97 protein-coding genes and 13 pseudogenes (2 of these 110 cut by a window edge) are annotated in these 115,343 nt (G+C 38.0%); 23 read left to right on the top strand and 87 right to left on the bottom strand.

Annotated elements, in window-relative coordinates:
- On the top strand, nucleotides 1-390 hold the final stretch of the coding sequence (locus QFZ73_RS22605) for an SGNH/GDSL hydrolase family protein (protein WP_307270933.1). 699 nt of this gene lie to the left of the window's left edge; 390 of the gene's 1,089 nt are visible here — the last part of the coding sequence; its start codon lies off the left edge, out of view; its stop codon occupies nucleotides 388-390.
- A 48-nt stretch (nucleotides 391-438) separates the two neighbouring features.
- On the opposite strand, the gene msrB is transcribed toward QFZ73_RS22605, so the two are convergent.
- Nucleotides 439-867, bottom strand: a complete 429-nt coding sequence (msrB, locus tag QFZ73_RS22600) for a peptide-methionine (R)-S-oxide reductase MsrB (protein WP_307270926.1) — start codon at nucleotides 865-867, stop codon at nucleotides 439-441.
- Entirely contained in the window at nucleotides 857-1,348 is a 492-nt protein-coding gene (gene msrA / locus QFZ73_RS22595; protein ID WP_373459026.1) for a peptide-methionine (S)-S-oxide reductase MsrA, read from the bottom strand. The genes msrB and msrA overlap by 11 nt, the downstream gene beginning before the upstream one ends.
- Nucleotides 1,349-1,586: 238 nt before the next feature.
- Here msrA and QFZ73_RS22590 point away from each other — a divergent pair, with 238 nt between their 5' ends.
- Nucleotides 1,587-2,336: a DUF4397 domain-containing protein gene (locus QFZ73_RS22590; protein WP_307270921.1), complete on the top strand. Its 750-nt coding sequence runs from the start codon at nucleotides 1,587-1,589 to the stop codon at nucleotides 2,334-2,336.
- 53 nt (nucleotides 2,337-2,389) lie between these two features.
- Here QFZ73_RS22590 and QFZ73_RS22585 read toward each other — a convergent pair whose 3' ends face one another.
- The 11 genes from QFZ73_RS22585 to QFZ73_RS22535 form a co-directional block, all read right to left on the bottom strand.
- Nucleotides 2,390-2,974, bottom strand: coding sequence for a YpmS family protein (locus QFZ73_RS22585; protein ID WP_251428397.1), 585 nt, complete (start codon nucleotides 2,972-2,974; stop codon nucleotides 2,390-2,392).
- Entirely contained in the window at nucleotides 2,971-3,813 is an 843-nt protein-coding gene (locus QFZ73_RS22580; RefSeq protein WP_307270916.1) for an SGNH/GDSL hydrolase family protein, read from the bottom strand. Before QFZ73_RS22580 ends, QFZ73_RS22585 begins: the two co-directional genes overlap by 4 nt.
- Before the next feature lie 286 nt (nucleotides 3,814-4,099).
- Nucleotides 4,100-4,690, bottom strand: coding sequence for an SCO family protein (locus QFZ73_RS22575; RefSeq protein WP_251428393.1), 591 nt, complete (start codon nucleotides 4,688-4,690; stop codon nucleotides 4,100-4,102).
- A 153-nt stretch (nucleotides 4,691-4,843) separates the two neighbouring features.
- Nucleotides 4,844-5,686, bottom strand: a complete 843-nt coding sequence (locus QFZ73_RS22570) for a DegV family protein (RefSeq protein ID WP_307270913.1) — start codon at nucleotides 5,684-5,686, stop codon at nucleotides 4,844-4,846.
- Nucleotides 5,687-5,914: 228 nt separating this feature from the next.
- Nucleotides 5,915-6,160 carry a DUF2535 family protein gene (locus QFZ73_RS22565; protein ID WP_251429093.1) on the bottom strand — a complete coding sequence of 82 codons (246 nt, stop codon included), beginning with the start codon at nucleotides 6,158-6,160 and terminating at the stop codon, nucleotides 5,915-5,917.
- Nucleotides 6,161-6,313: 153 nt separating this feature from the next.
- Nucleotides 6,314-7,060 carry a twin-arginine translocase subunit TatC gene (gene tatC / locus QFZ73_RS22560; protein WP_063234362.1) on the bottom strand — a complete coding sequence of 249 codons (747 nt, stop codon included), beginning with the start codon at nucleotides 7,058-7,060 and terminating at the stop codon, nucleotides 6,314-6,316.
- Between the two features lie 85 nt (nucleotides 7,061-7,145).
- Complete coding sequence (tatA, locus tag QFZ73_RS22555) at nucleotides 7,146-7,337, bottom strand: twin-arginine translocase TatA/TatE family subunit (RefSeq protein ID WP_034307557.1); 192 nt, start codon at nucleotides 7,335-7,337, stop codon at nucleotides 7,146-7,148.
- A 193-nt stretch (nucleotides 7,338-7,530) separates the two neighbouring features.
- Nucleotides 7,531-8,799, bottom strand: coding sequence for a threonine ammonia-lyase IlvA (gene ilvA / locus QFZ73_RS22550; RefSeq protein WP_251428389.1), 1,269 nt, complete (start codon nucleotides 8,797-8,799; stop codon nucleotides 7,531-7,533).
- A gap of 151 nt (nucleotides 8,800-8,950) precedes the next feature.
- Complete coding sequence (locus tag QFZ73_RS22545) at nucleotides 8,951-9,436, bottom strand: dihydrofolate reductase (RefSeq protein WP_251428387.1); 486 nt, start codon at nucleotides 9,434-9,436, stop codon at nucleotides 8,951-8,953.
- A complete protein-coding gene (locus QFZ73_RS22540; RefSeq protein WP_251428385.1) occupies nucleotides 9,433-10,227 on the bottom strand; it encodes a thymidylate synthase in 795 nt (264 codons plus the stop codon). The genes QFZ73_RS22545 and QFZ73_RS22540 overlap by 4 nt, the downstream gene beginning before the upstream one ends.
- 57 nt (nucleotides 10,228-10,284) lie before the next feature.
- Complete coding sequence (locus QFZ73_RS22535; protein ID WP_251428383.1) at nucleotides 10,285-10,995, bottom strand: anthrax toxin lethal factor-related metalloendopeptidase; 711 nt, start codon at nucleotides 10,993-10,995, stop codon at nucleotides 10,285-10,287.
- 223 nt (nucleotides 10,996-11,218) lie between these two features.
- Between QFZ73_RS22535 and QFZ73_RS22530 the strand changes: the two genes are divergently transcribed.
- Both QFZ73_RS22530 and QFZ73_RS22525 read left to right on the top strand, forming a co-directional pair.
- On the top strand, nucleotides 11,219-11,461 hold the full coding sequence (locus QFZ73_RS22530; protein WP_251428380.1) for a hypothetical protein: 243 nt from the start codon (nucleotides 11,219-11,221) through the stop codon (nucleotides 11,459-11,461).
- 292 nt (nucleotides 11,462-11,753) lie between these two features.
- A pseudogene (locus tag QFZ73_RS22525) lies at nucleotides 11,754-13,112 on the top strand (IS1182 family transposase).
- 751 nt (nucleotides 13,113-13,863) lie between these two features.
- On the opposite strand, the gene QFZ73_RS22520 reads toward QFZ73_RS22525, so the two are convergent.
- Nucleotides 13,864-14,628: a TerC family protein gene (locus QFZ73_RS22520; protein ID WP_251428377.1), complete on the bottom strand. Its 765-nt coding sequence runs from the start codon at nucleotides 14,626-14,628 to the stop codon at nucleotides 13,864-13,866.
- A gap of 201 nt (nucleotides 14,629-14,829) precedes the next feature.
- On the bottom strand, nucleotides 14,830-15,447 hold the full coding sequence (locus tag QFZ73_RS22515) for a YpjP family protein (protein WP_307270891.1): 618 nt from the start codon (nucleotides 15,445-15,447) through the stop codon (nucleotides 14,830-14,832).
- Nucleotides 15,448-15,883: 436 nt separating this feature from the next.
- On the opposite strand from QFZ73_RS22515, the gene ggt reads away from it, so the two are divergent.
- Nucleotides 15,884-17,572: a gamma-glutamyltransferase gene (gene ggt, locus QFZ73_RS22510; protein ID WP_307270888.1), complete on the top strand. Its 1,689-nt coding sequence runs from the start codon at nucleotides 15,884-15,886 to the stop codon at nucleotides 17,570-17,572.
- Here ggt and QFZ73_RS22505 read toward each other — a convergent pair whose 3' ends face one another.
- From QFZ73_RS22505 to QFZ73_RS22460, 10 genes and pseudogenes are all read right to left on the bottom strand, one after another.
- Nucleotides 17,573-18,352, bottom strand: a complete 780-nt coding sequence (locus tag QFZ73_RS22505) for a class I SAM-dependent methyltransferase (RefSeq protein WP_307270885.1) — start codon at nucleotides 18,350-18,352, stop codon at nucleotides 17,573-17,575. It abuts the gene before it with no gap.
- 67 nt (nucleotides 18,353-18,419) lie between these two features.
- Complete coding sequence (locus tag QFZ73_RS22500) at nucleotides 18,420-18,857, bottom strand: BrxA/BrxB family bacilliredoxin (protein WP_307270882.1); 438 nt, start codon at nucleotides 18,855-18,857, stop codon at nucleotides 18,420-18,422.
- 174 nt (nucleotides 18,858-19,031) lie between these two features.
- Nucleotides 19,032-20,702 (bottom strand): dihydroxy-acid dehydratase, encoded by a 1,671-nt coding sequence (gene ilvD / locus QFZ73_RS22495; RefSeq protein WP_251429090.1) that lies wholly within the window; start codon nucleotides 20,700-20,702, stop codon nucleotides 19,032-19,034.
- Between the two features lie 346 nt (nucleotides 20,703-21,048).
- Nucleotides 21,049-22,146: pseudogene (gene ltrA / locus QFZ73_RS22490) on the bottom strand (group II intron reverse transcriptase/maturase); the annotation flags it as partial.
- Nucleotides 22,147-22,399: 253 nt separating this feature from the next.
- Entirely contained in the window at nucleotides 22,400-23,536 is a 1,137-nt protein-coding gene (locus QFZ73_RS22485) for a conserved virulence factor C family protein (RefSeq protein ID WP_251428362.1), read from the bottom strand.
- A gap of 130 nt (nucleotides 23,537-23,666) precedes the next feature.
- Complete coding sequence (locus QFZ73_RS22480; RefSeq protein WP_307270878.1) at nucleotides 23,667-25,544, bottom strand: ABC-F family ATP-binding cassette domain-containing protein; 1,878 nt, start codon at nucleotides 25,542-25,544, stop codon at nucleotides 23,667-23,669.
- Entirely contained in the window at nucleotides 25,541-26,185 is a 645-nt protein-coding gene (locus QFZ73_RS22475; protein ID WP_251428356.1) for an HD domain-containing protein, read from the bottom strand. The genes QFZ73_RS22480 and QFZ73_RS22475 overlap by 4 nt, the downstream gene beginning before the upstream one ends.
- Before the next feature lie 53 nt (nucleotides 26,186-26,238).
- Complete coding sequence (locus tag QFZ73_RS22470) at nucleotides 26,239-27,084, bottom strand: DegV family protein (RefSeq protein ID WP_307270875.1); 846 nt, start codon at nucleotides 27,082-27,084, stop codon at nucleotides 26,239-26,241.
- 140 nt (nucleotides 27,085-27,224) lie between these two features.
- The gene (locus QFZ73_RS22465) at nucleotides 27,225-27,701 is read right to left on the bottom strand and encodes a glutathione peroxidase (RefSeq protein ID WP_251428351.1); all 477 of its coding nucleotides are present in this window, start codon (nucleotides 27,699-27,701) and stop codon (nucleotides 27,225-27,227) included.
- Between the two features lie 78 nt (nucleotides 27,702-27,779).
- A complete protein-coding gene (locus QFZ73_RS22460; protein ID WP_251428348.1) occupies nucleotides 27,780-28,313 on the bottom strand; it encodes a hypothetical protein in 534 nt (177 codons plus the stop codon).
- A gap of 166 nt (nucleotides 28,314-28,479) precedes the next feature.
- Here QFZ73_RS22460 and metA point away from each other — a divergent pair, with 166 nt between their 5' ends.
- Entirely contained in the window at nucleotides 28,480-29,388 is a 909-nt protein-coding gene (gene metA, locus QFZ73_RS22455; RefSeq protein WP_251428345.1) for a homoserine O-acetyltransferase MetA, read from the top strand.
- 108 nt (nucleotides 29,389-29,496) lie between these two features.
- Here the strand turns inward: metA and QFZ73_RS22450 are convergent, their stop codons facing one another.
- The 23 genes and pseudogenes from QFZ73_RS22450 to QFZ73_RS22335 form a co-directional block, all read right to left on the bottom strand.
- A complete protein-coding gene (locus tag QFZ73_RS22450; RefSeq protein ID WP_307270864.1) occupies nucleotides 29,497-30,192 on the bottom strand; it encodes an AIM24 family protein in 696 nt (231 codons plus the stop codon).
- Entirely contained in the window at nucleotides 30,192-30,887 is a 696-nt protein-coding gene (locus QFZ73_RS22445; protein ID WP_251428343.1) for a class I SAM-dependent methyltransferase, read from the bottom strand. Before QFZ73_RS22445 ends, QFZ73_RS22450 begins: the two co-directional genes overlap by 1 nt.
- 220 nt (nucleotides 30,888-31,107) lie before the next feature.
- Complete coding sequence (gene mntR / locus QFZ73_RS22440) at nucleotides 31,108-31,536, bottom strand: transcriptional regulator MntR (protein ID WP_063234342.1); 429 nt, start codon at nucleotides 31,534-31,536, stop codon at nucleotides 31,108-31,110.
- 102 nt (nucleotides 31,537-31,638) lie between these two features.
- Nucleotides 31,639-33,813: a DNA topoisomerase III gene (locus tag QFZ73_RS22435; RefSeq protein WP_307270858.1), complete on the bottom strand. Its 2,175-nt coding sequence runs from the start codon at nucleotides 33,811-33,813 to the stop codon at nucleotides 31,639-31,641.
- A gap of 1,390 nt (nucleotides 33,814-35,203) precedes the next feature.
- Nucleotides 35,204-35,560, bottom strand: a complete 357-nt coding sequence (locus tag QFZ73_RS22425; protein ID WP_307270854.1) for a hypothetical protein — start codon at nucleotides 35,558-35,560, stop codon at nucleotides 35,204-35,206.
- A gap of 76 nt (nucleotides 35,561-35,636) precedes the next feature.
- Nucleotides 35,637-35,906: a 30S ribosomal protein S14 gene (gene rpsN / locus QFZ73_RS22420; RefSeq protein WP_214795881.1), complete on the bottom strand. Its 270-nt coding sequence runs from the start codon at nucleotides 35,904-35,906 to the stop codon at nucleotides 35,637-35,639.
- Nucleotides 35,907-35,986: 80 nt separating this feature from the next.
- Entirely contained in the window at nucleotides 35,987-36,136 is a 150-nt protein-coding gene (gene rpmG / locus QFZ73_RS22415) for a 50S ribosomal protein L33 (protein WP_251428333.1), read from the bottom strand.
- 39 nt (nucleotides 36,137-36,175) lie between these two features.
- On the bottom strand, nucleotides 36,176-37,354 hold the full coding sequence (locus tag QFZ73_RS22410; RefSeq protein WP_307270848.1) for a GTP-binding protein: 1,179 nt from the start codon (nucleotides 37,352-37,354) through the stop codon (nucleotides 36,176-36,178).
- 320 nt (nucleotides 37,355-37,674) lie between these two features.
- Nucleotides 37,675-39,294, bottom strand: coding sequence for a nucleoside recognition domain-containing protein (locus QFZ73_RS22405; RefSeq protein WP_307270845.1), 1,620 nt, complete (start codon nucleotides 39,292-39,294; stop codon nucleotides 37,675-37,677).
- A 9-nt stretch (nucleotides 39,295-39,303) separates the two neighbouring features.
- Nucleotides 39,304-40,404, bottom strand: a complete 1,101-nt coding sequence (locus tag QFZ73_RS22400; protein WP_307270843.1) for an NAD(P)/FAD-dependent oxidoreductase — start codon at nucleotides 40,402-40,404, stop codon at nucleotides 39,304-39,306.
- 274 nt (nucleotides 40,405-40,678) lie between these two features.
- Complete coding sequence (locus QFZ73_RS22395) at nucleotides 40,679-41,101, bottom strand: Fur family transcriptional regulator (RefSeq protein ID WP_251428309.1); 423 nt, start codon at nucleotides 41,099-41,101, stop codon at nucleotides 40,679-40,681.
- Nucleotides 41,102-41,521: 420 nt separating this feature from the next.
- A complete protein-coding gene (locus QFZ73_RS22390) occupies nucleotides 41,522-42,343 on the bottom strand; it encodes a metal ABC transporter permease (RefSeq protein WP_251428306.1) in 822 nt (273 codons plus the stop codon).
- Nucleotides 42,289-42,996, bottom strand: coding sequence for a metal ABC transporter ATP-binding protein (locus QFZ73_RS22385; protein WP_125162941.1), 708 nt, complete (start codon nucleotides 42,994-42,996; stop codon nucleotides 42,289-42,291). The genes QFZ73_RS22390 and QFZ73_RS22385 overlap by 55 nt, the downstream gene beginning before the upstream one ends.
- 76 nt (nucleotides 42,997-43,072) lie before the next feature.
- Complete coding sequence (locus tag QFZ73_RS22380) at nucleotides 43,073-44,032, bottom strand: metal ABC transporter substrate-binding protein (protein WP_251428302.1); 960 nt, start codon at nucleotides 44,030-44,032, stop codon at nucleotides 43,073-43,075.
- A gap of 728 nt (nucleotides 44,033-44,760) precedes the next feature.
- Nucleotides 44,761-45,939, bottom strand: coding sequence for a staphylopine family metallophore export MFS transporter CntE (gene cntE / locus QFZ73_RS22375; RefSeq protein WP_307270833.1), 1,179 nt, complete (start codon nucleotides 45,937-45,939; stop codon nucleotides 44,761-44,763).
- Nucleotides 45,940-45,969: 30 nt separating this feature from the next.
- On the bottom strand, nucleotides 45,970-46,716 hold the full coding sequence (locus QFZ73_RS22370; RefSeq protein WP_307270829.1) for an ABC transporter ATP-binding protein: 747 nt from the start codon (nucleotides 46,714-46,716) through the stop codon (nucleotides 45,970-45,972).
- 2 nt (nucleotides 46,717-46,718) lie between these two features.
- Nucleotides 46,719-47,525: a staphylopine uptake ABC transporter ATP-binding protein CntD gene (gene cntD / locus QFZ73_RS22365; protein WP_307270826.1), complete on the bottom strand. Its 807-nt coding sequence runs from the start codon at nucleotides 47,523-47,525 to the stop codon at nucleotides 46,719-46,721.
- Nucleotides 47,522-48,421 carry a staphylopine uptake ABC transporter permease subunit CntC gene (cntC, locus tag QFZ73_RS22360; protein WP_307270822.1) on the bottom strand — a complete coding sequence of 300 codons (900 nt, stop codon included), beginning with the start codon at nucleotides 48,419-48,421 and terminating at the stop codon, nucleotides 47,522-47,524. The genes cntD and cntC overlap by 4 nt, the downstream gene beginning before the upstream one ends.
- On the bottom strand, nucleotides 48,422-49,354 hold the full coding sequence (gene opp1B / locus QFZ73_RS22355) for a nickel/cobalt ABC transporter permease (RefSeq protein WP_307270819.1): 933 nt from the start codon (nucleotides 49,352-49,354) through the stop codon (nucleotides 48,422-48,424).
- Nucleotides 49,355-49,470: 116 nt separating this feature from the next.
- Nucleotides 49,471-51,069 carry a staphylopine-dependent metal ABC transporter substrate-binding lipoprotein gene (gene cntA, locus QFZ73_RS22350; protein ID WP_373459025.1) on the bottom strand — a complete coding sequence of 533 codons (1,599 nt, stop codon included), beginning with the start codon at nucleotides 51,067-51,069 and terminating at the stop codon, nucleotides 49,471-49,473.
- A gap of 139 nt (nucleotides 51,070-51,208) precedes the next feature.
- Nucleotides 51,209-52,525, bottom strand: coding sequence for an opine metallophore biosynthesis dehydrogenase (locus QFZ73_RS22345; protein ID WP_307270816.1), 1,317 nt, complete (start codon nucleotides 52,523-52,525; stop codon nucleotides 51,209-51,211).
- Between the two features lie 30 nt (nucleotides 52,526-52,555).
- Nucleotides 52,556-53,320, bottom strand: a pseudogene (locus tag QFZ73_RS22340) (class I SAM-dependent methyltransferase); the annotation flags it as partial.
- Between the two features lie 58 nt (nucleotides 53,321-53,378).
- Nucleotides 53,379-54,211 (bottom strand): annotated as a pseudogene (locus tag QFZ73_RS22335) (histidine racemase CntK family protein).
- 806 nt (nucleotides 54,212-55,017) lie between these two features.
- Between QFZ73_RS22335 and QFZ73_RS22330 the strand changes: the two are divergent.
- A complete protein-coding gene (locus QFZ73_RS22330; protein WP_307270813.1) occupies nucleotides 55,018-55,797 on the top strand; it encodes a M15 family metallopeptidase in 780 nt (259 codons plus the stop codon).
- A 357-nt stretch (nucleotides 55,798-56,154) separates the two neighbouring features.
- Here the strand turns inward: QFZ73_RS22330 and QFZ73_RS29000 are convergent, their stop codons facing one another.
- From QFZ73_RS29000 to QFZ73_RS22295, 8 genes and pseudogenes are all read right to left on the bottom strand, one after another.
- Complete coding sequence (locus QFZ73_RS29000; RefSeq protein WP_373459024.1) at nucleotides 56,155-56,412, bottom strand: CorA family divalent cation transporter; 258 nt, start codon at nucleotides 56,410-56,412, stop codon at nucleotides 56,155-56,157.
- Nucleotides 56,413-57,648: 1,236 nt separating this feature from the next.
- Nucleotides 57,649-58,176, bottom strand: coding sequence for a YhcN/YlaJ family sporulation lipoprotein (locus QFZ73_RS22325; RefSeq protein WP_251436293.1), 528 nt, complete (start codon nucleotides 58,174-58,176; stop codon nucleotides 57,649-57,651).
- A 591-nt stretch (nucleotides 58,177-58,767) separates the two neighbouring features.
- A complete protein-coding gene (locus tag QFZ73_RS22320) occupies nucleotides 58,768-59,880 on the bottom strand; it encodes a GerAB/ArcD/ProY family transporter (RefSeq protein ID WP_307270809.1) in 1,113 nt (370 codons plus the stop codon).
- A 762-nt stretch (nucleotides 59,881-60,642) separates the two neighbouring features.
- Nucleotides 60,643-61,758: a GerAB/ArcD/ProY family transporter gene (locus QFZ73_RS22315; protein ID WP_307270806.1), complete on the bottom strand. Its 1,116-nt coding sequence runs from the start codon at nucleotides 61,756-61,758 to the stop codon at nucleotides 60,643-60,645.
- Nucleotides 61,759-62,178: 420 nt separating this feature from the next.
- Nucleotides 62,179-63,387: a Ger(x)C family spore germination protein gene (locus QFZ73_RS22310; RefSeq protein WP_307270802.1), complete on the bottom strand. Its 1,209-nt coding sequence runs from the start codon at nucleotides 63,385-63,387 to the stop codon at nucleotides 62,179-62,181.
- A gap of 494 nt (nucleotides 63,388-63,881) precedes the next feature.
- A complete protein-coding gene (locus tag QFZ73_RS22305) occupies nucleotides 63,882-64,115 on the bottom strand; it encodes a hypothetical protein (RefSeq protein ID WP_307270799.1) in 234 nt (77 codons plus the stop codon).
- Between the two features lie 211 nt (nucleotides 64,116-64,326).
- Nucleotides 64,327-65,922, bottom strand: a complete 1,596-nt coding sequence (locus tag QFZ73_RS22300; RefSeq protein WP_307270796.1) for a spore germination protein — start codon at nucleotides 65,920-65,922, stop codon at nucleotides 64,327-64,329.
- Between the two features lie 214 nt (nucleotides 65,923-66,136).
- Nucleotides 66,137-66,296, bottom strand: a pseudogene (locus QFZ73_RS22295) (PadR family transcriptional regulator); the annotation flags it as partial.
- A 479-nt stretch (nucleotides 66,297-66,775) separates the two neighbouring features.
- On the opposite strand from QFZ73_RS22295, the gene QFZ73_RS28995 reads away from it, so the two are divergent.
- On the top strand, nucleotides 66,776-67,159 hold the full coding sequence (locus QFZ73_RS28995) for a GerAB/ArcD/ProY family transporter (RefSeq protein WP_373459023.1): 384 nt from the start codon (nucleotides 66,776-66,778) through the stop codon (nucleotides 67,157-67,159).
- Here QFZ73_RS28995 and QFZ73_RS22290 read toward each other — a convergent pair.
- Nucleotides 67,094-67,394 (bottom strand): annotated as a pseudogene (locus QFZ73_RS22290) (recombinase family protein); the annotation flags it as partial. The gene QFZ73_RS28995 and the pseudogene QFZ73_RS22290 overlap by 66 nt on opposite strands.
- A gap of 495 nt (nucleotides 67,395-67,889) precedes the next feature.
- On the opposite strand from QFZ73_RS22290, the gene QFZ73_RS22285 reads away from it, so the two are divergent.
- Nucleotides 67,890-69,002, top strand: a complete 1,113-nt coding sequence (locus QFZ73_RS22285) for a GerAB/ArcD/ProY family transporter (protein WP_307270793.1) — start codon at nucleotides 67,890-67,892, stop codon at nucleotides 69,000-69,002.
- A 437-nt stretch (nucleotides 69,003-69,439) separates the two neighbouring features.
- Here the strand turns inward: QFZ73_RS22285 and QFZ73_RS22280 are convergent.
- Nucleotides 69,440-69,820 (bottom strand): annotated as a pseudogene (locus QFZ73_RS22280) (toprim domain-containing protein); the annotation flags it as partial.
- 239 nt (nucleotides 69,821-70,059) lie between these two features.
- Entirely contained in the window at nucleotides 70,060-70,236 is a 177-nt protein-coding gene (locus QFZ73_RS22275) for a hypothetical protein (protein ID WP_307270790.1), read from the bottom strand.
- Between the two features lie 393 nt (nucleotides 70,237-70,629).
- On the opposite strand from QFZ73_RS22275, the gene QFZ73_RS22270 reads away from it, so the two are divergent.
- A complete protein-coding gene (locus QFZ73_RS22270; protein WP_307270787.1) occupies nucleotides 70,630-71,145 on the top strand; it encodes an undecaprenyl-diphosphatase in 516 nt (171 codons plus the stop codon).
- Nucleotides 71,146-71,285: 140 nt separating this feature from the next.
- Here the strand turns inward: QFZ73_RS22270 and QFZ73_RS22265 are convergent, their stop codons facing one another.
- The 4 genes from QFZ73_RS22265 to QFZ73_RS22250 form a co-directional block, all read right to left on the bottom strand.
- Nucleotides 71,286-71,531 (bottom strand): hypothetical protein, encoded by a 246-nt coding sequence (locus tag QFZ73_RS22265; protein ID WP_307270784.1) that lies wholly within the window; start codon nucleotides 71,529-71,531, stop codon nucleotides 71,286-71,288.
- A gap of 2,142 nt (nucleotides 71,532-73,673) precedes the next feature.
- Nucleotides 73,674-74,102: a MarR family winged helix-turn-helix transcriptional regulator gene (locus QFZ73_RS22260; protein ID WP_251436310.1), complete on the bottom strand. Its 429-nt coding sequence runs from the start codon at nucleotides 74,100-74,102 to the stop codon at nucleotides 73,674-73,676.
- 235 nt (nucleotides 74,103-74,337) lie between these two features.
- The gene (locus QFZ73_RS22255; protein ID WP_251436311.1) at nucleotides 74,338-74,964 is read right to left on the bottom strand and encodes a fumarylacetoacetate hydrolase family protein; all 627 of its coding nucleotides are present in this window, start codon (nucleotides 74,962-74,964) and stop codon (nucleotides 74,338-74,340) included.
- 328 nt (nucleotides 74,965-75,292) lie between these two features.
- Nucleotides 75,293-75,928 (bottom strand): FMN-dependent NADH-azoreductase, encoded by a 636-nt coding sequence (locus QFZ73_RS22250; RefSeq protein ID WP_251436312.1) that lies wholly within the window; start codon nucleotides 75,926-75,928, stop codon nucleotides 75,293-75,295.
- Between the two features lie 277 nt (nucleotides 75,929-76,205).
- Here QFZ73_RS22250 and QFZ73_RS22245 point away from each other — a divergent pair, with 277 nt between their 5' ends.
- Entirely contained in the window at nucleotides 76,206-77,024 is an 819-nt protein-coding gene (locus QFZ73_RS22245; RefSeq protein ID WP_307270777.1) for a histidinol-phosphatase, read from the top strand.
- 621 nt (nucleotides 77,025-77,645) lie between these two features.
- On the top strand, nucleotides 77,646-77,810 hold the full coding sequence (locus QFZ73_RS22240) for a hypothetical protein (protein WP_251436318.1): 165 nt from the start codon (nucleotides 77,646-77,648) through the stop codon (nucleotides 77,808-77,810).
- A gap of 261 nt (nucleotides 77,811-78,071) precedes the next feature.
- Here QFZ73_RS22240 and QFZ73_RS22235 read toward each other — a convergent pair whose 3' ends face one another.
- Nucleotides 78,072-79,061, bottom strand: coding sequence for an MBL fold metallo-hydrolase (locus QFZ73_RS22235; RefSeq protein ID WP_307270775.1), 990 nt, complete (start codon nucleotides 79,059-79,061; stop codon nucleotides 78,072-78,074).
- 268 nt (nucleotides 79,062-79,329) lie between these two features.
- Between QFZ73_RS22235 and QFZ73_RS22230 the strand changes: the two genes are divergently transcribed.
- The gene (locus tag QFZ73_RS22230) at nucleotides 79,330-79,494 is read left to right on the top strand and encodes a hypothetical protein (RefSeq protein WP_251436323.1); all 165 of its coding nucleotides are present in this window, start codon (nucleotides 79,330-79,332) and stop codon (nucleotides 79,492-79,494) included.
- 211 nt (nucleotides 79,495-79,705) lie between these two features.
- The gene (locus QFZ73_RS22225) at nucleotides 79,706-80,326 is read left to right on the top strand and encodes an NAD(P)-dependent oxidoreductase (RefSeq protein WP_307270771.1); all 621 of its coding nucleotides are present in this window, start codon (nucleotides 79,706-79,708) and stop codon (nucleotides 80,324-80,326) included.
- Nucleotides 80,327-80,529: 203 nt separating this feature from the next.
- Here QFZ73_RS22225 and QFZ73_RS22220 read toward each other — a convergent pair whose 3' ends face one another.
- Complete coding sequence (locus QFZ73_RS22220; RefSeq protein WP_307272984.1) at nucleotides 80,530-81,270, bottom strand: VCBS repeat-containing protein; 741 nt, start codon at nucleotides 81,268-81,270, stop codon at nucleotides 80,530-80,532.
- A 377-nt stretch (nucleotides 81,271-81,647) separates the two neighbouring features.
- Here QFZ73_RS22220 and QFZ73_RS22215 point away from each other — a divergent pair, with 377 nt between their 5' ends.
- The 3 genes and pseudogenes from QFZ73_RS22215 to QFZ73_RS22205 form a co-directional block, all read left to right on the top strand.
- Nucleotides 81,648-82,229, top strand: coding sequence for a TetR/AcrR family transcriptional regulator (locus QFZ73_RS22215; RefSeq protein ID WP_307270769.1), 582 nt, complete (start codon nucleotides 81,648-81,650; stop codon nucleotides 82,227-82,229).
- 19 nt (nucleotides 82,230-82,248) lie between these two features.
- Nucleotides 82,249-83,457 (top strand): annotated as a pseudogene (locus tag QFZ73_RS22210) (MFS transporter); the annotation flags it as partial.
- Nucleotides 83,458-83,579: 122 nt separating this feature from the next.
- Nucleotides 83,580-83,879: pseudogene (locus QFZ73_RS22205) on the top strand (anhydro-N-acetylmuramic acid kinase); the annotation flags it as partial.
- A 90-nt stretch (nucleotides 83,880-83,969) separates the two neighbouring features.
- Here QFZ73_RS22205 and QFZ73_RS22200 read toward each other — a convergent pair.
- From QFZ73_RS22200 to QFZ73_RS22180, 5 genes and pseudogenes are all read right to left on the bottom strand, one after another.
- Entirely contained in the window at nucleotides 83,970-85,409 is a 1,440-nt protein-coding gene (locus tag QFZ73_RS22200; RefSeq protein WP_251436333.1) for an NAD-dependent succinate-semialdehyde dehydrogenase, read from the bottom strand.
- Entirely contained in the window at nucleotides 85,406-86,797 is a 1,392-nt protein-coding gene (locus QFZ73_RS22195; RefSeq protein WP_307270762.1) for a hypothetical protein, read from the bottom strand. The genes QFZ73_RS22200 and QFZ73_RS22195 overlap by 4 nt, the downstream gene beginning before the upstream one ends.
- Before the next feature lie 14 nt (nucleotides 86,798-86,811).
- A complete protein-coding gene (locus tag QFZ73_RS22190; protein WP_307270759.1) occupies nucleotides 86,812-87,963 on the bottom strand; it encodes an iron-containing alcohol dehydrogenase in 1,152 nt (383 codons plus the stop codon).
- Between the two features lie 131 nt (nucleotides 87,964-88,094).
- Nucleotides 88,095-89,699, bottom strand: a complete 1,605-nt coding sequence (locus QFZ73_RS22185) for a sigma-54 interaction domain-containing protein (RefSeq protein WP_307270756.1) — start codon at nucleotides 89,697-89,699, stop codon at nucleotides 88,095-88,097.
- A gap of 1,230 nt (nucleotides 89,700-90,929) precedes the next feature.
- Nucleotides 90,930-91,403 (bottom strand): annotated as a pseudogene (locus QFZ73_RS22180) (aldehyde dehydrogenase family protein); the annotation flags it as partial.
- Between QFZ73_RS22180 and QFZ73_RS22175 the strand changes: the two are divergent.
- Nucleotides 91,402-91,644, top strand: a pseudogene (locus QFZ73_RS22175) (aldehyde dehydrogenase family protein); the annotation flags it as partial. The pseudogenes QFZ73_RS22180 and QFZ73_RS22175 overlap by 2 nt on opposite strands.
- A gap of 1 nt (nucleotide 91,645) precedes the next feature.
- Entirely contained in the window at nucleotides 91,646-92,005 is a 360-nt protein-coding gene (locus tag QFZ73_RS22170) for a hypothetical protein (protein WP_307270753.1), read from the top strand.
- Nucleotides 92,006-92,314: 309 nt separating this feature from the next.
- Here the strand turns inward: QFZ73_RS22170 and QFZ73_RS22165 are convergent, their stop codons facing one another.
- The 10 genes and pseudogenes from QFZ73_RS22165 to QFZ73_RS22120 all read right to left on the bottom strand — a co-directional run bounded on the left by QFZ73_RS22165 (nucleotide 92,315) and on the right by QFZ73_RS22120 (nucleotide 104,368).
- Nucleotides 92,315-93,091: a YibE/F family protein gene (locus QFZ73_RS22165; protein WP_307270749.1), complete on the bottom strand. Its 777-nt coding sequence runs from the start codon at nucleotides 93,089-93,091 to the stop codon at nucleotides 92,315-92,317.
- A complete protein-coding gene (locus tag QFZ73_RS22160) occupies nucleotides 93,088-94,227 on the bottom strand; it encodes a YibE/F family protein (protein ID WP_373458964.1) in 1,140 nt (379 codons plus the stop codon). The genes QFZ73_RS22165 and QFZ73_RS22160 overlap by 4 nt, the downstream gene beginning before the upstream one ends.
- 707 nt (nucleotides 94,228-94,934) lie before the next feature.
- Nucleotides 94,935-95,219: a VOC family protein gene (locus QFZ73_RS22155; RefSeq protein WP_307270745.1), complete on the bottom strand. Its 285-nt coding sequence runs from the start codon at nucleotides 95,217-95,219 to the stop codon at nucleotides 94,935-94,937.
- A 151-nt stretch (nucleotides 95,220-95,370) separates the two neighbouring features.
- On the bottom strand, nucleotides 95,371-95,910 hold the full coding sequence (locus QFZ73_RS22150) for an SRPBCC family protein (protein ID WP_307270740.1): 540 nt from the start codon (nucleotides 95,908-95,910) through the stop codon (nucleotides 95,371-95,373).
- A gap of 442 nt (nucleotides 95,911-96,352) precedes the next feature.
- Nucleotides 96,353-97,768, bottom strand: coding sequence for an amino acid permease (locus QFZ73_RS22145; RefSeq protein WP_251436353.1), 1,416 nt, complete (start codon nucleotides 97,766-97,768; stop codon nucleotides 96,353-96,355).
- A 50-nt stretch (nucleotides 97,769-97,818) separates the two neighbouring features.
- Nucleotides 97,819-98,580 (bottom strand): dimethylarginine dimethylaminohydrolase family protein, encoded by a 762-nt coding sequence (locus QFZ73_RS22140; protein ID WP_251436355.1) that lies wholly within the window; start codon nucleotides 98,578-98,580, stop codon nucleotides 97,819-97,821.
- Between the two features lie 220 nt (nucleotides 98,581-98,800).
- Nucleotides 98,801-99,985 carry an amidohydrolase gene (locus tag QFZ73_RS22135; protein WP_307270733.1) on the bottom strand — a complete coding sequence of 395 codons (1,185 nt, stop codon included), beginning with the start codon at nucleotides 99,983-99,985 and terminating at the stop codon, nucleotides 98,801-98,803.
- Nucleotides 99,986-100,036: 51 nt separating this feature from the next.
- Nucleotides 100,037-101,379 (bottom strand): annotated as a pseudogene (locus tag QFZ73_RS22130) (YfcC family protein).
- A gap of 181 nt (nucleotides 101,380-101,560) precedes the next feature.
- Complete coding sequence (locus QFZ73_RS22125) at nucleotides 101,561-103,177, bottom strand: M20/M25/M40 family metallo-hydrolase (RefSeq protein WP_307270727.1); 1,617 nt, start codon at nucleotides 103,175-103,177, stop codon at nucleotides 101,561-101,563.
- 312 nt (nucleotides 103,178-103,489) lie between these two features.
- Nucleotides 103,490-104,368 (bottom strand): dimethylarginine dimethylaminohydrolase family protein, encoded by an 879-nt coding sequence (locus QFZ73_RS22120; protein ID WP_307272978.1) that lies wholly within the window; start codon nucleotides 104,366-104,368, stop codon nucleotides 103,490-103,492.
- Between the two features lie 176 nt (nucleotides 104,369-104,544).
- On the opposite strand from QFZ73_RS22120, the gene QFZ73_RS22115 reads away from it, so the two are divergent.
- Nucleotides 104,545-105,285 carry an IclR family transcriptional regulator gene (locus tag QFZ73_RS22115; protein WP_307270724.1) on the top strand — a complete coding sequence of 247 codons (741 nt, stop codon included), beginning with the start codon at nucleotides 104,545-104,547 and terminating at the stop codon, nucleotides 105,283-105,285.
- 172 nt (nucleotides 105,286-105,457) lie between these two features.
- Here QFZ73_RS22115 and QFZ73_RS22110 read toward each other — a convergent pair whose 3' ends face one another.
- From QFZ73_RS22110 to QFZ73_RS22095, 4 genes are all read right to left on the bottom strand, one after another.
- The gene (locus QFZ73_RS22110; RefSeq protein WP_307270720.1) at nucleotides 105,458-106,816 is read right to left on the bottom strand and encodes an IS1182 family transposase; all 1,359 of its coding nucleotides are present in this window, start codon (nucleotides 106,814-106,816) and stop codon (nucleotides 105,458-105,460) included.
- A 314-nt stretch (nucleotides 106,817-107,130) separates the two neighbouring features.
- Complete coding sequence (locus QFZ73_RS22105; RefSeq protein ID WP_307270717.1) at nucleotides 107,131-107,379, bottom strand: biotin/lipoyl attachment domain-containing protein; 249 nt, start codon at nucleotides 107,377-107,379, stop codon at nucleotides 107,131-107,133.
- 17 nt (nucleotides 107,380-107,396) lie between these two features.
- Entirely contained in the window at nucleotides 107,397-107,687 is a 291-nt protein-coding gene (locus QFZ73_RS22100; protein ID WP_192205254.1) for an SAV0927 family protein, read from the bottom strand.
- A 34-nt stretch (nucleotides 107,688-107,721) separates the two neighbouring features.
- A complete protein-coding gene (locus QFZ73_RS22095) occupies nucleotides 107,722-108,999 on the bottom strand; it encodes a Glu/Leu/Phe/Val family dehydrogenase (RefSeq protein ID WP_307270712.1) in 1,278 nt (425 codons plus the stop codon).
- Nucleotides 109,000-109,502: 503 nt separating this feature from the next.
- Between QFZ73_RS22095 and QFZ73_RS22090 the strand changes: the two are divergent.
- A pseudogene (locus QFZ73_RS22090) lies at nucleotides 109,503-109,768 on the top strand (transposase); the annotation flags it as partial.
- Nucleotides 109,734-110,093, top strand: a complete 360-nt coding sequence (locus tag QFZ73_RS22085; protein ID WP_307270708.1) for a hypothetical protein — start codon at nucleotides 109,734-109,736, stop codon at nucleotides 110,091-110,093. The pseudogene QFZ73_RS22090 and the gene QFZ73_RS22085, both read left to right, overlap by 35 nt.
- On the opposite strand, the gene QFZ73_RS22080 is transcribed toward QFZ73_RS22085, so the two are convergent.
- A complete protein-coding gene (locus QFZ73_RS22080; protein ID WP_307270705.1) occupies nucleotides 110,035-111,381 on the bottom strand; it encodes an APC family permease in 1,347 nt (448 codons plus the stop codon). The genes QFZ73_RS22085 and QFZ73_RS22080 overlap by 59 nt on opposite strands.
- A gap of 418 nt (nucleotides 111,382-111,799) precedes the next feature.
- Between QFZ73_RS22080 and speB the strand changes: the two genes are divergently transcribed.
- Nucleotides 111,800-112,768, top strand: a complete 969-nt coding sequence (gene speB / locus QFZ73_RS22075; protein ID WP_307270703.1) for an agmatinase — start codon at nucleotides 111,800-111,802, stop codon at nucleotides 112,766-112,768.
- Between the two features lie 520 nt (nucleotides 112,769-113,288).
- On the opposite strand, the gene QFZ73_RS22070 is transcribed toward speB, so the two are convergent.
- Together QFZ73_RS22070 and QFZ73_RS22065 are read right to left on the bottom strand one after the other, a co-directional pair.
- A complete protein-coding gene (locus QFZ73_RS22070; protein WP_251436381.1) occupies nucleotides 113,289-114,353 on the bottom strand; it encodes a M14 family zinc carboxypeptidase in 1,065 nt (354 codons plus the stop codon).
- A gap of 259 nt (nucleotides 114,354-114,612) precedes the next feature.
- A protein-coding gene (locus tag QFZ73_RS22065; protein WP_251436384.1) for a M14 family zinc carboxypeptidase crosses the window boundary here: on the bottom strand, nucleotides 114,613-115,343 show its 3' portion. It continues 463 nt past the right edge of the window; the window shows 731 of its 1,194 coding nt (coding positions 464-1,194); the start codon falls outside the window, past its right edge — the gene reads right to left on this strand; it ends in the stop codon at nucleotides 114,613-114,615.

Below are 115,343 nucleotides of genomic sequence, written 5' to 3'. Positions count from 1 at the left end.
GCAGGTCTTCCATCTAAGCTTCATGCCCGTTCTGGATTTGAATTATCGGAAATTGACCACTATGAAAAAATGAGCGGTTTCCGTCCAAGGGGCGGCTATTTCACTAGTAGTGAAAAGGGCAGTATGATTGAATATAATTTCAAGGGAAGTATGCTTGGTGTGAAACTGCTTAGAAGTCCTGATGGCGGAGAAGTGAATGTATGGATCGACGGAAATGAAATCACGACTTTGAATACTTGGTGGCCATTTGCCCGTGAAAGATATTTATTTGTCACAAATGGGCTCCGTCCCGGTTCACATACTGTCCGTTTTGAGGTGACTGGCAGGACTAAAGCAATGGAACGTACCACCATTCCAAATGTCCGGATCGCGTCAATCATCTCAGATTGAATATCCAATATAAAACCCCCTATCATTATCTGATGGGGGGTTTTCCAATCAATCAAAAAGCTTTTTGTATTCTCCGTATCCTTCTTTTTCAAGATCTTGGAGCGGGATGTACCTTAATGAAGCAGAATTGATGCAATAGCGTAATCCCGACGGTCCCGGCCCATCATTGAAAACATGACCCAAATGAGAATCGGCAGTTTTTGAGCGAACCTCGATCCTTCTCATACCATAACTTGTATCGAGGTTTTCCACCACTTCCTCTTCTTTAAGCGGTTTAGTGAAGCTTGGCCAACCGCAGCCTGAATCGAACTTTTCCTTTGAAGTGAAAAGAGGATTACCTGAGACGATATCGACATATAATCCTTCCTCCTTCAAGTTCCAATATTCATTGTTAAAGGCTGGTTCCGTTCCATTATTTTGCGTGACTTCATATTGAATCGGAGTGAGTTTCTGTTTTAATTCATCTTTACTTTTCATTTTTTTCCCCCCAGTGATGTTGTATAAATGCTTTGCGTCCTGAGCCAATCGAATATCTTTCATAATGCTCAGGTTGCTTTTTATAATAATGCTGGTGGTATGTCTCGGCTGGATAAAACGTTTTGGCTGGTATAATCGGTGTTACGATCGGTCCGGAAAATTTCCCGCTCGCCTGCAGCTTCGCTTTGGATGCTTCTGCAATTTCACGTTGGTTTTCGTCATGATAAAATATGGCCGTTTGATAAGAACTTCCCCGGTCATAAAATTGCCCGCCAGCATCTGTCGGGTCAATTTGCTGCCAAAATAACTCGATTAACTTCTCATATGGATATACGTTTGGATCAAAGGTGATCTGAACAGCTTCATAATGTCCCGTGGTTTCAGAACAAACCTCTTTGTACGTGGGATTTTCCGTAGTCCCGCCCGTATAGCCAGAGATAACTGATTCGATGCCAGGCTGTTCATCGAACGGTTTCACCATGCACCAGAAACAACCACCTGCGAATGTTGCTTTCTCTAATTGCTTTGTCAAATGAAAATCCTCCTTTTTTACAAACAATCCATTGAATGCATTTTAACGCTTTTATATTACCCTGTAAAATAATATGCTGATTGACCCATTTCACGAAAATGATCCCTTCCCTTTTTAAATGGGAGACACACGCCCAAGCATAAAAACATATGATAAGAACATACTGGAAAAATGAGAGGTGTTGGAAATGAGCGATAAACAATCATATTCACAAAAATCGGTAACATATGATTTACTATCGTCTTATTATAAAAACAGCGATCCGCAATTGCATGATTATTATTACCATAAGCATTTGAAAAGTCTCGAAAAATCAACACAACAATTGAGATATGAACAAATGAATGTCCTACTGCCTGCACAAGTTCGCTTTTTACATGCTGCCCCAACAGCTCCCTCATTTGATGTTTATGTAAGTGAAATGCGTATCCTCAAAAATTTCTCTTATAAAGAGAACAATGGTTATTTACCACTGCCCTCTGGCAAGTACCAATTGGATATATACCGCAGCGGGCGAAGCACCCCACCTCTTTTAAGCTGTAAAGTGGCTCTCGAAAGCGGGACTTCCTATACCATTGCTCTAGCACCTACCCTGGCTAATGAACCGTTGAAAATGTTACCTTTCGAAGATAATCCATCTGTTCCTCCAAATGAAGCAAAGGTCCGATTCATCCAGCTTTCACGGGATTTACTCTCGGTGGATATTGCAGTCAAAAATGGAGATGTCGTTTTTGATCAACTCCATTTCGGGAAAGCAGGCGAATACCTTAATATTCATCCCATGATAGTAGACTTCGAAGTGAGGATAGCTGGGACAAAAGAGATCGCATTCCCTTTGCCAAACAAGGCTTTCCAAGAAAATACTCCCTCAACCATTTATATAATCGGATCGAATCGGGAATCATCCTCACTAGAGACCCTAACGCTCTCTCCATAAATGGAAAAAAACCAGGATGCATCGATCCTGGTTTTTTATCCATTTATTCACTATCACTGTAATGATGATGGGACGGTCAATAAAAATGAAATATCATCATTTTCTAGGTCGAATTCTTTCGCCTTCACCCTAACATCGCTTTTCAGTTCCATATCCTGTAATGACACATAAATACTTTCGTCATTGGGACTGATGCTAACCCAATCCGGCATGTTATAACGCTCATTTATTAAATTCATTACATATGAAACAGGAAGGTTCATTTGCCCGACTGCAATTGATTTTTGCTTTAGGATTAAATCCCCATTCTTTTGGGCAATTGGTTCAAAAGTCAATTTCATTTCCACTTCACGGTTGAAAAATGGCATCGTTCCATATAACTCTACTTCATCCGTTAAATACACTTCGTAGTGAATGGATCCCGTCAATCCCTCGTTATCCAGATACTGGTTGATTAACCTTGTCAAATCTTCCCGATTCGTGTGAATTTGAAATTGGATATCTTCTTCGTGGCTTACTTTTGGTATCAGATCTTTATCTTTAGTCGGCAGATTAACTAAAATCGTTACAAACAGGATGACCAGGATGTTTAGGGCTAATAGGGAAATAAACAAAGTCTTCCATTTGACATTTGTCATTCTTGGTCATCATCTCCTTTGGCACTCGCTTCCAATGTGTCCTTTCCGATAGTGGTAATATCCATATCATTATAGATTCTTGTCGCGATTAATTCATATCCGCGGTCATTTGGGTGAAAATAATCCTCAGCATACAGCAAATCTTCTTCGGAATTCTCGAAAATGTCTGCTATTTCAATAAAATAGGCTGAATCATATTCCTCGATAATCTCTTTCCCGCTTTCATTCCAATCATTCATGATCATATCAAGTTCATAAAAATCTGCGAACCATTTGGAAAATGGATTATAGACGCCCACAAGGTAAATTTGCGCATGATCATTTTCGGAACGAACCTTATCAAGTACCTGCCTTAATCTTTTTTCATAACCTATTTTTGCCGAATCAAACTGATTCAGTTCCAAGTTCGAGAAATTCTGCTTAAAGACCTTCATGATATCATTTCCACCGATTGTGACGACAATCGAGTCAGCTTGCTTTATGTCTTCTTCAATCCCAGATTTATCCAGCCTTTTCAATAGTTGGTCGGTCCTATTTCCACGTATGCCATGATTAATCATCTCAACGGAAGTAATCGATGGTTCTTTTTCCAGCTTATTTTGTAAATAAGGCAAATACCCGCCATTATCTTTACTATCACCGACACCTTGAGTCAAGGAATCGCCAATCGATACGATTTTCACAGGGTCCGGAAAAAAGCTGGCAGGAATGGTTTCCTTTTTACTCAGCTCAACTATGCTTTTCTGCTGAACAGATGGCTGATTTGAGGCTGTTTCACTTTGACCGCAGCCTGAGATCCATACTAGGCATATGAAAAGACAGGTGATTCTGTACCTCATGACCCTCACCTTCCTACCCATACATTATATCATGCAGAAAACGAAAGATTGCAAACAAAATACCTTCATTGTACTTTTAGCTTGAGCATTCCTTACTATACGATATGAAAAATGCAGTGAATTAAAGCTAGTCCTATAAAAATTAGCATGTACTGAGCATGCGAAATCATTCTTCGCTGCCGCTGTTTCTCAAAAACAAATTGCCTCATTTTCACCATCGCTAAAGCTTTAATGAAATCATATTAAAGGATGGATGAAAACAGAAAGAACAGGTCATTTAACCTGTTCAATAATTCTGTAAAATTTTAATATGCTTAATGATTTCATCGAAGGGAATATCCTGCAGACCTGTATAATCCATGATGATCTTTCCTTCTTGATCAATTAGAAAAAAGCTGGTCCCATGAATCACCTGATCTTCTGCTTCTGGTTTTTTGACGATCGTTTTAAAGTTATCCAATGCAAACTGTTCGATTTCTTCCTGACCATAACCGGTCAGAAAGTGCCAATTGCCGTAATCCACATTAAATTGGTCACCAAACCTTTTTAAAACATCAGGTTTGTCAATTTCCGGGTCCACGGAAAAGGAAACGAACTCTACATCCGTAATACCTTCATCCTTCAATTGCTGCTGCAGCTTCGTCATATTCGAAGTCATGGGGAGACAGACTGTCTCGCAGCTTGTGAATATAAAATCCGCTACCCAAACCTTTCCTTTAAGATCGCTTTTTGAGAAAGGTTTACCCTCCTGATCAATGTAACTGAAATCTTCAAGGTCCCAATTTTTAGCATCAGGTACACCATTGGAACCGCATGCTGTCAACAGCAAAAAAATTGATGCTCCCATAGCTGCCATAAGCAAACGCAGCTTTCTCATCCCTACCCCGTCCTTTATGTATTAAATATTCTGTTACTTCATTTATTCTAACAGACCAATTGGAATGAGAACAGCAACTATTTCTACGAATTAAAGACAATTGTAAAAGTGACAAAACCTCCGCGATACGCAGTTTATAACGGTTTATCCATATCAGTCCCAATAATACATGATTGCCATGGCGCCTTCACCTGTATGAGTACTGACAACGGCAGTTGTTGCTTCTATCTTTATGTCTTGATATCCCGTTAAGTCTGCAATGGCCTGGCGGACCTTATCCGCTATTTCAAGACCATTTGCATGTACAAATCCAATGCCACCAATTTTTTTACCTTGAGTATCTTCTTTGAATTTCTTGATGATGAACTTCACGACCTGTGACTGGCTCCTGGCTTTGGATACAGGATTCAGTACACCATCGTCCAGAAGTGCAATCGGCTTTATGTGCAGCAATGAACCGATAAAAGCAGAAACTTTGCCAATCCTTCCACCCTTTACGAGGTTATCAAGTGTTTCTATGACAATGATTAAACTTGATTGCTTTTTAATATGTTCCAGTCGATCAATTATCTCCGCTACGGATTTCCCTTCCTTCGCCATCTTCGCTGCCTCTATCACCTGGAATGACATCGCTTTTGAAATGAATTTCGAGTCAAGAACGGTAACATTCGCTTCAGACATGCTAGCTGCGCTTTCCGCTGAGCGAACTGTGCCGCTCATGCCACCTGTCATATGTATGGAAATAATCTCGCTGCCGTCCTTTCCGAGTTCATCATATACCTCCACAAAGGTACCAACGGCTGGTTGTGAGCTTTTTGGCAATTCTTTTGACTGGTTCATCCTTTTCAGGAATTCTTCTTGTTCGATTTCAACCTTATCCAAAAAAGTCTCTCCATCTATAAAGATCGATAAAGGGACCATTGTTATTTCATAAAATTCCAGTTCCTCTGGTGTCATATCTACTGTCGAGTCTGTTACTATCTTAACTTTATTCATCATTACACATCCCTAAATTAACATATCTATTGTATTATACCTATTCAAGGTACGCATTCAAACCAAAGGTCTTCTTTTTTTCAAGTGAAGTGATACTTATCTTTTTAAATGATTACACAAAAAAAGACCGTTCCATGAGCTAACCTGAACACATGCCGATTTATTCGTAACTTCATGGCATTTGTGTCATCCCCTTTAACGGAGAAGTTAGCTATGGAACAGTCCGCATTAAGCATTATTGAGTAAACTTCCAAAAAAAAGCTTGTTATAAACGGGCCATTTGAGTACGGATGCTAAATAATGCTTAAATGAGTAATTTTCTTTATGATCTTTATTGGCAAAAACCTTCTTAACAAACATTTCCAAACGCACGGTCAACATAAAAAAATTCGGATCACTAGGCAGTAAGACAGGTATTTCTGAAATTGTGACCTTATGTCCAAAACAATCTTTGAATTCCAAGCATTTGAACATCAAAATATCAATCCTCATTTTTTACCGATTGCTTATATTATACACAATAAATCCAAAAGTATAAATATTCAAATGTGTAAAAAAACAGATAAATCAGATTGACTTTCATTAAAAAAAAGACCCACAAGGCAAAATGCCATTATGGGCTTCTTTTTATAAACCTTCCTCGTAGGTGCCTTCCCGCAAGCTTTCACGTTTCACCCTTCGTTTATAGACGACTTTAGATAAAGAAATACTGATTTCGTATAATAACAGCAGTGGAACCATCACCATAAAGTCTGACATAAAGTCAGGCGGCGTAATCGATATCGCTATGACAACCAGTACAAAGTATGCATACTTCCTTAACTTTTGAAGCACATAAGGATTAATTATGCCAAGTGAGGTCAAAAACATGGTAACGACTGGAAGCTCGAATAAAACAGCAAAAGGTATCGTCATATTAAATACGAATGAAAAGTACTTATCCGCTGTAAAACTGGTTATGAACATCCCATCGCCCAATTCAATCAAAAATTGAAGAATGGTCGGGAAGATGACAAAATAACCAAAAGCAAGCCCTCCGATAAAAAGCAGGAAAAGTGCTGGAATATAGGCAAGGGTCGCCCTTACTTCATTTGGCATCAAAGCGGGTTTAACGAATAACCAGATTTGCAGAGCAATTACCGGTATCGTTGCGGCAATGGCTACGACACCTGAAAGCATAAAGTAAATCCAGATTATATCACTCGGTCCCAATACCATCAGGTCAAAATCGAGATCTTTCACGAACCAATTATAAATCTCCTCAACATAAATAAAACTGGCGATAAAAAAGATGACAAAAGCAACAGCCGTTATGATGAGCCGTTTTCTCAATTCATCGAGATGATCGATGATATTTAATTCTTTATCTTCCAAAGTTGATCACGCCTTCATCTGAAAATCCGTATCTTTGTTCCAGCAAAAAGGCGCAAGACGATTCCATCTTACGCCCAGCATTCAATCATTCATGATTTTTTTGTTGTAGCTTCTTATCTTCTTCATAATCACCTTTTGTTAAATCACTCGTGGATTTTTTAAACTCACGAAGCGTTTGTCCAAAAGCACGGCCAATTTCTGGAAGTTTCTTCGGACCAAAGATAATTAAAGCCAATATTAAGATGAGAATTAGACCAGGTACTCCAATGTTCGACATGGATACATCCCCTTTGGTGTTGTAATTAGACCTACTCCGATTATAATACCATTTCCAACCAATTGAAAGGGAACTGGCAATTCGTCATAGAATGGTAACAATTATCGACAGTATGCCCATATACGACTGGGCCGGCAGAATAAAATTAAAAACATAGGTATTATTCTATCCTAATTTAACATTTTGTCCATGATTAAATCAATAAGTGAAATAAATTACTGTCTTTATTGACCTCTAAGAAAGAGAATCCTTTCTTGTTCATCCTTTGAATGAGCCCTTCATAATCATTTTTATCTTTTAGCTCTATACCAACCAGGGCCGGCCCGCTTTCTTTATTATTTTTCTTCGTATATTCAAAACGGCTTATATCATCATTCGGTCCTAACACTTCATCAAGGAATTCCCTTAAAGCTCCAGCACGTTGTGGGAAATTCACGATAAAATAATAAAGCAGCCCTTCATATAATAAGGATTTCTCCTTAATTTCCTGCATGCGCCCAATGTCGTTATTCCCTCCGCTGACCATGCAAACAACCGTTTTGCCTTTGATTTGTTCTTTGTATAAATCCAACGCGGCTACAGATATAGCCCCTGCCGGTTCAGCGACAATCGCATGCTGATTATATAAATCGAGAATTGTCGTACAGATTTGGCCTGAAGGTACGACAACGATATCTTCCAGGTTTTCCTTACAAAGCTGATATGTCAACTGTCCCACACACTTGACAGCTGCTCCGTCAACGAATGTATCTATGTTTTCAAGTTCAGAAACTTTTCCTGCCTTGAAGGAGTATTCCATCGAAGCAGCACCTTGCGGCTCCACTCCAATGCATTTCGTTTTTGGGGAAACCGATTTGAAATAACTCGATACTCCGGCCATTAAACCGCCACCGCCCATAGCGGCAAATACATAGTCGATTCCATCTTCACAATCATTCAGGATCTCTACAGCCGTTGTACCCTGCCCGGCGATTACCTTTTCATCGTCAAATGGATGGATAAAGGAACGCTCTTCTTTTTTACAGCATTCCATCGCCATGGCAAATGCATCATCGAATGTATCCCCGATAAGGATGATTTCCACATTATCCCTTCCGAATAGCTGAACTTGATCAACTTTTTGCCTTGGAGTTGTAGCAGGCATATAAATCTTCCCGTGAATACCCAATTGGCTGCAGGAAAAAGCAACTCCCTGTGCATGGTTTCCTGCACTGGCACAAACGACCCCATTCTTCGTCTCTTCCTCGGTCAGGCTTTTCATTTTATAGTAAGCCCCTCTTAATTTAAAGGAACGTACGTGTTGTAGATCCTCGCGTTTTAAATAAACATTACAATCATATTTTTCAGAGAGCCTCTGATTCTTTTGTAAAGGAGTATGCAAAACGATTTCTTTCAGTTCTCTATAGGCAATTAGAATATCTTCCAATTGAATCCCCCTATTCTTAGATGCAGTCTGATTCATAACAATCCCTCTTTCTATTCCTAATGAATTCAATCATTATAGCACTTTACTGTTATTAATGTAATTGATTTTTCTAAAAATTCTTTCTTTTGTTTGTTCCATACCAAAAAAAATCCGATTATGGTCATTTCCCCATAATCGGATTAGCACTTTATTTTTTTTGTAGAATAATAAAATCATGTGCATATCGATTTTTTTCATCGATGATGCCCGGGTTTGAGGAGATTTTATCCCATTCATTTTCATCAATCACGGGAAAGAACGTATCACCTTCAAAGGCTTCATGAATTTCCGTTATATATAGACGGTCGGTAACAGGAAGGATTTCCTTGAAGATTTCGGCTCCGCCAATCACGAAGACCTCCTCATCATGGTTATCTGCAAACTTTTTGATTTGGGCAATGTCATGTAAAACTACGCAGCCTTCCGCCTTAAAATCCTGATTGCGGGTAACGATGACATTTTCCCGGCCAGGCAGGACCCTGCCGATCGATTCAAATGTTTTTCGGCCCATGACGATCGGATGGCCCATCGTCACTTGTTTAAAATACTGCAAATCTGCCGGTAAATGCCATGGCAGTTTATTATTTTTACCTATCACACGATTTCGATCCATGGCCACTATCAACGATATCATATGCTCACCTCACCTTTTATATGGGGATGGGCTTCGTAATTTTCCAGAACGAAGTCCTCGAAGCTAAAATCAAAGATATTCTTCACATCTGGATTGATTTTCATGATTGGCAATGGTTTTGGATCACGAGTCAACTGCAGTTCCACTTGTTCAAGGTGGTTAGAGTAGATGTGGACATCCCCGAAAGTATGTACAAATTCGCCAACTTCCAAATCACACACCTGTGCGATCATCATCGTTAAGAGCGCATATGAAGCTATATTAAAAGGAACACCTAAAAAGACGTCCGCTGAACGTTGGTATAGCTGGCATGAAAGCTTGCCATCAGCGACATAGAATTGAAAGAAAGCATGGCAAGGCGGCAAGGCCATTTCGTCCAGTTCCCCAACATTCCAAGCACTGACTATCAATCTTCTTGAATTTGGATTCGTTTTGATTTGTTCGATCAATTCACTGATTTGGTCGATTTGCCTTCCATCGGCCGTTCCCCAAGAACGCCATTGATGACCATAAATCGGACCTAATTCCCCCTTTTCATCAGCCCATTCATTCCAAATGCGCACGCTGTTTTCCTGAAGGTAGCCAACGTTCGTATCACCCTTCAAAAACCATAATAGTTCATGGATTATCGCTTTTAAACTAACCTTTTTCGTTGTTAGTACAGGGAATCCATCTTTTAAATTGAATCTCATTTGATATCCGAAGGTACTGATCGTTCCTGTTCCCGTACGATCACCTTTTTGCGATCCATTTTCGAGTACATGCTTACATAAATCTAAATATTGCTTCATGATAAACCACCTTTTCTACTTTCATTCTCCTTATTTTAACGTATTATTGCCCAATGTTTAATCTAATTGTTTAATAAAATTATAAGTCTCGGGTGCTTTTTGTCTAAGCAATTGATTTTGTTCATTGTTCACATAAAACATGGCAAACGTTTCTGCAAAGTATTCCTCAGGGTAATTGGAAAAATACGTCTGTCCAGGAAACAGCCCATCCACTTCCTTCCCCCAAATCTTCAAATAATCCATGTCTTCACGGATTCCATTAAACACTATATTATCAATTGAATGACCCAGCTCATGCAGTTCCAAATTAATGGAGCCATGCCCGTTGCCCTTGTCACTTGCTCCGATTTTAACCAATACCGTATGTGATCCGCCCATACCAGGCACATCATCCCAAGTTGTTTCTTTATTCATATAACCACGCGGAGTTTTCCCCTTTAATTTTGCCGCGGATTGATTTTCTGTTAAATCACCATCGAATAGTTTGATCCTTACACCACTTTCAGCAGTTTTCACCAAAAGGGAATGAGGCAGTTTATTAATGGTTCCAGCAATTTTAAGTGCTTCCCTTTCATCGTACTCGTCTTCTGGAAATAAAAATATTCTTTGCAATTCTTTATTTCCCTTAAAAAGTTCAGCTTGTCTTAAAAGATTATCTTTGGGTAAATTCCGCCATTTTACCCCTTCACCCTTTGCTAATGAATAGGAGAGCATGGAGAGTAAAAAGACAAATAATGCAAGTATGGATAACCATTTCTTCCTTTTCACACTCTTCTCCCCTTTCTTTATTCCTCATTATTGTTAAGAAAATATATGTTATTTAAAATCTCTAAACCTTTCATACTATTATATTAGTATAACATATTGTCCCAGTGTAAAAACTCTATGTTTTTTTGGTAATTTCGGTTGCACATTCATTAGGAGAAGAACCATTGATCCGCTCTTTTCATATATCAACAATATATAATCGTAAAAGGTTTAAGGTGATCGCATGGAAACCAATAATAAAAAAGCCATCTTGAATGAGCACCGTGAACTTGCTGAAGAAGTCCTTGATATTTACAGTTTAAGAGTGTTTATCATTCTCGACCTTTTTCTGTTCTCCATTTTCCTTGGCATACTGCTGCATCCGCTACTGTCTTCTCTCTGGCTTAACTTTTTATTCCCTTTGCTTTTCTTCACTACATTTACAGCCCTTCTTCAAATACTTGATATTTTCCAAAAAAAAAGCTGACATCATATTTGATGTCAGCTCAGACTGTAGACAAACTCGATGAAAATCGAGTTTGTCTATTTTATGGCTTGTACAATTTGGACGTTGATTTCCACTCCAGGCACTCGCTTTCCGCGGGCGGTCGGGGAGCCTCCTCGGCTTTCGCCTGCGGGGTCTCCCCTAGACGCGCTTTTCCCGCAGGAGTCTCGTACCTTCCGTTCCAATCAACTTTGTCTTACCTTTTAGATAGAACACTTTTGCCTGGAATCATTTTTGTTTTAAAATAGAAGTATTAAAACTTGAGGTGATGAGGATGCTTTCTAAACATGATTCTATTCAGCGAGATCCACTTGAAATGATTACTTTAGATCAACTGGTGCCACCGAACCATTTGGTTCGTAAAATGGAGGCTGCCATTGACTTCACTTTCATTTATGACTTGGTGAAAGATATGTATTCAGAGGTAGGACGCCCAAGTATTGATCCAGTTATTTTAGTTAAACTGACATTCATTCAATATACTTTCGGTATTCGTTCCATGCGTAAAACGATTGAAGAAGCTGAAACAAATATGGCTTACCGTTGGTTCTTAGGCTATGGTTTCCATGATAAAGTACCTCATTTCTCAACGTTCGAGAAAAATTATGAGCGACGCTTTAAAGATACAGACCTGTTTGAACAGATTTTCTATCGCATCTTAATAACAGCTGCTGATAGAAAGTTAATAAGTGCTGAACACGTATTCGTCGATTCCACACATGTGAAAGCCAATGCGAATAAGCGCAAATTTGAAAAGAAAATCGTACGCAAAGAAACACGAGCATATCAAGGACGTCTTCAAGATGAAATAAATCAAGATCGTGAAAACCATGGAAAGAAAACTTTTCCACCAGATAAATTTAATAAGGAAGAAACCAGAGCAATTAAAGAAAGTACTACGGATCCTGAGAGTGGCTACTATGTGAAAGATGAACGAATAAAATAGTTTGCCTATTCATTCCACGCGGCCGCAGACCGCAACGGTTTTGTATTGGGAACGATTGTAACACCTGGTAATACACATGACAGTCATATTTTGGAGCCACTTGTTGAGCAAGTGATTGAGAAAGTTGGAAAACCAGAAGCAGTTGCCGCAGATGCAGCTTATAAAACACCAGCGATTACAAGCTACCTATTTAACAAAGAAATTACACCTGCTTTACCCTATACACGTCCTCGTACAAAAGAAGGATTCTTTCGCAAACATGACTATGTTTATGATGAACACTTTGATTGTTACCTTTGCCCTTCGGGTGAAACTTTAAAGTACTCAACAACAAATAAAGAGGGCTAACGCGAGTACAAATCGCCAAAACAAATTTGTGCAACATGCTCTTTTTTATCACGGTGTACAGAAAGCAAAGACCATCAAAAAGTAGTGACACGGCATATCTGGCAAGCATATGTGGAAGAAGCAGATCATCTGCGTCACCATCAAGATCTAAACCCTATATATACGAAACGCAAAGAAACGATTGAGCGTGTATTCGCAGATGCAAAAGAAAAGCATGGTATGCGTTGGACTACTTTAAGGGGACTTAAAAAATTGTCGATGCAAGCGATGCTTACTTTCGCTGCCATTAATTTAAAGAAGATGGCCACGTGGACATGGCAAGGTCCTAAAATGGCTTAACATAGTGGCTCGAAGAGCCCAAATCTCTTAACCTTTGGTCAAAATTTAAAAGGGAATTTCAAAAGGGGTTCGGAATTTTTTAATTCCGAACCCCTTTTGTCTACAAACTGAGCTGACATCATATTTGATGTCAGCTTCAGACTGTGGACAAATTCGAAGAAAGTCTGAGTGCCTACGTTTTTTCTTAAAAAAATTCAGTTGATTTCAGAAATCCGCTCCCTTTTCGCCGACTGTCTGCCAAGCCTCCCCGACGCAAGCGTCTGCGGGGTCTTGGCTAGCCAGTTATTCGGCAGGAGTGTCGCAAATTTCTCCAATCTAGTGAGGGTTTCATCCCCCGTATAAAACAATAAAAAACATGGAGTATAACCAAGTCTTGTTTTAAAAACACTGGTAAAAATCCCTTCGAGGTGACCGCTATGCTTTCGAACCATACATACATTTCTTTGGTTCTTAAAATAGGGCTTTCATGATAAAGCCGCACTTTTACTCGCTTATACATGGCATGCGGTTGGACGATATTTAAAGGCCTTTAAATAAGGACATGCAGGCGAAGCTGACTTTTGCTGCCATGAAATTAAAGAAAAATACTAACTGAGACATGGAGAGATCGAAAATGGTAAAAATTTGAATTCGAGAGGTCTAATTAAAAGAAATAAAAAAACGTGAAAGTGGATCGGGATGAGACCATTCCGAACCCTTTAGTTAACAAAAAGCTGACATCATTTTTTGATGACAGCTTTTTAAATAGTGCTCAACCATGTTCCTTGAGCTTTTTTCTTTTCTTCAAATGAAATATGATCGTGGTGCCGAAAATCAGCAAAATAAAGGCAAAAAAGATTGCAGGCGGGATTTCGATTCGGGCAACGGCCATTAACATTTTTATTGCAATGAATCCGATAAGGACATATGCGGCAGTTTCCAATTCAGGAACCTTATCTATCAATTTTAGAAATAACCCCGCCACTCCCCGCATCATCAAGACACCAATCATTCCGCCTGTCAAAAGGACCCAGACTTTTTCACTCACCCCGAATGCGGCCAATACACTATCAACGGAAAATGCTATATCCATCAACTCCACTGCTGCAACCGTTCCCCAAAATGTACCAAACATACGGATCAGTATGCTGTTTTTACTCATTCCCTGGATATCTTCATCAGCTTGTTTTTTTCTTTTATCCCTAAAGTATTTAAATGAGAGCCAACCAAGATATGCGGCTCCAATCACTTTCACCCACCAAAGCTTAATGAGGAAAACACCGATTCCAATCGCTACAAATCTAAAAGCGTAAGCACCTAATAAACCGTAAAAAAGTGCTTTTTTCCGTTGTTTTTCCGGAAGGTGCCTGACCATTACAGCTAATACCAAAGCGTTATCCGCCGATAGCAATCCTTCCATTAATACGAGCGTTCCAATCAATCCCCAGCTCACCGGATCGGATAAAACCTCCACCCACATATGCCAGTCAAAAAATTGAGCATACGTTTGTATGATGTTATTTAACAACTTTGACATGATAAAGACTCCTCTGCTACTATTACAGCAAAATTAGAAAACCTTTTAAAATAACATTGTTCCCCGTTATGATAAAAAGTCTACTTTAATTTTAAACACAAAATAAATACGTTGCATGACAACGTATCATTCGATGCTTATTAGAAATTCAATTTCATTTCATCATATTCTTACACTTAATAAAATCAATGAAACCAACCACTATGTGAGCCTTTGTTTACTCGTCCACTCTGGCGGTGTATTTTTATCCCAATATATTTTCCCTATATTATAATGGGTGGCAAATGAATCATGATAGGTATGATAGTGAAAATCGAACCAATACCCTTCCAGCGGAGGATTTTCCTGCCTGACATGGAATCTGATGATATCCTTGCCGCTGTTGGAATCATAAATATGAAATATTTTCTCGGCCCTGCCCGCACTCGGCTGCTCAGTGATGGTTAATTGCTGTAATTTTTCATTTGGAAATTGGGCAGCCATTTCTGTAATGGCTTCTTCCATTTTTGGTAATATGGCCATTTTGAACTCATCGCCAATTTTAGGATTGATCTTATCGCCAAATTTCATAAATGCGTTTTCCTCTGCCTTATTCAGAATGCCCGATAAAAATTCTTCCCGGTTGAATTCCTCTTCCAGTTCAGTTGAATTCCGCGAAGGAAGATAGGCTAATCCCTCTTCTTCCACTAACCCTTTTTTAGTATCCTTTAAGGAATCGGCTTCCGCAAGCCACCCCAGATCTGAAGGAGTGACAAGACCAAACGTCAAAACGGATACTAAAATGACAAGACTTTTCCTGAACCAAACCGCTGCTTTCAACTCACACTCCCCCTCCTTTTTAGTATTATCTTTATATTTAGTATACTTTTATTTTTTGGTAATTACGAATATATAGTTACCCATGTTTTAAAAATCAAAAAAAAGGATAAATACCTATATAAACCTTATGAACACAAACTTTTTCATTAAATATCAACAATTTTACATTTTTATGAAGGAATTTGACGATTTTTGGAGAAATTAATTAGATTCAAGTCTTTTTAAGGAGGGGTCTTATATGGCTTCGACTGCCATGGTGGCTTTATGTCTTGTAACATTAGCATTTTTCGTATATTTATCATTTGCTGATTAAGAATAAATGAATACCTACGAAAAATCACCTTGTCATTTTTTTACAATGACAAGGTTTTCATTTCACTCAAACATAAGCCTTACCTTTTGGCAAATAAAAGGACTGAATAATGGAGGAATCATTTTGGAAAACAACAATGAAAACATTAAAGATAAGGATTATAAAAGGGAAACAGCGAAAGGAAACGCCGGAATGGTCGTTACAGCTCATCCCGTAGCCACTTCCATTGGGGAAAAAATATTACGTGAAGGCGGAAATGCTGTCGATGCGGCGGTCGCCATCCAATTTGCCCTAAATATTGTGGAACCCATGATGACCGGTATCGGCGGAAGTGGTTTCCTTATGGTATATAACGCTAAAGATAAGGAAACAAAAATATACGATGGCCATGTAAGGGCACCTAAAGCTGCACATCGAGACATGTTTCTTGATGAAAAAGGTGATGTCATCCCATTTAAAGAAAGATCACTCAAAGCTACAGCTGTTGGCATTCCCGGAATACTGAAAGCTATGGATCAAGCACTCGCCGAAAATGGTAGCAAACCATTAGCGGACCTCATCGAGCCATCCATTGAATTTGCAGAAAAAGGAGTTCCCGTCAATTGGGTTCTTTGCGATGCACTTAAAAATTTTGAATATCGTTTGGGTGATGAAGCGCGTAAGTTCTTCATTCCAAACGGAAAACCCTATCAGGATGGAGATTTGCTGATAAAAGAGAAACTGGCGAATACCTATCGGATATTACAACGTGAAGGAATTTCCGCTTTTTATGAAGGTGAAATCGGAGAGGGCATCATTTCCTGTATACAGGAACTTGGAGGGTTCATGGAGCTTTCTGATTTAAAGGACTATAAAGCTACAATCGATGTACCCATTTATGGGGCTTATAAGGATTATCTAATTGCATCATCAAATGCCCCAAGTGCTGGTGGATTCACGGTCATCCAAATCCTGAAAATATTGGAGAGTTTCCATATAGAACAATATGACGTCCGTTCTTGGGAAAAATATTATTTAATAGCAGAAGCGATGCGTCTGGCATTTACAGATAAAAAGGCATTTCTCGCAGATCCCGAATTTGCCGAATTGCCATTGGCGGGTCTCATGCATGATGAATATATAGCTAAACGCCGCTCATTCATTAATTTCAAAACAAGAAATAATGCCATTGACTTCGGAAACCCTTGGATTTATGATTCCGTGAAACAAAGGGAAGTCATTCCGCAACCTAATGAGGAAGATATCAGTGAAACGACACACTTCACTGTCCGTGACAGATGGGGTAATATCACAGCATGCACTTCTACAGTGGAACACCCATTCGGATCAGGCATCATGGTTTCCGACTATGGTTTCATGCTGAATAACGAACTGACTGATTTCGATTCCATTCCAGGAGGCATGAATGAAGTGCAGCCCAATAAACGCCCCGTCAGCTGTAAAAGCCCGACCATAATATTTAAAGACGGCGAGCCGATCTTGACGTTAGGTTCACCTGGAGGACCAACCATCATCAGTTCAGTCGTACAAACGATCATCAATGTCCTCGATTTAAAAATGGATTTGAAAGCAGCCATCGAAGAACCTAGAATTTTCACTCCAATGGGCCCTCATATTGAATGGGAGCCTGGAATGGATATGACTAGCAAAGGCCACTTGGAAGCAATGGGCTTCGCCTTTAATGAAGTTCCCCACTCTATAGGGAATGTCCAGGCGATTCAAATCAACCCTGATGGCTCGAACTATGGTGCCGCCGATTCTAGCCGAGAAGGCTGTGCCATGGGTCTGGACGAAACAGATTATAAATCGTGATCACTGGATGGAGATGAAGCCAAAATGGAATTTTGATGTTTTTCTCTTTATTACCTCAAATCCAAATTCCTCAAAGCGGGAGCTGCGAAAATGGTCTTTCAACACGACTCTCTTGCGCGCAACCCGCTTGGCTTCTTTCATTATTTCCACAGATAAATCCTTACCTTCCGCAAAATGAGTGAGTCCCCTGATTCCATTCGATTCCTGAATCGTTTCTTCAAACATGGGATCGAAATATACGACATCAAAATGATTATCCGGCAATGTTTTCAAAACTTCGTAATGATCACCTTGCAAGACTTCTATTCTTCTCATCGCAGAAATCATCGTTTCTTCTGCATCCTCCCATGTCTTCATCCCATGGTTCACGAGCATGGCCAAATATTGATTTCCTTCCAATGCGATAACCTGTCCATGTTCACCCACTGCGAAACTTGCGACAATCGCATCAGAGCCCAAGCCCAAGGTACAATCAAGCACAGCGTTCCCTACATTTATATCTCCGGCAATGAGAAATGGATCACTCTCTCCGCGCATTATTCTTTTTATACGGATCATCGCTAGGTTCGGGTGAAAAAAGAATGGTTCTTTTTCCTGGTATCGATATAACTCCATCCGCCTTTTACCAAAAACAAGACAATCATCTTCATTCTGTTCCGCTTGGATATCTCTCACCGATCGTTTTCTTCGGGCTATGAAAGGGATATGTAATTCTTCAGCTAACCTTTTTGCTAATATCATCGTTTCTTTATCGGCTCTTCCTACTGTTGTGACAAACATGAATCCTACCCCTTCATACTCTCTTAAATTTGAAAAGAATGCCCTGTATCCAGGACATTCCTCTTCATTACTTATTTACTTGACTGAACGCTGCCAATAGATTTTCCATGATAGCTTCCATTGGCTGTCCTTCTATATCATGGCGCGGAATGAAATGTACGACCTCTTTGCCCTTTAAAAGAGCCATTGATGGTGAAGAAGGTTCTATTCCATCGAAGTATTCACGCATTTTAGCTGTCGCTTCCTTATCTTGGCCGGCAAATACAGTTACCAAATGATCTGGCTTATTCTCAGCTTGCAGTACGGCTTGAGTAGCAGCTGGACGGGCTAACCCGGCAGCACAGCCGCAAACTGAATTCACGACCACAAGTGTCGTACCTTCTACTGATTCCATAAAGTTTTCAACGGCTTCAGCGGATTCCAACTCATCAAAACCTGCTTGCACCAGTTCCGCGCGCATTGGTTTCACCATTTGTTTCATATATTCATCATATGCCATCGACATAAAAAAACCTCCTTGGTTACAATTCTTCAATTAGTATAATCATACTATATTCTTGAGTGCATATGCAAAAATGACGCTTAAAGCTTTGTGAAAAAATTTCATTGTTCTTCACAAAGAAACATGGTGGCAGAATCCACTTTCATTCTGCCACCATGTTTTAGTCTTCCTTTTAACCTAAACTTTCATTACTCCGCCTGAGCTGGCATTCGTCACAAGTTTGGAATAACGTGCTAAATAGCCTGTCCTGACTTTTGACTCGAAGCCTTTCCAATTGGCTTTGCGTTTTTCGAATTCCTCATCGGAAATTTCCAATTCGATTTTACGATTATTCAAATCCAGTTCGATGATATCTCCATCTTCAACAAAGGCAATCGGGCCACCCTCAGCTGCTTCGGGGGATATATGACCAATGCTGATGCCTCGAGATGCGCCTGAAAAGCGGCCATCAGTGATCAGACCGACTTTCGCTCCAAGTCCCCTCCCGACGATTTGGGAAGTGGGTGCCAGCATTTCCGGCATACCCGGCCCACCTTTAGGTCCTTCGTAACGAATGACCACTACATCCCCTTCTTTAACTTTTCCAGTAATGATCCCGGAAAGTGCATCTTCCTGGGAATCGAAACAAATGGCAGGACCCCTGTGGTAGCCACCAACTGATTCGTCAACCGCCCCCACTTTTACGATGGAGCCTTGAGGAGCAAGATTACCAAACAATACCGCAAGCCCGCCACGCTCAGAATGCGGATTATCCAACGGATGGATAACATCCTTGTCCAATATTTCACAACCGGCAACATTTTCGCGGAGCGTTTTACCTGATACAGAAAGGCAGTCTCCATTAAAGGCACCTGGTTTTTTGAGTAACTCATTAATGACGGCACTTACTCCACCGGCATTATGTACATCTTCAATATGATAATCGGATGCCGGTGCGATCTTCGCTAAATGCGGTACGCGGTTAGCTATTTCATTTATGCGTTCCATTGGATATTCAAAACCTGCTTCATGTGCCAATGCAAGTGTGTGCAGAACGGTGTTGGTCGAACCGCCCATCGCCATATCCAATGCAAATGCGTTATCAATCGCATCAATCGTCACGATATCACGTGGCTTGATATCCTGTTTGATTATCTCCATCAACTGTTTAGCGGATTTCTTAACGAATTCCTTACGTTCTTCGGCTACCGCCAAAATCGTTCCATTTCCCGGAAGCGCAAGTCCCAATCCTTCAGCCAGGCAGTTCATGGAGTTTGCAGTGAACATTCCTGAACAAGAACCGCAAGTAGGGCATGCAACTTGTTCGATTTCCTGCAAATCTTCTTCATTGATATTACCTGCTTGATAAGCGCCCACCCCTTCAAAAACGGATGTTAATGAAAGAGATTTACCGTTTTTGTCTTTACCTGCTTTCATGGGTCCGCCGCTTACGAATATTGTAGGAATATTGACTCGAAGTGCTGCCATCATCATTCCCGGCGTTATCTTGTCACAGTTTGGAATGCAAACCATACCGTCAAACCAATGTGCTGATACAACAGTTTCCACGGAATCTGCGATGATCTCACGGCTTGGCAAAGAATAGCGCATACCAATATGACCCATCGCAATTCCATCGTCTACCCCAATCGTATTAAATTCGAATGGAACACCGCCTGCTTCGCGAATCGCTTCCTTCACTATTTTTCCGAATTCCTGAAGGTGGACATGACCTGGAACGATATCGATATATGAATTACAAACCGCGATGAACGGTTTACCGAAATCTTCTTCTTTTACCCCTGCTGCCCGCAGCAGACTTCTATGTGGAGCTCGATCGACCCCTTTTGTAATCATGTCACTTCTCATATTTGATGTAGACATTTGTTGTACCCCCAATTTCCACTAAATGTTTAATGATTCAATATAATATAATTTTTAGTATACTCTAAAAATTCTAACATATTTACACACAAATGCAACCATTCAACACTAAATATCTACAAAAATCATTTTACTAAAATAATAGAGATCAAATTTATATCTTAACAACTTCTGTATATCGAAAATTAGCCATTTTGAATGTTTTGGAATTCGACCTGAGGGGAACTAATGTCAAACGACTTGAAGATCCGCTTCAATCGAGTAGGAGGAGGCGCCTAGCCTCCGACCTCTCACACCACCGTACATACCGTTCGGTATACGGCGGTTCAGTTTAAGTCTGACGTAGTTTTGTATATCGTTCATATAGATTTACTAACCCATGATGGAGCCAATAAACATTATTAAGGGTTTTGTCTAGAATAGGACTATGCGCTATGCGCCAATAACCCTTTCTGCTATTTCCCCATTCATATGCTTTTCCAAATGGGACGCCTAATCCTTTGAGTTTCCTCACCCTCGTTCTTGGCAATTTCCATTGCTTCCATAGACACATCCTGAGTCTTCTTCGAATCCATGAATCTAAATTCTTCAATACGTTCGGAGTATCAATGAGGGCGAAATACCCCATCCAACCTCTAAGGTATTGCTTTAACTTATTTATTCGGAGTTTCATGGGTATCGGTAATTTTCTCGAGGTCATTTCCCTGATTCGTTTCTTTACTCTCTTCACCGTTTGTTTAGCCAGTAGAACCTTCGGGTTCTTCTTTGACTTCGTGAAACTAAAACCGAGAAACGTTCTGTTCCAAGGGCGATCATACTTCGACTTCTCGTAGTTGACCTTTAGCTTCAGTTTATTTTCAATGAAGCTTGAGATATTTCCCATTGCACGTTTGGCGGCTTTTCGTGTCTTCACAAAGATAGTACTGTCATCCGCATACCTTACGAATCGAAGATTGCGTTTCTCTAGTTCTTTATCTAACTCGTCTAACATGATATTAGATAATAAAGGACTTAACGGACCTCCTTGCGGAGTTCCCTCCTCACTTTTATGAAAAAGTCCGCCTATCATAATGCCTGCTTGAAGGAATTTTCGAATCAGTTTGAGAACTCGTTTATCTTCAATTTTCCGCTCTAACATTCCCATGAGCTTGTCATGATTCACTTTATCGAAGAACTTCTCCAAGTCCATATCCACTACCCATGTATAACCTTCGGTTATATAGGACTTTGCCTTTCGAACCGCCTGGTGCCCCTGTTTGTTAGAGCGAAATCCATAGCTATTCTCCGAAAAGGTTGAGTCATATATCTTGGTCAATATTTGGGCAATGGCTTGTTGAATGAAACGGTCTAGAACGGTTGGAATACCCAATAGCCGAACTCCGCCGTTTGGTTTCGGGATTTCGATACGACGGACGGGCTGCGGTTGATAAAGATTGCACTCTTACCCGGGGAGGTCTGATGACAGCCAAGTACACTTGGTAACCTGTCCAGTGATGGACAGCTGAATCTCACCGTGGACACCCTTGCATTAAGCTAACCACTACTACTGCCTTCATGGTTCGGGACTTTCACCCTATAGATTGCACCCATGCCGGGCGCACAAAAAAAAGGCATGCGGATTAAATCATCCGCATGCCTTTTGCCTGTAACCATTTTAGATCCCATTAAGTTATCATTAAATCTCACATGTCATTCGCTTGTCTTGATTCTGTCATTTGCTTCCAAACCGAACCTTTTGCTTCTTCCCCATTTTCTATACGGTCAATGGCCATCTTGACCTGCAGGGCCACTTCGAATTCAGGGTCCTGTTCCGCTTGCTTAAGATAAGGGAGGGTCGTTTCATTTCCCGCTTCGTATAAAAACATCGCCGCCCTCCATCTAACCAATTTATTTTTATCCGAAAGTGATTGAGACATTTCTCCCATCGCTTCTTCAAAGCCAAGATCGGATAAACAATCACCAGCCGTACGTCTTACCGCTGCACTTTTATCTTTCAATGCTTTATACAAGCTCGGAAGCACTTTTCTATCCTCGATCATACCCAAGTATACTACCGCGAGCCTTCGAATGGAGACCTTACTGTCGGAGAGTGCCATGTCCAATACTGGAATATCATCAACCGTTGGATCTTCCATTTGTTCTAATGCCTGATAACGCTTTTCCCAGCTTTCGTCATTCAGCATTTCTGCAGTCAGTTTAATTTTCGGTCGTTTCAAAAATGCCTCCTTCGTATCCACGATTTCTTTTGCAGCGGCTACTAGCCGATTAATTCGTTCTTCCGGATAAGCTGCAATCAACTCATCCGATACTTCCTTCACGATATCTTCCATATCACCATATCTTACGCCATAATCCTTCCATTTTCGAAGCAGGACTACATTATCATCTTCTTTTTGGGCAGCGGCAATGCCCTTTATGAAATAATCCGGTAAGGCAAAACGTTTTTCTTGTTGGCTATCACTTGCTTTAATTTGCATCGGAATGCCCTTGAATTGTTGAATGGCAACACTTACTTCACCATAATGTTCATTTAATGCCGTTTGTTGATTTTGTTCCTCGGTTTTTTCCCCAAAAACCTGACGGATTTGGACCAAGATATCTTTCCAATCATATTTCGCATTTCGCTCAACGGCTAAGAAGTCCGCAACATGATATACCCCTTTCACTCCCTCGATCGTAAATAAATCTTTGATCAGCTGGGGTGCTTGGTCAGCTTGATCTTTCTTATAATTATTGCTTTTACCAGCTAATAGCTCTTCATTTAAATTGATTTTCATTGTATTCGGACTTGGTGTAGGTTCTATCGACTTAATTTTCAATGCATTTCTCTCCTTTTACAAGACGTTTCCATGTACTAGATATTATCACATCGGCAACAGATTCTCATGCAATTGAGATTGGCTAAAAAAAGACCGATCCAAGATTGCTCACTTGGACCGGTCATCACGCTCATTCCTCTTCCAATTTTTCCGCTAAATACGTCCATCTTTCCATCAAATGGTCTAATTTATCCGTTAGTTCCCTTTCTTCTTCAAGCAGCAGGCGGACTTTTTCAAAATCGCTTCCCGCTGCTGACATTTCTGATGTTATGTCCTTCAGGCGCAGCTCTGCCCGTTCCATGTTCCCTTCTATCTCTTCCCATTCCTTACTTTCCGCATAAGTTAGTTTTTTCTTTTTCTTATCGGTCCGGTTCATTTGAGGTTCTGGTGCTTTTACCGGCACGGCCTCTTCCTTCTTTTCTTCCAAGAACTCTGAATAATTGCCGTAATAGAAATCTATTTCACCTTTATTCTTGAAAACAAGAAGCTGATGGCACGTTTTATCCAAGAAATACCTATCATGTGATACAGTAATGACTACACCTGAAAACGTTTCTAAATAATCCTCCAGAACGGTCAAGGTTTGCGTGTCCAAATCATTCGTCGGTTCATCCAAAAGCAGGACATTAGGTGCCGACATCAATATGTTAAGGAGATATAAACGCCTTTTCTCCCCACCGGACAGCTTGCGAATTGGCGTCCCATGCGACCCCATTGGAAACAAGAACCTTTCAAGCATTTGCGCAGCCGAAATGAAACTACCATCTTTAAGCGCGATTGAATCCGCCGTTTCACGAATATACTCTATCATGCGCAAATTCTCATCCATATCTACGCTTTCTTGTGTATAGTAGCCTATTTTCACAGTTTGCCCTTTTTCCAGGTTTCCTTCATCTATAGATTCCCGTCCGGCCAGGATATTTAACAAGGTTGACTTTCCACTGCCATTATTACCGACGATCCCAATCCGATCACCTGGTTTCAAGAGGAAAGAAAAATGGTTGATGATGGCTCGATCACCGAAGGATTTAGAGACATCCCGCATCTCGAGTACCTTTTTCCCAAGACGGGCACCGCTTAATTCCATTTCCAGGTTGTCGGTTTTCTGCTTATCCTTTACACCTGATTCCAATGTTTCGAAGCGTTGGATCCTGGCCTTTTGTTTCGTTGTACGGGCCTTGGCACCTTTACGGATCCAGGCCAGTTCCTTTTTGAATAGACTTTCCTTTTTCGTTCTTTCAGCCGATTCATTCTCTTCACGAATGGCCTTAGATTCTAAATAATCCGCATAGTTTCCTTTGTATTCGAAAAGCTGCGTTTGGGCAATTTCCCAAATCTTATTGGACACACGATCAAGGAAATATCGATCATGGGTTACAAATAAAACGGACTTTTGATATTTCCCCAAATATTCTTCAAGCCAAGTGATGCTTTCGAAATCGAGATGGTTCGTAGGCTCATCCAAAATCAGTAAATCAGGGGTCTCAATCAAGGTTTTTGCCAGGGCCGCACGTTTTTTTTGACCACCTGAAAGTTCCCCCAATTTCCTTGAATGATCAGGAAGACCAAGCTTGGTCAGTATCGTTCTGGCATTGGCACTTGTATCCCAGGCGCCAAGCGTGTCCATATCCTGTTGCTGTTTTAACAAACGGTCCTGTATTGCGCTATTCTGAGGGTCTACCTGGAGTTGAACGAGCGTCTTTTCATACTCTTTAATCAGCGAAAATACAGGAGTTGAACTTTCATACATATACTCCATGATCGTCAATTTCTCATCAAAATGCGGATCTTGGGATAGATAGGAAATCGTATAATCATTCGGATGATCCTTCGTTCCTAAATCACTGTCTTCCAACCCTGCGATGATATTCAATAATGTCGATTTACCGGTGCCGTTTATACCAACGATCCCGATTTTTTCCCCTTCGGTAATGGAAAAAGAGACATCTTTAAAAAGCAGCTTTTCCCCTTGGGTTTTCATTACATATTCCATGCTAAAAACTTTCATAATCGTACATCCCATTCCTTTTTAAATTCCTCTAAAAACCCTACCATATATTCATGCCTTTCACTTGCAATCTTCTTGGCCGTACAAGTATTGAGCATATCTTGCAAACGCAATAATTTTTCATGAAAGTGATGAATGGAAGAGCTTTTGCCATTCCTGTATTCCTTCTTGGTCATATTTTCCCTTATGGGCAATGAAGGGTCATACATAAGTTGTCCCTTTTTTCCGCCAAATGCAAATGTCCTGGCTATGCCAATGGCACCAATTGCATCCAAGCGGTCTGCATCCTGAACAATTTCAGCCTCGATCGAAGGAAGCTTCAACTGCCGTGCACTATATGAAATTGTATTGATGATCTGTTTGATGGCATCCACACTATCAATATCCAACTTTATTTCATCAAACCAAAGGTCAAGCTTTTTCCAGCCTCCATCGGCATCCTGGTTTAGTTTATCATCCGGGATATCATGAAGCAGAGCCGCCAATTCAATGATGAATTCATTTCCTTTTCGTTCTTCTTTTGCAATATGTAAAGCCAGCTTACGAACCCGATCGATATGGAACCAATCATGGCCGCTGGCATCAGAATTCAATTGGTCATATACATACTTCTCCGTTAATTCAATCATCGTTTGTTTCATTTCACCACTCCATGTCCTTTCTATTTTACCATGGTTCTCAATAATGGTGTGCTTTAATCTTCATTGAACCAACTGATCCCAATCGTCTGTTCACCGGTATGCACCCCGATGGCACTGCCCAGTGGGGATACATGGGTCAACACATGAGGAAATTCTTCGGAAATCATCTTTTTCCATCTTTGTGCCTGCTCCGACACTGCACCATATAATATGGTGCATTCTTTTACTTTTCCCGCTTCGACTGATCTGCGAAAATCAGTGAAGATCTGTTTTTCCGCTTTTTTAAGGTTCCGAGGTTTAGATTTAGTGTGAAGCAGACCTTTTTCGATTGAAATGATGGGTTTAAAGCTCAATAGGCTTCCTAGAATAAACTGTGCGTTTGTTAACCTGCCGCTGCGATGCAGCTGATCTAAAGAACCTATTAATACATAGGTTTCATGGTTATCCGCATACATCCTCGTTTTGACGAAGGCATCATTGATGGATTCGCCATTATCAATATAATGCATGAGCTTTTTCAAGATTAATAGCATTGGAAAGGAAATAAGTAAAGTATCAAAAACGTCAACGGGGATCGTAACCATTTGTGCAGCTTGCCTGCTCGCGGAAACGGTCCCGCTCAATTCACTTGAAAGGTGTACGGCTATGATTCGATCATAGCGTTTTTCAAGCTCCTTATATAACTCTTGGAATCTGCCGACCGAGGGCTGTGACGTAGTGGCGGTGATTTTTTCCTCACTCATCCGCCGGTATAATTCCTCAGGTAATAGGTCGACGCCATCTTCATATTCCTTCCCATCGATGATGACGACCATCGGAACGACGTATACATGTTCATTCAATGATAATTCTTCGTCTAAAGTTCCCGTACTATCTGTTACCCATGCAATTCGTTCCATGGTTTCCCCCCTCATTTGTGTCTTCTATTATATTCAACATCCAAACCATCTGTCCCCTTAAAAAAACGGATGCATGCATTAAATTACTTACCTCAAAAAAAGAGTCCAACTAAAGCTTCCGTTGGACTCGATATCATTCTTCATAATAATTTTTTTAAATCATCTTCCATTTCCAGAGGTTTTGTTTTAGGAGCATACCGACTGACGATATTTCCATCACGATCAATCAAAAACTTTGTAAAATTCCATTTTATCGATTTGGACCCCATCACTCCAGGAGCATTTTCAGTCAAATAGCTGAATAAGGGATGGGCTTCCTTTCCATTGACATTCACTTTTGCAAACATCGGGAATGTTACACCATGATTCAATTTGCAGTATGAATCGATTTCCAGATCATCACCAGGCTCCTGATTCAAAAACTGATTACACGGAAAACCAAGCACGACAACCCCATCCTCTTTATATTGTACATACAGGCTTTGCAAATCATCATACTGTGGCGAAAAACCGCATTTGCTTGCGGTATTCACTATAATCATCACTTTCCCTCTATATTCCTCAAGCGAGATGGTTTCGCCATTGATTTTATTGACTTCAAATTCGTAAATGGACATGTATGATCTCTCCCTTTAGTATGATGATTCATTTTACAGTATTTAAAGGTAGGTTTACCAACTTTTATCCTTTTCCTATCATCCCGAAATCTTCACTGCTTGTATGGATTGAATCAAATACTCTACCATGTCTTCCAAATCATCCATTTGCTCTTCTTTTACAAGCCTTCCAAATGAAACTTTATATATAGAAGAAGTAACGGGTTGCATTTTTTTACTGACCGTATCGCTGGTCGTCACTGTAATGATTCTCTGATCTCCCCAAATTTTTTCCAGGTCGTTCAACAATTGTTCAGCATTCACTTCATCAAGCTTTTTGGGAAAAGAAATGAAAATATTGACCGTGCAGCCCGAATGCATATCTTCATTATCGGCATCGAGCAACTCCGAACTTAGGTTCTGCAGGGAAGCGTGTAACTCAATGGCACCGCTAATCGAAAAAGGCGCGAGTGGTTTTTTCAATTCCATCTCAATCTTATATGATCTGGACATGGTTGAGAGATTCACTATATCATCACGGTTTATGACCAATATATCTCCAATGAAGTCACGGTCGTAAACCGCTCCTTCCAATACCACTTTCATGTTCTCAAATGCTGTAGGATCAAACAATCTCAAAACACCTCTCCAACTTCATAGTTTATGTATTCATTCTTCCCATTTTACCATTTGCAGGCCTTTTCCTTCGGGATTTACAAGAAATTATTAAAATAGCTTTTCTATTCAATAATTTTCTATATAATTAAAATATTATGATTTTTGAAGAAGGAGGCTAATCATGCCAATCAGAATTCCGGAACAACTGCCGGCAAGGGAAATTTTAGAACAGGAAAATATCTTCGTAATGGATGAGGAAAGAGCTACCAATCAGGAAATCCGTCCATTGAATATATTAATTTTAAACCTAATGCCAGAGAAAGAAAAAACGGAGGCCCAGTTACTGCGCTTTCTTGGCAATACTCCCATTCAAGTAAATATATCATTCCTGCGCTTGAGTACCCATGAATCAAAAAACACAAGTAAATTTCATTTAGATCAATTTTACAAATCATTTGATGATATTCGCACGAAGAAATATGACGGCTTGATCATTACAGGCGCTCCAGTAGAAAAGCTGGAATTTTCAGACGTTAATTATTGGGAAGAACTGCAGAATATCATGAACTGGTCAAGCGAAAATGTCACATCCACCCTACATATCTGTTGGGGGGCACAAGCTGCACTGTACCATCATTATGGTATAGGCAAATACGAACTTCCGGAGAAATGCTTCGGCGTATACACCCATGAGGTCCTTGAACCGAATGAAAATCTAGTCCGCGGATTCGATGATTATTTTATGGCCCCTCATTCACGCCATACGGATATTGACTATCAAAAATTAATTAACCATCCTGAATTGAAGGTACTCGCACAGTCCGATCAAGCTGGTGTATTGATGGCTGCTTCGGTTGATGGAAAAAGAATTATGGTTACCGGACATTTCGAGTATGATGCCGATACCCTAGGTGAAGAATACAAGCGCGATAGGGAGCGTGGGATCAATACACAACTCCCTGAAAATTACTTTCCTGATAACGATCCGACCAAGGTACCTCTTCACCGCTGGAAGAGCCATTGCAGCCTGATGTTCTCGAATTGGCTGAACTATTATGTCTACCAATCAACCCCTTATGAGTGGGATTGAAAGGGTAAGAAAAAAGAAGCTTTCACTTTTAAGTGAATCGTTTTTTGGGCAGCCACTTCCGATTATCATGAAACAAACAACCTGAGTTTCTGACTCAGGTTGTTTGTTTCATGATTCCTTATTACCGAAATATACCTCTTCAAAGGGTTGGACGACCACAAATCCTTGACCTTCGAATTTCATTTGAACGGATTCGCCGCTTCCCCTTCCAAAGAAAGACTTCAATGAAACATCCGTTACGAATTCAGGCTGCAATTCACCTGACCAAGCTACTGTGGCATTCGGATCCGTATAGACCGGATTCCCAGGTTCCACCATTAAAGTAAGCGGCTCATAATGGGAAGTGAATGCGACCATGCCTCTTCCCTCGAGCCTTACGTTGAACAATCCCCCCGCCAATAACCCGGCAATGCGCCGCATCATTTTTATATCCCATTGAATCCCCGGCTCAAATGCAAGTAAATCATTTCCGTTAACACAGATCGATTCACAATTTAACTGTAAAATAGAAATCTTCTTCCCTTGATCCGCGACGTATAGCTTGCCGCTTCCAGTCGCTTTCATCAAAGATGCACCCTCACCAGTCAAGGCTTTTTTGAAGAGTTTTCCAAGGCCATGCTCCAAGATGCCTTCCCGCTCGAATTTAATATGTCCGCGATAAGAGACCATCGTCCCCATTTTTGCCCAAATCTGCTTTTCCAAATTAATCTCCAGAATTCGTTCCGTTTCAAGTTCAAATAAGCCTTGCCCTTTATCCTGCTGTTTCGTCTTTTCAACGAATTGATCGATTTGATACTTCTCCATCACTGCCCCACCTCTTTTTGAAGAAGGAACAGCCACATGAACGATACAGCTTGCTTCAATTCCTTTGAAAAATGCCCCAGTTTTGTATAGTCCACCCCTCTCTTTGCAACGCCGGTATCAGCAACTGCCTTCCATCCCGTTTCTAAAGCCATTTTTTCAAATTCCCAAGGTTGCATTGTATTCATGATGACTTTATCCCCTAATAACCGTTGAAAACTGAATTTTTTTCGTGGTTCAGCTGTTGGACCAAGTATCCCGAAACAGACATAACCGCCAGGCTTTACTACCCGTTGAATTTCCTTCATCACCGTTAATGGTTCACCCGTATATTCCAAAGAATTAATGACCATTGCCGCATCCATTTCTTCATCTTTGAATGGAAGATTATAAAAATCTCCTTGCAGAAAAGAAAGTTCTGGTTGTTGAGCAGTTTTTCCCTTTGCAAATTCAATCATCACATTGGATAAATCTACTCCGGTTACTTTAAATCCCGCTTCGGCCAATTTCAAGGAACCAACTCCATCTCCACAGCCTATGTCAGCCACCTTCACTCCCGACGGGACATATTCAGAAAAGAAAGGAATAATGTTTTTCCGGCTCCCCGTTTCCCACATTTCTTGCGAATTCTTCACCCACATAGGTGCAAAAACATCCCATTCCTTTTTCGACTCTTTATGCCATGTATGTAAATTCATCAGAAATTCACCCTCCCATTTAACCCCTAATTAAATAAGTTCCTGAAAAATATTTTCCCGAATCAAAATACCGGGGCTTCTTTATAGCTATTCTGCTCATAATTAAAAAATCCTCTTTTAAAACGTCGCTGCTTTGTACACCTTATTTGTAAAATGAACAATGCCCGGTTCAAGAAAACAGATGATTTTCAAACACATAAAAAAAACTGCCAGCGGCAGCTTATTTTGAATTTTCTTCATTTCTTTTTTGTATCTTTCGTAAATCCTCGACACGGTCAGGAGATTCTTCGAAGAATTCAACCAGGTCTCCAATCCTATCGATGGCATTCCAACTAAGGTGGTGTTCAATTCCTTCTACATCATGATAAATATTTTCTTCCTTGACCCCAATCAACCTTAGCATCTGTTCTAAAAGTTCATGACGGTATACGAGCCTTTTACCAACTTTTTTCCCATTTGCAGTTAAAACGAGACCCCGGTACTTTTCATATATCAAATATTTTTCCTGATCAAGTTTTTGAACCATTTTTGTAACAGAAGATGGGTGGACGGAAAGATTTTCGGCAATATCGGAAACTCTTGCATATCCTTTTTCTTCAATAAGTAAATAAATTTGTTCTATGTAATCCTCCATGCTCGGTGTAGGCATTCGGAATCCTCCCATTCAAACGCATATCTAAAAATTTTACTATATAAACGACCCCGAAACAAGAAGATATCGTCTCGGGCGCCTTTAATGAAGTGTTTCTTCTCAAGTTTGCTTGACGTTTTGTTCTGTTGGAAATGTAAAACTGATCTTCTTTTCAGAATCGGACCATGATAAAATGGCATCAAAGGTCTTTTCCCCTTTTGTAAAACCGCTTATTAAATCCGTTTCACCGCTCGACAACAGCTTTTTTATATTTGCTTGACTGATTTTCTTATTAAGGATTTTTTTGGAGATAGTGAAGTTACACTTTGTTTTTTGATAACTTACACATCCATAGAATTCCCCTTTATCGACAATCTTAGAACCACATAGTTTACAGCTGCCCATAGATGCCGAGCTTCTCTTTTTAGGGCCGCTCCGTTGAATCGACTCGGTGTCCAACCCCTGAAAATCCCAGCTTTCCGATGATTCCACGGCATCACTGATGATTTTTGCTGACATCTTTTTAACAGCTTCCATAAAGCCGCCAGCTGAAGCCTTTCCTTCACCAATTTCTCTTAAACGCTGTTCCCATTTGGCTGTCATCTCGGGTGAAGCCAGGATTTTCTCCCCGATGGCAGTAATCAGCACTTTCCCTTTATCTGTCGCAAATACCTGGTTTTTTTTCACATTGATATATTTACGGTCTTTGAGCATGGTAATGATGCCAGCCCGAGTTGCTTCGGTTCCAAGACCCTCGGTTTTCATCAACACCTTTTCTAACTCTTCATTATCCAGATGCTTTCCGGCAGTTTTCATCAAAGTGATCAGCTGACCTTCTGTATAGCGCTTAGGAGGCTGGGTTTTTCCTTCTTTCACCTTTATATTGGCGACCTTTCCAGAATCCCCTTTTGAAACGGACGGCAAAATGATATCATCATCATCCTTGTCATTTTGGAAAATCACTTTGCGCCATCCCTCTTGAATCTGCTGCTTGCCTTTAGAAATGAATTCGGCACGCTTATCGACAAGCGTCTTAATGGTGGTGTAATCGAATATGGCTTTCTCATAATGGGCCGCAATCAACCTGCGTACCACCAAGTCATATATATTCCGTTCTTCAGCGGAAAGCCGCTTTGGGTCCGTTACCTGCTCCGTCGGGATAATGGCATAGTGATCAGTCACTTTCTTTTCATTTACAAACCGTTTATTATTCATGATGTTCGGTTGAGGCAAAGGAAACAGGGATTCATATTCCGAAAATCCGCTTAGTTTTTGCAAAATATCAGGAAATGTTTCGGCTTCCCCCTCCGTCACATAATTGGAATCTGACCGTGGATAAGAAACGATCCCTTTTTGATATAAACTTTGTACAATATCAAGCGTCTGTTTCGGTGAATATTTATAAATCTTGTTTACTGTCGCTTGCAATGACGATAGATTAAATAACAAAGGCGGCTGAAATTCTTTCCTTTCTGTATCCATTTCAGCTATTTCAGCTTCCTTACCCTTACAAAAGGCGGCAATTTTTTCAGCCATTTCTTTTGTCTTGATTCTCGGATCATTGTTCTGCTGCCATTTCCCCTGATATTTCTTTCCATCCATCTTGAAGTCAGCGAACACTTCCCAGAACGGCTCAGACTTGAATTGCTCAATTTCCAATTCCCGCTTCACAATCAAAGCTAGAGTCGGTGTTTGCACCCTTCCAGCTGAAAACACATCCGAAACGCCCCTTTGTTGCAATAAAATACTATACGCTCTCGACGCATTCATTCCCACAACCCAATCCGCACAAGCTCTCGTATACGCTTCATAATAGAGCGGCCTGGTTTTTTCTTCGTTCTTCAGATTTTGGAACCCCTCATAAATCGCTTTTGGGGTCAAAGAGGAAATCCATAACCGTTTCATCGGTTTATTGACATTGCATAGATTAACGATATTGCGTACAATCAATTCTCCTTCACGCCCGGCATCACCTGCATGAATGATTTCATCGACTTCCGGTTTCCTAAGCAAAGTCTTTACGACATTGAATTGCTTTGCCTTCTGTCCGGTCACTTCATATTGAAATTTCTCAGGAATCATCGGCAACGTTTCCATCGACCATTTTTTCCATTTTGAATGATAGGTTTCCGGCGAAACGAGTTGACATAAATGCCCGACGGCCCAAGTTACATAAGCTCCATCGGGGAAAAGTTCATTCGGCATGATTTCTATATAGCCTTGCTGTTTCTTCGTTTTAAATTGAGCTGCTAGCGTTGAACCTTGATCTGGTTTCTCCGCAATGATTAGCTTCATGATCATCTTCACCTAATCCGTTACAAAATATCTTTCCCCTATCATTATACCTTAATTATCACAATCGGCTAGATATGACTTCGTTTTTACTGAACTGTTCTATAGGAAGCATGAAATGATTGCTTAACTTCGGTGAAGAGTGGGAATTTCAGGATTCTGATAATAATCCTCCAAATATAGGGAGATTAATGGGCAAACTATGGATGGTGGATAGATTAGGGGAAATTCGGAGTATATATAATAAGAAGCAAGTGCGATGTTAAATGTGCCCTTCCTAGCCTTTCACTGTTTAGATGAAGATGCAGAAATTGAATTTTTTAATTTTCAATACAAAAGCTAAAGGAATTGGATCTTCATTAAGCAGATATTTGAAAAGAAACAACGATAATCTTAGCTGGTTTGCAACCAACTTATTATTAATCCTGATCCTGATAGCCCTTTTTACAGCATCGGAACTCTTATTGGTAAGAGAAATAAAGAAAAGCATATCACACTACAAAACATCCATAATTTTTTAAATTATTGACGGATAAAGTCAGAATTAGCAGAAATACCCAAAGAAAAAATTATATATATTTCACTCTATTACTTTAATGAAATTAAAATATATTGCCTAATCAATGGAGAGATTACAAAAAATATAGATTAACTAATATATATTTTGTTTAAATGCTTTATCTATTGCTGGAAACACTAATATTTCAGAGAACTATAATTTTATGTCTAATCATTTGAACAATACTGAAATTTCTAAGAGTTTAACCAATATTCAAAACATTGATTGGTCGAGTGAGGGAAGTTTAAAATATTTGAAAGGAGTAAGTGGCTCTAATCTTTTAGCATCAGATTTAATTACGTCATTTAAAAATTAACTGTTAAAAGGTTGGTTTGATATGCAATTACCATGAATGAACTATAGGTTTACTTGAAGGCAGTCCGAACACTTGCCTGTTATGGGGGTTACTCCTAAGGTTAATCAGCTCACTAAAAGAAGAGCCAACCCTGTAAAAGGTTTACCCCCAGTTTCCCTTAAACTTATTAATATCTTTACTCATTTCTTCATAATAGGCTGCATCTGAATTAAAAGGCAATCTTCTTGCATAAATAAACGATGATATTCCATACTCTTCGGTCTCGGGTGTATGTGCAGAATGCCCTTCATTTAATTTGTTTTTTTTCATCAATATACCGAGTCAATATACCGAGTTTATAGCATGCAACCAATCTTAAATCGTGAGGGTAAATTGGGCCATACATAATGCTATTGAACTAGTCACCAGATTAGTCTTTTTCCCTTAACTCAAAAGGAAATTAATGAAGTATCATTGGAAAATAACTCAATACTTAAATTAGAATGGTTAAGTTATCTTTTGCGCAAATGGTTTTAAGTTTAAGATAAAAAGATAAATGTTCGCTGGGTAGTTTTATCGGATTGCTTTAATTTATCGGTATAATCAATCCATTTAATTCGATTACACCGTTTATCTATAGATTTATCTATTTCCATTTGTGCCTCATCCATTATTTCCTTTATTGTAGAGATATGGAGAGAGAAGTGGTCTGCTGCCGCTTTAAATGGAGATTTCTCAATCATTAACTGAAGAAATTGTTTTTCATCCACAGAAACTTCCTCTAATTGATATTCCATACTCTCAATATACTGGTAAACTTCTCTATGTATATCAGGTAATTTTTTGATAACACTTCGAAGTAAAAATTCCATTAAGATAGGATTAATCCGCTCCATATATTCCCCCCTTAATATTTCCATAAAAACACCAACTACCAGATTTTAACATCTGGTAGTTGGAAGATTGAATATTTTACCAACTAGCTTTTTTCACACCCGGTATTTGACCTTTGTGAGCATACTCTCTAAAAGCAATCCTAGACATTTTGAACTTTCTTAGATATCCCCTAGGCCTTCCAGTTACTTCACATCTGTTCTTAAGCCGTGTAGGTGAAGAATCTCTAGGAAGTTTTCTTAGTGCTTCAAAATCACCTTTTTCTTTTAACTCTGCACGAATGGCTGCATATTTCATCACCATCTCCTGCCTTTTTTGTTCTTTAACAACTTTTGATTTTTTCGCCATAATAATGCCCCTTTTGCAAATCGAAATGATTACGTTTTATTATAAATGCTTTTGCTTATTTAATTTATTCTCTTAATGCTTTATTTGGTTTCTCTGTGTAACGTACGTTTTTTTAATCGTGGACAATATTTCATTAGTTCAATTCTATCCGGGTTATTTCGTTTATTCTTTGTAGTAATATAATTGCGATCTCCAGTTTCCGTACATGCTAACGTAATATTAATTCTCATCTTTTTTCCTCCTACATTGTTTTATATTTATTCATTTTGTTAAAAAGAAGGTAGTGGGTCTTTAAATTCCGACCAATCTTGATTCATTTCTGCTTCCGTAAGTAAGCATTCGTCCAAGGTTTTTTCAATTTCTTTTAGATTCATATTAATTCCAATCATAACCAATTCGATTATTCGGTCACCAAATGTTTCGTCCCAATTATCCAAGAGTTCTGGTTCATCTTTTAAAATTTGCATTCGCTCTTCTTCGGGATAACTCACTATCCAATTTCCTGCTGCCTGAATAGTTAGAGAAGGTCCAGCTTGCGAGAGAATTCCGGAAATGTCGTTTCGTGTAGCTAACCAAAGAAATCCTTTAGAGCGTACCACCTCTACTGGCCAATTATGTATCCAATTCATTAGCCTTTCTGGGTGGAATGGCTTATTGCGGCGATATACAAATGATGCTATACCATACTCTTCTGTTTCTGGGACATGCTCTTCATTTAATTCTTTAAGCCACCCTGCCCCCTGACTGGAGGTCTCAAAATCAAAAAGTCCTGTGTTTAGAACTTGAGTAAGTGGTACACGTGAATATTCACTCTCAATAATACGGGCCTCTGGATTGAATTTTTGTAAAACTGATTTTAGTTCTTGAACATTTGTTGACGATACTAAATCGACTTTGTTCAGTACAATCACATTAGCAAATTCAATTTGATCAATTAATAAATCGGCTATTTCCCTCTCATCATTTTCATCAACTGCCTGCTTACGATCCAATAGAGTTTCCCCGGATGCGTAATCATGCCAAAAACGATTAGCATCTAAAACTGTAACCATAGTATCCAGCTTACATAATCTAGACAAATCTATTCCCAAATTTTCATCAACATAGGTGAAGGTCTGAGCTACGGGTATTGGTTCACTTATTCCACTTGATTCTATAACGATATAATCAATATCTCCTAGCTGTGCAAGCTTTTCCACTTCGATCAGTAAATCTTCTCTAAGAGTACAGCATATACAGCCATTTTGCATTTCTACCAGTTTCTCATTGGTTTTAGAAAATCCCCCTTTTTTCACCAAGGTAGCATCAATATTTACTTCACTCATATCATTGACAATAACAGCTACTTTAAGATTATCCCGATTAGTTAAAATGTGATTTAGCAGTGTTGTCTTTCCTGAACCAAGATAACCACTTAGTACTGTAACTGGAATTCTTTTCGAACCCACATTTTCACTCCTTTCAAAAAGCACCCTTATATCATTAATTGTACAAATCGAAACTATTACGATTTAATATGTAATAATACACAGCTATACTTTATTATTAAGGTTTGCTTTTTCTCTCCCGCTATGGTTAATAGCTATACCATTATAAATCGTAACGATTACTATTTACAAGTTTTTTTTATAAAAATATTCTTGTATCTCTTTCTTTAGAGTTCTAAATCCTTATAAATTCTACTTGATGTCGCATTTTTTTGACCAAAGTATTTGCCATTGTACTAACTACATCATTGGTTCCCTATTTATGATCGTAAGTGAGAAACTTAATTGTACAACGATAAAAGAATGGAAAACAAAATAACGCTTAAAATACTTGTAATCATTTGTTTTCCAGCTAATAAGAATGCCTCTTTAAAAGAAAGTTCTTTCATAATTTTTACTAAGGTTACTAAACAGGCAGTAAATGTACTACAGAGGAAAACTGCAATAAATAGTTCTCCTACCGCTATTTGTTCTGCCATAATTCCGGAACCTTCATTCAATAATAATATTCCGTCCTTACGGAATAAGCTTGCAACAAATGCAGGTGCTAAATCAGTGGATAGGCCAATAACAACCAATAATGGTGCGATAAACTCCTTTAAAATTTCCATCCATCCCAGAAAATCGAATAATGAAGCAACCAGGCAGATAATTAAAAAAATTGGCATAGCTTGGACAAGAAATTGACTTAATACAGGCTTTAGTCTATAGGATAAAGTTTGTCCGGAAGGCCATTGCAAGAAAGTCTCTCTTTTTTTAAACATTGGAATCAATGTTTTTTTATTCCAAATTTTTCCGTGAATAAGTGATATTAATATTAAGATGAATATATACGGGATAATAAGAAAGATATGTCCTGAAGCACCAAAGACAGATAGAGACGCTCCTAGCTGATAGCTACAGGCAGAGCCAAAGGAAATAACTGAAATGCAGTTCTTCCTAGTACAAATGTTGCAACTTCGACTAGATTGTATTGCAACAACATTGCATCCAAAACCGTTAATGATAGGAACAAGATCTTGTCCGGTTAAACCAACTTTTCTCATAAGTGGATCAAGTGCATCTGTAATTTGATCCTTTAATCCACTTTCTTCTGTAATCGCAATAGCTAAGCCGAATAAAACCACAACCGGAAAAGCCCAAATGAAGGAGTAGATTCCCAATGATAGTAGTCCAAAATCTCCAAAGAGCACAGTTTTTAAGGTTTCAGGAGCCCCTCCACTCCATCTAATAAGAGAATTAACAATGGTTGATTCTACAATGCCCTCTACTCTTTTTGAAAACTGGTAGGCTAAAATGATTGGGAGGGAATAGATAACTAGTAATGTTATAAAAGCCACATATGGCCCTAAGATTCGCACTTGGAACAGTGATTTTAAATCCTTTATTTTTTTTATACGTAAATTATTAATTTTCACACTTTCTGCAAAAGTAACTGATCTTGCTAACTCACGTATTTTATCCCCAACTCTTGAATCAACTCTTCGTGTGTCCATTAAAAATAAAGGGAATTTGTTTTTTTCTTTAAAATCATTTAATTCATTTAGTGATTCTTGATCCATTTTATCTTCAAAGCTAACTATGATAGCAATCGGCTTATCTTCAAAAGGGAAAACTTCTGTTAATACTTCAATCTCCTCTTTAAAGTGGGTGCCTCTAACTATAAACCAATATTGATCTGCAGATTTTATCTTTTTTCTTGTATATTGACTTGAGACTAATTCACTTCCTATACGGATTCCAGGTGTATCCATATACCGGGTCTGATTTTCATTCACTTCTAGTATTGTAGAGGTAGATCCTTTAACATTAGATCCCTGAGTAGGGAAATTTTTTTGTAATAATCCTTTAAGTAGCGTAGTTTTTCCCGATGATTCTAAACCTAATAATACAATTTTCATATTAATCTCCTAACAGGCGCACCCTTTCTCACAACATGATAAGTCATCAAGGTACATGGCAGACTTCTTATACAATTCAAAAATATCTTGATTGCGAGGAAGATTATGATGGAAAATGATATCCTCAGCAATAATGGCAAACCTTTGGCGGAATTTATAAATAAAACAAAAAATTGTATTACTTTGCCTTACATTCGGTCCAATCAAATATACTGAAGGGGCTAGCGTGGACTCATCCTTTTCAGTTAAGATTGGTAGTCCTTCTTCGTTCCATTCAAATAACTCCTTGAATTGCTTCGCACCGCTCCCAAAACCAGTACAGATAATTGGTTCCCATTTAGTTTCTACAACATCACCATTCTCGAATTGAACGAGAAACATGTCATTTTCATCGTCCTTTTCGACGGAGATTGCTCTACTCATTGGATGTTCAAAGATTCCATTAAGCGCTTTTGTTGATTCAAGCCTTTCTCTTGTAAATGGTGATAAGGTCCTACTAGGATCTACATCAATATCAAACCACTGTTTCGCAGAGTAATATACATCCACTTTTCTCCCATCTTTATTTAAGTGATAGGCCGCATCCGCTGCACTCTCACCACCACCAATAATGATTCTATCCCCTTCAATTTCTTTCCATGAGGTAACATCGCCGTAATGTATACCATATTTAAAAGGACGTTTTGGAAATTGGAATTCGCCACAAGCAATAATCACTGATTCTGAGAAAAAACCATCACCCTTTTCGCTTGTTTGTACCCAATACTTTTCTTCCCTTTTTTCTACTATATGTACTTGTGTATTTTCACTGACTGGCAACTTGTAGTGTTCAGCAATCATACATAAATATTCGCCATATTCCTCCCCTGATAAGTGTTCTTTTCCAAAAGTATATGCAGGTGACGTATCAGGTAAAATCGCGTTTAAATCTAAATAACTAAAACCATGAGCAGTAAAAGATGGTGTGATAAACCTTGTTTCTTCAGGCCATTGAAAGAATGTTGAACCAACTTGATCCCTCTCTAAAATAATAAAATCATCTATTCCATTCTGCTTTAATAGAACACCCATACCAATCCCTGCTGGGCCTCCTCCTATAATCGTAATCATGTATATTCCTCCTTTTATAAAAAGCTTATTACCTCTGCTAAATGAATCTCGTTTATCATGAATCCTATTTTCCATTTTTCCTTGCTCTTTTTCACAACATAAATCGAAACAATTACGATTTATTTTATTAAGTTTAGAGACAATCTATAGACATAATCTACTATTACAATTCGATGTTGAACTTGTTTATGTTATGTAAGTGATTAGGGCACTATTTTTAATTAACTATTGTATATCTATAATTCAATACCCTTGATGTAACGTGATTTACTACCTATTTCTCTAAGCAATCGTAACAGTACCCATAAAACTCAAACCTTTGTAATTTATATTGATTATTAAAGGAAAACTTTGAGAAATCAATAGGACAGTTATCTTTATCCAGAGATTCACTTTTCCCACAATTCAAGCATTTTATCATACTCCTCGTATTTTCAGACACTAATTGATATTTACATTCTCTTTCCCACATACCTTTCTTCTCAATAAATCCTTTTTTCTCCAACAAAAACAATGTTCTGTAAACCGTATCTAAACTGATACCGGGGATTTTTAATTTAGCCTCTTTATGAAGAATTCTGGCGGAAATAAATTCACTGTTTCTGTTACTTATCAATTTAATTAATAGTTTTCTTTTATTCGTCATCTTATAACCCGTTCTAGTTAAAACAGAATTTATTTCATACTGTAAGTTCATTATTAACTCCTTTCCTTATTGAATAATCTCTTTTTAAGAAATTAAAGTTAAATAATCCGCCCCAAACATATGTCTTAAATAATCTATCATTTTTATATTCACCTAAAATCGGAATCATTTCGATTTACATTAAAATTAAATCATATTTTCATTATAAAATCAAAGAAGTATATTTCTTTATTTTTTTCATAAACTCTTTAATTAGTGCGTAAAAAATAGTTAATTTCGATATACACGATACTGCTGACAAATACAATAGATAATGAAATGATTTAAAATATTGGAATGTGAATAAATAAAATTATTCATTTTTCTAAAGAGAAGGTGCGCATTTTATCCCTGTAAGATGATTATTGGCACTTCTTCTCTCAGAAAGATTTACGGTTTCCCTAAGTTAACAAAAAAACATTTTAGTACATATCAATGACCTTTTCTTTTTAAAAAGTAAATCTTTTGAAAAACAAATCCCAGTAATAAGATGATAACAAGAAGCAAGGTAATAGTTGCTCCTGGAGGAGTTCCCAAATAATATGATGTACTTAAACCGGTGATGATGCCGGAAAAAGCAGTAATTATCGCGGTAATAATTACCCATTTGAAACCTTTTGCTATCCTTATTGAAAAGGCAGCCGGTAAGACTAGCAGGGCTGATACTAACAGTACACCAATTGTAGGGATAATGACCGCTATTACTAGTCCAGTTAAAATACTGAATGAGAGTGACAGAATATGTGTATTAATCCCACTAGCAAATGCAGTATCTTCATCAAATGTTAACAAAAATAAGGGCCTTTTTAATATCCAAAAATACAGGAGAACTATTAGGGTAATAATCAGCATGGTATATACTTGCCGATCACTGATAGTTACAATGGAACCAAATAAATATTGCTCCACATTAGTTGTCATGCCACCAGCACTAATACTCATTAAAAAGAGGGCAAGAGATAAACCAGCAGCCATTAATACAGCAATGGAAACCTCAGAATAAGAATGGTAAGCTCTGCGCATATACTCTACTGCGACGGCACCAATGATAACAACAAGAAAGCTTGAAAGCGTTAAATCAGTATGAATGAAATAACCGACAGCTACTCCAGCTAAGGAAATGTGTGAGAGGGTATCAGCCATTAACGCTTGTCTCCTTAATACGAGGAAGACTCCCAGTATTGGGGCAATGATAGCAATTAATCCTCCTGCCCAAAATGCCCTTCGCATGAATTCAAGGTCAAACATTTCCATGTATCTCGTTCTCCCTTCTCAAGATGAATGATTTTATCAAGAAAAGGTTTTACATCTTCTTGATCATGGGTTACCATCAAGACCGTACAGTTGTGCTCCTTAACTCGATGGCTCATAAATTCATAAAAATTTTTTCTACTTTCAAAATCCATTCCGGTTGTTGGTTCATCAAGTACAAGAAAGTCTGGTTCAGCTGCTAAAGCACGTGCTATACAGATTTTTTGTTTTTGACCACCAGATAATGCTCCGATTTTATGGTTCCTAAATTCCCACATCCCAACCATTTCCAAAGCATTTTGAACAACCTTCTCGTCAAGAGCAGTCAATCTAGCAAACCATTTTCCTTTACGAAATCTCCCGGAACGGACCAACTCTATAACAGTACTTGGAAAACCAACATTAAATGAAGCTATTTGTTGAGGTACATATCCAATTTTTAAAGGTAGTCCTTTTTCATTAATTTTACTTATTTTTATCTCTCCGCTCCAAGGCTTTAATAAGCCCAGTAACAATCGCAGCAGAGTCGATTTAGAGGCACCGTTAGGTCCTGTAACCCCAATGAATTCACTACTATTTATTTGAAAGGAAATATCGTCTAGTGCTGGAGTATGACCATACCCAAATTTAATTGCTTTTACTTCTACAAGATTCAATCATGTCACTCCTTTCCAGTTTCACAAAAAAATAAAAAGCGTAACTATGTCATTTATCACGCTTTTACTTCATAAACTATTTACTTAATGCACCCTTTAGTTTATCTAAATTATCTTGCATTACTTGGATATAATCAGCGCCTTTTTTCTGATTTTCTTCACTTAATCCTTCCAAGGTATTAAGTACTTGAGTTTCAGCCCCTATTTCATCTGCTAGAGTTTTTGCTACTTTAGGGGATGCTACTTCTTCAAAGAAAATAGTTTTTATATTATGGTTTACTGCAAATTTCTTCAATTCTGCAAGCTTAGCAGGGCTTGGTTCGTTTTCAGTAGACAAGCCGGCAATTGCTACTTGTTTAAGACCATATTCATTCGCTAGGTATCCAAAAGCTGCATGTTGAGTAATAATTTCTTTACTTGGAACATCTGCAAGTGTAGATCTAAATTCTTTATCTAGGCCCTTTAGTTCTTCTATATAAGCCACACTATTTTTTTCATACTCTTCCTTATGATTTGGATCAACCTTTATTAATGCATCCTTAATATTCTCAACTTCTTTTTGTGCAAGTGCAGGGCTTAACCAAACGTGTGGATCCTTTTCATGACTATGTGCTTGCTCTTCTTCCTCTGCATGTTCATGCTCATCACCTTCCATTAATGTGATTCCTTCGCTCGCTTTAACAAACGTAGACTTTTTAGAATCTAAACTCTCTTCGATATCAGGTACCCATGTCTCCATATACTCACTGTCATATACGAATAAGTCTGCATTTTGTATATTACCTACATCCTTTGGTGAAGGTTCCCAATCATGAGGCTCTATGGATGAAGGAATTAATAATTCTACCTCAGCAAGATCGCCAACAATATTTTTTGTAAACTCATACATTGGATAAAAAGTAGTGACTATTTGAATCTTATCAGTATCCTTCTTTATTTGATTTTCAGACCCCTCATTACCATCCCCTTGTTGACATCCAACAAGCATAAGTGGGATTGCAAATACAGGAGCTACCATTCTGTTAAACTTTTTCATGAAATTACCCTCCGATATATATTCACTCTTTTTTAGCATTTGTAGTATATCGTAATTATTACGATTTGTAAATTGGAATGATTACGATTTGAATACACATTCCCCCAGTACTGGTAATTGTTCCTTTTCTATCTTTAATTCAGATACATGCTACTAACCTTAACAAAATTGTAGCTAAAAACACAAATACATCCTTTGATAGCCAATACTAAGAATCATAATCGCAAAAGGATAACCAATGCCCAGGTTTCAAGGTTTAATAATGACTGGCTGTCTAAGGAATCCTTTCATGCCTTTTACAGACAAGTTCATTCCTTTTGAAGTATAAGACATTCAAAAGCATTCCTTTAGAAAATTTCTCACGAAGCTTATCAGGAAATTGATTGGTTATAGTATGGGTGTTGGTTTGGAATAAAGTTTGTTTAAAAAATTCCGTAAACGCTGATTTAGCTGCAAACAAAAATACTCGTTTTGATTAGAGTTTTATCAAAACGAGCTTTTTCTATAATGAGTTATTTTTTATAAAAAAGATTGATCATTTTGATTTTAATTCACAACAATATGCCAACTTACATTCTTTCTTAATTTAGGCTTATCTCATACATAATTAATTAGCCATTAAAAAGAAAAAGAATCCTATAAAAAGATTATCCTCTATAAGAGTAATATTAAATTCAACAAACCCTTCCAAAAGTCATATATGAAAATTTTGAAAGACTCCTTTATATTTACCCAACAAATATTTTTCGTCGATCATATGCAAAAATGGTCATCGTCACACCTAAGATAGCACAAATCATATACATAAATGAGTATGAGGAAAAATCAGCTATCGGCCCCATAATGACACCACCTAGCGAAACACCTAAATCAGCCATAGCAATAAATAAACCAATTAACACATTTCGATTTACCTTAGGCAATACAAAGGTTAAATACGTTGTTAACGTTGGATAGATAATTGCCTGAGCTATCCCCATTAAAATCGCACCTGCATAGAAAAAGAAAGCCCCACCCCTTATAGAAACGCTTACACATTGCGCAGCTATTGCTAAAAAAAGCATTGCCCCCATGATAAAAGATGAATGCCACTTACCGTCTGAAGGAATCCTTTTCCTTAAAGCAAAACGAGCAAAGACAACGGTACCAGCCTGAAGCATGAGATAAATTCCAGCATTGCCGTTTTTTAATTGCATAGCATACAGTGGTATGAAAGTTGTAATCGCTCCAAATACAATGGAGGTAACTAACATCAATACGCTGCATTTAAACAGAAACGGATTTTGTACCAACTGACTAAATGCCTTAATCATACTTACTCCCTGCTCATTATTAACTGAAACAGGTTGATCCTTTCCTTTTTCCATTTTGGCACTATAGCCAAACACCCCTGTAGTGATGGCAATTGCTATCATCACTGCTGTAAAATAATCCATACCTCCTTGCCAAATTCCTAATGCCAGTATGGGTCCAATAATACCTGGTATATAAGAGAATAAAGAATAAAGTGAGATGCCCTGAGAGCGATCCTTCTCTGGTAGTGCATCAATAATGCCTATCTGCAATGCCATGGAAAAAAAAGCTGTCGACACCCCTTGTAACATACGGGCAACTAAATAGCCGCCTAACCCAGTAATCGTATATAATATTAAAGCAAAACCATTGACTATAAGAATAATGCGCAACACTTTTATCGGTCCATGCTTTTGAATGATTTGACCTGCCCACGGACGAAAGAACATGGTCGTAAACAAATACGCCCCTATAATCAAGCCGATAGTTGTATTGCTGGCTCCTAATGATTCCCCTTGTAAGGGGATAATAACATTTAGAATGGCATTGGCACTAAAATAAAGAAGAACCAACAGATATAAACGCAGAAACGGCCAAGACATAGCTCCACTCACAATTTTTTCTCCTCCTAGTTCGAAAATAATCTAAAAAGTTATTAATTTGTCCAATAATTTCCTAGCATATTCTGACTGAACGTTTTTTAATTGTTCGATTTTAATTACTTCTTCAATTTGACCATTTCTAAAAATAATGACCCTGTCGCAAATATAGGCGGCGGCCTGAATATCATGAGTAATAAATACATAGCTCATATTGTAGAGGTTTTTTAATTCCTTAAGTAATTCAAGCACTTGTATTTGAACTGATACATCTAAAGAACTGATTGCTTCATCTAATAAAATACATTTTGGTTCTGTGGAAATGGCTCTTGCAATACATACCCTTTGAACCTCTCCCCCTGATAATTCATGAGGATATCTTTTTCTATAGGACGGATTTAACCCAACTTGATTTAATAGATTATCAATCCTGTTTTGAATTTCATTTTTGACCTTGCTCTTAATTTTTAATGGCTCCATAATGGCTTCCTCAACTGTAAAAAAGGGGTTTATGGAAGATTTATAGTCTTGAAAAACAGCGCTAATGTTACCCGATCTCACTTTTCTATCCCCTACATTTTCCCCCTGAAATAAAACTGTTCCACGATCAGGTTTTTCAATTCCTATTAGTAAACGACCTAATGTGGATTTTCCGCTTCCACTTTCTCCGATAATACCGAGACATTCGCCACTCCCACATTCAAAACTAATATTGTTCAAAATCTTTTGTCTTTTGTTTGAAAAGAGTCCACCACTTTTATAAGACTTCTCCACACTATCAACTTTCAGCAATTTTAAGCTCTCCCCATAATTTTCTTAAAATGATTACTCAATGCTAGTCTAGTAGATACTAAATGTTTGGTATATTCATGTTCCGGTTCTGAAAATATAGTTTTTGATTTTTCTCTTTCAATAATTTCTCCATCCTTCATGACCAGAACTTCATCAGCAATTGCCCTTACAACTCCCAAGTCATGAGAAACAAAGATCATCGAGCAGCCCATTCTTTCCCGTAGTTTTATAAATTGTTCAACGACTTCAAATTGTGAAATAGTATCTAAAGCTGTTGTTGGTTCATCAGCAATAATAATGTCAGGTTCTAATACTAATGCTAACGCAATCATTATTCGCTGCAACATTCCACCCGATAGCTGGTGTGGATACTTATTCATAATCTCTATCGGATTTTTCAGCATGACACTTTCCATAGCATTTTTCATTTTTTCTTCCATTTCTTTATTACTCCAACCGAAATGTTCAACAAGCGTTTCCTTTAAATGAACACCAATTACACAGGAAGGATCAAATGCACTCATCCCATTTTGCAGAATCATGCAAAGGTTTCTTCCCCTTTTCTTTCTCATCTCTTTTTCGGAAAGATCGTTTAAGTTTTCGCCTTTAAATAAAATGTCTCCTGATTGGTGAAGCCAGGATTTATTTAATCGCATTATTGACCTACAAGTCATAGACTTACCGCTTCCGCTTTCTCCTACAATTGCCAGACAGCTTCCTTGCTTTAAATGGAATGAACTATTATAGATAATCACTTTACCGGTGTTACTATCCCATATTCTCAGATTTTTAACTTCTAATATATTCATAGATTATTTTGCCACCTCTTTTGAAGCTTAATTTTAGTGATTGTTAAATCTTCTTGAAGCTTATTTTTAGAGGTAATTAATTTAGGGTCTAAGGCAACTTGAAGTGCATCAGAGAAAAAATTACATGCCGATACTACCATAATAATGGCTAGACCAGGCGCTAACATTAATTCTGGTCTTGTAAACATTACTTCCCTTGCCTCATTTAACATCATTCCCCATTCAGCATTTGGGGCTTGAATTCCTAACCCTAGGAATGAAAACCCAGATATTTGCAAAATCATCGAACCAATTGAGCTACTCGAAATAACTGCGATATCAGAAAATGTAACAGGAACAATGTGCATATAAATAATTTTTATGTCACTAATACCAGATGCTTTGGCAAATTTCACATATTCTAGTTCAGCATACTGCATAACAGACGTTCTGATTATCCGAGCAAACCATGCCCATTTAATCAAGATAAACGCAATCAATATATTTTCAAGACCCACACCTAAAATTCCAACAACAGCTAATGCCATAACGTATCCTGGAAAAGATAGCATCGTGTCACAAATTCTCATAACAGTGGCATCTACTTTTCCTCTAAAGTAGCCTGCTAGAAATCCTAAAACAGACCCAATCAAAACAGATATGAATAATGCAACTAAAACCCATAAAAAACTCGGACGAATGCCATAAATGATTCTGGATAAAATACATCGTCCTAAGTGATCATTACCTAATAGGTAATCCCACGATGAAGAGGCATACCGAAGGCTCATATTTACTTCTTCAGGGTCATGTGGAGCAAATATAGGGGCAAATATACCAACAACCATTGTTACAATAATAACTAAGAGAGAAATTGTACCTAACTTATCTTTAGTTAAATTTTTAAATATTCCCATTTAGAGATCATTCCTTAATTTAGGATTCATCACAGCGTTTATAATGTCGGAAATCGTATTAAACAAGACAAAGGCCACTGCTAGTATAAGAACATACGCTTGGATAATCGGGAAATCCCTGCCTAGAATAGCCCGAACACTTAAACTTCCTAATCCTGGCCAAGCAAATACATTTTCTATAACGACTGTACTTCCCAATATAATAGGTATAGCCATACAAAATATCGAAATGGCCACTTGCAATGAATTTCTTAATATATGCATGGTGACTTTCCTCTCTGTTAATCCACATGCCCTTCCATACAGTACGTAGTCTTCATTTAAATTACTTAACATCGAACTTCTAACGACTCTAAAATAAATGCCTGCATAACTTATCGCAACGACAACAACTGGTAGAATATAACTTTTATACGACTCCATTCCGCTTGTTGGTAATAAATCCAATTTAACGGAAAAATACCAAATCATAAGAATTGCCAGCCAGTATGACGGCATTGCCGTTAGGAAAAATGAAAACCCTCTAACTGACTTATCCATTATTTTTCCTTCTTTCATCGCACAGATCACACCTAAAAGTATCGATAGAACAATAATGACAACAGATGAAACCAACGTTAGCTTGAACGTATTTAGAAAAGCTGGACCAATTAACGACCAAACCGGCTTTCCTGTCACGTAGGAAATCCCAAAGTCCAACTGTAAGCAAGCAATAACCCAATCGAAGTATCGTATAATAAATGGTTTATCCATCCCCAACTCTTCTTTCGTTTGAGCAATTAATTTATCTGTTATTGTTGGAACACCTTGCACTTGCAATACCACTTCAGCAGGATCTAAGGGAGAAAGATTAATTAAAATAAACGTTAAAAATGAAATGACCAAAAGTAAAGGGATTGATATGAATAGTCTCTTAATGATGTAACTTCCCATAGAAAATCTCCTTTTAATAGAAATTTAAAAAACACACTTACTTCTGCAATATAATACTTAAAAGGTTACTCTTCACATAAATAAAAAGGGGAATCTTCCCCTTTTTATTTATTTTTCTATTCAAAGTTCATCAGTTCAAATGGTAACTCAAATTGCGTTTGCTTAAATGATATGCCTTTTAAATTTTTGGGGGCAACTACAGTGACACTGCCATTTGAAATGGGAATAAAGACTGCTTCATCATGTACAATCGTCAAAATATCAGCATATAACGATTTTCGTGTTTCCTCATCAGGTGACACCATTACTTCATCAATCTTCTTGTAAAGTTCATCTGCTTTTGCAATGCCACTTGTAGTATGGAAATAAGAAGCCTCAGAAGTAAAAGCAGAGATTGTACTTTGTGGATCATACGCTAGTCCCCATGTTTGATTGAATAATAGATCATAGTCACCAGTAGTCCTTCTATTAGCAATTGAAGTCGACTCTTCACCGATAATCTCTAGCTGAATACCAATCTCTTTTAATGAACTTTGAATAAACTCAACCTGTGTTTTTTGGGAAGAAGAATTGCTGTCATAATAAAGTTGCAAGGCTAATTTGTTACCGTCTTTCGTTCTAACCGCAGCACCATCCTCTAATTTCCAGCCAGCTTCTTCTAAAAGTTCTTTCGCTCTCTCTAAATCATAGCCTCTTTTCTTCAACTCGACATCTGCATAATTGACGTTAGGTGAGAATAGTGTATTGGCCACTGTTTCCGTACCATTTAAAATATCCTTACTAATGGTTTCTCTATCAATCGAGTGCCAAATGGCTTCACGAATAGCTGTTTCACTTACTGGATTATCAGATTTACTACTATTAGCTACGATCATTTTCGTATTCATTGGTTCACTTCGGACAAGTTGATAATCCCCTGAATCCACCAATTGATTCATTGCTTCGACATCAAGACTGTCTGCACCTCGATCATCTGTAAATACAAAGTTAACTTCCCCTTTTTGTAATGCTAAGAATGTCGTCTCCCCTGCTGGAAGAACCTTAGAAGTAATTTTTTTAATTTTAGGTGAGCCACCCCAGTAGTCTTCATTCGCTTCAAACGTTGCATATTCATCCGTTTTATGTTTAGCGAGAATATATGGCCCTGTACCGTTGTAACCATTTACCCCATCTTTTGTCCCTCCATTAGTAAAGTTCTTAGGGGACAAGAATACATAAGGTCTAGTCATAGATAATTCAACCAAAGTTGGATAATAGGCTTCTGATAGCACCAATTCCACCGTATACTCATCTAATACATTACAACTTACTATTTTTGTTGATAGCTTAATCCAGGAATGCTTTTCTGCATTATTTTGTACTGCATCAATATTCTTCTTTACTGCTTCTGCGTTAAATGGTTCCCCATCATGGAATTTCACATCTTCTCTTAAATGAAACGTGTATACTTTTCCATCTTTAGAAATTTCCCATGATTCAGCAAGTAATGGCTTAATTCCATCTTCCGTATTCTCAACTAATGATTCATACACCATGCCTTGAGCTGGCATTGAACCTCCGTACAAATGAGGATTCATATCATTAATATCTTTGGCTGATGCATAAACTAATTCTGTTTTCTTTTCGTTATTCGATGAATCACTTTTAGTACCATTTTCATCACTGCACCCTACTAGTACAAATAAATACATAAGCATAGTTAAGAAAACAAACATATTTCTTTTTTTCACTTTATTTTCCTCCAAAAGTATATATAAGAAGCTACATAACTGAAAAAATTCCACTTGCCAAGTAAATATACAGATGGCAAGTTGCTCTTAGCCATTCCTGCAGATACAAACCTTAGTCTAAGGACTATTTCAACGTTTTTGTTTTTAAACTTTTTCCTATTTCATTGCATACCATATTCAAATCTTCATCAAAGCTTTGAACAACAAATGCATTAGATAGCAATTCACCTTCATTGGATTGAGCCACTTTTTCAATTTTATTCTCATATGTTTTAATGAATTTATCTATTGTTGGACAATTTACCTTTAAATATTTTGCAATTCCTTGAATTATTTTTATACGATAATAGTCTTCTTTAGGCATCCTAGGGATATCCAAATATCCTTCCCTATTGACGAACATTTTTCTAATAGGAACAGCAGAAAAATCAAAATATTTCCCATTCTTATCTGGTTCAGAAAAAGGATCGATCAACAGTGCGGTATAACGTATATATAATAAATATTCTTGATGGATAGCTTCTAAATGATTAAAATTCTCTATATCATGACGGGATAAACTTTCCAATCTCACGGGATAATTATCATCTGTCATAAATTTAAGTAGATTTAAATTTTTTATATTTAATTTCCCTAAGATATTCATGATTTCTTTCCATTGAGCCAGCATATCCCTAATTAAATATGGTGTAATGGGCCCCTCAGGATAAAGTTTATAAACATATTTCTTGCTTTCTAAGTCTCCAAATATTGCACGTAGTGTGAAATCATTCATAAACAACGGTGGGTGAACATATAAAGAAATATTTCTCGTTTCTGCTTCTATTGGAGATTCCATAGTTTCAAGAGTAATACCTAATTGTTCATATAACTTACATAGTCCCTCGACATTTTTAGATGGATAATGTGTAGAGCCTATATGAATTTTTTTCTTGACTGCCGTTGTTAAAACATTATTAGAAGGTTTATCGTGCATCCATCGTGTATCACCGTAATATGTAGAAAAACTGATAATTTCCGCATCTGAATTAAGCTGGTTCATATAATTATTTATTAAGCTATTGGAACCGAAAGTCGGAGAAATTAAAACAATACACCTTACTTGTTTTAATTTCTCATTATTAATTTGTTTTAATACTTCTATATAAGCATCCGTTGTTACAGCAAGAATAATAGTATCCCATTCACCCTTAATTGTTCCATAACCCCTAAAAACTTGATCAATGAAGCATTCACCTTGCATAGTTCGATGCTTTTCATTTTGAACGCTTACACGAACTAAATGATTACTTTCCTTAAGTGCCTCAAAAAAATTTTCTGAACGAACAGATTCTCTCCCAACAATTCCTACGTAGCAATTCAATTGGTTTTTTAGATTCATAGCTAGTTGGATAGATGTAGGGCCAGTACCTAATAGTAGGACTCGCTTAAAATCATTCATAAAGACCTCCTTTTCTTACAAATTAGTACGCTATGCTTTTTTATACAATGCGATATCAAACACATGATCTGGACGCAATATTTCTTCAACCATCTTCCACTTCTGCCCATCAACCTCTCTTGATGGAAAATTAAATAAGGACTTCAACTGATTACCATATCTCATAGCAACAACTACATTTTCATTCGTTAATGTATGTAATTGATCCAATATGTCATATTTATTTTCAACAGTTGAACTAAAAATGATATGAGTCACGTTTTTTGTAAAATCAAGATTTTCCACTAAAATTTTTTCTAATCTAATATTTAATCCATTTCCTAATTTCTCTACTACGTTCCGTCCAAGTTGAATAGCCTCATCATCAATATCTATGCCAACAATCTCTGCTCCTGTTCGCTTAGCGATTAATAATGGCGTCATTGGAAATGAACCTGACCCTACTAACAATACTTTTGACTCCGAAGTAATTTGAAAACTGCCAAATTCTTTTTCAATACATGATTCTATATTTTTAAAATAGTCTGCCTTTTCACTATTTCCATCCAGTAGCTTGATTGCACGAAATTTCTCCAAAATAGCTACACAAAGTGCCGATTTTCTTCTTAGGTTCATCACAAGTTGATTCAAATCACTAGATTCTTGTAGTTCTAGTTGTTTCCAAGCTTCTTTATTCCTCTCGTTTGTTATGAATTTTGAATAGTCATTTATTAAACTCTCTAACTCTGAACAATTATTGATTGTATGATCATAACTTCCTGCTAAACCATCAAATTTTTCTGAAAACTCACTTAAATTATTCTTGAAAAGTTATTAATGCATTCATTAATTTTCCCCCAGTACAATGTTATAACTAACCATCTATAAAAGCTTTGCCTTGTGCTACTATTTGGACCGACCCTTCAATCATAAGGCTTGTTAATTCTTCTCCATGACAAGTAGCAAATACTTTAATATCGCCACCGGGTTGCCTTATATTTGTAACAATTTCCCCTTTATTCTTCCAGGCTAGATAGGCTCCTAAGGAGGCTGTACCGGAACCACACCCCCTTTCCCATATCATACTATCTAAATGTGGGACATAAATGAGTGGAGCCATTTCCTCAGATTTCGATTTATACAATAAAACGCCGATCAAGTTAGCACCTAAAGTTACTCCAAGCAACTTTGCTAAAGATTGCGCTTTTTCCCTTACTGTTTTACTAAATTCCTCAACTTCTATCACAATGTGTATAAATTCATGGTATCTCACTATAATCATATTCAAATCGTTGCCATCATACTTATTGTTCTCTGTTCTATCTTTTTAGGAATAGGCATAGTAACCAGACAGTGATATTCATCTAAATTTCTTTTCATTTGACATGTTATTAATTTATCTGTGCCTGAAGCTTCTAATATTATCTCCGCCAAATCATTATGCTTTAGTCCTTTTTCAGATGCTATAAAAGCTGCCAGTGCCATACAAGCATTACCACAAAACTCACCTCCAGCCATTTGTAACTTAGCAGCAGCTTTATTATTTATCGGCTTTTCTATAAATCCAACTTGTTCTGCATGCACGCTGTCGTATGACATGATTTTCGAAGCAATGTGCTTATACTCTTCAACTAGATAATTAGTTTTAACAAGAATTGTCATATTTTGTGTTGGATTAAATTTTATAAAATCTATTTCCTGGATCATCTCAACTACCCTCTACACTTATATTTTTTGGTTTTCCTTTCTTCATAAAGTATTATTCACCACAAATAGGAATGATTACGATTATCAATTACAAAATGAATTATAGCATAATGTTGGAAAGTGTCAATATTTGGTTTTCATTTTTTTCTCTTTCCATGTTTATCCCTTTGGATTTTATTCACCATTACATATCGGTGCAGCACGACGATTTAAAAGAAATAGGAAACCAGGTCGCAGATAAGGAGTTAGTCGGGGTATTCTTAGATACTGTTGGTATTATAAAATCCTATTTGCAAATCTGAACAAAAGTAACAAAATGAGCCAATCCAGGAGTTTATCATAAGGGTTGAACAGCAAAATGATGGCCTTTCCGCTGCGCAAAACTGGGATTTCATTACACAGCACCTTATGGTCGTCAATATATGGGGGATTTCTATAAAGTGCAGAAGGAAAAGATGAATGGGCATTACAGAAATTAGTAGGAATATACTTTAAAGATATTGATTTTTATCTTCTTATTTGATATTGTGAGTTTTATCAAATTATAAATAGTAATAATTACGATTTACAAAGACAAATACATGATATACGATTTCATGTTTAAATTATGGGAATCTATCGACTATTTTCTTTTTTAAAAAGATCTATTATCATATTGAATGATTAATCGAAATGTGTTGGATATAAGAGACTAAATGATAGGACACTTCATTATTGTTTTTCTTCCTCCCTAACATATCGATTGTTTAATTTTTATATAAAATATTAAGCAGGATTAGTAACAAATTGAACCTGGGGGCCGCACTATGTTAAGATCCATTTACACCATAGCTTTACTAACATTTATTTTATTATGTACTTTAGGCTGTACAGTTAAGGATAACCCTAAAAAAGAAGATAATATACACGATCAAAGTGTAGGTACGAAAAATTCAGCTTCTAACTCAAAGGAAAACGAACCTAATATTAACACGGTTCAACAAGAGGCTATTAAAGTCTCTGCAAACCCTGAAAGCATTCCCGTATTAGTAAATAAGTTAAATCCACTTCCAGATAAATACAGACCTGATGACCTTTTTTATCCAAATGTACCGTTTATTTTCAAGGAAAAAATCGAAAAACGAATGATGCGCAAAGAGGCCGGGCAAGCCTTGGAAAAATTATTTCTTAAGGCTGAAGAAGACGATATTAAATTAGCAGGCGTATCGGCATTTCGTTCACAGGAAACGCAAGAAGCTATTTTTAATAATTATGTAGAAAGGGATGGACTTGAAAAGGCTAAAACTTATAGTGCATATCCAGGAACCAGTGAACACCAAACAGGCTTGGCTATTGATGTAAGTGGCATTAATGGCACTTGTGCTGCTGAGGAATGTTTTGGTCAAACTAAAGAGGCTGATTGGTTAGCTAAACATGCAAGTGAGTTTGGATTTATCATTCGTTACCCAGAAGGTAAGCAAGAAATTACAGGCTATAAATATGAGGCTTGGCATATTCGCTATGTAGGGATAGAGATAGCAAAAGACATTCAAGCTCAAGGGGTGACACTCGAAGAATACTTTAATGTTCAGCCCGTGTTCAAATGATATTAATCCAACGACATCTAAAATGTGACGTATCTTATTTTAGATGTCGTTGGATTAACTTTATATACTGATTACCAAGGTTAATCCCCCTTCTGCTATGCCTTCGAGCAAACTGTTATTATGAGATACTTAAAGGCATCACAGAAGCCAATAGTTTTTTTGCATAAGGATGTTTAGCATAATTTTCAATTAAATCTTGATTTGTTTTTTTAGTTTCTATTTCATTCATTTCATCTTCACTTTTATAAATACTTTGGAAATACTCATCTACAATTTCATCCATTACTGATTAAAAAATGTACATAACTCCTTTATTAATTGTATTTTTATCCTCCATTACTCTTTTTCGAACCATTCCTATTTCACTTGAAGGTCATTCATGGAAAGTAACAATAAAATTGCGTCTGACAAATATATCCAATCTTCAGGTGCAAGGGAGTATTGGTTAAAAGTGTGCAGAACAAAAAAATTATAACCACCATAATAATCAAGTTTTGGACGCTGTAGAAAATGTAAGCAGTCTTCAATTGCAAGTGGATGGAAATCAAAATGATTCTTTAAAAGCAGTGCTACCTCATCATTAGATGTATCGAAATCTACCCAAAACCATTTAATATCTGAATCATCTAATCGTATTATTGCTATATCAGTTATTAGTTTTAATCGATTGTTACCGCAAAAGTACTTATCATATGTATCGCTTCCGCATTTATTAGTAAATTAAACACTAGCTCTTTTGTGTCAGATACATATTTATGTTAATAACATAAAGAATAGGTCTAATATATTATAACTCCTTGTTAAACTATTCCGCCCCTTTAGTTCATAAAACAAAAAGGCCACCAACTGGCAGCCCCGCATCTCAACTAGCACCTATTTGAACAAAAATACCTCAATGAATATAGTCCTTCAATTTATTAATACTTTTTTTGCATCGAGTCCAACTTTTCTTCAATACGGTTTAATTGTTCTTTTTTCTTTTTTGAAGAACGCCAATATAATAATGGGATTACAATGGAAATCAAGGACAAGCAGTTAATGACTTACAAGAAAATTTAAAGACAATGTTCTAAGGAAAAGAAAATTTTTGTCCTAGATTATCAAGACCTAAATCATAAAAAGCCTTAATAAATAAAGGAGTACACATATTAGTCATGTATAATATGTGTCTCCTTTGTTCTTCTACTAAAGAAATTCACCCAATAAAACACGGGTGAAATTTGTACAAGCTATATATATCAGTGTAATTTCCAGTGTTGAAAATGATATTAAAGATTTAAAGGATCGGTTAGATCGTATTGAAAAAGTGAACGAATAAATTTAAAGATTACGGACCTCTATATTTTCATTTCCTTGAATACTTAATTGATGGAAGATCTTTGGATATCTGGATTTCATATAACCAACAAGTGAAAAAAAAGGACGAGAGTCAAGGTGATGAAGTGTTGGGAGCCTTGAACGTTTCGCCCATCAAAGTTAATTTGCCCTATTCCTAAAAAGATATATAAAGATGGTTAAAATGAACGAATTGCAGGAGCCGGCCTCCTTGTGTAATAGAACTTTACAGGATCAATCCACACCGGTCCATCATTTAAGAGCAAGTAAAACAGGCTCTATATAAATGGAGAAAAAATCGGTAATGCGCTCGCCAGTTGAGTATGATAAGGTGCTCTACCTATTTCAATTGGTGGCACCACTTTTGGCATAGAAAGTGTGAATCACTGGTATAAACGAAACACACCAGAATGCTTCCTCGTTTTTTCAATTTGTATCGATATCTTGATCTGATAGTGAACCCTATGCTGTATGATTGCAAGCCGCTATCTCTATATACAGAGATTTTAACTTCTTCTATTTGGCATCCGGGAACATTCTTTGTGCCATATCACCAAACTCATCAAATATTCCGCTAATCGGCTTTCCATTTTGAATATCGTTGACATATCCTTTCATACTTTTAACAAAGTCTGGATTTGCAGAGACATAAACATTGTCTGTACCTTCATCCTGTTTTTTTACTTGATCAACAATTTTCTTTTCTAAGTCATTTGTCAGGTTCTTGTCATTTGTCAGATTCACGGCAACATATGCGTTATTATCTGTAATTATGACAGAGGCGCCCTCTACATCCTTCAAATCCTCTAGCTGATCTGCTACTTCATCAGCCACGCGCATTTTATTATCATTGTCATCATTGCTTAATTGCCTTGCATTGTAATCGTTGTCGCCGTTTCTGTCATTTACATTCAAGGTATTGGCATTATTTTTATCGCTTCGAGTATTCATTCCTACATTTTTTCCATTATCATTATTATCACTTGTCCCACAGCCGGTAAGGAATAGAGCAATCAAGGCGCTTATTAATAATGTGTATTTCATGTTAGTCACTCCTTTAAAAGTATTTTCCCTATTACTATCTGCTGTTTTTCCGGGAATATACAAAAAAAAGCACTTAATTAAAAGTGATGACTATTGGATACTGCCTAGTTTTCACTGAGAATAATTTACATTAATTTTATAATTCAATAATTGATGTTTCTGATTTTATATTATCTGTTCTTAACTGTTCATAGAGTTGTTGAACCCGATAGATTAATTATTTGATGGCATTTTTAAGTCCCAGCGCCCAGAAAATAAACTTTTCCGAACTTTTTTTTGATTGTTATTTCTTTAAAATAGATTTTGTTAAACAATTGATTTTCCTTCTTCAACTTAAAGGTGCAGGTTGGCCAAGAAGCGTAGTTGTTCCGAATGTCTTCAACAAACTCAACGTATTTAATTTATCCTTTTTATTAAAATATAAACCAATTTCATATGTCTAAAATAGTCTTATCTAACAGAGATACACATTAAATATTATTACTTATAAATTTTATTTTCTAAGGCTTCCTGGACAACTCCGTTAAATCGTCAATTCATTGATCGCCATCTGGAAAAGGATACTTCTAAGAGAATGTATAAATGCTTGCTTCAAATTTCTTTTTCTGATCCGGATTCCCGTTTTTTACGAATTACAGCCACTCCTAACAATAACAGTGGAAAAAAAAGTCCATATGTCAGGGAATAGTAAATCAATATATCCTTATTGAACGTTTTAATATAGATTAAATTTGGGTTTAGCACAAGGGTAAAGACAACCAGAATCATACCTAAAGGCAATGTTAAAAAACGATAGGCTTTTAGTTTCAGCGTTTGTGCAAGACTTAATGCTGTTGCATATAAAAAAACGGTTAATTTAAAAAAGATGGTCAAAAACCAAATGATAGCCATCATCACTTCAATCCGAGTTAAAAAGTTACCCACGTTGATTTTTTTTGCTAATACATAGCTAGGATAAACCTGACTTTCCGTCAAATCAGCACCGATGACTAGAATCGTTAAAAGCGAAATGATGGTTAACATAATCCCCCCCATAAGAGTTCCTATCCAAAGGGCTTTTCCTATATTTTGTATCCGATTATTATATGGAACAAACATTAAAAAAACAACAAGTTCTAAAAACGTAGAACCAATATATGGAATAACAGCCCGAAAAAGAGGTTTTATCCCTTCTTCCAACATAGGCTGAATGTTCTCTATTTTGATTTGCGGTAAAAGGGATAAGGCCAAAAGGAGAAAAAGAAAGATAACACAAGGAAAGAAAATTTCCGCTGCACGGGACAAAGGTTCTAGTCCGATTCTGGTTCCCATGATGACAATGCCTAAATAAATGATAAAGATAGCTTGGATCGGGGTTTCCGGCATAATTTGTGTGGTCATAAACTCCCCTATACTTCGGAGAGTGAGTGCAGCATTAACAAAGAAATAGGAACAAAATAGAAGAGAAATCGTTTTCCCCAGCCATTTACCTAAAATTCCCTCACTGTACTCGACTAAGGACTTATCAGGAAATCGGCTTCCTAGAGCCCTGTACAAAGGTATGACCAACACCCCTATTCCCAGCGCCAGTATAGCCGAAATCCAAGCATCCTGTTTGGCCTCGGAAGCAAGCATAGATGGAATGATTAAAATGATACCACCAATGGTAAATAGAAATACTAATATCGTAAATTGCCGCACTCCAATTTTACCGTTCTCAAGCATCTTTTTTTACCTTCCCTTATTGAAAAAAATGGTTTCCTTCACACCCGAACACCAGAATTTCCATTTATTTTTCACCCAAAGCAGCATTAACCGCTCCCTTAACTCCATAAGTCATTTTTCAGTTAGCCTCCATTACTGATGGCCCTTTCACTGATAGATGATTACAGGTGAACTTGTACCTCCACTGCCTTTTCCTGTAGCTACTTCTATTGGATTTGCCACTTGGGCTGTTACAAGATATTGGCCATCCATTGTCCTATCTAACCCTAGGCCTACGTATTGGCCAGTTCAATTAATTCAATTCACGACGGTTCCAGCAACCTATAGTCAATAATAGCAATACAATGATCAGCATGATAAGTATTTTAAAACTCCGTTTTATAGACTAAACCCCTTTTGATCTATTTATACATGGGGTGTACGTATCAGGTAGAGGGAGCTAGTGCTACGATTTAACGCAAAGCAGATTACAGAAATTTTTTTGAAAAATTTGTAAACAACTTCTACATGCTGTCTAATTTTCAAGGTAAACATAACTTTAACAAACTCAGACGAATACAAACGAGTTTTGGTTTTTTATTTAGACTATGGACAATTGTACTTATCTCCTTTGCAAACGCTATTCATTTACAATTTAATGGGAACAAGTTTATTACTTGATTAAATAATTCAACAAATTATTAGCAGTATCCTAAAGCCATTGAATACAGGGAATCAGTGCTCACTTGGGAACGGGAAAAAATAAAAAACCTTTACCGTATTTTATTTGCTAATTTTTTTTATTTTTTTCCGGAATGCGTTGACTACTATTAAGAGTAATGGAAGAGCAAGTCCGTACGTTGAGACGTATAGCGGCCAAACCTCTTTGTCAAATGTGGCTGAATGGGCGACATTGGGATGTATAATCAAGGAAAGCGAAACCACAATCATCCCTAAAGGTAGCGTGAGTGTGCGATAATTGTTCATTTTCAACGTTAGTGCAAGACCGATAACGGAAGCGTAAAAATAAAGCACCATTTTAAAATAAATAGTGATAAGCCATATGATGGCCATTATGGCTTCTACCCGTTGCAAAAAATCCCCTACGTTTATCTTCCTAGCTAAAGCATAACTTGGATACATCTGTCTGGCACTATTATCAGCACCTAAAACTAAAATAGTTAAAGCGATAATGATGATTAAACAGATTCCGCCGATTAGAATTCCGATAAAAAAGTTTTTTTCAGCCGCTTTTGGTTGATTCACTGATACAGGAAAAATCATTAATAAAACAATCAAAGGCAAAGAAAAAACACTTGTAAAAAGAAAAACAGCCCGTATCATCGGTTTTAATCCTGTTTCAAATACGGGTTGTATGTTTTCAAACTTAAATTGAACTGGAGGTAAAAATACTGATACCACTAGAATTACGAATAAAAAAACAATGAAAGGAAATAAAATTTCTCCAGTACGAGCCAACGTTTCAAGGCCAAGGCGAATTCCCATAATTAAGATGCATGCGAAAAGAATATGGATCGCTTCAATAGGGGTGTCAGGCATGATCTGTGTCGTCAAGAAATTACCCACATATAACAATAGTTCTGTAGCGGAGTAAAGGGTAAAGAAAACAAACGTAAGAGAAACTGCCTTACCTAACCATTTGCCAAAAAGTGTTTCATTGATTTCAACCAGTGTCATAGTGGGGAACATCCTGCCTATAGCGATATATAAAGCCACCACCAATAAACCTATGCCTGTACCGATTACAGATGCAATCCAAGCATCTTGTTTTACCTCTTGAGCCAGACTTCCAGGAATCACCAAGATGGTCGTACCTATAGAAAATAAAATAACTAATATTGCAAATTGCCGAGCACTAATTTTACTTTCTTTTACCATAATTCAACATCCTATCAATGGTTATTATCCCTATTGTTGACCTTGTTTTTTTAGAATAAACTCTAGCCTTAGGAGTGCTGCTACATTTGGCGTCGGTCAATGGTAAGCGTACCGAACGGAGCATTAAGGAATTGAAGGACTCATCTAACCAATACACTCTTGGTATGGAACAAACCAGCCTTTGTTCCTGCCTACCGGCGAGGGAGCCTTCCAAGGTTGGTAGATTGATTATTTTAGTGCAATCCAACGTGCTACGTTGGCTGGGTGGTGGGCGAGTAACCCACGGTCTTAAAGGGGGAGCGAAGCGTATTTGGGTACCAAATACACAAGGATTTTAGATTGGCTGCTCCCAAGATTGATTGGGAGGGGGCATTCTAAATTGTCCAAATGTAACCTCATTCCTTGTATAAAACCAACCAGTTATTTTATTTTTTCCAGGAATGAATTACCAACCGTACCGACGCGTCGGATTTCTCCTTGTACCTTTATATTTACAGGCAAGTTCTCAAAATTTTTATCCCAATCTTTTTTGAGTTTTTTCCAGGCTTTAGGATCAGCTCGATGAATCGCCTCACCAAATCCAAAAACGTCTACTTTATAATTTTCCTGTACCTGTTCTATTGCCTTTTTGAACATTTCCTTCGTTTCTTTTTCATAAATTTCCTCTAATTTTTCAATCGTTTCTGGTTTTGTCAAATCGATATGGCATTCTACTTCACCTACATTGCCTTCCACACGAACATTTAGATCTATCTCAGGTTTTCCATTCTTTATCTTACCCTTCATTTCCGTGTTTGACTTTTTCACTTCATACACAGCTTTTCCGCCTTTAGGACACGGTATATTCACAACTGTACTTTTCTCCTTGTTTGTAATAACGTTATACGTTTTGCTTTGTTTCTCATCTAACCAACCGACTAATTTATCCTTTTTGAATACAGCTAAGTTACTATACTTAACTCGAGCAGGGGGATCAATCATTTCTACATTCTGTTTACTCATAGAGGTTTCTTCATCACCTTTTATATCTGCTTGGATTCCTGTTAACACCGGTTTTTTTCCGTCACTTACCATACCCGCAATCAATTCATCTAATGTAACGGCACTTGTACCTGCCCATGCTTTTTCTGAGACTACAAGGGTACTAAACAATTCATTGGCAGGTATTTTTTCTATAGCTGTTGGTACCTTCAGGATATCTTCTGCGTTCATTCCCTTAGCTACGACGGTATAAAAATCTGATCGCACTTCCCAGTCTCTTGAGAGAAGATCTAACGGTTTTCCAATTCCTTCTCTTGCTAATGACTCACCAATCACGAGCATTCGGAGATGTGAAGGATAAATTTTCCTTGGGGATTCCTTTGTCATTTTTCGGAAAGCTTCAAATACGGTTTTCCCTGTGGCCTGATAGATGACGACCGGTGAATTGCCGGTACCTCCACTGTCCTTCCCAGCTACTTCTCCTGGATTTACTACTTGGGCGGTTACAAGATATTGACCATCCCTTGTACTATCCAACCCTATGGCCAGCGTAATAGCAAGTTCATTTAATTCACGACGATTCCAGCAACCCGTAGTGAATAATAGAAATACAATCAGCATGATAAGCATTGTAAAGCTCCGTTTCATAGGTTAAACTCCTTTCGCTCGATTTTTTTCTATTATTTGGTTTATTACGGATTATTTTAAAGTCACGATTACAATTATGATCCATCTTTGCTCTGGCCCAAACGTTGAAAAAATTAAGGAACTACTGCATGTTGGTTTTCCCCTAGGGATGATCATCATCAACTTATCTATTGTTAGTTTTGTCTATTCCAAGCATCTATTAAGACTATATTGTTTCCTTATTCTCTACCTTGTAATTTTATTTTCCTCTAATATATTAGGGCTAGCGACGTTCGGAAAAAACGTAAATCCTGATCGGAAAAAAATTTGCACATAAGAGATTAGAATACATATTGTGTTAATCTTCTTAAAAAATAATAACCTTCAAGGTTTTTAAAGTCGTTGATCCTACCGAGAACAGGAAAGGAACAGCCAACCTTTATATACGATGATTTATAACGTAAATGATTACATACCCATTTTGCCGTTCTAAGCTTCTTTTGCCTATTCCATTTTCACTTTAATAATGTCTCAATCATGTCGGAAAGCGGTTTATAAATAGCTGTAATCCAATCTAGTGGATTGGGAATCTTGATATTCAGCGCTTGGGCGATGCTTAACGCGGTTCCGAATAGTAGAAGAATGGAAAATATCCATAGTTCCTTTTTTAATTTTTTCCTCACCAAAGGAGGAACATCAATCACGATGATCACAGCGACGATGACAAGGATTCCTGCAACAGCCACCACTTTCGACTACTCCTTTCTCTATTTGCTTTATGAATGGGATACGGTACCGTCAAATCTTTGTATTTACCTATACATTCACAGACAAGTCAAAATTCCAATCATTCTTATACCCTTTTGGTAGCTTAAAATCGCCATGATAAATGATTTCATCCAATCTAAATAGAAGCATTTTGTGTATTTTGACGCCTTTTAGATAACTTTAGTTTCAATCTTACATTTTATTCCGTGGCGGTTTCGGTGCCGAATTTTGTTCACGTTTATTGTTTTTCTGGCTGATTAAACGGGGGCGAGAAAACATCCCCATTCTAGGTACCCGAATAAACGTATCCTTCATGTCTTCACGGATAAAAGGACCAAAAGGACTCATATAGGGAACCCCAAAGGAACGCAAGCTGCACAAGTGAAGAACAAGTGCAATGAAACCAACCATTAACCCGAATATGCCAAAAGAAGCGGCAAGCGCCATCATCGGGAAACGGAGCATTCGAATCGACATGGACATGGTAAACGCAGGAAGCACAAAGCTTGAAATAGCCGTGATTGCAACAACGATTACCATGGCAGCCGATACGATTCCAGCCTCTACTGCCGCTGTTCCAATCACCAGTGTTCCTACAATAGATATAGCTTGTCCTATAGCTTTTGGCATTCGTAAACCAGCTTCCCGCAAGATTTCAAACGCCCCTTCCATCATGAGAGCTTCAATGAATGCAGGAAAGGGAACCCCTTCTCGTTGAGCGGCTAGACCAATCAGCAGTGGAGTTGGTAACATTTCCTGATGGTACGTGGTGATAGCGATATATAAGGATGGTCCTAGTAGAGCAATAAAAATAGTAAAAAAACGAAGCAAACGAATAAGGGTGCTAATGTCTGCACGCTGATAATAATCTTCCGCAGCCTGAATAAAGGAGATGAACAGGGCAGGAACGACTAGAACAATCGGCGTTCCGTCCACTAGTATGGCAACTTTCCCTTCTAAAAGCTCCGCGGCAATCACATCAGGACGTTCCGAATAATATATAGTCGGAAAGGGACTGTACGTTTCATCTTGAATCAATTCCTCAATATAACCACTTTCTAGGATTCCATCGATATCGATTCGATCCAGGCGCTTGTGCACTTCTTCGACGACTTTGTCATTCACAATTCCATCAATATACATGATCGCTACATCGGTTTTGGTCAATTCTCCAATTTTTTTCGATTCCAACCAAAGTCGGGGGGTTTTTATTTTTCGGCGAATTAACGCCGTATTGGTACGCAAGTTCTCCGTAAAACTTTCCTTTGGCCCCCGAACGACGCTTTCCGTGGTGGATTCCATTACACCACGGTCTTTTCCTCCACGCATACCGATTGTAAAACCTTGTGCATATCCATCCAATAAGAGAATAACATCCCCTGATAACAGGGAAGTCAATAAAGAACTGAACCCCTTAACATCCTGTATATCTCCAACCGCAAGGATGCGATCTTTCAATACTTTTAAAACGTTCTGTTGAGACGATATCATAGGCATCTGATCGGGGTGGATATCTAACATGAGTGATTCCATGATAAAGTTCTGAATGGAATTAGTGTCCACCAAACCATCGGTATAAAAAATACATGCTTTAACGATTCCCTCTTTGCCAATTTGTATTTCTCTAATCACGATGTCGCCGCTATTTCCAAGCTTTTTCTTTACATGTTGAATGTTTCCTTGGAGGCTTGTTTTTAACAAGTCATTGTTCGTTTCCTTATTTTGATTGTCTTGTTCGAATGAGGAGAGATTAACTCTGTTTTTTCTTTGTTTCTTAAAAAAACTCATACATTTTATCCCCCACTCAGTCTTTTTTTTCTTCAGAAGGTGGACTTATTAATTTACTTTCAAAATTATTGAGAAAAGATTCGATAAGATAATTTGAAAAAAAGACATTTTTATTCATGAGTTTTACTTTAACACCCTTCCTTTTTTAAAAGCCCCATAATAGAGCATTGTAATCATTAACGATTATTCAACATTTCATTCCCTTTATTTGTAATGTGATAATATAATATTTTCTTTTTGGTCTATCTTGTGTTTCTTCCAATAAGAAATTGCACAGTTATTTTTAGTTATTCTATTTAATATTGGATCTATGGAACCGTTAGAATTTGAAATGTAGGTGTTTTTTTCAAAGCACTTGTTATTTCATATTTTATTCACTACTATGTATTTACTAAGGTCCATTTATATAAATAATCTTACCTTAAGCCATGAAGATTCACAGACGAGCAAGTCACTGGTGTTCTCTAAAGATTCTTTCTTATTTTTAAGTTTTTCATCTAAATGTTCACTAAGTTCCTGTTTGTTTGAAGTAAATTCTGTTTCTTCATAAAACAAGGTCTGCTCTCTTTTTTATTATCTGATTTCATGCATTGTTCATTTTCTTTTATCACTCCAAGTTTATAGTGTTACCGAATGAAGTGATCGATGTCCTCGCTATTATCATGCCTTTTTTTCCAATTTTTAATACATTAGGAAATAAATAGTTATACAAGAGTATTGCGGGATTTAGGATGCCTTTTAGTCATCTCTACATTGGGCCAAACACCTTTATGGGTGATTAATGGATTGGTGATTTTTATCCATCGTATATGCATATTATTTGGGGATAGAACCATAAGCGTGAGCAGGTGAAATCTTCTTTTTAGTATTTATTTTCTTTCTTCTTTCGAGTAACTTTTTTATTTTCGCATCAGGTTTAGTAAAAGTAGAAAATCTATTACCTGTATTGGAAGAAGGATGGAAACCTGTATTTACCAGGGCATTTCCGTTGACATTTACTTTCCCATTCGGAGAGATGATCGTGTTTACCGTTTTGATGCCTTATTTAAATCGGCCACATTTAAATTTAAAGACTGGCCTGTCTGCAATCTTAATAAGCGGAATGATATTATCCCCTCTGATTAGCTTTGCTCCTGTTGCTCAATGGATAATTTCGACACCTGCTTCTATGACGCTGCCGTTTTCGAATCCTGTCCCGTCCTTCTTCAGCCATCCAGGAAAGAATCTGCAAAACTAAATCCGTAATGAACGTCCCAAACTATCTTTAAATTGAGTAGTATCCAACAAAGGCATATCCATGACGATGATTTCTGCCTGAATGTTTTTTGTGATATCATTCCATTCCTGAAGGATTTCTTCCTTGTTCCGTCAACGTTCCAGTGAATGATTATATAGTACATCACTTTCCGGATCATACGTTTTAATAGTTGATATTGTTCTCGGTCAAAATTTTTCCCACTTTGTTTATCCATAAAGATATCACATACATCAAGACCCTTTTCTTTCAACGCTTGAAGTCCTTCATTTTAATCTTTGCTGCTGACTCTTATGTACACAAATTTACGAATATCCATTTTTTACACCTCATACTAATTTTCTATCTCTTATTCTGCCAAAAGTGTTCAAAGGTAAATGTAAAAAAAGAACGTTCGAAAAGTGGTTTTAATACTTTAACAAACGGTAAAATAAGGACATTTTATAAAAAAGATCCCTTTCGAGAAATTGTTTTTTTCGAAACTTCTTCTGTAAGGTGGCTTATGTAAACGTCTCTTATTTTAGGTAAAGCCCATGGAATTTGACTAATTGCCTGGGCTTTACCTGTTAGTGTTTTTCTTTAGAAAGAAGGGGTTTAATTAAACCAAGATATTAAGAACATCCTTTAGTCGGTAGCACCATGATTATGTGAGGAAAAGAATGGACAAAATAGTTAAAAAGTGGGGAAGTCTCATCCGGAGGTGAACGAATTATTGAAGACCAAAATATCATTACGACAATTTATGATAATAGTGATCTTATTTACAGTTGGAACTTCCATATTAGTTTACCCGGCAAGTGTAGTTGCTGAAGCAAAGCAAGATGCATGGATTACGGCAATACTCACAACGGCCATTGGTTTATTATTCATATGGTTATTTAGTGCATTAGGTAGTATTGTCCCTCATTTGACTTTAATCGAAATGTGCTTGAAACTACTTGGTAAATGGTTAGGTACCATAGCTGCTATCATTTTTATTTCCTTTTTCTATTATAGTACTGCTGCATTGCTATACTATGTAGGCAATTTCTTGACAACACAAATGATGCCTGATACCCCGATGGTAACCCCAATTATTCTTTATTTAGGCATTTTAGTTCTGGGAGTTTACCTTGGTATCGAAACCTTCGCTCGTTTTGCAGAAATAGTTTTCCCTATTGTAATATTACTTCTAATGATTTTATTCATCTCCATTAGCCCGCAGTTTAAATTTCAGAACATTCTGCCCGTATTTGAAGTAGGGATTAAGCCTATCATACGGGGTGGAATTCTTTTTTTTAGTAACTCTTTTCTGATGCCTATTACTTTATTAACGATTTTTCCCTCTCACCTAAATCAAACCAAACAAGGTAGAAAAGCGTTTATAATGGGGGTTTTTATCGGGGGGATTATACTTGACATCATAATTGTGATAAGTATTTTGGTTTTGGGGGATTACATCCCTTCGACTGAAATGTATCCAAGCTACGTTTTAGCACAAAAAATTAATATCGGAAATTTTTTTCAACGGATAGAAGCTATCATGGCCATAATATGGTTTATCACGATCTATATCAAGATGTCTATATATTTTTACGGAGCAGTCCTAGGCCTTGCACAGATGTTGAAGTTACATGATTACAAACCAATTGTCCTTCCATTAGGGTTAACTTTAGTACCTTTTTCCTTATTAATGTATCCAGATGTAACTTATATGCAAAAATGGGAATCGACAAGTTGGGTATCATATGCCTTTACGATTGGTATAGTTCTCCCATTATTATTACTAGGAGCAGCTGTATTTAGAAAATACATTCTTAAAGAAAACCTACAAAATCTAAATTAATTTAAAGATGTTTAAATATGTTCAATTTTTAGTTCTGGTGCAAATATGACCTGTTAGAAACATAGAATCGCAATACCCTTTTCATCTATGTATTGATGCTACTCCAAATAATTTATAGTTGAATTCAATCTCGCTTTGGACAGACATCACCCCTTGTACATAAAAAAACATAAGTTCTTTAAAACTATATGCTTGGAACAATAAGGAGTTTCTTAACAACAAATTTATACATGATATTATAGTTTTCTCCTCCAAATATGATTCATCGACTATGAATTTTTGAGGGTTCTATTTCATCCATTACTGTCATAAAGTTTACGAAAAAAAGTCTAAACCTCTTTTCTACAAACTAAATGCACCCAATAAAACATGGGTGAAATTCGTACAAGCTATATAATGTAATTTTTAAAATACGCCCAAATATTTTTCGGATACAATTGCACCCTTCCAGCTGAAAACACATCCGAAATGCCCCTTTGTTTCAATAAAATACTATACGCTCTCGACGCATTCATTCCACAACCTAATCCGCACAAACTCTCGTATACGCTTCATAATAGAGCGGCCTGGTTTTTTCTTCGCTCTTCAGATTTTGGAATCCCTAATAAATCGCTTTTGGGGTTAATGAGGAAATCCATAAACGTTTTCATCGGTTTATTGACATTGCATAGATTAACGATATTGCGTACAATCAATTCCCCTTCACGCCCGGCATCACCTGCATGAATGATTTCATCGACTTCCGGTTTCCTAAGCATAGTCTTCACAACATTGAATTGCTTTGCCTTCTGTCGGGTCACTTCATATTGGAATTTCTTGGAAGTCCATCGGTATGATAGCTATATCTCTCGAATGCTCCCTTATTCGCAGGATTTCATAACCCTTGAAGATACATTCAAATGGTCCGGGAAGCCTTCGATTACAATAAAAAACCACAAAAGATGCCCTTTCCACTCAGGCAACTTTTGTGGTTAGATCCAACACATTTGTAAATTTTACAAAAGCGAAGGGATTATACACCAATTTGAAAAAATAAATGTGTATGTATCGTTTATGGTTAAGATCCCATGCTATGTTCTACTGCATTATCCCAATTAGGAAAATAATACAATGCGTTTTTCATTAACTCCGGATCTGACTTCTTTACCTCCTTTTTCCGAGGTGTCTTCCCTTCTTTTTCTACTAATTTACAAATTTGATTCACGACTTCTTCAACACTCATATTCGCTTCCATTTGTTTCCTCCTTCTTGTTCTCATTTATATATTTTCCCAATTGATGAAAAGTAATACAAATTCAAATTTATTATTCAAATGTTTATTTAAATGAAATAAAAAAAGATTGGATTATCCCAATTCTTTGCTTATGAAGATGCCACTTAAATCATCCTTCTCCTATTTATTGAACCAGCCTAATAATCTTCTCTAACTCATACTCAAGACTGTTTTATTTATTTTTCCATTGTAAAATTTTTTTATGTCTTATTTTTGATAACTTATACTAAGAAACAACTGGATTCTGGCTTGACACCATTCCTTTATTCAAGAGAAATCTCTTTTCCCGATTTTACATATTTCTTGCTTAGTAGGGAATTTTATTTATATCTATAAAGTAAGGAGATAATTTTTATGAACTACAAAGTATTTAATTCAATCAATCAGCTTTCTGGACGTTGTTCTCCAATTGATTTGCTAATGATATTGATATCAAATAAAATTCGTTATGTGTTTATTTTTGTTTTGATTTTCATGTGGTTTAGAAATGATTCTTACAAAAAAGTGTCTTGCAACGCGTTGATATCTGTGGGGGTAACTTTGTTTATTAACACTTTGATTAAATTGTTTTATTTTAAACCACGTCCGTTTGTAAAACGTCGGTTAGGCTTACTCATTCCTTCAAAAATGGATTCTTCATTTCCAAGTAAACATACTCTGCTTGTATTTGCTATATCTACTTCTATTTTTCTTTATGACCGTGTCCTTGGTTCAATCATGTGGGTATTATCTGGGTTGACGGGCTTCTCACGTATTTGGGTAGGACATCATTATCCATCTGATATTATCGGAAGTGCCTTTATTGCCACCATGACCAGTATCATATTAGATAAAATTGCTCGCTGCGTAAATTATTTTGCCCGTCAATAGCTCAGTCAAAATCATGTGGGATTATTATTTGTTTTTATACAGGAATCAGTCTTTTACCAAGAGAAATTCAGATTTTACTGATTCCAATTTCTTCACATAAAAATGCCCACATTGAAGTGGGCATTTTTATGTGAAGAAATTCATTTGTTTGTTAAAGGATTTTTGTCAGGTACTAATTCCTTTGAAAACTCTGTTATAGCAGCAGCGTTTGGCATTCGGCCAGCTGTTTGCGTTCGGATATTATTCATTACATTTTGAACAGGACGCAGCATATTTCTGTTTCGATTTCTTCCTAATCCATAAGCAGCTGCACTAACTCCTAGACCTAATAAAGACGCCCACATCATACCTCTATTATTTCTTTTTCTGCCAAACATCTTTAACATGTTTTGCCTTCTCCCTGTATTCAAAAGCGCTGGTATCCAGTTATTCAATTTCAGACACTTCCTCTATATAAAATTTGGAAAGCAAAATTTTCCCCTTCCATCATCTAATATTTGCTTTTAGGGGATTGATGATGCTGGGAATGTTTTGATATGGACTTAAATTTCAGTAAACCAAATTCGATAAAGTATTTAAACTGATTAAGATATAAAAATAGAAACATTTTACAGATAAATAAAAGAAGTAATAGGAGCCACAATTTCATTGATTTTTTGCCTGTTGTTTCCGGTTGTCAAATCAATTTCTTACTCCTTCCGTATTTTACTCGTTTTCAAAACTAACCTTTTTTACTATTTTATATATGAAATTCCTTCACCTGCCCCCTTTAGCTCTATAAGAAAAAAAGTGGCGCTTCGTTATTGAAGTATCGCACCTGTTAGCCATCCATGCAGCGGAAAACCGGCGCTGTACCACAGAGAATGAAAATGGGGTTCCCGGTCAATAATGTTTAATGGCTTGCGAAGAAGGTCTTTGAACTAAGGTGCCTTAGTGCCCATCTGTTAGTCACTGACTCCAACGACTACGTGTACCACCGACTGTCGCGCCCTTTAGGGGTAGCACTCATAGGAGATTAATCCTTTTCTCGTCGTTGGCGCCAGCCTATTCTTCATACCAGTCTTGATGGCATCATTGTGTTAATGATCTGGTTTATCTATCTGGGCTCATCATCATTATAGTGGGAGAAATCAATGCCTTCATAAATGAAGATCATCCAAAATGTGAATGAGCTTCCTTCAGTTCCCGTAATACCTGAAAGCTCTTCAACGAACACTAATCAAGAAATAACATCTTGTATTGAGGAGGAATTCTTTCATGAGTAAGAAAGGAAAGCATAAGGGTAAAAAGGGGAATCATAAAACATCAGGTTCTGCAAATGGGCAGAATGGCTATCATTAAAAAGTTAAGCTTCATCCAAAAGGGAGCCTTTTGGGCTCCCTTCATGAACTTGAGCAGGAAGGCTAGCTTCAGTCTTTTTGGAAACGGACGACAGGAAGCACTATTCCTTGGATGAACGTGCGAAAAAGTCCTAAAGAAAACGGAATCTAATAGTGGTTCAGCCTCTACGCTGGCGGACAGCGTTTGAAGAAGGAGGAACCGATTGAGAAGTAATAATTGAGGATGCCATTGCTTTTTCCAGATAAACTTTAAGAGAATTAGTTGAAATTCTCGAATGGATATATTTCCAAAACTCTTAACCAACAAGTTAAATTGAACGTAATATGACTTTAATGTTTGTGGAGAATAACCCTGGATTTGCTTATCTGCTTTATATAAACTCCATACTTCAGTTAAGTTCATACATACCTGTTTCTCTCCCATCTATACCATAATCTTATTAGACAGTATATACTAGATTAGTAGATTCCGGTTTCCCGCACTAATCCGAATTTTTTTACCTATTAATCCTCCTATATTAAGACAAGTTTTATCATCATCTGAAAACCTCACTCTTCCCGTAGTAAAGCAATCATTTCATGTTTCCTATAGAACAGTTCTGTAAAAACGAAGTCATATCTAGCCGATTGTGATAATTAAGGTATAATGATAGGGGAAAGATATTTTGTAACGGATTAGGTGAAGATGATCATGAAGCTAATCATTATATGTGGATAAGGTAACCTACTTAATCCTTGATAAATAAGGTTATTATTATGATATTGATGATTGACTTTGTATATACAAAAGGAGTGAACGAATTCTTCATCATATCCAAATTCACGACAACATTTTTTTATCACTTTTGGACTGTATGTTATCACGATTTTCTTTAATTCTTCTTTAAGATTTACTGGTATGAAATCAATCTCTTAGTTATTTTCTATCTGGACTTTTATGCTAAGCAGAATCACCCCCAATAGAATAAACTTTTACCTTTACTTAGGGGAGACAAGCTACAAAGCATATTTTCGATTTGAATATTCTTTTTCATTTAAATGCATGCGCTTACATTAAAATACAGATTACACTTCTCTTTTTTTCAACAAATCCGTTTATTTATACCTTACTGGGCTTAAGGAATATTCCTATCCAAGATATATAGAAATAACCGACTTCACTTTTTACTTAATATATGTAAAACCTTATTATAATTTCTGGATTAAGGATCGTAATTCATCTTGAAGGTTTCCTTTTGAAAAAGCAGAGTGCAGAATTTCATGAAAAGTATTTAAGGAAATTTGTAGTTTTTCTTCACCCAATGTGGTTAAACGTGTGTAGATACCTCTTCGATCATCTTCACATATATGCCTTTGTAATGCTCCGCAGCTTTTTGCTTCTAACCTACCTACCAGCCTTGATATAGCACTTTGGCTTAATCCTACCATCTCTTGTAATTGTTGTAACCTCAATTGTTTATCGCTTGTTTTGGATAAAAAGTAAAGAACGTAAAACTCTTTTAATGACAGGTTATGATTTTTTTGCAAAGCACTTTCCAGCTCATTCGTAATGCTCATTTGAATATTAGTAAGAGCTAGCCAATTATCTAAATACTTCTTTTCTTGGTTGTTTTTCATGCATATTCCACCCTGTTCTATCCTTTATAATTAAAATATTGCCCTTTAATTGATTATCGTAAAAATTAATTTTACAAAAACCAGAATTTAATGGTCAAACTTATTTGAAAGCACGTGCCATATTGGCAGTTTCGATGTATGTTATATTGTTCTTCTCATTTTAGACGAGTTTCTTCTTTTTGTCTAAGATTGAGTTATTCCATAAAAAAACAGTCAAAATGACTGCTTTTTTTCATTAACGCATTGTAACTGAACAGGATCCCAATTCATTTCCACCCCAGTTCAGTGAAAGCTTGTCTTGATCTGAAAGAGGACCGACACCACTTGGAGTACCGGTAAAAATTATATCTCCTTTCCCAAGGCCAAAATGCTCTGCTGTAAATTCTATAATGGTTTGCAAATCAAAAAGTAAGTCTTTAATATTTCCGACTTGTACACACTCTCCATTTTTCAAAAGGGAAAAATCTAATTGTTTACATGCTTCCACGCCTGGAAACGGAATAAATTCACTAAGAACAGCTGAATTTTTGAATCCTTTAGCCAAAAGCCAAGGATGCTGTTTTTGTTTTAACTCTGTTTGAACATCTCTAAGTGTTAAATCCAACCCAATGGCCATCGCATCTGCTATTTCATCTACTTTCATTCCTGATTCGTACTGTTTTGCAATATGTATGACAAGTTCAGTTTCAAAGTGAACGGAACCCTGATTACTCGGTAAAATAATTGACTGACTTTTTGCTTCAACAAGCGAATGAGTTGGTTTTGAAAATAAAAAAGGAGAAGTTGGTATATCATTATTCAACTCTTTTGCATGTAATGCATAGTTTCGACCTACACAATAGATATTTTTAATGTCTTTCATTATTAAATTCACTCTTTTCTTTTAAGAAATGTAATTTCAAAATAAAAATTTAATGATCAGTAAAAATTCTAGTTACAATTGTATGCCAAATTTGATCACAGTAAAATAATCACAGAAAAAACCGATTTGAATATATTTTATATTTTTCTGACTTTTTATACAATGATTAATATAATTCCATGTTCGAACGATGTTAGGTCGGTCTGGATTTTAACTTGCGGATAAAATACGAAGTCTTTATGCGCCTGATTGGTGAAATAAGAATTAATTCATTTATTACCATTTCATTATGACAAAAAAAGAGCCAACAAGTTGTTGACTCTTTGCTTTAAAAAGTAGAAGCTAAATCTTTTGATCGTGCTATAGCATTTTCTTTTATTTCTTGTGCTTTATCAGGCATTGCTGCATGTCCTTCAACGAATACACCTTCAAAGGAAGGCACTCCGAAGAATTGCATCATGATATTTAGATATCGGTGACCCATTTCCATTTCAGCTGCTGGTCCTTCTGAATAAATACCACCACGAGCTTGAATATGCAATGCTTTCTTATCAGTTAAAAGACCAACTGGGCCTTGTTCGGTGTATTTAAATGATTTACCTGCAACTGCAACGGAATCAATATATGCCTTCATTACTGGCGGGAATGAAAAATTCCATAATGGTGTTACAAATATATATTTATCGGCAGCTATAAATTGCTCACATAACTCTGAGAGTCGACTAACTTTCGCTTTCTCTTCTGACGAAAGTTCTTCAAAACCCTTTCCAGATTGAAGTTTCCCCCAACCACTGAAAACATCTACATCGATTTCAGGAATATTTTCTTTATAAAGGTCAATATTCACGATTTCATGGCCAGGATTTACTTCTTTATAAGTGTCAATAAATGCTTTTCCAACGGCCATACTATAAGATTGTTTGTCATCATGAGGATGAGCTGTAATGTACAATACCTTTGTCATTCCGTATCTTTCCTTTCCTTTTATATATTTGAACATTATAGTTTGTCTAGGAAATTCAACATTTATACAATTACTGGAACTAAAATATCTTTAATTTTTATATTCATCAAATTACCGTTATCGGAAATTTGATTTCGATGGGTAGTACCAAACTTTTTTCATATTTCCTAGACAGATTTAAGGAAGATATAAATCTTCTTTCATTTCTTGAGAAGGAGTGTGAATTTTGGATATGATAAAACAAGACAATCTGGTTCATTTTAGGAGGACTAAGGAAATGACGAATTCAATAAAATTTGATCTGCACACTCATCATCAGCGCTGTGGACATGCTATCGGCACAATTGAGGATTATGTAAAGCAAGCCATTGAATACGGCTTGCAATATATTGGGATTTCCGATCATTCTCCATATTTTCACAGTGAGGACGACCACCTCTACCCAACGATTGCAATGGCAAAAAGTGAACTTGTCCCTTATATTGAAGAAGTACTTCGCTTAAAAGAGAAATATGAAGGTAAAATTCACGTGTTATTAGGAATGGAAAGTGATTTCTTCCCTGATCACATTGAAGTCTACCGGGATCAATATCTTTTACACCCTTTTGACTACATAATTGGATCTGTTCATTATGTTAAAGACATTAGCATTTTTAAAAAAGGGCGTTGGAATGGGTTAACCTCAAAAGAACAGTCAAGACTAAAGAATGAATACTATGAATTAATACAGAAATCTGCAAAAAGCGGAGTGTTTCAAATCTTAGGCCATATTGATGCAATGAAAGGTTTTTATCCAGCCTTTTCATCCATTGAAACAGACAGTGTTGAAAAAACGTTAAAAATCATTAGTCAGGAAGATATCGCCATTGAGATCAATACCTCTGGTAAAACAAAAGATTGTGGCGGGTGGTATCCAGCAGATGACATTTTAGAACGAGCTCTTTTCTATAATGTGAAGGTAACATTTGGATCAGATTCGCATACACCTGAACGTATTGGAGATGAATTTGAACTAGTTAAAAAAAGACTAAAGGAGATCGGCTTTTCTGAGTGGGCTTACTTTATTAACAAGCAAAGGATTCTCACTCCACTGTAACCTTCCCGTCAATAGGATTAGAATTGGTCCGGATAGCCAACTTCCATGCTAACCAGGTCTCGTAGGTCATCACAACCATAACATGTTTCTCTTTACCATAAACATCCATGTCAAGAAGGGTATTACTACTACATAGTGGTACTCTTTTTTTGTTAAATGAAACGGAGATTATTAAGAAAAGGGTAAAAAGGGAAAATACAACATACCAAATCCAATCAACAGCCATTTTCGTTTTATCAAGATATTGATTTGCTGTTGCAGTTCTCCCTCTTACAGGCCATCCTGTAACAATGTGTATCGGAGGGATGGAATGATGTTTTTCAATCCATTTGCTACTAAGAAGGCCGGAGCTCAAAAAATAATTCGTGGACAGGAATCGATAATGAATCCTGCTTGGAATTTCATTACATCCCTCATCTGATCAATGAATCGGCACCAATCTTTTTCTATGTACATAAAATAATCATTATGCATTCTGTAATAAAATGATTGCTTACAAGTTCTTACCCGTCCATTTCAACGAATTCCAGTCATCCACATATTTTTTAGCATAAAATTAAAATATTTAGGGAATTAATAACTAACCATTCGTTAATCTTATAAAAAGGAGTTGATTTGGGTATGATTGATAACCCATTGCATAAAGAGAATGACGAAACCTCTGTAGAGTCAGTTGAAGGTGGTATCAACTCTTCTATAGGGCGATCCGAAGCCCCTCCAATAACTCAGTCAAAAGATCCTGAATTCGATCTTTTTGGCACAGTATTAAATGGGTATCCGTTTTAATTCAAACTTCCTTATTCAAGATACCTTAGAACATTGTAAATGGTATTAGAGGATTAGATATCAAGACCTACATTATAAAAACCTATAAAATAAAGACGGGCACATATTAGTCACGTATAATATGTGCCCTCCTTTTATTAAATTCAAAGGCCCTTTTCCGGAATAAAGCTGGTGTACCTAAATAATAATTAACTTAATTATCTTAGTTATCCTCCATGCATTAATAGGCCTAACGCATTTGCTCGCTGAAGCTGGTCTGTTTTAGTTCCCATAGTTCGTCTCTTTTCCTGGCTGGTGTACTTGTACCTTGTCCCCTATTTCAATGGACAACAAATCCTCACCAACTATAACTGCTCCTTCATATGTTTTTTTTGTTCTTTCGAGCAAATCAGCTTTTTCTTCTGTTAATCCTCCCAATAATACAATATGTGAGTAAACAGCAAGTTTTGGTTGTATTTGGCTAAAGACTTTACCTGCTTCCTCAGGTGTAGTGTGAAGATCAAGTATATTTGCTATTGATTCTGATTCATTATCAGGTTTTGCAGCTGCAACCTCATGAATAACTACGTCAGCACCTTTAGCAAATTGAATTAGATTTTCATTATAACGGGTGTCACCTGAGATAACTACTGAATGTCCTTTGTAATTGACCCGATAACCGAAAGCAGGCTCAATTGATTTATGGTCAACCTTGAAGGCTATTACTTCAATTCCCTTTTTATTATAGACAATACCCTCCTTGATATCATTTGCCGTAATACTTGCTCCTTCAACGTTTCCATTTCCAGAATCATCTCTTGCATCCAAATCGGCTTTAAATGCTTTATTCATATGTAACATCATTTTCTCGGTTCCCTTAGGTCCCCAAATCTTAAATGCTTGATCTCTTTTCCCTCCTGTTGGTAAAGAACCTGTAAGCCATACGTCTGGTATGCCGATTGTATGATCCGAATGCAAATGAGTAAGAAATAACTTGTCAACACTGCCTGGTAACATATTCGCTTTATATAATTGTAAAGCAGTTCCACGTCCAGCATCAAAGAGGAGTTTTTCATCACCAACTTCTACAAGTGTGGCTGGACCGGAGCGAGATGTACTTAAAAGAGGAGAACCTGTTCCTAATAGAGTTACTTTAAAGTCCGTTTGCTGTACAGCTGTTTGGCCAAAAGAAGGAAGAAATAATGATAATGATAGAATTATTGAAACTACCAACAAAAAGCAAATAGAAGTATTCCTTATTCTTTTCTTCATAACAAAAACCTCCTGTAAGATTATTGACTTTACACATGGAAAAACCACTTGTTTTGAATATAAAACTACGTTTTAAAAAATATTAACGCAAACTAAATATTACAATATTTTTAATATTCAGTCAATAATACCCAAAGTAAAATCATGTATATTGTTTTAACCTTCCGTCAAGATTACTGGACTCTGAAATAATCTTACACAATATCGGATTTCATATTGGATCATTGTTCATACTAAATAAAAAATAACTGTTCAAGAAGGAGTTTATATGCCGAACGGAAAAAATAATCCAGCTCAACAAAAAAGTCAGGTTAGTCGATTAAACGAAGTGATGGAAGTGGATACTGATGTCAATGAAGATCCTAATCGGGAGAAATTATTAGATGACTCAGTTGATTCTTTTCTAAAATCGAAAAAAGAACAGGAATATTAAAGGAGAAATTCTGGTCGCTAATGTCTTGTTTAAGAAATGTTGTTATTCTAATTCAAATGGGCCCCTCATTAAGCTTATGAGCGGCTCATTTTGCATTTTCAACTACGTACATTTTCCTTAACAGCAAGACTCTGAATTATGATGTCATTAGTTGAAAATGACGATATAATGTTAGTGGAATGATTGTATGCGCAAAAGGAGGTTCGTTTCTATGAATATTTTAATTTTGGGTGCAACTGGACGAGTTGGGGGTCAATTAGTTACTTATGGTCTGCATGACAGGCATCATGTTACAGTTTTAGTTCGCACTCCAGAGAAGATTCAAATAAACAATGCCAATTTAACCATCATTCAAGGTAATGTTTTGAATAAAGATGATTTCGTACGTGCCATGCATGGGATTGATGTAGTTATTAGTGCACTGAATACTGATGGGACAACCACTTTATCTGCAAGTATGCCCCTGATTATCGAAGCAATGGAATACGAAGGAATACAACGAATTATAACCATTGGAACGGCAGGTATCCTGCAAAGCAGAACCACCCCAAATACTCTGCGTTATCAGTCAAGTGAATCAAAGCAGAAGTCTACCCGTGCAGCAAAAGAACATCATAAAGTTTACGAGATGCTTAAACAATCAGCACTTCAATGGACTATTGTCTGTCCTACGTATTTGCCGGATGGAGAAAGTGTTGGTATATATCGTGTAGAAGGTGACTTTTTGCCGGAGGATGGAGTTGAAATATCCGTGCCGGATACAGCAGAATTTGCATTTAGCCAAATAAAAAGTAGCGATTATTTAAAATCCCGTGTAGGTATTGCCTACTAAAAATCCCAATTAGCATTACTCCCTTTCGAAAAAGATTGTTGAATCGTATAGAAAGCAAAAAAAATGCCACGTTGATAGAAAGCCGGTTCAATTATCTTCGGAAATGAACACAGTCAGGTGAACTATTGCCAGGAATATTTTCAGGTTTATTTTGGGCCAAGATTTCACCCGTACCTTGTTCATGAACATTCTTTTCCAATGTGCTAAATTTCCCCTCCAAAAATAGCCACATTCTGCCGGTCAGGAACAAACGCTTGCCCGTTCCATTTCAATACAGTCTGTACAAATCCTAGTGAGTCGGCATTATACCTCCCTGCGATCCTTTGATAGGCTTCGAGTTCATATTTGCCATCCCTATTGTAATCAACCGGATATAAACCAGATAAAGGATTGACCCATCCTTCTATCGGCGCCTTCAATACACCATCCTCGTTATAAATTTCAGATAAATATTCCTTATCCTTATAAATAAGGTCAAGGATGTATCTTTCTTTTAGGTAATAACTGTTCACCTTTACTTTGTATTGGTTTTCATAATTAACATCGTATTTAAAGGTTTCATTGAATGTATCTGAATTAAAAATGATCATGAGTCGACCGTTAAGATATGAAAAAACATACGTATAAATGGAACCACCGCTTCCTCCTGTATCAATGACCACTAAAATGTCATCCCCCTTATTACCTGTAAAATCACCAAGAAAAAGGGTAGGGTTATATCCTGCGTTATTTTTCATGGGAACTTGTTGATATTGATGAGTCCTCCCATTTTGGATAACCAAAGTTATATCCCTCCAAAAGGGGCTATCAGGGGTTTTGTTTGCGGTAAGAAAAACATTGTCCTTTATCCCGTCCCCATCAATATCGCCTTGCTTTGATGTCACTATGACTGTTCTGTTCAAGTTCATTTCCCTTGTAAGAACAGTTTGGAGGTTCAGTTGCATGTCTTGCAGTTCCTGCCTTGAAGGATAAGGGTTTGGAAACGACAACGCGTTATCAATCGTTTGCATTGCTTCACTTGTTAACCCGGCCCTACTTTGAGTCTCAGCCAAACAGTACCAATAATAAGGATGATTCGTTTCTTGTATTTTTGTGTAATAGTATTGAATCACCTTTCTAATGTCATACGTATCCACCTTCATCCCACCTGTCTCTTTATTATCCATATAGAATTATATGCGGGAATTTAGTGAATAGCCTTGATTGCATATCTAATGATTTCTGTTGCAAAATAAGATTGTATAAACTTATTCGCTTGCATAAATTTATTTAATTTGCTATTATAACTGACGAACGTTCGTTAAAATATGAGGTGATATTATTGAAAAGTGATGAAATTAAAGAAGCCGCTCTAAAATATTTCACGATTCATGGTTATGAAGGAGCGTCGCTTTCTCAAATAGCTGAAGAAGTCGGCATGAAAAAGCAATCCATTTACGCCCATTTTAAAGGCAAGGATGATCTTTTTCTTCAAGTTTTACGTGATGCGAAAGAGACGGAGCTATCTTCGAAACTCCAATATTTCAGTAAAGTTGATTCAAAAAATCCTGAAAAAGATTTATACGGATTCCTACAATTGGTCATCGATCTTTTCCAAAAAAATGAGCATATAAAGTTTTGGCTGCGTATGTCCTTTTTTCCGCCAGCGCATCTTGAAAAAGAAATCGGGCAGGAAGTCATAGATATCGAGGAAAAGGTGCAGGCGATCCTGGAATGTAAATTCCAGGATTGGATCAATGCCAAATTAATCGTCGAAGATGCAGCCATAACGCCGACCTATGCTTTCTTGGGAGTAGTGGATTCCATTTTGCTTGAACTTGTATACGGCAATGATGAGAAACGGCTGAAGGATAAATTAGCAGCCTCTTGGAAAGTGTTTTGGAGAGGTATTTCACAAAAATGATTCACAAAGAAAGTGGTGTTACAACATGGTTAAACCAATTAAAGAACAAAAGGCGGTATTGATCATTCTTCTAAGCAATATATTCATTGCTTTTCTGGGAATTGGACTCATCATCCCCGTTATGCCGTCATTTATGAATATCATGCATTTATCAGGAAGTACGATGGGCTATCTGGTTGCCGTATTTGCGGTATCACAGCTTATTATGTCGCCATTCGCAGGTCGTTGGGTTGACCGTTACGGCAGAAAGAAAATCATCATCATCGGCTTATTCCTTTTTGGTGTTTCAGAACTTATCTTCGGTGTAGGGACAAACGTATCAGTGTTTTATTTATCAAGGATCCTAGGGGGAATCAGTGCCGCCTTTATTATGCCAGGTGTTACTGCATATGTTGCGGATATTACATCCGTTCAGGAAAGGCCAAAAGCAATGGGCTATATATCAGCCGCCATTAGCTTGGGCTTTATAATAGGACCCGGGATTGGTGGCTTTATTGCAGAATATGGTATACGCTTGCCCTTCTTCCTTGCGGCGGCCATTGCTTTTTTAGCATGCCTTTCATCAATATTCATTTTAAAAGAGCCTCTGACAAAGGAACAGCTTGCAAAAGTTTCTGCTAATACAAAGCAAACAAACTTTATAGGCGATTTAAAAAGATCACTTAATCCGCTTTACTTTATTGCGTTCATCATCGTATTTGTACTCGCTTTTGGTTTATCAGCCTATGAAACAGTTTTTAGCCTATTTTCTGATCATAAATTCGGCTTCACGCCTAAGGATATTGCCATTATCATTACAATAAGCTCTATTTTCGGAGTTGTTGTGCAAGTATTCATGTTTGGAAAACTGGTAGATCTTCTCGGCGAAAAGAGGCTTATCCAATTATGTTTAATCGTCGGTGCAATTTTTGCGGTAGCGTCCACTATGATCTCTAGCTTTTTGGCAGTTCTTGTGGTAACCTGCTTCATCTTCCTTGCATTTGACTTGCTTCGTCCGGCATTGACGACATTTTTATCAAAAGCTGCCGGGAAAGAACAAGGATTCGTTGCTGGAATGAACTCCACCTATACGAGCTTAGGAAATATCGCCGGGCCATCTATGGGAGGATTACTATTTGACGTAAACATCCACTATCCTTATCTTTTCGCTGCTGTGATTATCGTCATTGGCCTGGGCATTACAGTCATTTGGAAAGAAAACCGATTGGTAGAAAGCTTAGCGAAATAATTAAAGTCCCGGATTGTTATTCCCTGATTCTTCAAAGCACCTTTCCTTTTCGAGCTGGAAAACTCACAAACTCGAAAAATGATATTCTACTAAAAAACCCCTTGTCCATATTGGGTAAGGGGTTTAACTTTCCAAAAACCAATATTGAAGAAGTGATTATTGGCGGCGGTGGCAGCTACAATAAAACATTATTAAATATGATTCAATCACTGCTTGGAAATTCTATTCAAGTCTTGACTCAAGAAGAGTAGGGATACTCTTCTGAAGCGAAAGAACCGGTGGCCTTTGCATTACTTGCAAATGAGACTTTCCATGGTAATGCAAGTAACGTTCCCAAGGCTACCGGTGCTGACTTCGATGTCATCCTTGGAAACATGACATTCCCTCCTTCACATCTGAAGGAATGTAAAAATGCTTTTTAACCATTGTAAAAGAGTGGAAGGCACATCGATAGTCGATGTGCCTTCCACTCTTTTTTTGCCTGAAGAATCATGGCGGACTCTTCTATTTATTTACTGGACTAACAGCATGGATACATACTTCACTTCTAAATATTCATCCATGCCGTAGTGCCCCCCTTCCCTGCCTAAACCACTTTCCTTCATGCCTCCAAATGGTGCTTGGGCAGTGGATGGGGCACTGTCATTAATACCGACAATCCCATATTCTAGACCATCCGAATAGGCAACTGCCTTATTTAGTGACTCGGTATACACATAAGCTGCCAAGCCAAAATTCGTGTTATTGGCTCGATCTATCGCTTCTTGATCGGTTTTAAATGAACTGACTGGCGCAATTGGCCCAAACGTTTCTTCCTGCATGCATAGCATACCATCGGTTACATTGGAAAGTATGGCTGGAGCGATAAAATAGCCTTGTTTTTCATCGACCTTTGAGGTTTGATGGATGATAGCCCCTTTATTTGCAGCATCCTCTAATTGAAGTTGAACTTTTTTTACTGCGTCTCCATCTATCAATGGACCAAGATCATTTCCGTCCATTCCATTTCCAACCTTCAAAGTTAAAACGGCTTCTTCAAAAGCTTGTAAAAATGGCTGTTCAATTGTCTCATGGACGAATATTCTGTTCGCGCAAATACATGTTTGTCCTGCATTCCTAAATTTCGATTGAATCAAACCTTTTACCGCTTCTTCGATATTCGCATCCTCAGCAATGATGAACGGAGCCAGTCCACCGAGTTCAAGCGAGACTTTTTTTACTGTTTCTGCCGCTTTTTTCATTAGATGTTTCCCTACAGGAGTGGAGCCAGTAAATGTGATCTTTTTAACACGTGAATCATTCATCCATACGTCTGACACATCTCCCGGTTTTTGTGTAGTTACAATATTTATCACACCGGCCGGAATGCCTGCTTCATGGGCACTTTCAACTAATAGCAAAGCGGTCAAAGGCGTTTGTTCCGCGGGTTTGATGACCACGGTACATCCTGCAGCAAGGGCTGGTGCCACTTTCCTCGTGATCATTGCAGCAGGAAAATTCCACGGGGTAATGGCAGCAACGACACCGACTGCCTGCTTTTGCACTAAAATACGCTTTGAAGCAACGGAGGCTGGAATGATTTCCCCATAGTTACGCTTTGCTTCTTCAGCAAACCATTTCACGAAACTTGAAGCATATTTCATTTCTCCTTTCGCCTCGGCCAATGGCTTACCTTGTTCCAATGTCATGATCGTTGCGATTTCATCCAGCCTGTTCTCAATGATCGTGTACCACTTCTCAAGTAATTCAGCCCTATGATATGCACTTGTTTTCGACCAAGTCAGAAAGGCAGCTTGAGCAGCTTCCACAGCAGCCTTTGCCTCTTTTTCGTTAGCGTCAGGAACATAGCCCACAGGCTCCAATGTTGCTGGATTTTCAACTGCAAAATGATGCTCTGTATGAATGGGTTCGCCGTTTATATAAATTGGCCATTTTTCCGCTACTTTTTTCATCCTGCTTTAATCTCCTCTTCTTCTTCTTCATGATCTGTAAAAGTATTATCATTTTCACCTTTGAAAAAGTCCTTGCCATATATTAAGGCACATAATAGGATTCCTGCTGCAAATGCCATTCCAGCACCTTTTATAACAAGGATGGCAGCGACGACCCCTGCAATTCCCAAGTCACGTTGGCTCTTAGCCTGCATAACACCGACGCGTACGCTAACATATCCTTGTACCAAAAGCGTCAAGGCCAAGGCCACACCGAGAATTGGTTCAACCAAGCTGACGACCGGCAATAAGAATAATCCTGTATTCGTACCCCAACGGAATGAGCCAGCACCTCCGAAGAAAGAATTCATGGCTTTCTTGCCATTCTTGAACCGTTCCACAACCACGACCTGCATGGCCGCCCACAACGGACCGCACATTGTAATATCAGGTCCGATAAAACTCATGATCACATTACGTCCACCAAAAATTAAATGAGCTCTGTTTGGATTATAATCAACTTTTTCATCCTCCCTGACCTCATCGGATTCAGAAAGTAACGCTTTTGTTTTCAGAACATCCCCGAATACAACTAAATAAGTGGCAAAAACAGCTGGAATCGCACTTAAAAAGAAGGTCAAGGCAGGAAAACCTAAACCGAACACCGTATAGTCTGACCAGAGCGTAGCAAAATCCGGACTGCTGAATCCCCATTGAATATCAGGCCATTTTGCTTCTCCAAAAATAGGGGCTACAAAGACAGCAAGCAAGATTGCTGGCAATATCCCTAAATTGCCTACGAAAACCCAAGCTTTATTTCGCATTTTCAATTTTCCAAAACTTTTCGAAAAAAGTAAGTAAAAAGCAAAGCCGATACAAATGCTTATTGTATAAGGAAATAAATCAAACTTCCCACCCACTTCAAAAATGGAAACGACAGCACCAATTCCCGCTCCTAAAATAATGCCTGATTTGATTGCATTCGGCACTAATCGAACGACCTTACTCGCAAGCCCGGTCATTCCAAGCAATATCGATAAAATACCTAATGTTAATTGAAACGCAACGAGTGCATAGACCCGATCAGGCCCTTCCGGAAATTGCCCGACGAACAATACAAGCAATGGAACCGCAGGTGTAATCCAACCTGGTATAACTGGGTCCCCGAGTAAATGATGTGCTAAGTATAACAATCCATTTAAGACAACGACGGCTAGAGCCACATCAAAAGGCATACCCAGATGGTCTGCAAGCAGTGTAATCGCTCCAAGATCAACTGCACACATCAATAACCCCTGAACATAGTCAGGCCACTCAAAACGATAATGGACAAATGGCAGTCTAATTTTAAAAGGTCCCGCAGGTATATACGATGTCTCTTCTCCATATCGACGGTTTTTCCATTTCATGTTGTTTCCTCCACTTAAAAGCCATAGGCTGAACGGTAAATTTTTTCGATATCCCGGACGTTTAATGCACGGGGATTATTGCGAAGTAAACGGACTTGTTTGATGGCCTCGGCAGCCATTTCACTTAAAGCCGATTCAGGAATGTCAAATTCACTTAGTGACTCTGGTATATCAACATAACGGCATATTCTGGTCATCGCTTCTATTGCCTTATCCGCTGCCTCATCATCATTTAAATGATTGACTTTCTCTCCAAGTGCTTCAGCAATCTCGCGGAACCTTTCCAAACATGCAATTTTATTCCACTTCATTACAAATGGCAGTAATAATGAATTGCTGACTCCATGTGATAAATGGAAGCGGCCTCCAAGCGGATAAGCTAAGGCATGGACAGCTCCAACACCGGCATTTCCAAAAGCTAACCCTGCCATTAGGCTTCCAGTGATCATGGCTTCCCGTGCTTCCAGATTAGCCGGCGCAGCATAAGCCTTTGGTAAATTTACAGCGATTAACTTCATGGCCCCAATTGCCAAGGCATCCGTAACGGGCGAAGCAAATTTGGAAATATAAGCCTCGACCGCATGAACAAGTGCATCCACTCCACTCGCAGCAGTCACACTTGGCGGGCAAGTCAGCGTCATGACGGGCGATACAATCGCTACATCCGGTAAAAGATACGAACTTACAATTCCCTTCTTAACCTGTTCTTTTTTGTCCGATAAAATTGAAATATTCGTCACTTCAGAGCCGGTTCCGGCCGTTGTAGGTATGGCAATTAAAGGAAGTCCTGGAACTTCAATCAAGTCCGTACCGAAATAGGTCTCGATGCTACCCGAATTCGTAGCCATGACGGAAGAGGCTTTCGCAATATCCATCGCACTTCCACCGCCTACCGCAATCAGTCCATCATGTTTTCCATCCCTGATTGACCGTACACATTGCTCAACGATTTCAATTTCCGGTTCAGGATTCACATCCGAAAAAATACCGTATGCAGAAGAAAGTAAATCCTCAACCTTTTGCACAACCCCAGCACCCACTAAAATTTCGTCTGTAACTATCAACGGATTCTTCATCCCTAATCGCGTAACCTCATCACTCAGCTGTTGTAAAGAATCTGCTCCTGTCACCAATTTGTTAGCCATTGAAAAAATAGAAATATTCATGGTTATCTCCCCTTTCTTGTTTTTACTAATGCAGGAATCATGCCAAAGTGAAAACGCTTAATTTATAAGGGGGGACAACCTTTTTTCATGGGTAACAGTAGAAGTCACGAGTAGAAATCAAATCAAAAAAACTAATTCGATTCGTTTTCTAATCGAATGTGAAATTTTTTCATTTTTTGCACCAAAGCGCTTTGACTGATATCCAAGGAGATGGCAGCCGCCCTTGTAGTCCCATATTTTTTCATCGCATTCAGGATCAGGGAACGCTCCAGCTCTGAAACGGCTTCCTTCAAAGAATGTGTTGTAGGTTTTTTTGATAAGACCGGCTGGATGAAAGATGGTAAATTAGGCAAATCAATCGTATCATCATAAGTCGTGACGACCAGTCGCTCTGCAAGACTCGCAAGCTCACGTATATTACCAGGCCACGAATAGTTCGTCAGCCATTCATAGCATTCCGGTGTCATCTTTTTCTTTTCATTATATTTTTCATTGAATTTTTTCAAATACATTTCTAAAAGTGGGATCGTTTCTTCCTTTCGCTGGCGTAAGGGCGGAACTTCAAAGGATACGATATTAAGCCGGTAATATAGATCTTCGCGGAAGGATCCCTCTTGAACGAGGGAGGCCAAATCGCGATGAGTGGCTGTAATTAACCGGACATCCACTTCTTTCATTTCGGTAGAACCTACTCTCATAAACTTGTTTTCTTCTACCACTTTCAAAAGTTTTACTTGTAACTCTAAAGGTAAATCCCCAATTTCGTCCAAAAATAACGTGCCACCATTCACTTTCTCGAAAATCCCCATTTTTCCATTCTTAAGGGATCCGGTAAATGCCCCTGGTTCATATCCAAAAAGTTCAGATTCCACCAAGTTTGCTGGGATGGCTCCGCAATTTAATTCAAGGAAAATTTTTTCCTTCCGGGAGCTTTTGGCATGTATGTACTTGGCGATTAAACTCTTACCTACTCCCGTTTCTCCCTGTAACAAGATCTTCGCATCCGTTTTAGCCACTTTATCTGCCAGTTTGAATAAAGGAGTTGTAGAAGGCCCAATGATTATTTCCTGCAAATTCACCTGTTCCGAGCCAGGCAATAATTGAGAAATAGGTTGGAAAGATAACTTTTGGCTGTCGATCGTGTACTTCATCCGGATTAATTCAGTAATATCCCTAACACTATTTATGACAAATATGACTTCATTCTGCGGCGATAGAATAGGTGTGGCCGATACGATGATCTTTCTTCCATTTCGAATTCTTTGTGTCAAAGTAACTTGATTCTTCGTTCGAATGGAGTCCAATGAAGCAGAAACGGATATCATACCCTGCTCAATTAAATAACTCATCGGTTTTCTGATGATTTCCTCTTCTCTTATTCCAGTAATACGCTGATAAGCTTGATTGATAAATAATGTCGTTCCTTCACCATCCGTGATATACACGCCATCATACAGGGCATTAAATACAACCCTGCATAAATCACTCTCAAAGAATGCTTGAAATTGTTCATATGGTATTGAGTAATTCCATAAATTTTGTAGCGGTGCATTTACAGTAATGAAATGGGAAATAGGCTTCGTCAAATCACTCTGCTGCACTGCCGCAGATAAAGCTTCTATTGTCAAAAATCCGATGAAATCTTCTGAATCATCCAAAACTTCCACTTCAGTGCTTCCTATCGGGAAACATGATATCGCTTCCTCCACTGTCATATCCGAATAAAACTTAGTCATCAATATCCACTCCCTGACTGGTTTTTAATATTTGATAGAGCACTTCCTCCTTGATTGAAGACTTTTTGAAAGTTCTGGCGGCTTCCTAGTCTTTTCAAATTAAAGAAGGCAATAAACTTATTAACATATATTGTGTGAGCATTATGTAATGTCTTTTCCTTTTTAATGATACTATGTACTACAACCAAAGACACCCACATTAAGTGATACAGCAGTACGAACATATTCAATCCTCCGATTAAAAGCGATAAAAAAGCATTGGTATGACACTTCTTTCATAGCAATGCTTTTTCAATCCCATTTCAATCACAGGGGAAACTACCTCTTATGTTACATAAGAAATAATCTTGCGAAATGTCTGAATACCTTGACTCTAAGTTATATAAGCTTAGAAACAACAACACCTTTACCTTCTTTTAGAAGACTTAAAAGGTTTCTCGACAGTTTGAAAAAACCTAATCCGTATTTGGATTAGGTTTCAGAGTGTAGACAAACTCGATGAAAACTCAGTTTGCCTGCAGTTTTTTTATTGAAAAAAGTTGCAGCTGATTTCAGAGATCCGCTCCCTTTCCGCCGACTGTCTGCCAAGCCTCCTCAGCGCAAGCGCCTGTGGGGTCTCGGCTATCCAGTATTTCGGCAGGAGTGTCGCAAATCTCTTCAATCTAGTGAGGGTTTCATCCGTATAAACTAGTAAAAAACATGAAAGATACTCAAGTTTCGGGGCGAGTGCAATTCGAAACTCCTTTTTCCAAAAAATTGATGAAACCGCCAGACTGTAAACGAATTGGAGAAGAAGAGCCAGTTTCCCTACAATATTTCTTAAAAAGTAGTTCCGGTTGATTGGAACGTAAGGCACGAGACTCCTGCGGGAAAAGCGTGGCCAAGGGAGACCCCGCAGGCGAACAGCCGAGGAGGCTCCCGGACCGCCCGCGGAAAGCGAGTGCCTGGAGTGGAAATCATTACACATAACCCTTTCAGGAAATCCGCTCCCTTTCCGCCGACTGTCTGCCAAGCCTCATCAAAGCAAGCGCCTATAGGGTCATGACTAGCCAGTAATTAGGCAGGAGTGTCGCAAATCTCTTCAATCCAATGAGGATTACAGTAAAAAAACATTCTCTCTAATCGGACTCCTAACCCCATTTTGTCGCCAAACTGAAACTTAATACTTATTTGGATTAGGTTTTTTGATTTGATTAAAGATAGTAATTTGCTTCCTTTCTAATCAGATGCTTAATATGGAAACCAGCCGACCGGTTTTACATCGAGATTAATGTTGATTTGTTTAATTTCCTGGTATTCATCCAAGCCGTATTTTCCTAAACTGCGTCCAATCCCGCTCTGTTTGTAACCGCCCCATGGCGCCTCGACATATGTTGGATGATAATCATTTACCCATGTGATGCCTGCCCGTACTTTCTTGATCACGCGCAATCCTTTTGCCCCATCGTTAGTGAAGATGCCGCCTGCAAGTCCGTAGTCTGTATCATTTGCAAGTTTAATAGCTTCAGCTTCATCTTTAAACTTTTGGATGACAACGACTGGACCGAAGATTTCCTCTTGTACGATGCGCATATCAGGTGTTACATCGGTGAAGACAGTCGGTGCAATGAAGTATCCTTTGTCAAGGCCGTCATCAACAAGACGGTAACCGCCTGCTGCAAGTGTCGCACCTTCCTGTTTTCCGATTTCAATATAGTGAACAATCATGAAAGCGGCAGCGGGCAACTTAAAGAAAATTTCCCTTGAGCTTGGCGGTAAATCGCCTAACATCGTTTTTGCAGATGCAGATATAGAGACAGCCGTCGATTACGGATTATTTGGCATCTTCTTCGGTGCCGGCCAAGTATGTTCATCAGGTAGCCGCATTCTAGTTGAAGAAAGTATTTATGATGAATATGTAAAACGCTATGTGGAACGCGCAAATAAAATTAAAGTAGGGCCAGGCCTTGCAGAAGACAGCAACATTGATTCAAGAAAAGGAAGGCGTAATTGAATGGGTCTTTATCTTTATCATGACTGAGGATGGTCGTCTGATTCACCTTGTTGTAGACAAAGGCTTTGTCATTGAACCGGGGGAAGAATATATGGGTCCCCCGGAAATGGTTAATGTCGCTTACCAGTCGTTTAATGGTAAGGCGGGTGTTACTCCCATATACGAAGACATGTACGGTGAGTGGAAAACAAGCTTTGCGCCAATTATTGATGATGACGGCAATATCGTTGCTATTGTCGGATGCGATTACAGCAAAGCCTATTTCAATTCGGAAATGCAACGTCTCCGTAAGCAACTTAATATACATGTTTGATTTCTGGATACAGTCATATTATCAAATTGGAGACTAGGGTAAAAAAAGAAAAGCTGATTACAGGAGCCGTTTTGAACGGGCTTCTGCAGTCAGCTTTTTCGTTGTTATCAAACCATAAATACATCATGAACGATATGAAGGAATTAGGAAATATTGTACCTTGTTCCTCCACCATCCTCCCTCAAAAATGAAACGGTTAAGAGGATTTGGCAGAGCATATGGATACTCATTGCAATGCTTTTAGGGAACGACCAAAAGGCTTATTCCTATTATACAAGTGAGTGCTCATAAGCCTTATTGCCATGAAACCTATATAACTTTCTCTTTATTTTCTCTATTTTTCACCAAAAAATAAGCAGTAATCAAGGCAGTAATAGGAATTATCAGGGCTACACCTGTTCCAGCACAAAATATAGTAATCATTTCAGCACTAAATATTTTTGAGTTTACGATTTCCCCAACAGAATAGGATAAATCTTTAAACCATATAAGCAGTGCCAAATAGCCTCCAAAGAAAGCAAAAAATAGTGTATTCGTAGATGTACCTAAGATATCCCTTCCAATACTTAATCCAAATGTGAATAAATCTTTCTTACTAATGGATGGATGGTGAAGAAACATTTCTCGCATGGGAGATGAAATGGCCATGGCTGTATCGATAATCGCGCCAATAGTACTCATAATAATTACTGAAGCTCCAATTTTAACAAAATCTACTCCAATATAAAGGGAAAAGATGCTAAGCTCTTCTATTTCTTCTTCACCGAAACCTTGTATCATCGCATTTTCCGTCACAATGACAATAAAAAAGAGTACTATAACAATCGTGATAATAGTAGAAATGAATGCTGTTTTTGTTGTACTGTTCACTTCGTTAATAAAAAATAAATTAATATAACTAATCACCGTACATGCAATCAATGTTACGATATACGGATCATTATTTGGATTTGTCATAAAAATGATGCTAAAAAGTAACACACCAAAGTTTAGGAACAAAGCAAAAAATGAACGTGCCCCTTTTTTTCCGCCAATCAAGATCATCAATATTAATAGTACAAACGCTAGCAACACTAATACATTCATTGTCTTTCCCTCTTTCGATTAATGAAAAAAATAGAGACATATAGACCTATCGGAATAGTTAACACGATTCCAATACCACCAGCTAGGGCACGGGCTAATTCCAATGTAAGGTTCATGGAAAGGGTAAATCCCAATGCAGATGCATTTTTCAAATACAAAATAATCATAGGTATGGAGCCACTTATATAGGCAAAAAACAAAATATTTGTCATGGTTCCCATAATGTCTTTTCCAATCTCTAATCCTGAAGTTTTAAGTGCTTTTACTGATATGTGGTTATTCTTTTCATACAACCCAAAAATTGAAGAAGACATGGTAATGGCTATATCCATTACGGCTCCTAAAGATCCGATAAATAACCCTGCCATAAACACCATTTTATAAGGACGAGTGATAAATTGCATCTCTTCATATCGAAGGCCATTTTCGGAAGTTACCCACATCACAAGATAAGTAATGAACAGCGATAAAAAAGTCCCTAACAGTGTCGCAATAATAGCTGCATATGTTTTTTCATTAAAACCGTTAACTAGTAAAAGGGAAAAGACCGTAAATAGAATGATACTTATACTGCATATCAATACCAAACCAATGTCTGATGAATTCAAATAAAAATCTAATGCATATGACAGCAATATGGCATTGACTGCCAAACTTATAATTGAAAACAGGCCTTGCTTTTTTCCAACGATAAGTAATGTAAAGATAAAAACCCATGCTACAATCAACACAAATTTATCACGCTTTACGTCTTTTATGGTTCCAGTTAACTCTGAATTTTCTTCTGTCTTTGTATCAATTGAAACAAATAAATCATTTCCAACTCGATATTCTTGATCATAAGCTCCGGATGAGGAATATTCATTCTTTAAATGAATAAGTTTTCCTTTTTCTTCTTCATTTTGTATTTCGGCTATTATACTCTGGGTAAATAGTCGATCTTCATTTTGATACATATCATTCAATTCAGTTGTATTTTCCAGATTTGTTTTGATGACTTTGGCTATTGGAAATTCATAGAATGAATAATTGTGATGAACAAAGAAAACAGAAGCGACAAAACAAAGTGCTATGACGGCGTACAAAGAAACATGCTTGTAACCCATTTTTTTAAATTTATTTACGATAACATTCAAAATAAAACCTCCAATATCGGGTGGGCAAAAAAGGCAGGGAGGAGCCAGAATTGACTGACTCCACCCCGCCTTACTAGTATTTGATGTATTTATCTTATCAGGAATGGATTTGGTTTGCGAACAAAGTCCGATTTACCTACTTAAAGTCTCCCCCGGTAAAATGGGAAGAAGCAAATTTCACAAAATACTTGTCAAGCCCCTTCATTCCTGATTTTCTCACTTCATTGTCAATATCATCAGTTGTGAAAAACTAAGGGCAATACTACAATTCGCAAGTAGTATTACCCATAAATTCGTATAATTGTCGTTTAATAAAATCGTGAATGTTTCAAGAATACAAAGAAGATCCTCTTAAAATGTAGTATCTCCTTTTTTCAGGTAGAGATGCATGGTTGATTTCTAGAGCATGACTACTTCCATCGCTCCAACTTTGGAATTTCCCTAGTAAAAAAATTGCAATGAATTTAGGTATTTTCATTTTTTCCATCAAATGACTTTGAACAAATTCTTGCATTTCTATTGCAGTAATATTTTGTGTAAATTCACCATTTAAATGACAATGACTACAATTTCAGCACTTTTACTACTATCTTATTCAGTTCCTCCACCTAATTATCTTGAGAAAACGGCATTTCATCATCTCCATTTACTTTTTAACACAGTACTTCAACGTTAAATCCTCCAGGCGCTTCTACATAGAAAGTATATCAGTGTAAGTGTTTTGGAGGTTTTACCTTTAATCCATCATCCTTCAACCGCTGATTGATCTTGTTGACTTGTTCTTCATTTTCTTGTATGAAACCAACATGAAATGTCTTGGGGTATTGTACATCGCTTCCTTTCATTAGTGTCAATATGGATCCATCATCATCTTTCATTGCAGCGAACCCATCTCCTTTACTTCCTGCACATGTCAATCCAAAATATGTTTCTAAAAACTCCCGCGAAGCTGTAACATCATTAACTGTTAAATTTATGTGATTGATCTTCATTACTTCCCCCAATTTTAATATTATTGTTTTCTTTTCCGTCTCTCGGTAAAAAAAGTTGATTTCCCCATGCTTCACTGCCCTTAGCAGCATAAGAAAATACGATCCTGCTTAATTAAGAATCGCATTTGTTAAGTACATATGACCAGAGTTGTTATATAGCACCTAAACCTTCTTCCTTTTCCAGAAGGCCGTCGAGGCGGTAAAATTGTGAGGCACATCCTTGGACTACACCCATTTCCATTACTTGCTGAAGTCCCTCGACTGAAGCGAATCGAGAACGCATGATAAGTTTTGTCTTATCCTCGTGTTCAACAAACGTCATCGTTACCAGTGTCACTGGCATACCGTCGGCTGCGTTGCCTTCTTCATCTGTAAACATATCCGTGAAGACAATCTTCTCCGGTACGATTATTTCTTGATAAACAGCTTTACCCCAAGCTTCTTGGCCATAGAATTCACCTTGGTTTTCATCTTTGCACCGCATGCAATAATGCCATACGCCGTCAGGCTTAAAATTAAACTCCCGATTTTCCGTTTGCCATCCACTCGGTCCCCACCAGTTAGCCAAGCGCTCGGAATTCGAAAACGCTTTAAAAACAAGGTCCCGCGGCACGTCGAATATACGCTCCATGACGAGATCCCGCCCCTCTACGCTCGTTGTGATGTTGTTGGACACTTTGTTATCCGACATGTTAATTCCTCCTTCCTATTTTTGTAATAAGATATTCCTTCTATTTCGTCATAATGTCAGTATTTTCCTTCCGGTTCATAAATAATCATCCACGTGACCGCAACTAAAAGATTAAAAAAAGGTCAACCAGTAAAATAAACTGGCTAACCTTATAATACGAACGGGCAATCGATATAGATTAAGGTTGTAAGAACATGAGGGAAAACCTAGTCTTAATCATGCTTCGGGATGAGGCCACTTCAATTGATGGAACCGCCAGACTGTAGACAAATTAGAAGAAGTTCCAGTTGATTGAAGAAATCCGCTCCCTTTCTGCCGACTGTCTGCCAAGCCGCATCAAAGCAAGGGTCTCCGGGGTCTTGGCTAGCCAGTTATTCGGCGGGGGTGTCGCAAATTTCTTCAATTTAATAAGGGTTTCATATATAACAGTAAAATTAACTTATTACAATATTTTTTCATTTTCAAAGTTAGTGTTTGACTCTACTTTCTTAGCCAATTTAAATTTATAGAATAATATACAGGCTACCAAAAATCCTATTCCATAAAACAGGCCAACTCGTTGAGTAGGGTCAAAGGCAAGGAATACTAGAATCAGCAAACAAAAGCCTAAACAAAACAACGGGACAAATGGGTAAAATGGTACTATGTATTGTAAATCTTCCGTTTTACCACCCGCTTTTATAAATTTCCTTCTAAACATATATTGCGATAAAGCAATTCCCATCCATGAGATTGTGACGGAAATACCCGCTATGGACATAAGAATCACGAACACAGTATCAGCCGCAATGAAGCTAGTCAATAACGATAGAAGCGAAAAGCATATCGTAAAAAGAAGGGCATTCAATGGCACTTTCCTTTTGGACAATATACCAAACACCTTAGGTGCCATTCCATCATGAGCCATCGACCAGAGCAACCTTGTTGATGCATAAAGACATGAATTCCCCACAGATAGAATGGCTGTCAAAATAATGAAATTCATGATACCTGCTGCATAAGGAATCCCCGCTATCTTCATCAGAGTTACAAAAGGGCTTTCCAATAAGCCTAATTCCGAAGAAGGGAATATGGCGGAAAGGATGATAATGGACGAAATGTAAAAAACAATGATTCTAAATAGTACGTTTCGAATGGCCTTAGGGATGTTCTCTTCAGGTTTTTCACTTTCCCCTGCCGCTATTCCTATTAGTTCTGAGCCTTGATAAGAAAATATTACATTCATCATTGTCACAAAGATAATTGTAATGCCACCTGCAGGAAAAAGACCAGAAGGAGCCAAATTCTCAAAGAATGGGGTTGGACGATCAGATAAAGAGACAAAACCAAAGATGCCCGCGATTCCAATCAAGATAAACAAAATCACTGCAACGATTTTTATTCCAGCGAACCAATATTCCGCCTCTGCAAAACCTCTTGTCGTTAATGCATTCAATGTAAATAAAAGCACTATGAACACCGCACACCAAATCCAGGTTGGACTATGGGGGAACCATTGTTTCATCAATATTCCTGCTGCCGTAAACTCAACTCCTGCAGTTGCGGCTGAACCTACGAAATACATCCATCCTAGAGAGAAACCAGCGGAAGGCCCAATATATTCGGCAGCATATTTTTGGAATGAACCTGTAACCGGCATATGAACGGCTAGCTCGCCAAGGCAGACCATAACCATATACAAAATAAGACCGCCGGCTAGATAACCGACCAGGGCCCCTCCTGCCCCCGCTTGGTTAATTGTATAGCCTGCATTTAAAAAAAGGCCTGTACCAATTACGCCGCCAAGTGAAAGCATAAATAAATGGCGTCTTTTCATTGAGCGTTGCAGCTGATCATTATTCTCCAGTCCATACCCCATATAATCACGTCCTTATCTAATCTATTAGCTAATGATTCTCCCAAACTATCTTAAAACCTCAATGAGAGACAACTAAGGCCGCCATCTTGTTTTTGAAATTCCGACATTTCCACTTCAATCACTGTGTATCCCAAATCTTCAATTTTTTTCTTTGTACCCTCAAATCCTTTAGGGACAATAACGCAGTCGTTCATTCTGACGCAGTTACCCGAATATTCTTCTTCCTGTTTTACGGTTATTTGATTAAAGCTAGAAAAAACCTCGTGATTAATGAATTCCCCTGCCACTAATAAATTATTGTCTCCCAGGTAATTGACACCCGTTTTTAAATGAAAGAATTTCTTAAGGGGAATGATGGTCGTATCATAACCATACTTACCCATAATATCTTTGAACTGCAGAGCACCTGCTTCATTTGTTCTAGTTGAAAGGCCAACATAGAAGTGATCTTCAACTTGCATGACATCTCCGCCATCTAACATACCTGGAGATTGAATATATTCGATTGTGTCATAAAAGTCCTTTAAAACTTCTTTCATTTCATTAATCTCACCATTCCGGCTTTCTGCACCAGGATTGGTTACAAGGGCACATTTTGGCGTCAATACGGCGGTATCTTCCACAAACGTAGAATCAGGGTATCTCTCATCCGATTCGAGAACGGTCACTTTCACATCGCAGCGTTTTAATGCTTCTACATAAGCCTCGTGTTGTACAAGCGCTTTTTCATAATCCGGGTTTCCTAAATCCGATGTTGTTAAGCCATTTACAAAACTTTTTCCAATCTTTCTTACAATCGCGTGTTTAAACATATATATTCCTCCTAAATAGGTAGTTTATTTTTTTAAAATGTGGGAAATTAACCTTTTTGAATCAGCCGTTCTTTAAATGAAATTTCTTTTCATCACTTTGCTGTGCTTAACTATTCCAGAAGCGGAAACCATAGAAATATAGTCATGATAGGGAGAAGAGACAACCGAAAACCTCTCTTAAACTGAAACGGGTGTCTCTTCCAACCCAATGCTTTCTCAATTATTTTTGATGACCGCATAATTTATCCGCTATTCCTACAAAATATCTTACTCCATATCCTAAAGCCTTCTCATCGATTTTAAATTTAGGATGGTGTAAAGGGTACGCTTTTCCAAACTCATTATTATGGACGCCAAGAAATTGCATGGAAGAGGGAACGATTTCGGAAAAAGCCGAAAAATCTTCTGTTCCAAACATAGGATCATCAACCCGGATGATATTATTTTCTTCAAAAATACCTTCCATGACCGTTCTTGAAATATTAACAGCAGCTTTATCATTCACCACTGCTGGATACCCTAAATACCAAGTAATTTCACATTTTGCCCCATGCGCTTCTGAAATCCCCTTAACGATTTGCTCTAGATACTCCCTTGCTTTCACTCGGCTATCAGAGTCTAAGGAACGAATGGTACCACCGATTTCTGCATATTCAGGTATGACATTGAGCGCACTTCCGGAATGGAACTGAGTGACCGAAATGACAGGTGTCCTAAGAGCTGAAATTTTTCTGGAAACGATATGTTGAATATTCGTCGTAATTTCTGCACCAATGATAAGCGGATCTACCGTTAATTCCGGAGTCGACGCATGACCGCCCTGACCAATAATTTTAATTTCAAAATCATCGGCGGCTGCACAGAATACCCCTTCCCTTAAACAGATTGTTCCTGTTCGTTCATAAGGAGTAACATGCAGTGCAAATGCATAATCCACTCCTTCCATGACCCCTTTTTTCACCAATTCCTGTGCTCCCCCTGGCAGAACCTCTTCGGCGTGTTGGAAAATAAACCTGATTTCTCCATTAATCGCATCTTTTTTCCCAGAGAGGACTTTAGCAGCACCTAATAACATCGCAGCATGTGCATCATGTCCGCATGCATGCATAACCCCAGGATTTTTTGATTTATAATCAATTTCTGCTTCTTCTTCAATCGGGAGTGCATCAATATCTGCACGAAAGGTGATGGTATTCGATTTCCGGGCAGATTTTTTAGCTCCTTTGAGAACCGCTAAAACACTCGTTTCGGTAGGTCTCGTCACATCTAATCCTGTAAAGGTTTTTAATTTCCTGTAGATGAATTCAGAAGTCTGGTGTTCCTGATATGAGAGCTCCGGATTTTCGTGAAAATGACGTCTCCATGAAATCACTTCATCCACAACTGTCTCCTGTATTGTCTTCATCATGAATGCCTCCTCGAACACTTAGTGCCAATATTCAGACTTTTTAGATCTTTAAAAGGGGCCATACTGTATGCTTTGAGCAATGATCAAAAAGATAATCGCCACCGCAACCTGAATCAAAAGATATGGAAAAACCCATTTTACCCATTTGTAAATGAAATGCCTGCCACTGCCAATCCAGCCAATAGCACTCCAGAAGTCGGAAAAATCATATTCGAAATCCCATCCCCTAATTGGAAAGCCAACACTGCCGTTTGTCTTGTCACGCCCATTAAATCCGCTAAAGGAGCCATAATCGGCATCGTCAATGCTGCTTGTCCACTTCCGGATGGAACAATGAAGTTAAGAAATAATTGGACAATGAACATTCCGATTGCATTTATGGCGGGAGGAAGCTGCTCAACCAATCCTGCAGCATAATATAAAATGGTATCCAGCAATCCGCCACTTGTAATGATGACTAAGATTGTCTGCGCAACTCCTATTATCAATGCCCCAGAAACCATATCTCCTGCTCCTGAAATAAAACCATTGGCCATTTTGGATGGAGTTAAGCCTCCAATTAGGCCCATTATGATCCCGCTTAATAAAAACAAGCCGCCAATTTCACTTATATACCATCCTAATTTAATAACTCCATATACTAATAGGATGAAATTTGCCAATAAAATAATTAAAGCAGCACTATGTCTTTTACTCATCCTAAAGTTTTTATCAAGATGTGCTTGTTCTTCACGCCTGAATTTCCCATACTCCCCCAGTTCAGGGTTTCTTTTAACCTTCATTGCATGGAAATAGATGTACAATACTGTAACGACATAAAAAATTGCAAGAAGAGCGATTCGCAATCCCATTCCCGAATACATGGGCAGTTCTGCTATGCTTTGGGCAACTCCTACATTAAAAGGATTCGTAATGCCCGAAATGAATCCAGTAGCCAATGTTCCAAGGATGACGATCGCAAAACCTGTAAGTGCATCAAAGCCTAATGCAATCGTCATCGGTACAATGATTGCAATATAAACTAATGCATCTTCAGCAGAGCCGATCAGTGTCCCTAATGATGCGAAGATCAATACCATTAACGGAATAAGCAATTTCTCTTTTGTTCCGAATCGGACAGCCACAAACTTAATGAAAGAATCCAGTGCTCCTGTTGCCTGCATGATTCCCAGTGCCCCGCCAAACAAAAAGACGAACAAGATAATTGACGCTCCTTCAATCATCCCTGCATGAATACTGCTGAACATTTCCAATAATCCCACTGGTGTTGATTCAACGAATTCAAAAGAAGTAGGATCGACTACACTTCGGCCATCCTTTTCAATTCTTTCATATTGGCCTGCGGGTAAGATATAGGTTAAAACCGTCACTATTACAATTACGATAAACATTAATACAAAAGGATTAATCCCTTTTTCCGGTAACTCCGTTAGTTGGTTAAGTGGCTTATTATTCTGATTAAGCGGCTCGGAAGTGATTTGACCAGTAGGCAGGTCATTCATATAAATACCTCCAGTTAAAGTTTAATACTTTTAATCCGGTTTTCCTTTCGGAAGGGATAAATCCCCTCCATCACTTCTCTACCAAACACTTAAACATACTCCTTATTAACTTCTCCAGCATAACGGGAGTATGGACGAAGGCGCTATCGATGTGAAGGCGCTCAGTCCGCTGGTGGGCATCCTTGCCGAACGGCCCCACATTAAGTACGGGTGCCTGAAGTTTTTGCATATCAGCAAAAGGAATGCTGTAAGTATCGCCCCAGACTGGTGTATTTTTTTCAAAAGCCGTCCAGCCATCAGACTCATCACTATATTGAACATAGCTTAAATCGCAAAGGCCATTAAAATAATGAATTTGGCTTACTTCTTCATCAAGCATGCTGGCCGTTTCCTTCATTAATTTCACAGATTCCATGATAAGCGGATCATCGGACGTATTGACCGCTGGATAATATGGCGGTGCGAACAGCAATACAATGGCGGGTGAAAGCTCCTGACATTGTATCATCAATTTTTCAGCGATCCGCACTGACTTTTCCCGCTCATCCAAATCCATGTTTCCTTTAACTTCACTCTTTATTTGCTCAACAAAACTCCTGCCAAATTTGCCCTCGGCATATGAAAGTAACTTTTCGTAGCGTAATACTTGTACTTCACCTACACCTTCAATTTGTTCACGCAGACAAAGCTCTTTATAAGATTCATTGCATTTCATCGCTGCTTCGTTTGCAACCTGCTCGAATAGATCCATTATTTCTGCAGCTGTTCTTTTCATAATGAACACATTATAAAGCGCGGCTGCCCGATAAGGTGTCTGAGTTGAATATTGTAGTTTTAGATCTTTTTGCTGAAGCGATACTGGTAAAGGTGTTTCCTCGCCAAGATCACTTTCCAGAAAAAGAGTATTCCACTCCATGAGCTGCGTAAGGAACGAGGCTATATAGTTAGCCGTTATGCCCTTTAATGGCTCACCTACATGAGTTTCTTTCCCATAAAAAAGGGCAGCGGGCATGATTTTCCCCAAAGTTCCGGAATAAATATAATGTCTATTATCGCCCGGTTTCTGTGAAAAGGACGGTTCACTATTAAAAAACATTTTATAGGAAAGGTCATATTTATCACGTAAAGTCACAAGTTCTTTAACTGCAGCCCTCATTCCCGCAGAATTCACTTCCTCATCAGGAACCGTTAACAACAGGAGATTGATCGGCCATTGTTCGATGCTTGCCTTTTCGATGATAGCCATATGAAGGGCAAGCCCCATTTTCATATCCATCGTTCCTCTACCAAACAAGTACTTTCCTGATTCAAGGTCAATGCGCGCTTCTTCCGGTAGATCTTCTTTCCGGTCATGAAGTTTTTTAGTGAGCTCCTCTGGTTTGAATGCAAGAGCCTCAAGATCACCGTATTCTTCAGTATGAACCGTATCAAAATGGCTAATTAATACAACGGTCTCCTTTGCATCAGGATGTTTATAAAAGGCATTGACAAAATTCCTCCCTAAATCAGCTTCGTGAAGCGATAAGTACTCCGGATTCCTTTTAAAATATTCAAGCTCCCTCAATTTCTCTTGTACCTTATAAGGAAACGTGCGTTCCCCAACTGTAAGAGTACGGCTTTCCCAGCTAACAAGTTCACATAACAAAGCACGGAGCTTTTCTGGAGTACCCCATAGTAATTCACTCATTGAAATCCCCTTTCCGATTTTCATCAAATATTAGAGTAATAGCAGGAAGAAACACATATCGGAAATTTCTGATATTTAAAACCGCAGTACAAAAGCTCAATCCACCGTGCTGCTTCTGAAACTTTCGACATTTCCAGCTCTATCGTTTTATATCCAGCTTCATTCAATAGACGTCGTCTCTTCAAATCTGGAAAATCCTCGCTTGCTCGCAAGTTTGTAACTGGCACCCCACATTTTTTCAAAGCTCACGTAAGAGGCATGCGTTTCAATACTTTTCATAACTTTTTTTTCTGGTGTTTTTATAATTATATGTTAACCCAATCCCCCTTCATTATTATATATACGCACCACCGGGCAGGTTAAACAGGTTGGGCCGCCAGTGCCTTTGAAACTGATTTCAGTTCCTTTGTACTCATAAACTGTAGCTCCCGCATCAATAAGCTTTTGCTTTGTGTAAGCGTTACCAGAAGATATCACGCAAACCCGCGGAGCAATGGCAAGCACATTACAGCCTAAGTTCAAGTACTCATCAACCGGCACTTCGATAAGCTGAATGCCTCGTTCAATCAGCAGTTTTCTGAAAAAGACGGGCATTAGGCGTGAATGAACTACCGCTAAATCATGGTCGACCATGCTGATGAAAGACATAAGATGGAGACACTCTGCCTCGCCTTGATCATGCGGAAGCTGAACTACGATGAATTCATCCACAAGATGAGCGGTCATTTCTTTTAATTGCCGAATGGCTTCAGCGTTTGTACGATAACCATGTCCGACAACAAGGGTCTTATCATCAAGCCAAACGATATCACCGCCATCCGCGACCGCATCACCCGTTAAATACCCAATAATCGGGATGTTCTTTTCCTTACAATATTCCTTGTATACATTAGCTTCAGGCTGCCTCAATTCTTTTCCGGACTTTAAAATAATGGCTCCTTGGCTTGTGAATTTGACAGGATCATGCGCATATATGGAGTCAATGCCGACTACCGGGGATGCTGGCAAATAATCGATGTTTGGAACATAATTTTCCAAAATGGAAATAAAGTCACCATACTCTTTTAGTGCTTCGTTGAAATCTGGCTCTTCCGCAAAGTTGAAGTTCCTCCATGCTTCGCTTAAATGCTCTTGACTAATAAAAGCTTCTTTCGGATGTTTTACAATGACACGTTCCAATGGTTTATACATGGACGAACAATATGTCACTGCATCTCCCTCCTTTTTCCGCATATCGGAAAACGTTTCCGCTAACAGGAATTTTTCTTTTATTATAAAATCAACTTTGGTATAATGTCAATATGTTTTAAATATTCAAATAAATTAGCGCTTTATTTAACTTGCAATGAAAGATAGGTGGTTTGTTTATGCAATCGATTGATCGTGCCATGAACGTCATTAAGGTGCTGGTTTCCAATTCATCGGAAAACTGGCTGTCTATTACGGAACTTTCTCAAGAATGTGATCTTCCTGTCAGCTCCATGCATCGTTTGTTAAAAGCGATGTCCTCGCATGGATTAATCCAACAGGACGGGCAATCCAAACAATATGGTTTGGGGAATATTTGGCTCGAATATGGTTTACGTATGTATGACAAAATGGATTACATCAGCCAAATAAGGCCTGAACTGGAAAGGCTGATGAACAAAGTGGAGGAAAGCGTCTACCTTAGCCAGCCAATAGGAATGGAATCACTCGTTATCGAACGAATCGACAGTGAAAAAAGCCAAATCCGGGTTTATGACCAGCTTGGCTCACGAGTACCTATGCATATCGGGGCTGCCAATAAAGCGATGCTCGCCTATATGCCATATAATCAAGCGAAAAAAATCGTAGATGCTCTTCTGCCAACTCAAGAAAGAGCAGCTTTTTGGGATATATTGCAAGAGACTAAAATGAAGGGACATGGAATCAGTCACAGTGAAAGAACAGAAGGAACATGTTCTGTTGCCGTGCCGATATTGAACCATTTTGGGGAAGTTCACGGTGCGGTTAGCATTGGTTTTGTCAGCTTTAACCTGACAAAAGAAAGACTTGATTTCCTCATTAAGAATGTAAAGGAAACGGGCAATCGGGTTTCTGCAAAATTAGGGTATAGGGGACCATGAATAAGAAAGCAGTGGAGGATTATCGAATAAGCCGAAAAAGAAGATGAATCATTTCATCTTCTCAGTTTGTAGACAAAAGGGGTTCGGAATTAAAAAATTCTGAACCCCTTTTGAAATTCCCTTTGAATTTTCGCCTAAAGTTAAGAGATTGGGGCTCTACGAGCCCACTATGTTAGGCCATTTTTGGACCTCGCCATGTCCAATTGGCCATCTTCTTTAAATTAATGGCAGCGAAAGTAAGCATCGCCTGCATCGACAATTTTTTAAGTCCCCTTAAAGTAGTCCAACGCATACCATGCTTTTCTTTTGCATCTGCGAATATACGCTCAATCGTTTCTTTACGTTTTGCATATATAGGTTTTACATCTTGATGATGACGCAGATGATCTGCTTCTTCCACATGTGTTTGCCAGATATGCCGTGTCACCACTTTTTGACAGTCTTTGCTTTCTGTACACCGAGATAAAAATGAGCATGTTGTACAAATTTGTTTTGGCGATTTGTACTCGCGATAGCCCTCTTTATTTGTTGTTGAGTACTTTAAAGTTTCGCCCGAAGGGCAAAGGTAACAATCAAAATGTTCATCGTATACATAGTCCTGTTTGCGTAAAAATCCTTCTTTGGTGCGAGGACGTGTATAAGGTAAAGCCGGTATGATTTCTTTGTTAAATAGGTAGCTTGTAATCGCTGGTGTTTTATAAGCTGCATCTGCGGCAACGGCTTCCGGTTTTCCAACTTTCTCAATCACTTGTTCAACTAGTGGCTCTAAGATCTGACTGTCATGTGTATTTCCAGGTGTTACAATCGTTCCCAATACAAAACCGTTGCGGTCTGCGGCCGCGTGGAATGAATAGGCAAACTGTTTTGTTCGTTCATCTTTCACATAGTAGCCACTCTCAGAATCCGTTGTACTTTCTTTAATCTCTTTGGTCTCTTCTTTATCAAATTTATCTGGTGGAAAAGGCTTTTTTCCATGGTTTTCACGATCTTGATTGATTTCTTCTTGAAGACGTCCTTGATACGCTCGTGTTTCTTTACGAACGATTTTCTTTTCAAATTTCCGTTTATTCGCACTGGCTTTCACATGTGTGGAATCCACGAAAACGTGTTCAGCACTTATTAACTTTTTATTAGCAGCTGTCATTAAAATGCGATAGAAAATCTGTTCAAACAGGTCTGTATCTTTAAAGCGTCGCTCATAATTTTTCCCGAACGTAGAGAAATGAGGTACTTTATCATGGAAACCATAGCCTAAGAACCAACGGTAAGCCATATTGGTTTCAACTTCTTCAATCGTTTTACGCATGGAACGAATACCGAAAGTATATTGAATGAAAGTCAGTTTAACTAAAATAACTGGATCAATACTTGGGCGTCCTACCTCTGAATACATATCTTTCACCAAGTCATAAATGAAAGTGAAGTCAATGGCAGCCTCCATTTTACGAACCAAATGGTTCGGTGGCACCCGTTGATCTAAAGTAATCATTTCAAGTTGATCTCGCTGAATAGAATCATGTTTAGAAAGCATCCTCATCACCTCAAGTTTTAATACTTCTATTTTATTTAAAACAAAAATGACTCCAGGCAAAAGTGTTCTATCTAAAAGGTAAGACAAAGTTGATTGGAACGGAAGGTACGAGACTCCTGCGGGAAAAGCGCGTCTAGGGGAGACCCCGCAGGCGAAAGCCGAGGAGGCTCCCCGACCGCCCGCGGAAAGCGAGTGCCTGGAGTGGAAATCAACGTCCAAATTGTACAAGCCATAAAAATAGACAAACTCGATTTTCATCGAGTTTGTCTACAGTCTGAGAAGATGAATCATTTCATCTTCTTTTCGTTTTTATATTAATCGCTGCCGGTCACAAATAAATCTTCTTTAAAATAGGCGAGGACCTCGCCGGCCACCACTGGTTCGCCTTCCAATACCTCCAATGATTCTATTTTCCCGCTGACACCAAGATCAATGATTTCCACACGTCCATCTGCCTTCTTAATCTGAAATAATTGTTCCCATTCGTAAAATCTGGAATTTTTCGATATTGAAATTTTTTCAATCCTGCCATCACAAGGGCTAAGAATCACATCAACGTACATTTACATCATTCCTTCCTTCAGTATTCTTCAAAATGAAATGGGGTTTGTAAGACTAACTTGAGAAAGTTTTGAAACTCATGTATATCTTCTTGTTCAATGCCAAGGGTCGGAGCCCAGTACTGATCTAAATTAATATCATTGGCACAAAGCAGGATCATTCTTCCGCTTTGCATGGAAGTCACCATTGCTTTACCGAAAAACTGGGCCGAATATACAATGGTCACATCATATCTATAATCTTGTGACAATAAGCAATAATGATGAATAGCCTGGTTTTCTTTATTTTCGGAAAGAATATCAAAATTCAACGGATTGCCTCCTTTCTTGTAAGCCCTAATTCGTTCAGAACCTGACCCAACCTCGAAGCTGGGATGCTTCTGCTATTTTGCGAATCCCTTCTATATAAGCAGCCACTTTCATGTTCACGGAATATTTTTGTGAAGTATGGTAGACATTCAAAAAGCTGGCCGTTATCTTTTCCTTCAATCGTTCATCCACAAGCTCTTCCGTCCAGTAATAACCTTGATTGTTCTGGCACCATTCAAAATACGAGACTATCACCCCTCCTGAATTCGCCAAAATATCCGGGACTAGCACTATACCTTTATCATCGAGAATCTTGATCGCTTCCTTTGTTGTCGGCCCATTTGCTGCTTCGACCAGGATTTCACATTTTAATCGTTTTGCATTGTCTTTATTCACCACGCCGCTAATAGCTGCGGGAATCAGCACATCACACTCTTTTTCCAATAATTCTTGATTGGATAATGAATCTTTGTATAAGTTCGAAATGACCCCAAAAGAGTCCCTGTTCTCCAAAAGGTAAGGAATATCCAAGCCATTCGGATCATATAAACCTCCAAGCTCATCCGCTATTCCGACAACCTTAGCCCCCATTTCATGTAAATACAATGCTAAATGACTGCCAACATTCCCGAATCCCTGAATGATTACCCGCATGCCTTCAATAGGAATCCCCTTTAAATCACATATCATTTGAAGTGTATATAATACTCCCTTGGAAGTGGCCTTTTCCCTCCCCTTCGATCCTCCTAATCTCAGAGGCTTTCCTGTAATGAAGCCTGGTGAATCGAATTCCCTGATGTGATCATATTCATCCAGCATCCAGGCCATGATTTGTGAATTCGTATACATATCAGGAGCCGGTATATCTTTTGTAGGGCCCACTATTTGACTTACTGCCCTGACATACCCTCTGCTTAATCGTTCTAGCTCAGATGAACTCATCTGTCTGGGATCACACACAATGCCACCTTTTGCCCCTCCATATGGAAGATCCGTTATTCCGCATTTCAAGCTCATCCATCCGGCCAATGCCTTCACTTCTTCAGGAGTGACATCCGGGTGAAACCGAATTCCCCCTTTCGTTGGACCGGCTGCATCATTATGTTGAGCCCGATATCCTTGAAATATCCTTGTCTCCCCATTATCCATTTGAATAGGAATACAGACTTCCAGAAAACGCATTGGCGCTTTTAGAAAATCAAAAACCTGATCTGGATAGTCCAAAACATGAATCGCTTCTTTTAAGATATCCTGGAATTCTTGCAGTGGATTATCCAATTGACGTTTTTCAATTACCTTAATTTTCTCTGTCATTTTAGCACCTCACTTTTATTCTTATAACCTTATTAAGCAACTTTCATGCCAGTTTTGAGGATATTGTGTGGATAGCTATATACCGCCATTTGCAATCATCAACCTCACACATACAATCATCAGGACATATGTATTAATTCATAAGCAATTCATGTTTGCATATGTAAAAAGTGATGATTAAATATATAATAAAACGCATCATTTTTAGGATGCGTCAGACTGTGTAATAATTGATTTATCCTACGTTTTTTTGAGGGTTTGTATAATTCTAACGTGGCCTCCAGGCACTCGCTTTCCGCGGGCGGTCCGCCCTCGACACGCTTTTCCCGCAGGAGTCTCGCACCTTCCTTTCCAATCAACTTTGTTTAACTTTTAAATAGAACCCTTTTGCCTACAGTCTTATTTGTTTTATAAAAAGAAGTATTAAAACTTGAAGTGAAAAAGATACTTTCTAAACACAATTCTATTAAGCGAAATCGACTTTAAATGTTACTTTATGTCATTTGGTGCCACCGAAACATTTGGTTCGTAAAATTGAGGCCGCCATTGATATCTCTTTCATTTATGACTTGGTGAAAGATATGTATTCAGAGGTAGTACGCCCAAGTATTGACCCAGTTATTTTGGTTAAACTGACATTCATTCAATCTACCCTCTTTATTGGATTGATGCGTAAGACCATTGAAGAGGTAAATACGAGCGTGGCCTATGCTGGTTCTTAGGTTATGTCATACATGATAAAGGACCTCACTTCTCTACTAGTGGAAAAATTCGCAAAAGAAAAGCATCGTATGCTTTGGACAACAAGCGGACGTAAAATATTGTCGATGCAGGCGTCTCTTACTTTCGCTGCCAGGAATTTAAGAAGATATCCAACTCGACAGGCAAGGGCCAGAAATGGTCGCGGTCATTTATTCTCCATACCTGCTTCAAATCCAATTAAAAATCAAAAAGGTTTCGGAATGAAACGATTCCGAAACCTTTTTGTCTATAAACTGAAGCATCCTTATCGGATGTATTTTTTCTTGCAAAGTCTCATAGCTGAATTTCTTCAACTTGGTATTGGGGCGGAGCCTTCCGGAATGCCTTTGTGATATATAATAGATAACAAAAACCAATAACAAACCAACCCGTTCCCATTATTAGGGAACTCGTCTCAAGGTTGATCCAAAGAATGCCAATTGCTATAGCTCCAATTAAAGGCATAATTAAGTATTGAATACACCCCTTTATCGTTCGATGCTTTTTTTCCCGGATGATAAAATGGCTGATCACTGACAGATTTACAAAGGTGAATGCCATTAATGCACCAAAGTTGATCAGTGAGGTTGCTGTCACTAAATCAAAGAATAAAGCCGACAATGAAATGATTCCAACTATGAGTACATTAATGGCTGGCGTCTTCCACTTAGGGTGAATAAATCCAATCCATTTTTCCGGAAACACTTTATCACGCCCCATAACATACAAAAGGCGGGAAACGCTGGCATGTGATGCTAGTCCTGATGCTAGCGTATTGACGAAAGTCGTACAAAGAAAAATGGATTGAAATAGCTTCCCACCTACATAAAGGGCGATTTCCGGTAATGCAGCGTCCGGTTCCTTAAAACGGGATATATCCGGAAAAAAGAGCTGAATAAAGAAAGATGAGGTAATGAAGATGATACCACCCCAAAGTGCAGTTAAAAATATCGCTTTTGGAATCGTTACTTTCGGATTCGGCGTTTCCTCAGATAGTGTAGTTACAGCATCGAATCCCAAAAAGGAAAAACAAAGGATCGTTGCCCCGGTTATTATTGCCGAAAAGTCCATTCCTTCATTTACGAAAGGGTTTATTGTAAACACTTCTCCTGTACCTTCTCCATCATTTAAACCTTTGACAACAAGAATGATGAACACTGCCATGATGGCAATCTGAATTAAAACAAAAAGCGCATTAAAGTTAGCAAGTACATTGACGCTCCGGAGATTGAGAATGGTGACGATTGCTACGAACAATACTACCCAAATCCATGTAGGGACTCCTGGAAATAATGCTGTGAGATAAATTTTGGTCAACAATGCATTTACCATAGGTAAAAACAAATAGTCCAACAACGAAGACCATCCTACCAGGAATCCTAAATGCGGGTTTATGGCCTTTTGCGTATAAGTGTAGGCAGAACCTGCAGCAGGAAAAACCTTTACAAGTTTTCCATAGCTTGCAGCTGTAAAAAGCATCCCCACCAATGCAACGATATAGGCAGTAGGTACATGGCCGCCCGTAATCCCAGATACAATGCCAAATGTATCAAATACGACCATGGGTGTCATATAAGCTAACCCCATCATTACGATTTGCCATAATTTCAGTGATCTTTTCAATGTAACCTCATTTTCCACCTATCATTCCTCCTTGAAACCGCTTTCAAACTAATGGGTTCAATTTCTTAACTAAATAAATCTCCATGCCTCCCTCTTTTTTAAAAGTTTTACCTGTTTACCTCAATGCAATTTCTGTGCCATATGATTACGGTATACTTCGACAAACGAACTAGGCCAAAAATGCTTTAATTCCTGTATTCTTAACGGCAAATGATTGTTTCATAGAAATGAAGTCTTTCAGCATCTCTTTAACGGCGATTCAATTTCCCATAAATTATTCGCCATTGCATACCCCAAGCCAATGTTATCTGGTTAAACCATCATTAAATCACTTACTGTGACTTGGCATGTTAATTGCATAATTAATCATCTATAGGAATTCATCTATATGAGTTTCAAGACTATAAAAGTTATAAGAAAATGGAGGAATAGAATAATGAAATATCCTTTATCCCCTGATGTTAAACCAGAGTTTTGTACTACCGGATCATTTATGCGCTTACCTTCTTCAAGAGAAAATGCCAGATTAGCAGTGGTAGGAATGCCTTTTGATACAGCTGCTTCATTCAGGGTAGGAGCCCGGTTTGCGCCACAGGCAGTCCGCCAGGCATCCATGACCTTGTTTCCTTACCATCCCATTCACAATGTATTTCCGTTTGACGAATGTAATGCCATTGATATTGGGGACGTTTCGGTGATTCCCCATAATATACATCGAAGCTATGAGATAATTGAAAAGGCTATGGCAGACTTGATGAAAAACGGTATCATTCCAATAGGCATCGGCGGAGATCATTCAGTAACATTGGCTAATCTAAGAGCTGCCGCAAAAATACACGGTCCTGTTGCACTTCTCCATTTTGATTCACATACAGATACCTGGGATACTTATTATGATGAAAAATATTGGCATGGTTCCCCGTTTATCCGTGCATATGAGGAAGGGTTGCTCCAAACGGATAAAGTTTTCCAGATTGGCATCAGAGGTACGCTCAATCATCCAGGAGATATAGATTCCAGTACGGATCTCGGCTACAATGTGATAACTACGCCCCAGCTGAAGAAAAGAGGAATCGAAGATGTCGTGAAGGAAGTCAAGAAAACCATTGGGGATACACCATGTTTCTTGAGCTTTGATATTGATTTTGTTGATCCATCCTGTGCTCCTGGGACTGGCACCCTGGAGGTCGGCGGTCTAAATAGCTTTGAAACCCTTGAGATGATACGCTCTCTGCAAGGATTCAATTTTATTGGGTTCGACCTGGTGGAAGTCCTCCCGCCCTACGATCCAACACAAATTACATCACTATTGGCAGCAACCATCATTCATGACTTTGCCAGTTTAGTAGCCTTAAATATAAAAGAAGAACAAAAAAAGGAGAATTCAACCGAAAAAAGTTTATAGGACAAACACTGGCCATACTGGTCGATACTGTTAGGTGGTCAAAAAAACCCAAGCTAAAGATATAAAAATTTAAGTGCAAAATAAAAAAGTCTTGAAATTCAAAAAGCATCTGTTTATGAAAACAAATGCTCAGACTGTAGACAAATTCGAAGAAGCGAGTTTGTCTACAGTTTTTTTCTTTAAAAATGTTCCAGCCATTTCAGAAATCCGCTCCCTTTCCGCCGACTGTCTGCCAAGCCTCCTCGCCGCAAGCGTCTGTGGGATCTCGGCTACCCAGTTATTCGGCAGGAGTGTCGCAAATCTCTTCCATCCATTAAGGGTTTCATAAAACATAAAAAAAACACATTAAGGATCACCTAATCTTCCTATAAAATCATAGTTCGGGAAGAGCCCATTCCGAACCTCCTTTTGTCGTTTGGAAAAATTCGCACCTCATCCTGTTTCCGAATTCATAATAAGGTACAGACAAATAGGGAATCAAAAACACACCCCATTAGTAAGAATGGGATGTGTCATGATTTTATTCGTCTGATTCTGCCCCAGGACGATTGTATTGTGTTGGCAGGGTGTCCCAAAAGCTTGCATCAACAGTTTCAATTGAATCATCGGCAAGAGCTCTTACAGCTGCATCCAAAGTGGTTACTGTTTGCTTTATTAGATAGCCATTACTTTTTTGTCCAAGCGCTACTGACTCGATATTGTGGTCCGACATACCTCGCATCTCAAAGAGTAGTGTGGCAATATCATAACGAACGGCTGCACCATTACGGCCTATATTTTCTCCAGAACCGCCATCATACTTACCAATATGCCCCCAACCAGTTGGTTCAATGGAGTTATATACAACTGCACCCAGTTTTTTTGACGCTTCTAACACTTCAGGCTTTACGTTAGCGTTTGTAGGATAAAGAATTGAACCTGAAACAAGTTCACCCTCTGTTTCGCTTAGCGTCCCTTGATGATGTAAATCTATCATGTAATCTATATCGTATTTTGCAAATACATTTTCGTGTAAAGCCCTTACCTCTACTTGCATGTAATCAGTTTTTTTATCATGCTCACGGTTTAAGTCGATCCCATTTGCATTTGCCCGTGTTAGATGTCGATCACCTTTTGCTAAATAGTCATCAAGAGGGAAATTAACATCTCCCATGGCCCCATCTGCATTTAACATGGGAATGATCAGTATATTAACATTTTCCAATAAACCTTTAGTCTTATTCGTGCCTAGATGTTTAATGAATTCGAGTGCACCTTCAGTAGTCAGTTGTTCATTTCCATGCTGTTGAGTTAAAAATAGTATAGTTGGATTCTTAGGATTTGAAATGTACTTCGCTAGGTAAATATCCCTTCCTTTTACCGTTTCCCCGATTACTTCCAGTGCCAGCCTTTCTTGTTTAGCATCCTGCGTTTCAAGATAGCTTACCAGGCTTTCATATGTATGAAGATTTGAAGTTGTCACTTGACCATTTCCAGCACTGGGGCCATTTCCAACCGCTCCGACCGGTAGCGCAACAGCGGTTACTGCGCTTAACGTCATTAAACTAGATAATGAAACTGATAGAACTTTCTTTTTAAAATTCAATAAAAACCCTCCTTATCAAAATTAATAACCAGAAAAATAACTATTACTAATATTCTGACATTTTTAACACTTTGTGTTAATAGTGAAAAATAACTATGTTTGCAAATAGTTTTCTTCTACACAATATAACTTGAAAGGAATTACTTCTATAAAGGCGATATTCATATTCTTTTTGCCGAAACCGATCATGAAGAAAAACCAGGCGGGTACCCGTCTGGCTACTTCAAGATAAAAATATCATTTCCCCACTCAATTTTTATTATTGCCTGCCCTCTGTCAGTGGAATTGACTCGTATTGTTCCGGATTGATTTTATATACAGAGCCATCAGTTACTCCATCAATTATCCCATATAACCCTCTTTCCACTGCTTTTATAAGCATGCCTTTTTTCTTTTGGCCAAAGGACTGTGTTTGGCCTCTAACTTCAAAGAGCACTGTCCCACTTCCGTTTAAAGCAAAGGCGCCTAAAGCCGTCCCAGGAAGGTTTTGGTTTTGCGGATATAAGGATATATTTCCATATGGAGAATTACCTTGTTCTTTCATAGCATTATATACCGCTACATTCAATTGTCTGGAAAAATCATAATTATAGTTTTTTGCATATTTGGCATACTCTTGTCCTGAAGGCGTTCTTGGATCAGGAACAAATTGAGCGGAAAGTGAGTATGTGACTAAATCATCCGTTCCATCAACTTCATAATAGGGAGCTTGGTGGTGCAAGTCCACAAAAATCTCCACCTTTCCGTATTGATTCAGTAGAGACTTGTAAACATCACGTGTTGTTTGTGATTCAGGTGTTATGAACCAGCCAGGGGTGGATGATTTTCCAGGGAAGTCTTTAGCTTGTGGAATATAATTTAAATCAGGATTAAAGTCACGATTGACATCGAAACCAGGTTTGGAATCATAATCGAATGATTCATTTTTGTATGTATAATAGTTCCATGATGGATTCGCTCCCGCTAACTGTGGAAACTGTTCCACGACCT

Source organism: Peribacillus sp. V2I11, from assembly GCF_030817135.1.
GTDB lineage: Bacteria > Bacillota > Bacilli > Bacillales > DSM-1321 > Peribacillus > Peribacillus simplex.
This window is presented reverse-complemented; position numbering and strand designations above follow the sequence as displayed.

Bases quoted from the DNA above. Each gene is read 5' to 3' on its own strand.
- QFZ73_RS22230 (WP_251436323.1), top strand. From the start codon at position 79,330: ATGCCGAACGGAAAAAATAATCCAGCTCAACAAAAAAGTCAGGTTAGT.
- QFZ73_RS22255 (WP_251436311.1), bottom strand. From the start codon at position 74,964: ATGAAAGACATTAAAAATATCTATTGTGTAGGTCGAAACTATGCATTA.
- QFZ73_RS22185 (WP_307270756.1), bottom strand. From the start codon at position 89,699: ATGACTAAGTTTTATTCGGATATGACAGTGGAGGAAGCGATATCATGT.
- QFZ73_RS22125 (WP_307270727.1), bottom strand. From the start codon at position 103,177: ATGAGTGAATTACTATGGGGTACTCCAGAAAAGCTCCGTGCTTTGTTA.
- QFZ73_RS22155 (WP_307270745.1), bottom strand. From the start codon at position 95,219: ATGAAGATCAATCACATAAATTTAACAGTTAATGATGTTACAGCTTCG.
- QFZ73_RS22505 (WP_307270885.1), bottom strand. From the start codon at position 18,352: ATGTTTGTCACAACAGTAGGAAGAGCCGATAAAGAAACGATGATATTA.
- QFZ73_RS22450 (WP_307270864.1), bottom strand. From the start codon at position 30,192: ATGGAGAAGTATCAAATCGATCAATTCGTTGAAAAGACGAAACAGCAG.
- QFZ73_RS22400 (WP_307270843.1), bottom strand. From the start codon at position 40,404: ATGATTACGATTATAGGAGGAGGCCCAGCAGGGATTGGTATGGGTGTT.
- QFZ73_RS22115 (WP_307270724.1), top strand. From the start codon at position 104,545: ATGCAATCGATTGATCGTGCCATGAACGTCATTAAGGTGCTGGTTTCC.
- cntD (WP_307270826.1), bottom strand. From the start codon at position 47,525: ATGAATATATTAGAAGTTAAAAATCTGAGAATATGGGATAGTAACACC.
- QFZ73_RS22545 (WP_251428387.1), bottom strand. From the start codon at position 9,436: ATGATATCGTTGATAGTGGCCATGGATCGAAATCGTGTGATAGGTAAA.
- QFZ73_RS22345 (WP_307270816.1), bottom strand. From the start codon at position 52,525: ATGAATGATTTTAAGCGAGTCCTACTATTAGGTACTGGCCCTACATCT.
- QFZ73_RS22395 (WP_251428309.1), bottom strand. From the start codon at position 41,101: ATGAACTTACAGTATGAAATAAATTCTGTTTTAACTAGAACGGGTTAT.
- QFZ73_RS22095 (WP_307270712.1), bottom strand. From the start codon at position 108,999: ATGACAGAGAAAATTAAGGTAATTGAAAAACGTCAATTGGATAATCCA.
- QFZ73_RS22135 (WP_307270733.1), bottom strand. From the start codon at position 99,985: ATGAAGACAATACAGGAGACAGTTGTGGATGAAGTGATTTCATGGAGA.
- speB (WP_307270703.1), top strand. From the start codon at position 111,800: ATGAAATATCCTTTATCCCCTGATGTTAAACCAGAGTTTTGTACTACC.
- QFZ73_RS22470 (WP_307270875.1), bottom strand. From the start codon at position 27,084: ATGGAACGAATTGCATGGGTAACAGATAGTACGGGAACTTTAGACGAA.
- QFZ73_RS22315 (WP_307270806.1), bottom strand. From the start codon at position 61,758: ATGGTAAAAGAAAGTAAAATTAGTGCTCGGCAATTTGCAATATTAGTT.
- rpmG (WP_251428333.1), bottom strand. From the start codon at position 36,136: ATGAGAATTAATATTACGTTAGCATGTACGGAAACTGGAGATCGCAAT.
- msrB (WP_307270926.1), bottom strand. From the start codon at position 867: ATGAAAAGTAAAGATGAATTAAAACAGAAACTCACTCCGATTCAATAT.
- QFZ73_RS22270 (WP_307270787.1), top strand. From the start codon at position 70,630: ATGAACTACAAAGTATTTAATTCAATCAATCAGCTTTCTGGACGTTGT.
- QFZ73_RS22380 (WP_251428302.1), bottom strand. From the start codon at position 44,032: ATGAAAAAGTTTAACAGAATGGTAGCTCCTGTATTTGCAATCCCACTT.
- rpsN (WP_214795881.1), bottom strand. From the start codon at position 35,906: ATGGCGAAAAAATCAAAAGTTGTTAAAGAACAAAAAAGGCAGGAGATG.
- msrA (WP_373459026.1), bottom strand. From the start codon at position 1,348: ATGGTGAAACCGTTCGATGAACAGCCTGGCATCGAATCAGTTATCTCT.
- QFZ73_RS22575 (WP_251428393.1), bottom strand. From the start codon at position 4,690: ATGAGAAAGCTGCGTTTGCTTATGGCAGCTATGGGAGCATCAATTTTT.
- QFZ73_RS22530 (WP_251428380.1), top strand. From the start codon at position 11,219: ATGGAAACCAATAATAAAAAAGCCATCTTGAATGAGCACCGTGAACTT.
- QFZ73_RS22110 (WP_307270720.1), bottom strand. From the start codon at position 106,816: ATGCTTTCTAAACATGATTCTATTCAGCGAGATCAACTTGAAATGATT.
- QFZ73_RS22200 (WP_251436333.1), bottom strand. From the start codon at position 85,409: ATGAAAAAAGTAGCGGAAAAATGGCCAATTTATATAAACGGCGAACCC.
- QFZ73_RS22465 (WP_251428351.1), bottom strand. From the start codon at position 27,701: ATGTCCATTTACGAATTTGAAGTCAATAAAATCAATGGCGAAACCATC.
- ilvD (WP_251429090.1), bottom strand. From the start codon at position 20,702: ATGAGAAGTGACATGATTACAAAAGGGGTCGATCGAGCTCCACATAGA.
- QFZ73_RS22260 (WP_251436310.1), bottom strand. From the start codon at position 74,102: ATGAAAAACAACCAAGAAAAGAAGTATTTAGATAATTGGCTAGCTCTT.
- QFZ73_RS22500 (WP_307270882.1), bottom strand. From the start codon at position 18,857: ATGTCGATGGCATATGATGAATATATGAAACAAATGGTGAAACCAATG.
- QFZ73_RS22435 (WP_307270858.1), bottom strand. From the start codon at position 33,813: ATGAAGCTAATCATTGCGGAGAAACCAGATCAAGGTTCAACGCTAGCA.
- QFZ73_RS22275 (WP_307270790.1), bottom strand. From the start codon at position 70,236: ATGGAAGCGAATATGAGTGTTGAAGAAGTCGTGAATCAAATTTGTAAA.
- QFZ73_RS22405 (WP_307270845.1), bottom strand. From the start codon at position 39,294: ATGAAAATTGTATTATTAGGTTTAGAATCATCGGGAAAAACTACGCTA.
- QFZ73_RS22330 (WP_307270813.1), top strand. From the start codon at position 55,018: ATGTTAAGATCCATTTACACCATAGCTTTACTAACATTTATTTTATTA.
- QFZ73_RS22120 (WP_307272978.1), bottom strand. From the start codon at position 104,368: ATGTATAAACCATTGGAACGTGTCATTGTAAAACATCCGAAAGAAGCT.
- QFZ73_RS22250 (WP_251436312.1), bottom strand. From the start codon at position 75,928: ATGACAAAGGTATTGTACATTACAGCTCATCCTCATGATGACAAACAA.
- QFZ73_RS22165 (WP_307270749.1), bottom strand. From the start codon at position 93,091: ATGAATGTATTAGTGTTGCTAGCGTTTGTACTATTAATATTGATGATC.
- QFZ73_RS22445 (WP_251428343.1), bottom strand. From the start codon at position 30,887: ATGAATTTACATACATGGCATAAAGAGTCGAAAAAGGAATGGGATGTT.
- QFZ73_RS22245 (WP_307270777.1), top strand. From the start codon at position 76,206: ATGACGAATTCAATAAAATTTGATCTGCACACTCATCATCAGCGCTGT.
- QFZ73_RS22085 (WP_307270708.1), top strand. From the start codon at position 109,734: ATGATAAAGGACCTCACTTCTCTACTAGTGGAAAAATTCGCAAAAGAA.
- QFZ73_RS22190 (WP_307270759.1), bottom strand. From the start codon at position 87,963: ATGAATATTTCTATTTTTTCAATGGCTAACAAATTGGTGACAGGAGCA.
- tatA (WP_034307557.1), bottom strand. From the start codon at position 7,337: ATGTCGAACATTGGAGTACCTGGTCTAATTCTCATCTTAATATTGGCT.
- QFZ73_RS22220 (WP_307272984.1), bottom strand. From the start codon at position 81,270: ATGCAACTGAACCTCCAAACTGTTCTTACAAGGGAAATGAACTTGAAC.
- QFZ73_RS22235 (WP_307270775.1), bottom strand. From the start codon at position 79,061: ATGAAGAAAAGAATAAGGAATACTTCTATTTGCTTTTTGTTGGTAGTT.
- mntR (WP_063234342.1), bottom strand. From the start codon at position 31,536: ATGCCTACACCGAGCATGGAGGATTACATAGAACAAATTTATTTACTT.
- QFZ73_RS22150 (WP_307270740.1), bottom strand. From the start codon at position 95,910: ATGTCGGATAACAAAGTGTCCAACAACATCACAACGAGCGTAGAGGGG.
- QFZ73_RS22325 (WP_251436293.1), bottom strand. From the start codon at position 58,176: ATGAAATACACATTATTAATAAGCGCCTTGATTGCTCTATTCCTTACC.
- QFZ73_RS22300 (WP_307270796.1), bottom strand. From the start codon at position 65,922: ATGAGTTTTTTTAAGAAACAAAGAAAAAACAGAGTTAATCTCTCCTCA.
- QFZ73_RS22320 (WP_307270809.1), bottom strand. From the start codon at position 59,880: ATGCTTGAGAACGGTAAAATTGGAGTGCGGCAATTTACGATATTAGTA.
- QFZ73_RS22580 (WP_307270916.1), bottom strand. From the start codon at position 3,813: ATGAGGTACAGAATCACCTGTCTTTTCATATGCCTAGTATGGATCTCA.
- cntC (WP_307270822.1), bottom strand. From the start codon at position 48,421: ATGGGAATATTTAAAAATTTAACTAAAGATAAGTTAGGTACAATTTCT.
- QFZ73_RS22540 (WP_251428385.1), bottom strand. From the start codon at position 10,227: ATGAAGCAATATTTAGATTTATGTAAGCATGTACTCGAAAATGGATCG.
- QFZ73_RS22475 (WP_251428356.1), bottom strand. From the start codon at position 26,185: ATGAAACAAACGATGATTGAATTAACGGAGAAGTATGTATATGACCAA.
- QFZ73_RS22425 (WP_307270854.1), bottom strand. From the start codon at position 35,560: ATGGAGCGGATTAATCCTATCTTAATGGAATTTTTACTTCGAAGTGTT.
- QFZ73_RS22195 (WP_307270762.1), bottom strand. From the start codon at position 86,797: ATGAAATGGAAAAACCGTCGATATGGAGAAGAGACATCGTATATACCT.
- QFZ73_RS22240 (WP_251436318.1), top strand. From the start codon at position 77,646: ATGATTGATAACCCATTGCATAAAGAGAATGACGAAACCTCTGTAGAG.
- QFZ73_RS22520 (WP_251428377.1), bottom strand. From the start codon at position 14,628: ATGTCAAAGTTGTTAAATAACATCATACAAACGTATGCTCAATTTTTT.
- QFZ73_RS22140 (WP_251436355.1), bottom strand. From the start codon at position 98,580: ATGTTTAAACACGCGATTGTAAGAAAGATTGGAAAAAGTTTTGTAAAT.
- cntA (WP_373459025.1), bottom strand. From the start codon at position 51,069: ATGTTTGTTTTCTTAACTATGCTTATGTATTTATTTGTACTAGTAGGG.
- QFZ73_RS22570 (WP_307270913.1), bottom strand. From the start codon at position 5,686: ATGAATAAAGTTAAGATAGTAACAGACTCGACAGTAGATATGACACCA.
- ilvA (WP_251428389.1), bottom strand. From the start codon at position 8,799: ATGAATCAGACTGCATCTAAGAATAGGGGGATTCAATTGGAAGATATT.
- metA (WP_251428345.1), top strand. From the start codon at position 28,480: ATGCCAATCAGAATTCCGGAACAACTGCCGGCAAGGGAAATTTTAGAA.
- QFZ73_RS22265 (WP_307270784.1), bottom strand. From the start codon at position 71,531: ATGTTAAAGATGTTTGGCAGAAAAAGAAATAATAGAGGTATGATGTGG.
- QFZ73_RS22590 (WP_307270921.1), top strand. From the start codon at position 1,587: ATGAGCGATAAACAATCATATTCACAAAAATCGGTAACATATGATTTA.
- QFZ73_RS22390 (WP_251428306.1), bottom strand. From the start codon at position 42,343: ATGGAAATGTTTGACCTTGAATTCATGCGAAGGGCATTTTGGGCAGGA.
- QFZ73_RS22105 (WP_307270717.1), bottom strand. From the start codon at position 107,379: ATGTACGTTGATGTGATTCTTAGCCCTTGTGATGGCAGGATTGAAAAA.
- QFZ73_RS22145 (WP_251436353.1), bottom strand. From the start codon at position 97,768: ATGGGGTATGGACTGGAGAATAATGATCAGCTGCAACGCTCAATGAAA.
- QFZ73_RS22225 (WP_307270771.1), top strand. From the start codon at position 79,706: ATGAATATTTTAATTTTGGGTGCAACTGGACGAGTTGGGGGTCAATTA.
- QFZ73_RS22585 (WP_251428397.1), bottom strand. From the start codon at position 2,974: ATGACAAATGTCAAATGGAAGACTTTGTTTATTTCCCTATTAGCCCTA.
- QFZ73_RS22310 (WP_307270802.1), bottom strand. From the start codon at position 63,387: ATGAAACGGAGCTTTACAATGCTTATCATGCTGATTGTATTTCTATTA.
- QFZ73_RS22480 (WP_307270878.1), bottom strand. From the start codon at position 25,544: ATGAAAGTTTTTAGCATGGAATATGTAATGAAAACCCAAGGGGAAAAG.
- QFZ73_RS22565 (WP_251429093.1), bottom strand. From the start codon at position 6,160: ATGTTCAAATGCTTGGAATTCAAAGATTGTTTTGGACATAAGGTCACA.
- opp1B (WP_307270819.1), bottom strand. From the start codon at position 49,354: ATGGGAAGTTACATCATTAAGAGACTATTCATATCAATCCCTTTACTT.